This is a genomic window from Bryocella sp. (assembly GCF_058498515.1).
In genome coordinates, this window is record NZ_JBMHYI010000071.1 from 1 (window position 1) to 115,343 (window position 115,343).

The window sequence follows — 115,343 nt, forward strand, 5'->3', positions numbered from 1 at the left end:
TCGCGGATGCCTTTGCATCCGCGACACCGCACTACATCCGCGACACCGTACTAAGGAGAAGAGAAATGCTCTTGAAGTCATTGGCTGCTGCTTCGCTCGCGCTCGCTGGTGCTGCCTGTCCGAACCTGATCGCACAGGGCCCAGCACCCACGCCGCCTATGGGCTGGAACAGCTGGAACCACTTCGCGGGCAAGGTCACTGCGGCGGACGTGCGGTCAGCGGCAGATGCGATGGTCTCGAGTGGCATGCGCGATGCTGGCTATGTCTACGTCAATGTCGACGACACGTGGGAAGGAACGCGCGATGCACAGGGAGTGATTCACTCCAACGATAAGTTTCCGGACATGAAAGCGCTGGGTGATTACATCCACTCCAAGGGGCTGAAGTTCGGGATCTACTCGTCGCCCGGGCCGAAGACCTGCGCGGGATACGAGGCTAGCTATGGTCACGAGGAGCAGGATGCGAAGACCTATGCAAGCTGGGGCGTCGACTATCTGAAGTACGACCTGTGCAGCTTTCACGGCATGATGGCGAAGGCCGATGAGGCCGCGGGCGGAGGCACGGCTGCCGGCAACAAGATGATGATTGCGGCCTACAAGAAGATGGGCGACGCGCTGAAGGCGACCGGGCGGCCTATCGTGTACAGCCTGTGCCAGTATGGCGTCGACGATGTGTGGGCGTGGGGCCCAAGCGTGGGCGCTCAATTGTGGCGCACCACTGATGACATCGATGACAGCTATGGCCGCATGATCACGATCGGCCTGGGGCAGGCGGACCTGAACTCCTACGCGGGGCATGGACATTGGAACGATCCCGACATGCTGGAGGTGGGCAACGGCAAGATGACCACCGACGAGTACAAGACGCACATGAGCCTGTGGGCTCTGCTCGCCGCGCCGTTGCTTGCCGGCAACGACCTCAGCAAGATGAGTGACACCGACAAGTCGATCCTGATGAACCACGAGGTGATTGCGATTGATCAGGACAAACTTGGCGTGCAGGCGAAGCGGGTCTATGCGCACGGCGACTTCAGCGCTTGGGCGAAGCCGCTCTCGGGCGGAAGGGTGGCGGTGGGGTTGGTCAATACTTCGTGGTCCGTGCGCGATCTCAGCGTCACGCTGAAGGAGTTGGGCATCACAGGCAGTGCGAAGGCGCATGATGTGTGGGCCAACAAGGACCTTGGCGCAATGAGCGGAACGTTGAGTGCGAGGATTCCCAAGCACGGCGTGGCGTTGTTTGTGCTGAGCAAATAGATAATGAGTGGTGAAAGGCAATGGCGGCGCGATCAACTTCGCGCCGCCATTGCCTTTTGAGAACCTAGAGTCCCAGTTCCTCCGCGTGAGCCTGCATGGCTGCGAGGCAGTAGCCAATGTGCTCTTCGATGGGCATGCCCAGCAACTCTGCGCCACGGGTGATGTCTTCGCGCTTGACGGCTCGGGCGAAGGCTTTGTCCTTCATCTTCTTCTTCACCCCTGCGACCTCGACGTCGGCGATCTTCTTTGTCGGCTTGACCAGGGCGCAGGCGGTGAGGAATCCGGCGAGTTCGTCGCAGGCGAAGAGGGCGCGGTCGAGGTGCGACTCGGGCAGAACGCCGGAGTAGTCGGCGTGGGCGAGGATGGCGTGCAGCATCTCTTCTGGCCAGCCATGCTCACGCAGATACTTCACTCCCACGAACGGGTGCTCTTCGGGAGTGGGATGGCGGTCGTAGTCGAAGTCGTGCAACAATCCTGTCGCCCGATAGAGCTCTGCCATCGCGCAGGCCTGTTCGGGGATCAGCTCCAGCGCCGCAGCCTGGCGAACGCCGTAGCTTTCCGTGCAGCGCGCCACGGCCAGACCATGCTTGATGAGCGATTCGCTCGCAGTCCATTCGCGCAGCAGCGCTTCGGCCTCAGCCGCCGATACTTGAGTCATCGTCCCCTCCTCGTTTCGACCATCATCTCAGGTCAGAATGACAACGAAGGAGGAATGAGCTTCGGGTTCCGAGCTAGGAGATGCGAGTTTGACCAAGGCCTTCGCGTTAACTCCTTTGGTTCGCCTAAGGCACTTTGTGGACAAAGACGCAAGAATCAGCCTCGCTACTCTTGACTCTCTCGGCACGGGGTGTCAAGGTAAGCACATACCCCACCACCGTTATCGGACGTGGGGGAACGGCGCCTTGCTCTGGCAGCCGTCCGCAACACACAATATGGCAACGAGCATGGTGCCTGTAGGCTCCGCTTCGCCCCTGGCGATGCACGAGCAAGAGGTGACTTCGCCCGAGACCGCCCAGCCGGCCGGTCAGCGTGAGGTTCTACGCTGCGACCACTGCAAGCTGGTCCAGTTCCGTACCTCGGCCTGCATGTGCCGGCGGTGCAAGAAGTCTCTGCTCCCTGAACAACCCAAGGCAGCCGCCGCACTGCAGGTCGTCGCAGAGCCCGAGCCGCATCGTCACCAGGATGCGGGCCCGCATGTGGCCAGCGCTGTCCGCGATCTGCGCAAGGTGCGCAACCTGTCGCAGCGGCAGCTTGCCGGACGCATGAATGTGCCGCGTACCTATATCTCGAAGATCGAAAATGGCAAGGCCATGCCCACGCTGAGCTCGCTGGACCGTCTGGCCCGCGCGCTGCAGGTGGACATCAGCGCCCTGCTGCGCGACACGCCGACCCGTCACCAGGATGAGGCTGCCGTGCTGCTCAGCGATCCGTTCCTGGCCGAGCTCTCGAAGTACTCGTCGAAGCTGAACGCGACACAGAAGTCGATCTTCCTCAACCACGTGCGCGAGCTGGCGCAGAGCCGAAGCCGCAAGATGGCCTAGGCTCAACGTCGCAGCACGAATACGACGACCTCCTTGGCGTCGCTGCCTCCCTTCCCTCGCGGATATTTCCTGCGTGGTGATGGATGCAGCGACGCCTCTCCGTTTTCCGGGATGGCAGGGAGGCGCTCTTCGGCCGCCTCCAAACCTATTCCCTCGCACCTGCCCTCTCCTGTACCCTCAGAGGTAGCGAGCCACCCGTGTCGACCCCGCAACAGCCCCGCGTCTTCGAGCGCTCCAACCGAGTCCACGAGCTCTCGGCCGAGGAGCGTACGGTCTATGACCGGCTCGACCCCTCACGCATTCCGCAGCACGTCGCCATCATCATGGACGGCAATGGCCGCTGGGCGGGCAAGCGGGCGCTGAAGCGCTTCCTTGGGCACCAGCAGGGCGCGGAGAGTGTGCAGTTCGTCGTCGAGACGGCCTCGCGCATCGATCTTCCCTGGCTTACGCTGTACGCCTTCTCGCTGGAAAACAACCTTCGACGGCCCAAGAGCGAAGTCAGCTTCCTGATGAAGCTACTGAAGAGCTACCTCGTCTCGAATGTGAAGCGGATGAACGACAACAATATCCGGATGGCCTACATTGGCCGCACGCATGAGCTTCCTCGCGAGGTGCAGGACACCATGCAGTGGGCGCAGGAAGAGACGGGCCGCAATACCGGCACGACGCTGACGCTGGCGCTCAACTACGGCTCGCGCTCGGAGATTGTGGACTCGGCTCGAACGCTGGTGCACCGCATGCTGTCCGAAGCCCACCAGCGCGGCATCTCCGTGGAGGACATGCTGGCCGCCGAGGGCGTGGACGACGCGATCAAGAATCGAATCGACGAACCGCAGATTAGCTCTGCCCTGTACACGGCGCACATGCCCGACCCGGACCTGGTGGTCCGCACCTCCGGGGAGCAGCGCATCTCGAACTTCCTGCTGTGGCAGATTGCTTACGCGGAGATCTTCGTGACCGATCGGCTGTGGCCGGATTTCCGGGGTTTGCACCTGCTGGAGGCCATCTCCGACTACCAGTGCCGAGAACGAAGGTTCGGCGGCCTGGGCGAATCGACGGATGAAGACCTGAGCGACGTCCTTCCCAGCGAAGCGGAGCTTACGCGCGGTTGAATCGCAGACTCGAAAGCCTGGTCCGGCTTCTCCCCTGGAATGTGCTGACTCCGCAAGAAATTCCTTAGTACCTGTGCATCTTTTTCCCGCGCCCAGCGTTCTATCTTGCAGACCGACAGATAGAAGGCCACACTGTCGGAGCTGGGACCGGACTATGAGCACGCGTCGACGTTCGATGTTCCTCTACATTGCGCTGCTGTGCGCGGCCATCTTCGGCCAGTACACGGCCCACTTCGCGAAGACCGCGAGCCAGCCGTTTCGGCTGACTCCCTGCCGCGTGAAGGTCGCGGCGGCTTCACCGCTACCAGAGTCCACCATCAAGGCGCGCATCCGGCGCGCTGTGCGGCCTCCGCAGGTCCCTCCGGCCTACAGCTCCTCGCAGCATTTCGGACTGACTTCAGCCTCCTTGACCCAGGTTGCTGCATCAGGCTCCCGGGTGAACGAGATGGAACGCAGTGCGGAGTCCGCCGCGCTGCAGTTCCGAGCCTTCTACCTGCGGGTATAGATCGCGTCCTTCTTCCCTCCTGCCCTTCAACGTCCTGCTGTCTCACCACACGCACTCGCTGCGCGGCGGAGCCACGCGCGGACGTTGATTCCCCTGAACGCAGCATAGCGTTTTAGGAGCAGTGATATGAAGCAGTCGACGCAACACCTCCTCGCCACGACGATGGCGACTCTGGCCATATTGTTTTCTATTTGCCCCTCAACCCATGCGCAGGATCCTGCAATGCAGGCAGCACAGCAAGCTTCCGATGCCGCGATGCAGATACAAATCATGCAGCAGAACATGCAGGCCGCACAACAAGCCTCGCAGGCGGCGCAGCAAGCCAACGACGATATGATGCGCGCCTCCCAACAGGCCATGCAGGACAGCATGAACGCCGCGAACTACAACACGCCTCCACCGCGGCGGCAGCCCACCATTCCCGTGACGCCGAAGGGGCCTGTACCGCAGCAGATCGCGGCGGCACACAGGGTCTTTATCAGCAACCTGGGCTCGGCCCCCAACGCGCCGGCGGACATGAACGACGCGTATGAGCAGTTCTCGCAGGACCTCGCGGCATGGGGCCACTACGCCCTCGCGGAGACGCCGGCACAGGCGGACCTCATCTTCGAGCTGCGGGAGATTGCCCCGCTGACCGATGTGAGCGGTTACCGCGGGGACGTTGCCTCGTACTCGACGCCGGCCTTCCGTCTCCACATCCGGGACGCGAAGACCGGCGTGGTGCTGTGGACCGTGATCTCGCCGATCGAAGCCTTCGGCAAGCGGTCGGAGAGGGCGCAGTGGTACGCGATGGCGGTCTCAAACCTGGTGAGCCGGGTGAAGGTGGTCACGGCGACGCCGCTCAGCGCCCAGGAGATCGTGGACCTGTCCGCCATGCCGAAGACCCACTACGGCCGCAATGGGCTCATTGTGGCCGGAGTGATGGTGGGCGTTGGGGTGACGGCGGGCCTCCTCGCCCACCACGCCTTCGAGAACAGCGTCGCGAGCGGGAAGCAGCAGCAGGATAACTTCTGCCTGGCTCACGGAATTCCGTTGAGCGAGTGCGCGGGAGGCTGAGCGGGGCGGCTCGGGGTCAGGCCGGCGCTGCCGCCGGCCTGACGCCCTGCCGAACCGACGTGTATCCTCGACAGGAACCATGAAGCGAGTCCTCACCGCGATTGTTCTCATCGCCTTCGTCCTGTTGCTTATCTTCCTCGACAAGCCATGGACCATCACCCTCTGCGCCGCACTGGTGGCGATGCTGTCCGCGCTGGAGTTCCGCAAGTTCGCAGAGGCTGGCGGCTGCCCGCTTCCGCTGTGGTGGGTGATCTTCGCGATCGCAGCCTTCTTCTTCGCGACCTTCTACCGGCCCAGGGACATGATGGCGATCATCTCCTTCGTGACCCTGGTGCTGTTCTCCGTTTCCGCGCTCACCACCAGGCTGGAACGCGTACTGTGGGAGACTGCTGCTGGCCTGCTGATGCTGGTCTACATCGCGTACCCGCTCACGCTGCTCCCGCAGATCCTGAATGAGGAGAACGGCACGGCCCTGCTGATCTTCCTCTTTCTCTGCGTCTGGTCAGGCGACACGGCGGCGCTCTACGTCGGCAAGCGCTTCGGAAAGCACAAGTTTGCGCCGAGGCTCTCACCGAACAAGACCTGGGAAGGCGCGGCGGCTTCGGTGGTGGGCTCCTGCATCTTCGGCATGGCGCTGGTGCTGGGCGGCGACTGGCTGACCACGACGGGCTCCAGCTTCACGCGCCTGCACACCAGCGAACCCTGGTGGGCTTACCTGCTGCTGGCGGTCGCGCTGAACGCCGCGGCCCAGTTCGGCGACCTGCTGGAATCGGCACTGAAGCGCGGTGCGGGGATCAAGGACTCGGGCACCATCCTGCCCGGCCACGGCGGCATCCTCGACCGCATCGACGCCCTTCTGGTGGCGGCGCCGGTTCTTTGGCTGGTGCTGGTGGTGAAGCAGGCGATCTCGCCCGGCAGCTTCTAGAGCGCCAACTACGGATTCTTCGCGCTTGGGGTCAGCCTCTTCAGCAGGAACTCCTGCGCGAGCGTACTTGCGATGCGGCCGGCGGTCGTGATTGCCGCGGTGGAGAAGACCACACCTGCGCCACGATTGGTCTGCGGGAGGTACAGGTTCGCTAGTGCCGCGCCGCCAAGATCGCCACCGATGCTGGAGTAGTTGAACTCTGTCTTGCCGTTGTCGCCACGACACAGAAACGGCGCCAGCATCGCATGCCGGATACGTGAGCGCGTGGTGCCGGTGCCCTGATAGAAGTAGCGTGGGTCCTGGTGCAGCAACGAAGGAAGTATGGCGCCGCCGATCATTACATCCGAAAAGGCTCCGCCATACTGCGCGCCAAACCGCTGCCCATAGCCCTTGAGACCCTGCTGGTAGGCAGGCGTGTCCGCGGCCTGATCGATTCCGGCGATGAAGGCAGAGCCAGCGATCGTCACTACGTCGGTGGCCGCGCGGAACGCGAGCGAGAACTTCAGCTTGGCCGACAGAGGCTGCGGGTTGGGGTCGTACACGACGAGAAAGTTGGGGATGACTCCCAGCACCCTCTGTTTCTCCTCGGCATGCACTTCCTCGAGCGCAATCTGCTCGGATGTAGCTGCCGACACCGCCGTTACAACGGCCGCCACCTGCAACTGCACGCCCTTGAGATATAGGTATTGGCCGGGCTGGAGTGTCACCGTGGAAGACCAATCAGAGAAGCCGGTCTGACCCACAACGATCTGATAGGGAGTCAGCGGCTTCAGTCCGGCCATCGAGAAGAACCCGCTGGCGTCGCTGGTTGCCGTGATTCGGTCAGCATCCGTGGGGCCGGTCGCAAGAATCTTCGCGCCCGGAATCAACTCCCCGTCTGGATCGGTGACGACGCCGGCGACCGTGCCGGTCTGTGGGGATGGGGCGTCAACTGTCTGGCAGAAGGCTGGCAGTGCCAGCAACACGAAATTTAGGCAAAGGATCCAGAGGCAGAGAGTCAGTTTTGGAGGCTCCGGCGCGCGGGGCGTTTGTGACATGGGGTTCTGACTCGAAATACATCGCTTGGTCACATAAACTTCCGGTTACATCGCTCCTGGGCTCTCGGCGAACCTCGGCCGGCAGGCAGCCGACCGATGCGCCGCATCTGCGAAAATATTCAGTGTGAAGAAGATTGCCCTGCTCGGCTCGACCGGTTCCATCGGTCAAAGCACCCTCAGTCTCTGCGAGTCCCACCCGAAGCTCTTTCATCCTGTGGCGCTGGCTGCGGGTTCCAACCTCGAGGAAGCGCTGAAGCAGTGTGTGCGCTGGCGACCGAAGATCGCCTCCATCGCGACGGAAGAGCTTGCGACGCAGCTGGAGGCCGGACTGAAGGCCGCCGGAGTGACGGGAGTCGAGGTCGTATACGGCACTGCCGGCACCGTGCGCGTCGCCACGCTGCCCGAGGCCGACTTCGTGGTCTCCGCCATCGTCGGCGTTGCCGGCCTGGAGGCTACGTATGCTGCGGTGCTTTCCGGCAAGAGCGTGGGCCTGGCCAACAAGGAATGCCTCGTCGCCGCGGGCGACCTGATCCTGGCCGCCGCGCGCGAGCACAACACCCCGCTGCTTCCCATCGACTCCGAGCACAACGCCATTCACCAGTGCCTGCGTGCCGGTGCGGCCAATGAAGTCAAGCAGATCTGGCTGACGGCCTCGGGCGGGCCTTTCCGGAATACACCTCTCGCCGACTTCGAGCACATCACGCCGGCGCAGGCGCTGAAGCACCCGACCTGGGTGATGGGACGGCGCATCACGGTCGACTCCGCCACCATGCTGAACAAGGGACTGGAGATCATCGAGGCCTGCCGCCTCTTCAACCTTCCGCCGGATCGCGTGAAGGTGACGGTGCATCCCCAGTCCACGATTCATTCCCTCGTCGAGTACATCGACGGTTCCATCCTCGCGCAGATCTCGGTGACCGACATGCGCCTGCCGATTCTCTACGCCCTGGCCTGGCCGGAGCGCGTGGCCAGCGACCTCACCTTCGACATGGCCGCGCTGAAGCAGTTGGACTTCCAGCAGCCGGACTTCGAGCGCTTCCCCTGCCTGCGGCTGGCATATGAAGCCGCAGGAGCCTCCCAGAACCATTGCATCGCGCTGAATGCCGCGGACGAGATCGCGGTGGAGGCCTTCCTCGCTGGCAAACTGCCATTCCTGGGTATTCCCCGTACAATCGAGGCTGTGCTCGCGCTTACCCCGACGGGATCGCCGGCGTCCATTGCGGAGGTGCTCGCGGCCGATGTGCGAGCGCGCCAGCAGGCCGCCGAGACCATCGCCACGGGCGCAGCACGCTGATCGAGCACAGAGCTTTGAATTCCTGAGAGAACGAGCACCCGCGACACCTTCATGGACATTACCCACCTCCCCGCAGTCCTTCTTGAGTTCGTCTTCGTACTCGGCATCATGGTGCTGGTGCACGAGTTCGGCCACTTTGCCGCGGCCAAACTCTGTGGCGTGCGCGTGGAAGTCTTCTCCATCGGCTTCGGCCCGCGCCTCTTCGGCGTGAAGTATGGTGACACCGACTACCGCATCTCCGCGCTGCCGTTGGGCGGCTATGTGAAGATGGCCGGCGAATACGGCGGTTCTGCCGTCGATCCGGCTGCAGACGAGTTCCCTGCGAAACCCCGCTGGCAACGCATGATCATCGGCTTTGCCGGACCGCTGGCGAACTTCATCCTCGCCTTCGTCCTGATGGCTGCGCTCTCGCACTATCATCACGAGGTGGACAAGTACCTGAACGGCGCTGCGGTGGTCGACTACGTTCCGGCCAATACTCCAGCTGCCAGCCTGGGCATGGGCGCAGGCGATACGATCCTGAGCTTCGACAATCGCGCCAACCCCACATGGCAGCAGATCGGCGAGGAGTGCGCATTGCATCTGCATGAGGCGCTCCCGATCATCTTCAGCCATCAGGGCCAGGTGCAGTCGGGCACGCTGGATATTGCCGCGGCGCACATGGACAACCCCAGCGATCCGCTGACGCTGTTCTCGGCTTTGGGCTTCCAGCCGCGCGAGCAGGATGGGCCGATCAAAGTTGTTACCGTGAAAGCCGACACCCCGGCTGCCCGCGCGGGCTTGCAGAATGGCGATGAGCTGATACGAGTCGACTCGTATTCACCGCATTCCGTGCAGGCGATGCAGGCGTATCTCCGCGACCGCGGCGGTGTCCCCGTAACGCTTTTGGTGCGCCACAACGGCCAGCTGCAGACCCTGAATGCGACGCCCGAAAAGCTGGCGGACTGCGGCGGCAAGAACTACTGCTTCGGCTTCACGCCAGCTGCCCCGCCCGCAATCGTGGAACAGCTTCCATGGAGCGCCGCGCTGGCGCAGGCCTACCAGGACAATCTCGATGACTCAACCATGGTAGTGCGCGTGCTCAAGGGCATGTTCACGCGCCAGGTCTCGGCGAAGCAACTGATGGGCCCCGTGGGCATCGCGCAGCAGATCGACATCGCGACGCAGCTGGGACCGTGGACGCTGGTTCGCTTCATGGCGACCATCTCCATCCAGTTGGGCGCATTCAACCTGCTGCCCTTCCCTCCGCTGGACGGCGCAATGATCGTTTTTCTGATGGTCGAGAGCCTTATGCAGCGCGATGTCAACGAGGCGCTGAAGGAGCGCATCTATCAGGTCGCCTTTGTCTGCCTTATCGTCTTCGCATGCTTCGTGTTCTTCAATGACATCACGCGGCTGCGCGGCCACTAGACGCAGTCTGGAACAGACAACAAAGGCCCGCAGAGATCTCTCTGCGGGCCTTTGCTGTTGCTGGAGCTACTCCGCTCCGTGGTGGTACACGTCCCATCCCATGTAGGTCTCGAGCGCATCGGCAACTGCAGGGGCCACATGCCCCTTGGTCATTGCCGCATGGTGCTCAAAGCCATTGCGGCAGATCACTTGCATGAGCTTTTGCAGCCCCGGAACATTCACCACCGCTCGTGTGCCGAAGGTCTCTAGCGGCTGATCAGTGAATTGCCCCTGCCCGACATACGCTCGGATCTTTCCGGCAACATCGTCCGTGCTCACCCGGCCGAACGTCACGGGACCAGCTGGCGTGCGGCCTTCGAGCGCACCTACCGTGTTCTCCTCACCCAGCACCGTGCCGAGGATTGGAGCTGTGCCGATGCGGATATCGGGAAGGAAGTCCTTCGCCCAGTTCCCGCAGTGGAAAAAGACGCAGGTGTCGCGGTCCTTGCCGTAGTTGTTGTTCCAATCGACGAGCGCGCTTGGCGTCTGCGAGGCCAGTTGCAGCGCGTACATCGAGACCACACCGGCCACATCCACCTCGCACGCCGAGGGCAGCATCTGCTCGCTCATCATGCTCATGATGGTGCAGACATTCACGCCGTAGTTCTTCTGCATCGAGCTCCAGCACTGAATTGCCGTCGCGTTGATGCCGAGATCGCGCATCCAGTCGTCGACCACGATGGCGAACTTGGCCATGCGCTTCAGCGACTCATCGGGGGCCTTCGATGAATCCGCGTAGCTCTTGATCTTCTCGATCTGCTGCCTCACCCGCGTATCGCTGTCTCCGATCGCAGTGGCGTTGCCGAAGACCTCCGAGAGGTCGATCGTGTTCACCGTGATGCCCGCTGCCTCCAGCAGCTTCTCCGAGTAACGCGTGGTGTTGAAGGCATTCGGCCGAGCACCCACCGCTCCGAGCCGCACGCGCCGCAGCCCGCGAGCCACCTTGCAGGTGCCCACGAAGCGCTCCAGGTCAGCACGGAACTCTGGCGAGCTGATCGAGCAGGTATGTCCCGTGGTCAGCGAATACTTGATGCCGTACTGGCGAAGATTGTTGCACGCGGAGATCTTGCCGCAGAATGCATCGCGGCGGCGCTCGAGCCCGAAGGCATCGAGATCATCGGGACACGCCTGCACCAGCACCGGCACATTGAGCTCACTGAGGCGCATCGAGTCCGCAACACCCTTCTCGTCGCCGAAGTTCGGCAGGCACACCAGCACGCCTTCGATGCGCCCGCGGTTGCGGCGGAACAGCTCACCGCACTTCATCGCATCGGACCATGTCTCCACCGCACCAAGCTTGGTCTCATCGATGAGCCACACCGGTTCGATGGCGAGCTGCGTGAAGAGTGCGCTCAGCTCACGACGTGCCTCGCCAATGAGCGCGTCGGGAAAGAAGTTGCGGTTGCCAAGAATCACGCCCAGCGTCGTTGCCATGTTGTTCCTCGTCTGTACTGCAATATCGAAGTTGCCTATCGGATCTTTTCGAAGTCGACAAAGTCATCGACGTTCGCGGGTGTCACCAGGTCGCAGGGGATGATCTGCCTCTCTGGCTTGCCGGTGCTTCCCGTCTTCAGGTATTGGTCAAGCTCATCAACGGCCATGCGCGAGATGACGGCAGCGGGCTGCAGCGTCGTGGCCTTGAGTTGCCCCGACTTGATCGCAGCCAGCGCGTCGGGCGAACCATCGAAGCCGGTGATCACCGCGATCGGACGGCCCGAGGACCGCACCGCGGCGACTGCCCCCAAAGCCATCGTGTCGTTGCCGGCGATGATGCCCTTCACCGTCGCATGCGCCTGCAGCATCACCTCGGTCTTGTCGAAGGCCTCCGACTGCGACCAGTTGGCCGACTGCGCAGCCACGCGGTGCAGCTGTTTCTCGCCATCGAGAACAGCATGAAAGCCCTTGGTGCGAACCTGTGCGTTGGTGTCGCTTTCCTTGCCCAGCAGCTCGGCATAGTCACCGCCATCCTTGCCCATGTTGCGCGCGAACTCAGCCGCGACGACTTGTGCGCCTTGATCGTTATCGGCGATGATCTGCGCCTTCGCAGTGCCCTGCGCAGCGATATCGCGATCGATAAGGAAGCATGCGATGCCCGCACGTGTCGCACGCCGCACAGCCGAGATGGAGGCATCGGTGCCGGCGTTGTCCAGCACAATGGCCTTCGCTCCCGACGCGATCGCAGCATCAATCAGGTTGTCCTGCAGATACGCATCGTCACCATGCGCATCTACGCGCACTCGGTAACCCAACTCGCGCGCCCGCGCGGCAGCGGCGTCTGCCTCCGCCTTGAAAAACGGGTTGTCCTGCGATGGCACGATGATGGCGATCAGCGGGCGTCGAACTCCACGGTCGCACCCCTGCAGCAGAGGCAGCGCGAGGGCGACGACAATGAAAGGGAGCAACGCGCGACGCATATCAAGCCTCCGCGTTGGAGCGCAGAAGGTACGGCAGCAGCTTGGCCTGCAAGCGCGATTGCAGCTGGTCGCCCGCAACTGCGAGCACGATGACGACGCCCTTCACTACCATCTGCCAGAACTCGCTGACGCCGAGCATGACCATGCCATCGGCCAGCACGCCGATGACACAAGCGCCGAGCAGCGAGCCGCTGACCGAGCCACGGCCTCCCATCAGCGACGTGCCGCCGAGAACGATCGCTGCGATGGCAGTGAGCTCGAAGCTCTCGCCCGTCGCAGGATGTGCTGACTCGAGCTCGGAAGCGATGAGCAAACCAACGACACCCGCAGCGAGCGCGGAGAGAAGATACGCGATGAACTTAACGCGAGGCACGCGCACGCCGGAGAGCCGCGCCGCGCGCTCGTTGCCACCAACCGCATACACGTGACGCCCGAAGGGAGTCTTTGCTGCGATGGTGGCTGCAAGCGCAAAGAGCACCAGCGCAATCCATACCGGCAGCGGCAGCTTGAGCACAAAGGCCTGGCCAAGCATGGTGAAGAACCGGCTGCCGTGTGGCGAGTCCGCGCCGAGGCCAGGAAAGGTCTTGCCGTTGGAGAACAGCAGCGCTGCACCGCGCGCGATATAGAGCGAGCCCAGCGTCGCGATGAACGGAGCTACCGCGGCGCGGCTCACCAGCCAGCCATTCACTGCTCCGGCAACGAGGCTGACTGCTAGCGCCGCCAGGACGGCGGCGAAGACTCCTGGATAGTGCGCTACGCCTCCCAGGACGACGCCATGCGTGAGCACATAGCCCGCGACGATGCCGCTGAGCCCGGCGACCGATCCGACGGAGAGGTCAATGCCTCCGGTGAGCACCACGAAGGTCATCCCCACTGCGAGGATCGAATACACCGCGATGTGCTTCGAAAGGATGGAGAGGTTGTTGGCCGTGAGGAAGTCCGGCGACAGGATGGTGAAGACCGCGACCAGCACGATCAACACCAGGAGCGCACGCATGCGCAGTGCGATCAGCACCATCCTCGCGGGAGACTGGGCCAGCCTACCTCGTGCCAGCAAGCGATTTCCGGCTGCGCTCATGGTGTAAGCACGCTCCACTCCGTGTCCTTTGCCGCGACGTCATGGCTCGCGGCGCTCATCAACGCTACGTCCGACATCTCGCTTGCCTGCAACGCTGCAGAGATGCGTCCCTCGCGCATCACGAGAGCTCGGTCTGCGAGCTCCTGGGTCTCCTCAATCTCGCTGGAAGTGAAGAGCACGCTCAGTCCCTCATCCGCAAGCTCTCGAAGTACGCGATAGATCTCTGTCTTGGCATTGGCATCCACCCCGCGCGTTGGTTCATCGAGCAGCAGCACCTTTGGTTTGCGTGCGAGGCAGCGCGCCAGCAGTACCTTTTGCTGATTGCCTCCGGAGAGTGCCGTGACCGGAAGCTCGATATCGCGAACCTCGATGCGCAGCTTGCGCACCAGTTCCATCACGCATTCCGTCTCCTTCGCCCGTGAAAGCCAGCGCTCTCCCATCATCGCGAGCACGATATTCTCACGCACGCTGAGCTCTGGCACGAGGCCGTCGCGCTGACGGTCCTCAGGTACAAGCGCGATGCCCGCGTCCATGGCATCGGCGACGGAGCGAAGTCGCACGGAGCGGCCGTCAATGCTGACCTCGCCGGTGAAGCCAGAGCGCGAACCGGCGAGCGTCTCGAGCAGCTCAGTGCGACCCGCGCCGAGCAGGCCGAAGATGCCTACGATCTCTCCACGGCGCATGCTGAAAGTGATGCGATCTAGCGCCGGCTCTCCTGAGCCACCTTCCATGCCGCGACCCACGGTGAGGTCTCGCACTTCGAGCAGAATGGGTGCGTTCTGTGCGCGTGTTCGCACGCTCTTCGCATGAATCGGGCGACCGCTCATTGTGGTCACGATCCACTCGCGCGTCGCCTCGCCGCGCATGGCTTCGCCCACAACCTTGCCCGAGCGCAGCACGGTAAAGGCATCGCCAAGTCGCATGAGTTCGCCGAGCCTGTGTGAGATATAGATGATGGTCAGCCCGGCGGCCAGCAACTCATGGATGGCTTCGAACAGCGTCTCGGCCTCGGTCTGCGATAGCGCAGAGGTAGGCTCATCGAGGATGAGCAGCTTGGAGCGATGCGCGAGAGCACGAGCGATCTCCAGCACCTGACGGCAGCCGAGCGACAGCTCGCCCGCCGGCGTCGACGCCGCGAACGGCTTGCGCAAGCGCGAGAGCGCCGATAGCGAGCGCTCATCTTCAGCGCGGCGATCCACCATCCCCATCGATACCATCTCGCGGCCGGCGAAGATGTTTTCGCTGACATCGAGGTTGGTGAAGACAGAGAGTTCCTGGTGCACGATCGCGATGCCGCGTGCTGCGGCATCACGCGGAGAGTTCAGGGAGATGTTGCGCCCCTCCATCCATATCTCCCCTTGGTCAAGCTGCTCTGCGCCACAGAGGATTCGCATCAAGGTGGACTTACCAGCGCCGTTCTCTCCGATCAGCACGTTCACACGGCCGCGATAGACGCGCATTGTCACATCATCCAGGGCGATCTGGCCGGGGTATCGCTTCGTGATGTGCTTCGCTTCGAGCAGCACATCGCTTTGCAGCATCTCGACCGCGACGGAAGCGCTCATGCGGACCTCGCTGAGAGCGTGCGTCGCACCGCTTCGCGCCAGTGATTGCGGCGGTCCATGCGTTCGGTTGCGCTCATTGTGGCTGCGAAGGTGTCCGGCGTTGCGCTGTTTTCGTACGGCTCCTGCGTGGTGCTCCACCAGCCGAGTGTGATCCCACCGAGCCAGGCCGCGCCAATGGCAGACAGCTCTTCGCGCGAGGAACGCAGCACGGGACGGCCGAGTACATCCGCCTGAAACTGCATCAGCGCAGCATTGCGCGTTGCGCCCCCGTCAGCATTGAGCGTCGCGAGCCTGAGGCCTGTGGCGTCTTCCATCGCCTCAAAGACATCAACCACCTGGTGTGCAATCGCCTCAAGCGCGGCGCGAGCCATGTGCGCCCTCGTGTGCCATGGGCCGAGGTTCAGCAGAGCTCCGCGTGCGCCCGCGTCCCACCACGGTGCGCCGAGACCAGCCATCGCAGGCACGAAGACGACGCCATCGCTATCGGGCACAGTCGCGGCGAGAGCCGCAGCTTCAACGACTGGATCGGAGAGGCCGAGGAATTCGCCGACCCACTTCAAGCCTGCGCCGCTCATCGCGATGTTGCCTTCGAGTGCATACTGGACACCCTTGGCAGTGGAGTAACCCACCGCACGAGCGAGTCCCTTGCTGTCTTCAGGCAAGTTGTCCAAGGCCACCATCAACGAGGAGCCCGTCCCATATGTGGCCTTTACGTTGCCGGGCGCGCCTTGCGCAGCCAAGGCAGCATGCGAGTCTCCGACAGCAGAGACGATGGGAACGCCTCGCAGGACATCGATCGCATTGCAGACGCCGAAGGTGCTTGCAGAAGCCCGCACACTGGGCAGAGCGCTCTCAGGGATGTTGAAGAGGTCAAGCATCTCCGGATCCCACTCCAGCGATTCAAGACCCAGCAGCGCGGTGCGTGAGGCATTGGTATGGTCGGTTGCGTGGGTCGTTCCACCGGTCAGCCACCAGAGAAGCCATGCATCTACATTGCCGAAGCGAAGACGACCGGACGTGGCCAGGTCGCGAGCTTGCGCGGCGTGCTCGCTCTCTGAGAGCAGCCAGGCCCACTTCGATGCGCTCACGAGGGGATCCAGCACAAGGCCTGTGCGCGCGTGGATCTTCTCTGAGTGCGCTGCAAGACTCTGACAGATTCCGGCAGAGCGACGGCACTGCCAGCTGATCGCGTTGCCGATGGGCTCTCCCGTCTCGGCATCCCACGCGAGTGCGGTCTCGCGCTGGTTGGAGATCGCGATGCCGCTTACGTGGAGGCCTCGGTCGTGGCAGGAAGCTGCGGCCTGATCCAGTACGACGCGCGCGCTGGCGATGATCTCTTGCGGCGACTGCTCCAACCACTGGTCGCCCGGGGCGAGCATGCGCAGCGGGGCCGATGCGGAAAAGCGCACCGCACCCTCGCGGTCCACTGCGACACACTTGGTGCTCGTCGTTCCCTGGTCCACCGCCAGAACGACCTCCGCCGCTGCGCTTGAGAGCATCATTACGCCGTTGGCTTGCTCCCCAGTATCTGCAGCGCCGCACCGACGATGCCATGCGCCGTTAGGTCGAAGTGCTCCAGCAGAAACTCCGCAGTCCCCGTGGGCGCGAAGACATCGGGTAACCCCAGGATGCTAAGCGGAGGTGCGCCGCGCATCTTCGTTGCGAGGATCTCCGCGACGATGCCGCCGAGTCCTCCAGCGCGCAAGCCCTCTTCCGCGGTAACGATGCCTCGCGTCTCGCGAGCTGCTGCGAGTACGGCCTCCTCGTCGAAGGGTTTGATGGAACTCATGTTCAGCACGCGCGCCTGGATGCCCCGCTCAGCAAGCGTGGCCGCAGCTTGCAGGGCGCGACTGACGAGAACTCCATTGGCCATGAGCGTGACGTCGCTGCCTTCGCGCAGCACGACAGCTTTGCCAGGCTCAAAGATGTGTCCCCTGGGCAGAATCGAGGGCACAGGAATGCGGCTGATGCGGAGGAAGACCGGTCCATCATAGGCATAGGCGAAACGCATCGCGGCTTCCGTCTCCGCTGCGTCCGCAGGAACGATGACTGTCATGTTGGGGATGACGCGCGTCCACGCGATGTCTTCGATCGAGTGATGCGTTGGCCCAAGCTGGCCATAGGCCATGCCCGACGACATGCCGCACAGCTTGACGTTGGACTTCGAGTAGCCGAGGTCCACCTTCACCTGCTCCATGGCACGCGCTGTGAGGAAGCATGATGCGCCGCACACGAACGGCACCATACCTCCGTTAGCGAGGCCGGTGCCCACGCCCACCATATTCTGCTCGGCGATGCCGACGTTAACAAAACGTTCAGGATACTTGCCGAGAAAACCCTTCAGCTTCGTCGAAGAAACCGAGTCGTTGACCACGGCACATACGCGCTGATCGTTTCCGGCGAGTTCGACCAGGGTCTGCGAGAAGGCATCGCGGCAGTCGGCCTTGGGACCGAGGGTGTAAGCAGCCAGCCCCAGAGAAAGCTCGGCGTTGTCAGCGGTCACGGTGGGATTTACCATACGGGCTCTGCCTCCAGCTCTTCGACTGCCTTGAGCAACTGCTCCTCCGTGGGGACGCCATGATGCCACGCGGGCTGGTTCTCCGCAAAGCTTACGCCCTTACCTTTGATCGTGTTCGCAATCACGCAGCTGGGCTTGCCGGGCTCGAATGGAGCGCGATGAAATGTCTCGAGGAGCTTAGCCGTATCATGACCATCGATCTCTGTCACCGCAAAGCCGAACGCACGCCACTTGTCGCCGAGTGGCTCCATGCGGATGGTATTCTCCGTGAAATCCCCCTGCTGCAAACGATTGCGATCGACGATGACCACAAGGTTGTCGAGGCGATACTGTTGCGCGCTCATCGCGGCCTCCCAGTTGGAGCCCTCCTGCAACTCACCATCCCCCGTGAGCACGAACGTGCGCCAGCTCTCGCCGCGCATCCTTGCGGCCAGCGCGCAGCCCACTCCGATCGGCAACCCGTGACCGAGTGGTCCCGTGTTCGCTTCGACCCCCGGAAGCTTGTTGCGGTCCGGATGCCCGTTGAGCATCGAGAGCGGGTCCATGAAGGTGTGCAGCTTCGCCGGCGCGAAGAATCCTCGCATCGCCAACGCCGTATAGAGCGCCGCGGCGCAGTGGCCCTTGGAGAGAATAAAGCGGTCCCGCTGCGGCCACCGGAGTTGTTGCGGATCGAGCTGCAACACGCCGCCGTAAAGCACCGCGAGAATGTCCGATGCCGAAAGGTCACCCCCCGTATGCCCCAGGTGCGCGTGGTTGGTCATCGACATCGCGGTGATGCGGATACGGTTGGCCAGGTGCTTCAAGGCCGCGGCATCGCTCTCGCGGCCATGAAACAGAGCAGTTTCCATCGTCAACGCGCTGCCCGGACTCTGTTGCTCCGTCACTGCCGGGACCTCACTTTGCATGAATATGCATCCTTGTATTTATTTGAGTCAGCCACCACAATACTCTACATGGTGCAGGCCTAGCCACCCAATCCACAAACGCTTTCCCGCCGCACAATGGAGCATTCCGAAAGATGGACCGCCGCACAATGATCTCGCGCAGCGCCGCCGCCCTGGGGGCCGCGCTTACTGCCTCTCCTGCCGTCTCCGCCGCAGCGCCAGCGTTGCCTCCCTCCACGAGCCCCTCCACAAGCATCGAGCAGTGGGACCGCTACGAGGTCACGCTGCATGGGCCCTCGACCGGAAATCTGTTCACTGACGTCCAGGTCTCCGCGACGTTCACGCTCGGCCATCGCGACGTCGAGGTCACTGGCTTCTACGATGGCGCGGGAGTCTACAAAGTCCGCTACATGCCGGATGCCCCCGGGCGCTGGACATGGCGCTCGAGTTCGTCCATCCCGGAATTGAATGGCCATAGCGGAGCCTTCGAGGTGACGAAGGCTACCGGCAACAATCACGGTCCTGTAACGACCGCGCACCAATACCACTTCCAGCATGCGGACGGCACGCCATACTTCCCCTTCGGCACGACCTGCTACGCGATGGCCTTTATGGGTGAACCGTGGGAGCAGGACACCATCGACACGCTGCGAACCGCGGGCTTCAACAAGGTGCGACTGTGCCTGCTCCCGAAGCCGCTGGGACATGAGCTGTTCGCGCTGCCCTTCGAGAAGCATCCGGATGGATCGAACGATCTCACGCGCCTCAATCCCGCGTACTTCCAGCATTGCGAACGCCGCATCCAGGACTTGAGCGACCTTGGCATCCAGGCCGATGTGATCCTCTTCCATCCCTACGACGCGTGGGGCTACAAGTCGATGCCGGCGGAGGCGAACGACCTCTACCTCAAGTACGCGGTCGCGCGCCTCGCATCCTTCCGCAACGTATGGTGGTCGGTGGCCAATGAGTACGACCTCGTGAAATCGAAGACGATGCCGGAGTGGGACCACTACTTCCACGTGATCCAGCAGTACGATCCCTCGAGCCATCTGCGATCGATCCATCACAGTCGCGTGCAGTATGACAATTCCAAGCCGTGGGTTACGCATGCGAGTCTGCAGGAGTACGACTTCAACAAGGCGCCCGAGTACCGCGCGGCGTGGGGCAAGCCCATCCTGTGGGATGAGATCCAGTACGAGGGCAACTTCTCGCGGCGCTGGGGCAATCTCTCCGCCGAGGAGATGACGCGGCGCTTCTGGCTCGCAGTAATTGCGGGAACCTACGCCACGCACGGCGATACCTTCAACCAGCCCAAGGGCGTGCCCGTATGGAGCGATGGAGGCAAGCTTAGTGGCACGAGCGCTCCCCGCATCAAGTTTCTGCGCGAGGTGGTGGAGAAGATCACCAAGGTCGGCCTCAACGAGTTCGAGGGCGCGTACTATCTCTCCGCGGGCACGCCGAACCAGCTCTACCTCTACTACTTCGACTTCCACCAACCGGCGGAATATGATTTCCCGTTGCCACAGGGAGTTGAGTTTAAGGCGACGTTGATCGATCCCTGGAACATGACGATGACGCCGCTGCCAGGCACGATCAAGGCCGTGGGTAAGCAGAAGGTCACGACCGATGAAGGCGAGGCGTCGACGGCATCGTCCACCCGCGTAGCGCTTCCCGGCAAGCCGTACCAGGCGATCGTCTTCGAGAAGGTGTAGCGTTCGCCGCACGGTTGATGGCTCCATGTAGAAGGGCTCGCATTCTGCGAACCCTTCTACATTTGCTTAAAGACTCACTCACGACGCTACTGCGCGGAGGGAGCATCATGCCGCGCACCAAGCTTCGCGGCTTCTTCCGCCGTCACTCGCAAAAAGCTTCCGTGCTTGGAACCTTGCGGAAAGCCCATCTGGTCGCTGACGCTGTGCCAGTGAATCCAGTCTGTGGTGGCAACACCCTGGAAGTGCGCATTCGGTTGACGATAGTGGTCATAGAACACCACAACCTCATTGCCGATCTTGATTGCAGATGGTCCCTCGGACCATGAGTCGTTGATAGGGCCGCCGAGCGGCGTCCATGGCCCTTCGACAGTAGGCCCCGTGGCGATGCGCTCCTGGTAGCGTAGTGGATCGCGTGTCTGATCCTTGTAGATCAGATACTCCTTCCCCTTGCCGTGATACATCGTCGCGTCGATGACCTCATAGCCTGGATCGAAGAAAATCTTCGGTGTGGAGAACTCGCGGAAGTCCTTGGTCTCTGAGTACCAGATGCGATTGCCCTGCTCCTCGGCTATGGGCGAACTGGACCAGAAGACGACCCATAGCTTCTTCTGCGCATCCCAGTCGGTCTCCGGCGCCCACACGTTGCGGATGCCTGGAGCCGTGGTCATGATGGGGACTTCGTGCTGCTCGCCCCACTGCATCAGGTCGAGCGAGTCCGCCGTGCCAAGGCTATTGCCGCGCCAGCCCCAGGTCCACACCGCGTGGAAGCCTCCATTCGGATCGCGCGTGACGAAAATGTCGCGCATGATTTCGCCCGCTTGCGTGGGCTTGAGCCATGGCTGCCCATCGTTGAGCGGATCGTAGTGGAACCCATCCTTGCTCAGCGCGTAATAGATGCCCTGCGTGCCGGGCTCTTTGAAGTAAACGAAAAGAAACTCGTCCTTCGCTTCCTCTTTTGTTTGCGCATGCGCCTGCGGGATAACACTCGCGCAGGTGAGGATGAGCGCAGCAGCCAGCCAGCGTCGTACTTTCATTCCGCCTCCGGATCAGGCCCGTCAGCCTTCTTGTCCTGCATGATATCGGGCACGGTGGAGTGCTCGAAGAGCTTGCCCTTCCACGTTGAGCTCACCGTCTGCTTGCCATGCTCATCGAAGAGCACCCATGTCCACTCGCCGCCAGGATGGTAGGTCTTCTCCCACGCACGGGTGCCATCCTCGCGCCAGGATGTCTCGATGCCAACCTTCTCACCCGCATGGAAGTTCAGCTTCCACATTGGCTTGCCACTGGCGTAGAAGGCTTCCTCTGGCCCTTCGAGCAGCACACGGCCATCGCTGGCCGTCGCACTTCCCCAACGAATGCGCACCTTGCCGCTGGCGTACTTTTCTTCGTGATGCGTTACAGTGCCCATCGAGAGCGTGGCTTCGGTAGTGAGTCCGGCGTCTCTATCCAACACCCAAGACTCAGTCAGCTCGATCTCATAGTCCGGCTTGTTCTTCGACGTGATGACGTGGATCACGCCATTCGCGCCCTGCGTTGCCGTGGTGTAGCCTACGGTGACGATCTCCTTCGGGAGCGCCTTCATCGTCCACGTCGCGCCATCGTCGTCGCTTAGCGCAACGTACGCGCCGTCCTTGTGGATGTGCTTCTGGTGGGTGGGATTGTAGTCGGCAACAAAGAAGAGCTTGCCATCGTGTAGACGAATGACGCTGGGTCGCTCACCGCTGAGCAGCTCATCAAACGGCGTGGCCCGCTTCTGCCAGGTCTTGCCTCCGTCGTGGCTGATGGCCAGCGGCATCTTGCCGTCGATCTCGGAGTTCTTGCCACCGAAGCCAAGAATCGTCGTGCCATCTTTCGCCATCACGATGGTGGTGTGACGGCCGCCGGTGCGACCGCCGGTGTCGTACCAGGTCGCGCCGTTGTCGTGCGTTCCCCACACGGACGAGATAGAGCCGTTGCCCGTAGCATCGCGGCCGGTCGAGTCGGTCGGCATCAGGATCGTGCCATCGCTGGATCGCACGATACTGTTGATCGGCTGCGGAACGTAGCGCCCGATGGGTGTGGTGAAGTGCGGGAACTGGACGGAGCTCCACGTTGCGCCGTTGTCCTGCGACGTCATGTACGAGAATGGCCATGCACCGATGAGTCGCGGCTGCCCCCAGAAGAACCAGATCTTGCCCTTGTCGTTCCAGATCACGGGCGCGGCATTGGCGGCATCAGCGAAGTAAGGCCAAGGCTCGGGCATGTCCCAGGTCTCCGAGCCCGCACGGCGACGCATGGTGATGATGGTCATGTCGGGGTCGTCTTCCGACTGGGGTGTGTTGTAGTACGCCGCCAGCATGTCCCCGTTTGGTAGCTCCTGGATCGCGGTGTTGTGATACGCGATGCCCAGCCCTCGTTCAAGCCCGACCTTCCATCCCACCTCCGGCATGGAACGGCCGTTGAGGTTGGGGAAGATTTCGTGGAGGTGCATCCATGGCTTTGCGGGATCAGGCCCTGCGTCGATGCCATCGCTCTGCTGCTTCACCGCGGTCTCGAACAAATAGGTGAATGGAGCGGTGGGGTTCGTTGTTGGCATTGAGCCTTCCACGATTCGGAAGCCGATGCGGCCTTCCGGAGCGGCGAAGGCCGGGGCCATGCTGGCGCGATTCGCGGGACGCTCGAAGTAGGGCGAGCTCGCGGGATTCTCTCCCGGCTCCTTCGACTTGCGGAAATCGAGCGCGCCACCGCGCACAACCTTTGCCCATCCACCCGCTGCGCCTGTGGGATCGGTCTGCGTCTGTGGCTGGTACGGCCCGTACCAATCGAGCGTCCACTCCGGACGACCGACACCGAGGTTGGCGAGGCCCCAGGCATTCGACTCGTCGACCTTCAATGGAGCATCACTCGCACCATACAACTTCGTTCCGCCAGCTCGAGCGACGTATTCCCACTCGGCTTCGGTAGGCAAGCGATAGGTCTTGTGCTCCTTCTTCGAGAGCCAGGCGCAGTAGTCCATTGCCTCTTTCCAGCTGATGCCGGCGGCATAGCTGGGCGCCGCAGGGTTCGGCTTATAGCTCGGGTCGAACTGCTGATACTCCGCCGCGGTCACCTCGGTGACGCCGATCCCGAAGCTATGCGTGAGTCTCACTGCATGCGCGGGGACTTCATCGAAGTCACCATGCGCAGGCCGCGTGGACATGACACCGAGGCCCGCACGAACCTTCTCCGGGATCACGGTTGCATCAGCGCCCATGCGGAATTGGCCAGCCGGGATGCGGGCAAGCTTGATACCAACACTGTTCGTCTCGATCTTCTGTGCGCAGGCAGACATCGCCATGGCGCACGCGCCCAACGTCAGCAGGGCGGACCGCATCTCTCGTTGCATCCTCACTCCTTACTTGTTACTGCGGTAGCGTGTACCGCAGTTCGCCAAGGTCTTTCCGCTCCGCGACTTTCTTTCCATCGACCATCAAGATCAGCCCGCGACCATGCCCATACTGCTTGCCGGTTGCATCCCATAGGACCGCCAGTGTGTGGCCGTGGTAGGGCAAGCCATCGAGCGCGAAGTAGCTCCACGAGCGCACCAACGGCTTCAGCACGATCTCATTACCAGCCTCAGGGCGAAGGCCAATGAGACCGGTGATGAGCGGGTCCGCGAAGCCCGAGTGGTTGTAATAATTACCCCGGCCCACCTGCTTATTCTTTGCCAACAGCATGTCCTTCGCGATCCACTCATCGGTATCCGCGTCAAGATCTTCATCGATCCAGGGAATCACCATGCCGTCCTTCAACTTCAGGTGCTGCGATTTCACATATTCGCCGAACAGCTTCATATAGCCCGCGGCGCCTATGTCCGTCTGACCTTGTCCGCCATCGAGCAGGTTCGCCAATGCGGTCAGTGTCTGCGTTGTTGCGAAGGGCCATGAAGGGCCGTTCCATGTGCACTGGTCGCTGGACTCGAAGCGAAAGCGCGGACTGCGGCGCTCGGCTGTCGTTGGACCATACTCTCCCGCGAAACCTTGCGGATCGAAGAGCTGCTTCCACGCGACATCATGACCTGTAGGCGGCTCCTCGAAGAGCCAGGGCGAAAAGCCAATCAGCTCGCGCACACCCGAGATCTGCATCGAAGTTCCGTTGTCCTGGAACTTCTTTTGCTTGCGAATGCCTGAGTCCTGCGAGGGAGACATCACCTCATAAAACTGATCCTTCGAGTTCCACAGGTACTGCTCGATGAGGCTACGCATACGCTCGGCACGGGCTTGATACTCAGTCTGCGTTGCCATGGCGCCGGCTTCGACGGCCGTCGCAGCAATCGCCTCATCGTCGCCGAACATGTAGCTGTTCAGCGTAGGACGATAGCCGTCACCGCTGATGCTCTTCTCCATCGCATCACGCGTATCGATCGACCAGTAGAGGCCATTCGCATCGCGCTGTGCGTCCCATGCGCGTTCGTTCTTCACCATCGCCGGCAACAGCGCTGTCTCAAACTCGCGATCGCCATTTGCGAGGCGCACGGCACGCGCTGCATCCGCCATCGCCGTCGAGTACTTATGCGGATCGGCATCAGGAGAAAGCCAGTAGCGCATGTCGTCCTCAGCGATGCTCTTGTCCTTCAACCAGCGCGCCTCTCGCACATGGAAGGTCGTCGCATCGGGCAATCCGCCGAAGAATCCATCCGTCATCTCCGGCTTCGGCAGCCACTCCGTAATCACCCACCCGGCCTTCGTCTTCACGAGGTGCTTCTGCCACGCGTACCAGCGAAAGTAGTACATCTCCTCGAACTGTTTGTCGGAGGACTCAAACCAGGGGATCTCGGCGAGCATCCAAGGCCAGCTGTCAGCGCCTTCGTGGCCGGTCGCGAGTTGCTCCTGCTGCTCAAACGTCGCGACATAGTGATGGAAACTCTCGGGCTTCAACAACCCAGATGCACTGTTCGACTGCGCTGAAGCAGACGCTCCAACCGAAATGGCCAGTGCCGCCCCGCAGACGAGGGCTGTGTTCCGGCTCGTGCTCATTGCTTCCTTCCGTGCGCCGTGCCGGGCGCGCCAAACTCGCGATCCATGAACTTCAGGTATTGCTCCCAATCGAAGGCAGTAACGTCGTGCTTGCCAGAGCGAATGTGGTACGCCACGTCGTGCATCACGGGTTCATTCACTGCCGGACGCACGGTCACATCAAGCCCCTGTTTGCCGAAGAGCGCATAGACTCGGCCTACATCCCGCGCGGACTCGAACTCGCCTTCAGGATCGGAGTAGAGATCATCCTGCGCGCTGGCGACATAGAGCGGCCGCGGCGCGATCAGCGCAAGCAGGACGTTGCCGTCGACTGGAATCTGCGCATCGCGATCGACCCACTCCGCATATTTCGCTGTGAACCAGTACGGAAACGAGTGTTGGAGATGGGCAATGTTCTCGCCAAAGTTGCGGCGATAGAGCGACTGACCACCCTTGCCACTTTCTGTAGAAAGCACTGCAGCGAAGCGCGGGTCCATTACTGCAGCCCAGTCCGCAGCCTTGCCAAGCCGTGAGTGGCCTGTAACAACGATCTCCTTCGCGTTCACCTCGCCGTTCGTGACGAGGTAATCGACCCCGCGAGACAGCCCCCAGGCCCACGCGCTAAGCGCACCCCACGTGGGCTGACCAGGGGCCGATGGATACGCTGCTCGCACACCATGCGTGCCCTCAAAGGTCTTTGCGTCGGGTTCGATGTCCCCGTAGTAGATCGTCGCGAGGCCATAGCCAGCGCGGAGAATCTTCTCAACCTGCCACTCGCTCGCCTGCGAGCCGCGCTTGGACTCATCGAAGGGCAGCAGCTGTGCGGGCTCGCCGCGCTTCTTGCCGGCAAACCAGACGTCTGTGGCGTGGATGCCGGGGTCACTGGCGATACTCGCGTTGCCCGCAAAGTTGAGACCGAGGATGACAGGCACCTTGCCCTGGTGTTTCGCCGGAAGATAGAGCAACACATGCATCAGCGGCCCATCGCGTCGCGCGGTCAACGGAATTTCTATCTGCGTGCGTAGCGCGAGACCGTCGAGCGCGGGAGCATCCTTCTCGGTCACAACGGGATGAATGCGGAAGGTTCGTGCGCGATCCGGCACTTGCCCGAAAACGTTTTCCTCAAACTGCGCGATCCATCGTCCGCGCGCCTGCCTCCATGCATGCGCGCTTTGGATTTCCGCACCATCGGCGGTCTTCAGAGGGTCGATCAACGTATACGGGGCGACCTTCGCCTCGTCGTAGTTGAAACCAGCGGGCAGGCTCAGGCTCTGCGCGAAAAGCGCCGACATCGCGAGCATCGACACCATGCCCAACATCCCTGAGAGCTTGCCTGCCACCACCACTCCTTCACCAATGCGTGACGCGCCCATACCGTCGCTTCCATCCTGCGGAAAGCGCCCCGCATGCTGGCGGTGCACTTCGTTGCCAACTGTAATCCATTCTGCGTATAAACGGGAACTGTCACTCATGAAACCCGTTCCGGGTAAGGACCGCACTCCCATGGCATCTTCTTTGCGCTCCAACGCTTGCCTTCGTTCGCTGCCGCTCACGGCTTTTCTCGCCACGCTGCTTGTTTCTGCAGGCGCATATGCGCAGATGACAACGCCTGGGCCCGGCCCGCTGGACCCCGTAGCCGATGCCACCGGAACTCCATTGCAGCGCGATCTGCACAAGCCATTGCCCGAGCAATACATCTGGACGGCACCCGACACCGGCGCGGCTTCCACCGATCAGATCAAGTACGTCTTCCCCGGCGTCAATGAAAAGACGGAGCCACACTACTTCCGCACCACGTTCAAGGTCGACGCGATTCCACCGCGCGCCACGCTCTACGTCGCGGGCCCGCGCTCGGCGCAGATTTACCTCAATGGGCGCATGATCGAGCACATAGAGACAGACATCACGCATCCGGTAACGATGCACGTCATCGCCGTACCTGTTGAGGGTGTGCTGAAGCGTGGCAACAATGTGCTGGCGATGAAGGTCATTCGCGGCCGCGGCGTGACCGGTTTCACCAACTCTGCCCTGCTCATTCAGGAGACTTCCGGCCAGGTCGTCGTGTCGAAGATCGTCGCGCGCGAGCCATGGGTGAATGGCCCGACGCTGATGTTGAGCGGCCCGGATTGGCGCTCCTCCACAAGCCCGACGAATGGCTGGGACGCCCCTGGCTTTGACGACTCCAGCTGGAAGCCAGTCCAGGCGCTCGCCGGAATCGAAGACACGCTGGAAGAGTTCCAGTGGAACGCCGACGCCGGCATGTATGACTGGCCGGGCTATGACGGCATCTCGCCGTTTCTCGCGCACCGCCGCGTTCCCATCTCCGCAGTGATGTCTTCGGCGCCGTTCCGCAGCCAGTGGACCGGGCTCGAGCAGCTGACCAGCGCGAAGCCAGGCGAGCGCTTCGCCATCAAGCTCTCGCAGCCTGTGCTTCCGAACTCAGAGGCGCCGACCATCGTGGTCGATTTCGGCCGCGAGATCACTGCACGCGTGCAGTTTGTCTCGACATCGAACTCACTGGCCAAGGTTGCCGTGCAATATGGCGAGAGCTACGACGAGATGATGAAGAACCCATACCTCGGCGTGAACGTGGTGCCGATCGCGGCGCACGGTACGGGCTATGGGCCCAAGTCGAGCTTCCGCTACGCGAAGATCAGCTTCCTCGAAGGTGCTCCAGACCTCTCGTTCAGCTCCATCGCAGCCGACGACATCTTCTATCCCGTGCGGTACAAGGGCTCGTTCGAGAGCTCCGACGAGCTGCTCAACCGCATCTGGGCAGTGGGCGCGTACACCGCACACCTCTGCATGCAGGACGACATCTGGGATTCGCCTAAGCGCGACCGTGGCCGCTGGATGGGCGACACCGACGTGATGGGCCGCACCATCGAGGATGCCTTCGACGACCGCTTCCTGATGCGCGATACGCTCGACCGCCTGCTAGGCCCAGCGCCGGTGCAGCAGCACGTCAACGGCATCCCCGGCTACTCAGCTTTCTGGTTCACGGGCGTCGCGCAGTACATCCGGCAGACCGGCGACGTGGAGTGGCTGCGTGGGACGCATGAACGCATGCTGCAGCTGCTCGCTTATGTGGACAAAGAGTTCGACGAGAACAACGTCTACGCGAACAAGACCAACGTGTGGCTCTACGTCGACTGGTCACCGGAACTGAATGGCGACACACCAGAGTCGCGCCGCGCCTCCACGCTCGAGTTCTATGCCGCCTATCGCGATGCAGCGTTCCTGCTGCGGACACTCGGCGACAACGACAATGCCGCAAAGTATGAGCAGCGTGCAGCGCAGATCAAGGTCGCGGCGCAGCAGCATCTGCTCGATCCGCGCATTGGTAGCTTCGGCACGCGATGGCAGACGAATGCCATGGCCGTGCTCTCCGGTGTCGCCGAACCTTCGCAGTACAACGCGATCTGGCAGAACTCGCTGGACACTGTGGGTCATGTGCGCTTCAATTCGCTAGTGACCACGCCGTACTACGGCTACTACATTCTTGCCGCAATGGCGAAGATGGGACATCGCGAAGATGCCCTGCAATGGATGCGACAGTACTGGGGCGGCATGGCCCGCGAGAACGCGACCAGCTTCTGGGAGGCTTACGATCCCGACTGGTTCAAGGAAGACTTCCACGCCTCACTGCAGGCGGACAATCGCTCCGGCTACTTCGTTTCACTGGCGCATGGATGGTCCACCGGAGCGATGCCGTGGCTCATGGAACAAGTGCTTGGCATCCAGTCGACAGGTGCGGGCTTCACCACGGTCAACATTCGGCCCGACCTCCTCGACCTGAAGTTCGCCCGTGGCTCCGAACCCACGCCGCGGGGTCCACTGAACGTTGACGTCACGGGGGGAACCCTTACCATTGATCTTCCTGCGGGAACGGTTGCCACCATCCTGGTGCCTCTTCCTCGTGAGGGAGCGAAGGTCGCGATGAACGGCAATCCGGTAAGCGGAACTGCGGTGGAGTCGGGAAAGAGGCTTGCGGTCGTGGTTCCATCTGCAGGGCATTACATCTTTACGGCGAACTGAGGCTTTTGCTGCGGCCCGTCCTCGTCGGAACCATTCGTTTAGGTTCTCTGGGAGGCGGATCCGCCTGCATCTCACCGTCCAGCAGAGGCTTCGCGAGGGCGAAATTCCCAGCAGGTAGCAAACGTTTTCTGCATAGTTATGCAGGCGTTCCCGGATTATGTTGACAGGCTAACTTTAACGCTTCTATAAGGGTTTCCGCACCACTTTGCGGAGGCAGCACCCTATGAAGCGACTTTCCCTTGCCGTCGGAGCCCTTGCTCTAGTCGCGGCTCTTTCTCCCGCCGGAGCGCAGGAGACACGCGCTACACTCACCGGCCACATCGCCGACCCCACAGGGGCAACAATTCCGGGCGCCACCATCGTCATCACAGACACGGATACCGGCGTCAAAACGACCGTGACATCCAATAGTGCAGGCAACTATACCGTCCCGTTCCTTCAGCCCGGACCCTACAAGGTCGAGGTTACGGCGAATGGGTTTCGCAGCTACATCCATCCCAACCTCGTGCTGCAGACCGAGCAGACCGTGACGGAGAACATCCAGATGGTCGTCGGTGCTACCTCGGAGATCGTCTCCGTCAGCGCCGAGGCCCCACTAGTCGACACCGCGGACGCGACGACCGGCCAGACGCTGACGGCCGAAGACGTGATGGACCTCCCGAGCAACGGGCGCTCCCCCCTGGGCTTTGCCCGCTTCGAGTTCGGCGTCGTTGCCAAGGGCAAGCACGCGGCTTCGCAAACGACGCCCTTCGGCAACTCAACCGCCGACGACTTTTCGCTAGGCGGTGGCGCTTCCGCCTCCAACGAGTTGCTGTTGAATGGCGTCCCGAACATGCAGGACTCCAGCCGCACGGCAGGGTTCAGCCCAGAGCTTGACTCAGTAGACGCGGTCCGTGTCGATGAGTTTGCCGCCAATGCAGCCATGGGCGACACATCGGGCGGTACCGTGAACATCACCACCAAGGCTGGGACCAACCAGTTCCACGGATCGGCGAACGAATACTACTCCGGTTCCCGCCCGTTCTCAGCCAAGACCTACTTCACCCCCACCGGTACCTCGGCGCCATCCACACACTTCAACCAGTTCGGCGGCTTCATCTCCGGTCCAGTCTGGATTCCGAAGATCTTCAATGGCCGGAACAAGCTGTTCTTCAGCTACGCGTACGAGGGTTATATCGGCAACGCACCGGCGAGTACGACTACCAGCGTCCCCACGCAAGCAGAGCGCAGTGGCGATTTCTCCGCCCTGTTGAGCACTACGTCCGCCGGGCAGCTCTACAACCCATACACCGGCGTGTATGCCAACAACGTTGTGACGCGGCAGCCGATCACCGGCAATGTGCTCGCCAACGCAGGCCTGACCGTAAGCCCGATTGCGAAGGCCTATCTCGCCTACGTCCCGCTGCCCAACACAGCCGGGAAGGCGGATGGCGAAAACAACTACTTCACGAACGATCCCACGACAAATCACTACACCTCTCAGGGAGGCCGGCTCGACTATGACGTCACCCACAGCGACCGGCTCTCCTTTGAGGCGCACGAGAGCAACTATGCCAATGCACAAGGCAACATCTTTCACAACTTCCTGACAGGAACCACGTCGCGCGCAGTCCTGTGGGGTGGATTCGCTGAAGACGTGCACACCTTCAATCCCACCTTGTTGTTGGACGTTCGCCTCGGCCTCTCACGGTCGGAAAACACAAGCGCGCCGAACAGCACCGGGACGCCGGGAACAGCGTTTGGCTATCCTGGATACCTCGGAGCGTACTCCAGTGTCACGGCGGTTCCGTACCTGTCCTTTACAGACGCAGCTGGGGTTCCTAGCCTTAGCGGCCAGCCGGGCAGCCAGGCGTACTTCGATACCATCCAGCTGTTCGCCAGCCTGGATAAGACGATTGGTCACCATAGCATCAAGATTGGGCCTGATCTTCGGTACTACAAGAACTCGTCGTTTTCGGGCAGTGGGTCGAACGGGGCCTTCAGCTTTGCCACCACGAACTCGAGCGGAACGCCTACGGTGGGAACGCCGATCACCGCAACGTCGACAGTGGCAGGACCTGGCTTTGGTGGTTCATTGGCACTGTTCGAACTCGGCCTGCCCACGAGCGGATCGCTGATCATCAATCCCCGGTATCAGTACAACAGCGACTACTTTGCGGGCTTCGCGCAGGACGATTGGAAGGTGGCTTCTAACTTCACGATCAGCGCGGGTGTTCGGTTTGAAGCTGAAACTCCGATTGTCGAGAGCCAGAACCGCGCGGTCGTTGGATTCAATCCCTCTACCATCAATGCGTCTACCGCGCCTGCGGAGCTTGCGTATGCCGCCTCTCCCAGTTCCTACCTTCCGGCATCGAGCTTTTTGCCAACGGGGGCTCTGAGCTATGCGACACCCAATCACCGGAACGCCTACAACACGCCCCCGATCTATATCAGCCCGCGCGTCGGCTTTGCTTGGTCCCCCGCAGCCTCTCATGGAACGCTGGCGATCCGCGGCGGGTTCGGCATCTATGTCAACCCTTTCAACGACTACAGCGCGCCGCAATCCTACGGCTACTCGGCGACGTCCACCTACCTCACGAACTCCACCAACCAGACGAACGCCCAGCCAGTCAGTTCGCTGTCCGATCCGTTCAACAGCAACGTGAACCCGATCCAACTCCCGTATGGATCGGAGCTTGGGGTAAACACCAACCTGGGCAGCGGCGCTATCTACTTCGCCCCGCTTCGCGTTCCGTACACCGAGAAGGCCAGCCTTGACGTGCAGAAGCAATTAGGCAAGAGCTGGCTCGTGGAAGTGAGTGGATTTACTACCCACTCCGTCCACCTGTCCTCGTCGCTTGCGGTGAGCTCCATTCCGCTGCTGCCGCTACTAGCCCATCAGAACGGTCCCAATGCGGCGCTCACCACAGCGTTGAACACGAAGATCACTAACCCATTCAAAGGAAACTTTCCCTCGGCGGTTACGCCCAATGGCATCACTGTCCCTAACGCTTCCTCCTACAACACCGGGCCGACGATCACAGTCGCTCAGCTGCTGCAGTCCAATCCCGAGTACAGCAGCGTGACCGAGCAACTGGTGCCGGATCAGAACGCGAACTTCAATGCGATCATGGGCAAAGTGCAGAAGCGTATGAGCTATGGCCTGCAGTTTGACGTCAACTACGAGTTCTCGCGCCAGCTCGGCGCGCAGAGCACCCTCAACCAGGGTCAGGTACCGCAGTATGGCGAGACATCGTCGGACTTCCCACAGCACCTGACGCTGACGCTCATCTACCAACTGCCCTTCGGCCGCGGCCGGACATTCTTCCACGATGCTCCGCTATGGGCGGATGAAGCGTTCGGCGGTTGGCAGGTAACGTCGATCTATCAAGCGCTTTCAGGCACACCAATCCAGTGGGGCAATGTGAACTACACCGGCACATTCAGTAACTTCAACAATCAGCCTCACCTGGCGAGCTCGACGACGCCGAGCTTCAACATTGCAGGTTTTGACAGAATCTCTGGCGATCAGCCGAACTCCTACAACTACCGGACGTTCCCTCAATACCTGCTGCGCAGCGATGGCAACAACAACTTCGACTTTTCCATCCTGAAGAACTTCACCATCGGTGAGCACGTCGTCGTGCAGCCTCGTGTGGACGCCTTCAACGCGTTGAACCACGTGCAGTTCAACTCGGCAAATGTCAGTCCTACTGCGTCCTCGTTCGGCGAGGTCACCACTCAGCTCAACAGTCCTCGCCAACTCCAGGGCGGTATTCACATCCTCTTCTAACTCCCACCTCGTTCCTCGCGAGCGAGCCCACATGCCCAAGTGGCTGGCGCCAACCAACGCCAGCCACTTTCTTCTGCTGGGGAGGTCCATCGCCCGGCCTTTTCGTCTCTAGCGTTATGCTCGAACCCAGCGTGGCCTCACTCCGAGATAAGGTCGCCTGAGACATGGAACGATACTAAGCATGAAGCTCTGCATTCCTCGCGCCGCTGCCTGCCTCGCCTTTGTCATACTCTCTGTTCCCGCCTTCGCGCGACCGCGGGTTCTCAGCAGTGCGCAAGCTACGCCGCGCGAGCGTTTCGCTGCCGAGCGGCTGCGCGCTGCAGTAGCTGAGCTTCCCGGCTCCGAGCGGATCCTCGTTGCACAGCGCGAGGACGCTCTACTGAAGCCCTACGACAAGGAGCTGAACCAGTTCTGGCCCGATGCTAAAGAGGCCTTCGTGCTGAAGCGCCTGGGCAGCACGGTCGTCGTCACCGGCTATGACTCCTCTGGCACCCTCTACGGCGCACTGGAACTCGCGCAGCGCATCCGCGAGGCGCATGCGCTGCCAACTGCGCTTGACTTCGAAGATCATCCGCAGCTCAAGCTTCGCGCTACCGCTATCGGTATCCAGAAGCCCGAGATCACCTATGAAGGCGCGGAGTATGACTATCCGCTCACGCAGAAGGACTTTGGCTGGTTCTATGACAAGGCCTGGTGGACGAAGTATCTCGACATGCTGGTGAACGAGCGCTACAACGCTCTCTACCTTTGGAACGGCCACCCGTTCACCTCGCTATTGAAGCTGCCCAAGTACCCCGAGGCGCAGGAGCTACCGACAGCGCAGCTGGAACAGAACATTGCGATGTTCCAGTGGGTGACCGCAGAGGCCGACAAGCGCGGTATCTGGGTGCTGCAGGGCTTCTACAACATCCACCTCTCGCATGCTTTCGCGAGGGCGCACAAGCTGCCGTACCATCTCTCCGCGCCATCGCCGCTATCGGCCGAGTACACGCGCTACTGTCTCAGTGAGTTCATTCGCAACTACCCTAACGTCGGGATCTTCATGACGCTGGGCGAGGCCATGGGCCCGCACTATGGGCCCGAGTGGATGACCGAAGCGATCATCCCCGGTGTGAAGGATGGGCTCGCCGAGCTGGCGAAGCAGACGGGGCATGAGGTCACGCCGCCGCCCATCGTCGTGCGCGCTCATGCTACTGACATCGACAAGGTGCTGCAGGTGAGCAACCCTCTTTACCCCAACATCGACACGATGTTTAAGTGGAATGGAGAGTCGCTGACGTGGACCAATGTGCGTGGGCCCGTGAAGGAGCAGTTCGAGCGCCTGGTGGCGAACTCGCGAATCACGGTCGCGAACATCCATCTGCTTAGCAATCTCGAACCCTTCCGCTGGGGGGACCCGGATTACATTCGCCAGACCGTACTCAACTTCGAGCGCATCGGTATCGGTGGCATGCATATCTATCCTTTGCGTTACTGGGACTGGCCGGTGAGCGGCGACAACACCACGCCTCTGCTCGATCAAACCGATCGGGACTGGATCTGGAACGAGGCATGGGCGCGCTATGCGTGGAACCCGCATCTCGATCCGAAGAAGGAGCACGTCTTCTGGACGCAGCAGATCGGCGAGCGCTTCGGCTCAAATGATGCTGGCGAACATCTGCTCAACGCACTTGAGGCTGCTGGCCCCTGTGCTCCCACGCTGCTGCCTCGCATCGGCATCACGGAGGGCAATCGCCAGGTCTTCTCCCTCGGCATGACGATGCCACAGCTCATCGATGCCGCGCGCTTCAGCCCCGCGCAGACGCTGTGGACCGGCGACGCTCCGGATGGCGAGCGGCTCGACGAGTACGTAGCGAATGAGGTCAACCACAGGCCACACCACGGACAGACTCCGCTCGGTATCGCGGACCAGGCCGTCGAGTGGTCCGCGAAGGCGGTGGGCGAGGCTGAAGCCGCTGGCCCCTCTGTCACGAAGGATCGTGCCGAGTACGATCGCATCCTCAACGACCTTCGTTCCATCCATGCGCTGATGCTCTACTACCAGGCGAAGACGAAGGCTGCGGAGCAGGTGATGCTCTTCGGCTATGACCACGATGCCGCGCATCTGAGGACAGCCGAGACGTTTCTCGCGCAGTCTGTCGACCACTTCCGCGAGCTTGTTACGCTGGCCGATCCCGCCTACCGCAGCGTCGCGGGGATGCAAACATCGCAGCGACAGATTCCCGTCCGCGGCGCCGCGAACACCAACCATTTCCGTGATCTTCTTCCTGTCTACGAGAAGGAGCTTGCAACCTTCCGCGAGCGAATGAAGCTGGCGACAGGCGAAGGAGGTGCCAGTGCCGCAACCGCCGCAGAGCGGAACCCAAAGCCGCTCCCGCAAGTCGCCTTCACTCTCGCGCCTGGAATTGGCGAGGGCTTCACGGTCGATAAGGGCGCGGGACTGCTCAGCATGGATGGGGCACCAACCATCGCCGCTCTCGCGCCGGAGCTGAGGGGCCTCAAGGGCATTCGGCTGGATCCGAAGCAGAATGCTCCGCTGCACTTCACGCTCGCAAGGCCGGCGCAAGTACTCGTGGCGCTACTGCCAACGAAGCGCGGCACAGCCAACCTTTCCGCCGCGACAGAGCAATGGAACATCCTGCTGCCCGCAGCGATCGTTCCGAGCGGCACGGGATCGCACGCTTTGCCACTGACGGTGTGGGCCAAGCCGCTCGCGGCGGGAGACAACGACCTCGACCTCGGCCAGGGGGCGTATGTTGTCCTCGGCTTCATCCCTGAAGATGCGCACGTGACGCCACACATGAGCATGAATCTGCAAGGGGCGAATGGACAGCCACCGAACCTCGACTGGCTATTCGAGTAGCTTCCCTGTAGCCGTACGAGAGAGAACACGAAGGCCCGCGAGATTCGCGGGCCTTCGTGTTGCTCCTGGACTCGCCGAGTTCTACGCTACCGGTCGCAATGACGTATCCATGGTGTTGAGGCTCCTCGGAATCAGCGCATGTTCATCCAACGGATAGATCAGGTCTACGTTCCGGGGGGTCACCAGCTGGTGCTTCACGAAGACCGTCTGCGTTTGCGTCTTTTTGCGCAGGATGCCGAGCGCCAGTGGGATGATCTCGCTGCCGTAGCGCTCCGGAAAATACGCCACCGATCCCACAAGCCGCGTCTCCGGCTTGCGCAGTTCATCGCGGACCTCGGGAATGCAGTTCTGGCTAGCGACGGCCATTTTGTCGCTGGCTCCAACTTCCTCATAGGCCCGCAGCGCCGCCAGCGCACACACATCGTTCACGGTGCCGATCAGCGTGCGCTTGGCACGCGTCCGGCGCAGGAACTGGCGCATCGTTTCGAGTACCTGCTCGAAGTCGCCGCGGCCGTTGAGGTGCACAACGGGCACATTGGCGATCTCCGGCAACGTAGAGTGCAGGCCATCGACGAAGCCCGTAATGCGTAGCTCGACCAACGAGCCGGCGATGGGCAGCTCCAGCAGAACAAGCTGGTCGATCTTTCCGCCCCAGTTCTCGCGCGCCCAACGTCCCAGCGCACGGCCCGCAATCAGTCCCGCCTTGTAGTTGTTCGCACCGAAGTACGTTGCGCCGGGATGCGGCACCTCGATCGCGATCACGGGCACATCCGCTTCGAGGAACTTCGAAGCGATGACCGGGGCGACACGTTCGTAGGTCTGGAACTCAAGCACCATGTCCACGCGTTCGCGTATCAGCAGGTCCGCGTTGCGCAGCGCCTCGCGCGCGGAGTAGCGGTTGTCTACCGTGATGAGTTGCACGTTCTCGCGCATCGAGGCGAGCTCGATGGAGTGCTGCACCTCCTGCGCGAACTTCAATCCACCCTGCGAAGCGAAGCCGATGCGATAGGGCTTCGCATGTACCGGCCCGAAGGAGTTGCGATAGAGTCCCGCACTTGCGCGCTCGATCAAGCCGCCATGGATGAGGGTACGCAGCAGGCGAAATGCGGTGGTCTTCGGCAGGCCGGTCCGCTCGGTCACGTCGGCGAGACAGAGTTCCTCTCCGCGGAATCGGAATGTCTTGAGTACATCACAGGCGCGAAGCACAGTCTGCGACTCATTGCGATCGCCCCGACGGCCTCCAGGGGCAGGCTTCGAGAGCGAATCTTCATCGTGAGCGTGGCGCTTTGGGGACGGGGGCATAGTTCGCATCCTGAGAGTTGGGCTTCGCAAGTTCCGCGAAAGAATGAAGGATTGTGTGCAAGACTTTCAACCCCATTCTTGCACCCACCGGCGTAGCATGGCGGGGTGATGCCGCGCCCTTTCGCACCTGTACCGACTTCCGCACACCCGCGCCACGACTGGCTATATCGCAGCTCGCTTCTTGCCACGGGGCTGAGCTTCGCTTTCTCCCTGGCCGCACCCGCGCAAAGTCCGGGAAAGTGGCTGGATCCTTGGCGAAATGCTTCGTTCACCAGTGAAACTCCCGCGAAGCGCCTTCCCGAGGAGTTCGTGTGGACCGCCGGAGACGTCACAGTGAAGCGACCAGACCGCAGCCACTACTCCTGGGCAAAGACCAATCTGCGAGTCGAGCCGCACATCTTTCGTACCCACTTCGAGGTTCAATCCGTTCCGCATTCCGGAACACTCTACATAGCAGGCCCACGATACGCCCGCGCCTATTTGAACGGCAAGCTGCTGGGCAGCGACAGCACCAATCCGGAGGCGCCCATCAACTTCCGAGTCTTCCACTTCGACGCCGGGTCTGCCCTTCGCAAGGGGGACAACGTGCTCGCAATCGAGGTAGTTCGCGGCCGCGGCGTGGTAACCGGCGCAGGCTCCGAGGTCCTCCATCAGTTCGGCTACGGCGAGGTCTTCGCCGCCAAGCTGCTGGCAGGGCGCTTTGGGGACGGCGATGCGCCACCGCTCGTCGTCTCGAATGCAGGCTGGCGTTCTCTTTCAGATCCAAAGACTGACGACTGGCAGAAGCCTGGATTCGACGACAGCGCGTGGGCGCGCGTCGAGTCGCTTGGTTCTATCGACAGCAACATCGAGTTTCGCCAATGGTCCGTCGACGCGGGCATGTACGGCTGGCCGGGCTATACCGGCATGTCGACCTTCCTCCGCGCGATCCGTGTGCCCGCTGAGCATGTCTCCCGCGTATACGAAGGCAACGGGGAGATCGCGAACCTCGATGCCATCACGCAGGAGCATGCAACCGCTCCGTTCACTGTGAAGCTGCTGAACCCCACGCCCACGGATGAGCAGGCGCCCGCGATGCTGATCGACTTCGGCCGCGAGCTTGCGGGCCGCATCGTTGTGGACTCCGGCAGCGATCACGATGCCACGATCTCGATTGCCTATGGCGAAGACGAGCTGGAGGCGATGGCTACTGGCCTCACACCGAGCCAGCGCGGCGGTAATTACCTGGGCACGAACCTCCTCGATGTGCCTGCGAATGGTACGGCACGCGGGCCTAAGTCAGCCTTCCGTTACGTGCGCGTCACCTTCCTCCGCGGTGCGCCCGCTATCGCTCTGCGCAGCATTCATGCGGAGGCCATCACCTACCCGGTGAAGTACGAGGGTAGCTTCGAGTCCTCCGACGCGAAGCTCAACCGCATCTGGGAGACGGCAGCCTACACAGCGCACCTCTGCATGCAGGACGATATCTGGGATGCCCCGAAGCGCGATCGTGGCCGCTGGGCCGGCGACCTCGACGTCGAGGCCGGCACAATCCTCTCGGTCTTCGGCGACACTTTCGCGCTTGAGGAGACGCTGAAGCATCTCGGCGACGATACGGCGACAGGTCAAGCGGTGAACGGCATCGGCGGCTATACGGCGCAGTGGATCACGACGCTATCCAAGGTCTACGACGCCAGCGGCGATGTTGCGTTTGCGCACAAGGAGCATGACACGCTCCGCAAGCTGCTCGCGACGATGGACGGTAGCCTCGATGCGCAGACCGGACTGCTACGCCGCGACGCAAAGGGGTGGGGCTTTGTCGACTGGGCCCCTGGCCTGTACGGCGCGACGGAAGACACCTATCGCGGATCAACGCTGGAGTTCCTGCGAGCCTACCAAGCGGCACCTGTACTGCTCCGGGCGGCCGGTGACGAGGAGGCTGCGAAGCTATATGAGCAGCGGGCGGCGACAATGCGCGAGGCCGCACGCAAGGCCTTCGTCGATCCGGCGACACATACCGTCGGCAGCACCTGGCAACTCAATGCCTTGGCTGTACTCACGAAGCTCGAGCCCGAATCGAACGATGCCATCTGGACCAACGTGCTGGCGCACGTAAAGCAGGACACGCCGCAGGACCAGGTAATCAGCCCGTACTTCAACTCCTATGTGCTCGATGCGATGAGCGACACCGGACATGCGCGCATGTCGCTCGACTGGATCCGCACGTATTGGGGTGGCATGCTGGACGAAGGCGCGACGAGCTTCTGGGAATCGTACGATCTGCGCTGGCCGAAGACCGATGCGCACCTCTCGCTGCTGGCCGACGGCACCAGCGGATACTTCGTCTCCTACGCTCACGGGTGGGCATCCTGGCCCGCGCCATGGCTCGAGCAGAACGTGCTGGGCGTGCGTGCAACGTCGCCTGGCTTCGCTTCGGTCGATGTCCGGCCTGACCTACTGGGTCTCGAGTTTGCCCATGGGTCCATCTCCACTCCGCATGGCGCTATCAAGGTTTCGCTCGATCGCACCAAGCCGTGGACACTCGATCTACCTGCGGGTGTGGAGCGAGCCCGCGTCTTTCTTCCTGGCCGCGCGGAACCCACGTTGCTTACCCACTCCGGACACTATGAGTTTGCGCAGCACTAGCAATCGTGCCAAGCGTCTGAATTCCGGCATCTGGAACCTGCACCGTGATTGGCCACACGAATGCATTTCGCGGCCCGTCCAAACAGGTGATCAATGCTGTTCCGATGCGATACTCTCCGCAGGGCGGAGCTCGCGTGACAGCTCGCAAGGAGTCGCAACGATGGCGCTGACGCGGCGCAACTTCCTCAAGACCTCGGCAGCAATGACGGCCGTCTCCGCGATGCCGGCGCTCGGAGAGACGGCGGCGGTCACTGGCCACGAGCCTCTGCGCGAGCTTGCGTACAGCGACGTGCAACTCACCGGAGGGCCGCTGGCCGCGCACTATGATGCTGTGCATGCGCACTTCCTCTCGCTCTCGAACGATCGCCTGCTGAAGGTTTATCGTCAGCGCGCGGGTCTGACCGCACCGGGCACAGACATGGGCGGATGGTACGACTACGACGGCTTCGTGCCAGGCCATTCCCTGGGACAGTACATCTCAGGCCTGGCCCGCATCAGCGCGAGCACCGGCGATGCAGCGGCACGAGACAAGGCACAGGCGCTGGTCGCGGGCTTCGGCGAGACGCTTGGCCCGAAGAATGAGAGCATCCTGCGGCCGCAGACGAACCTGTGGGTCTGCTACACCCTCGATAAGCACATCTGTGGACTCGTCGATGCAGCTATCCTCACTGGCGACAACTCTGCCCGTGCGCTGCTGACGCGAGTGTTCGATGGAGCGCAATCGCTGCTGCCGGCCAAAGGTCGTGATCGCATCGGCAAGAAGAATCCTCCGTACGATGAGACCTTCATCATGCCGGAGAACCTTTTCGCTGCGGCTCGGCTCACGGGGGATCCTCGTTTCCGCGATTACGCGCAACGCTACCTGCTGGACCGCGAGCTCTTCGACCCGCTGGCGCGCGGCGAAGATCCTTTCCCTGGCCAGCATGCGTATTCGCACGTGATGGCTCTGTCATCCGCAGGTCGAGCCTACGCGGAACTCGGCGACCCGCGCTACCGCGACGCAATGCAGCACGCCTTCACGCTGTTGACGACCACGCAGGCCTTCGCCTCCGGCGGCTACGGGCCGAACGAGACGCTGATCACACCGCATCGTGGCGAGCTCTTCGCCGCGCTCTCCACGACGCAGGACCACTTCGAGACGCCCTGTGGCTCTTATGCCGCGACCAAGCTCAGCCGCTACCTCATGCGCAGCGCGCGGCCAACATCCACCGCACATGCCGACTACCTGGAGCGCGTGCTCTTCAATACCATCCTGGCCTCGCTACCGCCCGATTCCGATGGCGATTACTTCTATTACTCGACCTACTCGCCTGGCGCGGTAAAGGTCTACTACCAGAAGAAGTGGCCATGCTGTTCCGGCACGCTGGTGCAGACCGTTGCGGACTATCCGTTGAACCTGGGCTTCGTTGCCGACGACGGCTACTACGTCACGCTGTATACTCCATCGCGCGCGCGCTTCATTGCGCGCGGGGCGAAGATCCAGCTCGAGCAGAAGACCGAGTTCCCCACGAACGACCACGTCACGATGACACTCACGGCCGATCGTGCTGCGGAGTACACGCTCTATCTGCGGTTGCCCGCATGGCTTTCCCGGCCGGCATCGCTGAAGATCAATGGCCGCAGCACTCCGCTCAATGCATCCACCGGCTCGTTTGCAGGCATCAAGCGCACATGGCGCAGTGGGGATGTGATCGAGCTTGAACTACCACAGGACTTCCGTACTGAAGCCGTCGACGAGCAACACCCCAACACGGTTGCACTCATGCGTGGTCCCGTGCAGTACGTGGCCATCGAAGGAGCAAAGCAGGCTCAACCAGGCCGCCGCGTGCTACCTGCGAATCTGAAGTCCTCCGGCGCCGACACTTTCACCGAGACGGTTGGAGGCATCGGCACGGTGTACGTGCCACTCCATCGCATCGTCAACCAGACCTACACGGCATACTTCACGAAGGCCTGAGCCCCGAACGCACAACAAGAGATGAGCATAGGCAAGACAGATCGCTTCTTCGCACGCTACTTCATCGAGACGGCGTTCCCGCTCGAGCAGGCGGCGGAGACCATGGCTGGCGAGCAGTCCACCGGCACCTTCCTCCGCGTGCCGGGTGAAACCGAAGCGTTGCGCGAACAGTTTGCCGCGCGTGTGGAGAGCATCGTCGAAGGCCCGCATGCCGCCACACCGAGCTTGCCCGGCAGCGGCACGCCGAAGAACTGGGATGGCATCCGCCGGACCGCCGAGGTGACGCTCTCTTGGCCGCTGCACAACATTGGACCCTCGCTGCCGAACCTGCTCGCAACCGTCGCGGGCAATCTCTCGGAGCTGCGCGCCTTCTCTGGGCTCAAGCTCCTCGATCTGACATTGCCACCAGCTTTCCTCTCGCGTTATCAGGGACCGCAGTTCGGTGTAGCGGGTACGCGCAAGGTCACAGGCGTCTACGGCCGTCCGCTCATTGGCACGATCATCAAGCCAAGCGTAGGCATGGGGCCGCAGCAAACCGCAGAGCAGGTGCGGGTCCTAGCCGAGGCTGGCGTCGACTTCATTAAGGACGATGAGCTTCAGTCCGATGGCCCACTTTGTCCCTTCACTGATCGCACCTCGGCTATCCTCGCGGTGCTGCGCGAGATCTTCGATCGAACCGGCCGCAAAGTCATGTATGCCGCCAATCTCACAGGTGAGCTCGATGAAATGCTCGCTCGGCATGATCATCTTCTCCGTGAAGGCGGAAGTTGCGCCATGATCAGCATCCACTCCGTTGGCCTACCTGCGATGACCGCGTTTCGCAAGCACTCGCAGCTCGTCATTCATGGACATCGCAATGGATGGGGCATGATGAGCCGCTCACCTGCGCTGGGTATGAGCTTCGTCGCTGCGCAGAAGCTCTGGAGGCTGGCGGGTGTCGATCACCTTCACGTCAATGGCCTGCAGAACAAGTTCTGCGAGAGCGACGAGTTGGTCATTGCCTCCGCGCGCGAATGCCTCACGCCGATGTTCGACCCACCAAATTCCGGCTGCGAAATCATGCCCGTGTTTTCGTCCGGCCAGTCAGCGCGACAGGCACCAGGCACCTACGCCGCGCTCGGCTCGACGGACCTCATCTTCGCTGCGGGCGGCGGCATTCTTGCCCATCCCATGGGTCCTGCAGCCGGCCTTCGCAGCCTGCAGCAGGCGTGGAAAGCTGCAACCAGCGGCACAGCGCTCGAGGCATACGCTGCGAGCCATCCTGAACTCGCAGAAGCGCTCATCAAGTTCGGGGCTTAGCGATGACCGACGGCTCGCTGCTCTACACCTACTACGGCGACGACTTCACGGGCTCGACGGACGTGCTCGAGCAACTCTCCTTGCACGGCGTTCCAGCAGCGCTATTCCTCGCCCCTCCCACAACCGAGCAGCTCGCACGCTTCCCGGATCTGCGGGCGTTTGGGATCGCTGGCGACGCGCGCTCACAGACGCCAATGTGGATGAGCGAGCATCTGCCGCAGATCTTTGAAGCGTTCCGCGGCTTCAGTGCGCCGGTCAAACACTACAAGGTTTGCTCCACCTTCGACTCGTCGCCGCACATCGGCAACATCGGCCGCGCGATTGAGCTAGGCCTCCGTATCTTCAACACGCGCTTCGTGCCCATCGTGGTCGGCGCGCCGCATCTGCGCCGGTACCTCATGGACGGGAAGCTCTTCGCCGCCGGGCCGGATGGCACGATCCATAGGATCGACCGCCATCCGATGAGCCGTCACCCCGTCACGCCAATGCAAGAGCCCAACCTCATTCAGCATCTCGCACTGCAGACGAGCGAGCGGATCGGTCTCATCCGCCACGAAGATCTCACTTCGCCGGAGCAAGCCAAAGCGGCCTTGCATTCCCTATTGGATCGAGGCCTGCACGTGATTCTCTTCGACACCGTGGATCTAGAGTCCCTCGCTTCGATCGGACAACTGCTGTGGAGCGAAGCGAAACGCGATCCGCTCTTTTCCGCGTCGAGTTCAGGCCTCACTGCCTCGTTACTATGTGCGTGGCGTGCCGAGGGGCTTGCGCCGGAGCCTCCGCTCCGGATAAGCGTTCCATCGACATCGCCACTACTGGTTCTTAGCGGGTCATGCTCGGCGACAACAGCTCGGCAGATCGAGTGGTCGCTAGCGAACGGCTTTCATGGCATCCGCATCGAGCCCACGCAGTGGCTCACTCCCAGCGCGAAGGCCTATCGGCACACTGTCATCTCCGAAGCAATGCGTCAGCTCAGAGCGCAACACGATGTGGTGATCTATACCGCAGCCGGCGACTCGCCGGACCAGGCTGCGGGCGCGGCTCTCGGAGCGGCACTCGGTCAACTCGCGAACGATTTACTGGCTGTCACCGCGGTTCGCCGCATCGTCTTCTGCGGTGGCGATACCAGCTCGCATGCCGTGCAGCAGCTCGGCATCTCCGCACTAACGTGGGTTGCCTCACTCGATCCAGGAGCGCCACTGTGCCGCGCGCACCGCACAACTGCTGAAGCTCGACCGCTTGAGCTCATCCTCAAAGGCGGCCAAGTCGGCGCGTCCGACTTCTTCGCGAAGGCTCGCGGCAACTAACTCTGCTCCGCTTCTGCGCTTATCCCCCGCGAGACATCCACGCACGCAAAAAGCATGGCTGCGAGCATTACAGCAGCCGCAATGCCGCGCAGGGGAAGCTCATAATTCCCTGTCGCCTTCACCACGTAGCCGAAGAGCACAGCGCTGACCCAACCGCCAAGATTTCCCGCGGTGTTCATCAACGCCGTCGCAGTGCCACCATAGTCGCCGCCCAGGCGCATGCACATCGCCCACGCGGAGGGCAGCATTAGATCCATCACGCCAAAGGCCAGCGTAGCCAGCACCACGATGGCCGCATGGCCGCTCGCCCAGCTCATGGCAAGTAGCAGGAAACCACCACAGAGCAGGCACATCGACGTGATCGCGCGATACGTCCTCACAGCTCCCACGCGGAGCACAAAACGCCGACTCATGAAGCCTCCTACGAGGTTCGCGAGCATCGCCACGAAGAACGGCAGCGAAGCCCACACACCCATCTGCGCCGGCGTGAAGTGCGCGCCGCGCACCAGCCAGGTGGCAAACCAGCCGAAGAAGAACCAGCTACCCCAGCCATACCAGAAGTATGCGACGACCAGCAGATTGAGGTTGCGAAGCTGCAGCAGCGTGCGCCAGGGGATGGCGCCGTGTCGCTTGACATGCGCCCCACCGGAACGGATCACCTCAAGCTCATGCTCGGTGATGCCAGGCATCTCGGCAGGATCGGTACGAAACCATAGCCACCACGCCACAGCCCAGGCGAGGCCAAGGATGCCAAGCACCCAAAACACGGCACGCCATCCGAGCACCTCCGCAATCGGCACGAGCACCAGCGGCGCGAGCGCTCCACCAAGGCGACTCGCCGCCCAGACGAATCCCTGCGCACGCGCATGCTCCTGCCGCGGAAACCAGCGGGCGATGACGCCTGCGGCATTCGGATAAGCACCCGCCGCCCCCACGCCGAAGAAAAAACGCGAGCTTACGATCTGCCAGAAGCTCCGACACCAACCAGTCGCAGCCGTAAATACTGACCACCAGCTCACGATGCGCGTGAGTTCTCTACGCTGCCCATGCCTGTCACCGAAGGCACCCGAGGGAATCTCGAACAATGCGTTCGACAACACGTACGCACTCAGGACCCAGCCCCACTGTAAAGGCGAAAGCCCGAGATCCGCACGCACACCGGGCTCTGCCACGGCGATGGCAAGCCGGTCGATGAAGGTGATGACACTCAGCGCACACAGGAACGCGAGCACCTTGTTTCTCTTCGTCAAGCCATGACCTCGGCCGACGTAGCCTGCCGCGCGCGCGCCAGTACACCTCGCGCACGCTTGACCGCCAGCTCCGGCGAGCCCAGCACAGGGACTTTCAATACACCTTCCGGAAGCGCCCTCACGACGCGTGCCATGGAAGCCTGCGCGAGCACGATGAGATCCACATCCTGCAACTCCTGCAGCAGCGTGTTCGACAGGATGCGATCGTGCGTCTCGACGTCTCCAGCGATCACCGCATCGAATGCACCCACCGCCAGGGCCTCCACAATCTCGATCTCTTTGTCGATCTCCGCGGCCTTAGCACGCAGCAACGCAACCGTAGGCGCCATCGTTGTGCTTAGTGTAGCCGCTACGCCAATACGACTGCCCATCCGCACGGCCTCCTCAGCCATTGCGTCATCAATGCGGATCACTGGCGTGTCGAAGAGCTGTTGCGCGATCGCGACACCTGGGCCAATCGACGAGCAGGTGACGAGCACGGCGTCTGCGCCTGTTGCCACAGCGGACTCCACTTGCCACAGCAGCCGGCGCATCGTGCTGCGCTGCAGCCTTCCGGCTCGCACGGTCTCCTTGATCAGGCTCTCGTCGACCATGTGGAAGATCTGCACGTCGGGCATCTCTGCGGCGCAAAGGGCCGCGAACATGGGGGTGAGCGTGGGGCTGGTGTGAATCAGGGCCAGAGTCTGTTTCATCCGGGGTGTATCCTCTCCTCGTCCCGCGAGCCGGACATGCGCATCTGCAACGAGTGCGGTCTCCTGCAACGATCAGGTGTCGTACTTCTATCGCGGCCATGTGGTCGGAGTAAACAACGGATCTGCGCGATCCTGAGGAATTGCTGGCTCGACCCTGCCACGCGCTCGCGCGACACCGCATGGCGGAACGCCGATTCAGTCCGCCACGCCCACTGTGCGTTTACCCTAGACTTGCCGACGACAACACATCGTGGCTCATCCTCTTGCGACGCTCCGCTACCCTCGCCCGATTCCGCACTGCGACACGGCAACTCGCCCTTGCGATGGCCCTGGCTTCCCTCGCGCCGGCAGCGTTCGCACAGCGTGCCGCATACACCACACCGAATGCGCCCTTGCTAGGGGCAGCCTGGTACCCGGAGCAGTGGCCCGAGTCTCGCTGGCAACAGGACGTAACGCTGATGGAACAGGCGCACTTCAGCGTGGTGCGTATCGGGGAGTTCGCCTGGTCCACCATGGAGCCGGCGGAGGGCCGATATGACTTTGCTTGGCTCGATCGCGCGATCGCGTTGGCGGCGCAGCATCACATCCTCGTTGTGCTCGGTACGCCCACCGACGCTCCGCCCGCCTGGCTCACGCAGAAGTACCCCGAGACACTTCGCTTCGACGCGAGCGGAAAGCGGGACGAGCACGGCATGCGGCGGCAGTTCAACTATGCGAGCCCACTCTATCGTCGCTTCTGCGCTCGCATCGTCACGGAGATGGCGCACCGCTACGGCCACAACCCCAACGTCATCGGCTGGCAGATCGGCAACGAATTCACCGATGAGAGTTTCGATCCCGCGACGCGCGCGATGTTCCAACAGTTCCTGCGCGACCGCTACAAGACACTCGACAGACTGAACGAGCGCTGGACGACCGCCTACTGGTCCCAAACCTACAGCGACTGGTCGCAAATCCCACTGGAATCCACGCGCGGCAATCCCGGGCTTCTGCTCGAGCACAAGCACTTCGTCACCGCAACCTGGCGCAGCTTCCAGCGCAATCAGATCGATGCCCTTCGGCCACTCATCGACGCGCGTCAGTTCATCACGACCAACATCGGCGGCCTCGCATGGTCCGACAACTGGGACCATTATGCGATCAACGAAGACCTCGACCTCGCAAGCTGGGACGACTACGTCGGCAGCGGTCATCTCGATGCCACGAAGAACGCTATGCTCGACGACTTCGCCCGCGGCTGGAAGCGCGAGAACTTCTGGATCTTGGAGACGCAGCCCGGCTTCGTGAACTGGTCGCCGCTGAATAACGCCCTCGATCCCGGAGAGACCAGTGCGGTCGCGTGGCAAGGCATCGGCCACGGCGCGGATGCCATCCTCTACTGGCAGTGGGCGCCCGCGCTCAACGGCCAGGAGCAATACCACGGCTCACTCGTTGGGCCGGATGGCGAGCCCCTGCCTCTCTATCCTGAGATCGCACAACTCGGAGCGGACTTCCTGCACGTGCGTGCCGCGCTTGCCGACACGCATCCACAAGCAGAGATCGCCCTGCTACACACATACGACTCGCGCTGGGCTATCGACTTCCAACTACAGTCGCGACTCTACGATCAGGAGAAGGTCCTCACGGAGTTCTACTCTCCACTCGAGCGCTGGGCCTCCGCGCATGGCGAAGCGATCGACATCATCGATCCAACACGCGCACCGCTGGGGCAGTACAAGGTTCTCGTCGCACCGTCGCTCAACGCTATCGATGCCCCGCTTGCGAAGAAGCTTTCCGCATGGGTAAGCGCAGGAGGACATCTCATCCTCGGACCGCGTGCCGGCATGAAGGATGACTTTGACGCGTTGAACCCGCAGGAGCAGCCTGGGCCTCTGCTCGATATGCTGGGTGCGAAGGTCGATCAGTTCTATGCGCTCGATCATGAACTCGGTCTCGCGCGGACGTCGGCGGGCGACGGCATAGGCCATGCCGAGATCTGGGCGGAGGTGCTTCATCCGCTCACTACTGATGCTAAGCCTACGCTGTACTACATTGACCCCGGCGGCCCGCTCGACCACCAGCCCGCGATGCTCGAGCGCAGTGTCGATGGCGGAAGCATCGCCTATCTAGGCACGCTGCCTGATGAGGCTGTGCTGAGCGAGATCCTGCTGCGGCCACTGAATGCCTCCAGCGCCAAGGACCTTGTTGCGGGAGTGTTGCCCTCCAATATGGAGGTCGACACACGAGTCCGTGACGGAGATCCAGCGCACCGCCTCGTCATCGTCATCAATCATTCCGCGAAACCCGGCGAGGTGACACTGCACGGCCACTATCGCGACCTGCTCACGCAGGCCACGCTCAATCCCACGGCGGACGGCAGCACAGCGCTGCATCTTCCCGCGCACGGTGTCGCCGTCCTGGTCTCGGAGGCTCCATGAGGCAACGCACTCGCCGCGCACTGCTGCGCGATGGCCTGATCATCACGGCCTCAGCCGCGATCGGCCGCACCGCCTTGGGTGCGAGCGACCCTTCTGCGCCCTATCGCACACCCTATAAGTACCCTGAGCTTTTGCTGCGTGGCACAGGCCACAAAGGTGACTTCGACGAGATCGCGGTCGATGACCCTATCGTCTTTCGTGCGAATCGAGTCTTCTACATGCTCTACATCGGCTTCGATGGAACCGGCTATCAGACCGGCCTCGCGCGCTCAAAGGATTTGCTGCACTGGGAGCGAATCGCGCTCGTAGGTCCGCGCGATCCAGCATCAAAGTGGACGAAATACAACCTCGCGATCAGCAGCATCCTTCGCGACAAGCGCCTCGACGGAACTGGCGAGGCCATGAAACATAACGGCAAGTATCTCGCCGCATGGAACGCGTATCCCAGTGCGGGCTATGAGTCCGGCGCTGCCGTGATCGGCCTCGCAACATCGACGGATTTGTTGCACTGGGAGCTCCGCGAGCCCATCCTGAAGCCAGAAGACGGCGCGCCCTGGGAGCACGGTGGCCTCTACCGTCCCGACCTGCTGCGCGCGCAGAATGGAACCTTCTTCCTCTACTACAACGCGAAGACGGACACTCTGCCAAAGAGTGAAGGCGGCGGGTGGCACGAACAGACCGGTGTCGCGACCTCGCGCGATCTTGTGCATTGGACGCGCTACGCGAACAATCCCATCCTTCCCAACGGACCACGTAACAGCGATGACGGCAGGTTCGCTTCGAACCCCTACGTCGTTACACGCGACCGCCAATTTGGCATGTACTACTTCGGCTTTGGCTACACCAGGCCGGGGCGAGCGAAGGAGTTGATCGCCATTGGTACCGATCCATACCATTTCACCAAGGTCGCACAGCCGCTCATCGAACCCGGAGCGCCTGGGACCATCGACGAGACCTTCGCGCACAAGCCCTCGGTCATCTTTCACGAGGGTGCACTCTATCACTTCTATTGCGCGGTCTCCGGCAAGTGGCCGAACGAGGTGCGCGGCATCGCGGTAGCTCGCTCGAAGCCGTGGTAAGCGCTCGAAGCCTCAGTTCGTAGGAGCCGTGAAGGTCCATGTGCCTGGCCCGATTATGAACCGCACCTCATCTCCTGCCGCAATCGGGTGGACGCCCGAGCGTTGCGATCGCGCTCCCGCTGGCAGCACGATCGTTGCCGACGTTCCCTTTGGCACCTCGACCCTGTAGGTCATTCGAGCTCCATCACGCTTCCAGTCACTTTGGACATGCCCCAGCGACGTGTCGAATCCGGCCCGCACCCAATCCACCCCCCTGAGCGCAACCGGTCGCACCGTGACGCGCTGCGCAGGATCCGCTCGGGACCGATCGAAATCAATGCCCGCAAGCCGGCGATAGAGCCATTGCTCCGCCCCGCCAAGCATCAAGTGATCCTGGCTGGAGTGCGGGTTCGCGTCCCACGCTTCCGTCAATGCCGTCGCGCCGGCCGCAAGCTGCGATCCATAGCTCGGCGGATCCTTGCGCATCAGCATCGCAAGGATCACATCATCCCGATGCTCCTTCGCAAGCGCGCGCAACAGGTACGGGTAGCCGATTTCGCCGGCATTGGTATGGTCGTCGTGCGCATGGATGTCCGCGATCAAGTGCTCGAGCACTGCCTGATGACGTTCCGCAGGTACGATGCCGAGCGCCAAAGGCATCGCGTTCGCGGTCTGGCCTCCCGTGTCGTACCACTGGTGTGCAGGATCCCAGAAGCGCGCGTTGAATGCAGCCACCGTCCTCGAGGCAAGCTCGGCATAATGCGCGGCATCGCTTGCGTGATCCAGCAGCGCCGCGATACGTTGCATGGTCTGAGCGTCCTGCACCAGCATCAGCGTCGCGGTAACTCCCAGCGTGGTGTGCTGCTCAAGCCCCGGCGGCTTCGGCCCGATGTCGTACCAGTCCCCGAGACCATATTCCACGATGCCATTCTTCGCCTTGCCCGCAAGCGCTGCGATGTACCGCTGCATCATCGGGTAATCCTTCTCGAGCTGCGTTCGATCGCCGTAGAAGGTGTATGTCCACCATGGCTCTAGGATCGCCGCCGATCCCCACTCCGGCGAGTCATCGAAGCTGCCGTAGTTAGAGCCGAACCGCGTGTACTCAGGCGCAATCGTCGGCACGATGCCGTCATCCCACTGCGCGTCGGCCATGTTGCGGTCATTCGCGGCCATCAGTTTCTGCAAATCGTTATTGAACATCATGCCGTCGGCCTGCAGATGCGATTGCTCCAGCCAGCCGAGCTTTTCGCGATGCGGACAGTCGGTCATCAGGCTGACTTCGTTGTTATGCATCGACGCGAGGATGAGGCGATGGATGCGGTTGAGCATCTCGCTCGAGCTCTCGAAGCTCCCTACCTCGCGAGCATCCGTGTGCTCCGCGACGCCTTCGAGCGACACGATCGCAGCGCCCTCTGGAGGCTCCATCGGATCACCGTAAGGCCATGGCGAACTCACCCAGTCGGCCTGCACATAGCGGAAGCCCATGTAGTCGAAGAGCGGCTGCCACTCCTCGTCCGCGCTGCCGCGCAGGGTGTACGCCCACCACATCGGTCCATGGAAGGTTGCCTGGCTCACGGTTCCGTCGGCATTCAGGAGTTCGCCAGGAGTCAACCGCAGAACTGATCCCGCAGGCCCATGTGCGCGGATACGAACAATACCTGCAAAGTTCTGGCCGAGGTCATAGACAACACGGCCCGGTGCCAGCGTCGTTACCTTGAGCGGCTGATAAATCTCATGCACACCGACAGGCGGAGCAATGGCAGGGATCAACTCACCGCCGGGACCCTCCACAACGGCCACACCTTGCCACGCATGATCGTCGAAGCCGGCAAGTTTCCATCTCGGATCGTTGCGTCGCGCATCGAAATCTTCACCGCCATAGGCGGAATCGAACAGCAACGGACCAGGCGCAGATTTCCACTGCGCGTCGCTGTCGATGATTTCAGTGCGGCCACCCGCGTATTTCAGCTCGAGCGATGCAATCAGCTCCGGCGCGCCAAAGCTGCCCGCGAACTTCGTATATCGTGTCCCCTTGCGAGCCCCTATTAGCGTGGTCTTCTGCACGTTGTACATGCCATTGCCCAGCATCACAGAGAGCACGTTGGCTCCGCGATGCACAAGGCGCGTCACGTCCAGCGTGTCGTAGGTGACGGTCTTGCGATAGTCCGTCCACGCTCCATGCAGTCCTGCGGGGGCGACGGGGAGCGCCTCGTGGGCATCGGCAATCCATGCATCCCACTGGCCGAGGCCGACAATGCGTAGCGTGGCCTTCAGCGGCTGCTCACGCAGCGTCAACTCCCGCCGGAAGATCGGCATTGGGCGGCTGCCATCCTGCTCCGCACCATCCCGCTGCGTGGAGAACGGCGCAGCAATCCAGTGAGCATCCCCCAATCCTGCCCTGCGGCTCTTCGCCGGCTGTTGCGCGCCGGCATTCAGCACAGCGAGCATAACGAGAATCGCCGTCGCCGGCCTCGTCAACATCATGAAACCTCCGTATTACTCCAGCTCGCCGCTACTCAAGCTAACAGAGCAGCGATGCCTCTGCTATGGTGACGCCATGAAGCTGGTTGCTCTGCTCTCCTTCAGCGCGCTCTCCATCTGCGCGGCTGCGCAAGATGCGACACCCGCGCGGGATAGCGTGTATCAACGCAACATCGCACGCCAGACCGCACAGGTGCGGGCTGAAACGAATGTTGCCAATCACAACGTGCAGTTTCATGCGTCGTGGAACTCGCTATCCGCGTATCGCACGCCCGAGTGGTTTCGCGACGCGAAGTTTGGCATCTTCCTGCACTGGGGCGTGTATGCCGTTCCGGCATTCGGAAACGAGTGGTACTCGCGCAACATGTATATCGAAAACAATCCCGCGCACGATCACCAGATCAAAACCTATGGCCCGCTGACCAGCTTCGGTTACAAGGACTTTATCCCCCTATTCAAAGCGGAACACTTTGACGCCAAAGAGTGGATCGATCTCTTCGCCCAGGCGGGTGCTCGCTACGTGGTCCCCGTGGCGGAACATTGCGACGGCTTCGCCATGTATGAGTCGCAGATGACGCCGTACAACGTGGCGCAGATGGGGCCGAAGCGCGACACCACCGGCGAGCTTGCAGCAGCTGCCCGGGAGAAGGGCCTGCACTTTGGACTCTCCATGCACACCGCCGAACACTGGTGGTGGTACGGCGTCGGCAATGCGGTGGACTCCGACGTGAAAGCTCGAACATCAACTACGGACCTGCTCTATGGCCCGGCCGCCGCGATGAAGTTCCCCAGCGCGGGCAAGCCCATCGACTGGACGCATGAGCCAAACGCGAGCCATCTCGAGCAGTGGACGCCGCCCGATCAACGCTTCCTCGATCAATGGCTCGCACAGACCACCGAGGTGGTCGACCGTTATCATCCCGAGCTGATGTACTTCGACTGGTGGATCGGCCAACCCGCGTTCAAGCCCGAACTGCAGCAGTTCGCGGCGTACTTCTACAACCGATCGGCCGAGTCCGGCGTGAAGCCCGTGCTGACCTACAAGGAGGAGTCGATGCCTGCGAATATAGCGACGCTCGACATCGAACGCGGCAAGCTCGACACGTTGCGCCTGCTCCCGTGGCAGACGGATACCTCGGTCTCCGTGCACTCCTGGGGCTATGCCGAGAACGATGAATACCGCAGCGCGGCTTCCTTGGTCCAGCAGCTCATCGATACCGTGGCAAAGAATGGCAACCTGCTGCTCAATGTTGGCCCGAAGGCTGATGGCACGATCCCGGAACAGGCGAAGACGGTGCTGCTCGAAATGGGAGGCTGGCTCCACGTAAATGGGGAAGCGATCTACGCGACGCGGCCATTCTCTGTCTTCGGGGAAGGACCAACCACGGCGCCCAAGAATTCCACGGAGAAGAACCACGACATCCAGGCCTATACGCCGGCCGACGTGCGCTACACGCAATCAAAAGATGGAGGTGTGACCTATGCGCTGTTGATGGGCTGGCCGGCGGATGGAGCAACGACGATGCGGGTACTCTTTCGCGGCAATCCTTATCTGGATGCGCCTGTGTGTCGCATCGAGCTGATCGGCAGCCTCTCGCCCGTAGAGTTCCACCAGGATGAGTTCGGCCTGCATGTCACGCTGCCGAAGGGAGCGGACGCAGAACTTCCGCCGATCCCGGCGTACGCTCTACGACTGCGTACCCACTGCTGAGGACGAGCTACTGCCCGCCACCCATCGATCGCATGATGCTGATGCCCGGAGGCCCGAGCAGCACGATGAAGAGACTCGGGAAGATGCAAAGCACGAGCGGGAAGATGATCTTCACAGTCGTCTTTGCTGCCAGTTCTTCAGCACGCTGACGACGCTTCTGGCGAATGCCGTCACCGAACTGCGAGAGCGCTCGCGCGATCGGTGTACCGAAGCGTTCGGTCTGCATCAGCATGTTGACGAAGGCGTCGAGCTCGGGAAGTTGGTTGCGCTTCGCCATCGATGCCCACGCATCGATACGCTGCTTGCCTGCACGCTGCTCGCGATTGATACGCAGGAACTCCTGCTGAATGTCCGGGTGTGACTTGCCGAGCTCATGACCGCAACGGAGCATGGCCTGATCCAGACCAAGCCCCGCATCCACGCAGATGACCAGGAGGTCGACTGCATCGGGAATCGCCAAGCGAATGCGCTCGCGCCTTGCCTTCACCATACGTGTCAGGATGATGTCAGGAGCGAGATAGGCGATCCCCGCTCCGGTCGTCATCAGGAAGATTCTTTTCCAGGGACAGAAGCTCGCAGCGATCAGCGCGATGATCGGCCCGAGCACCCGCGCCGCGACGTAGATATCGACATAGCGCGAAGTGTTCAGGCCCGCGGAGAGGAACCGGTCCAGCAGCTGCTGGTTTTCCTGCATGCCGAGCCGCGAGCGAATCTTGCGGAACTGCTGAAAGAACTTGTCCTGGAGTTCCTTGGACCGCTGCTGCTTCAACGTCGGCGCGGTCACGTCCATGCCTTGCATCACCGCAAGGGCGCGCTCGCTGATCGTGCGCGCAGCGCGTTGCATCATCACCGCGGCGATGATGCCGACGATGCACACCCCGGTGATCGTCATCATGATGTACAGCAATATATCCATAGCGGATTACACCTTGATATCGACGATCTTGGAGATGATGAATGCTCCGAGCAAGATGAAGACGGCACCCGCGCCAAGCAGCATCTGACCCAATGGATCGTGGAAGAGCACGCTGGAGTAACCCGGCGTAATGATGTTCGTGAGACCCAGCATTCCCACCGGGAGCGCGGAAAGAATCCAGCCGGTAAGCCTGCCTTGCGCGGTATAAGTTCGGATCTCGCCCTGGATGCGGCCCCGCTCGCGAATGACATGCGTCGTGCGGTCGAGGATCTCGGTAAGGTCGCCGCCGGTCTCCTTCTGCACCAGCACCGCGGTGATAAGGAAGTGCAGGTCCTGCGATGGAACGCGCTGCCCCATCGCGGTGATCGCGTCACGGAAGGGAATACCAAACTTCTGCTGCTGGAAGCAGAGTGCGAACTCCGCCGAAAGAGGTTGCGGCGTCTGCTCGGAGATGATTTCGATCGACGAGGCGACGGAGTGACCGGCACGTAGCGCGCGCGCCATCAGATCGATGGCATCCGGCAATGCGGCCTCAAACTTCTTCAGGCGGCTTCCTTTCTTGAAGCGAAGGAAGAAGTACGGAAAGCTGGTACCCAGCAGCGAGATGCCCGCGACGAGGAATGCTGGACCATCAAACCAGTTCACGATGAAGCCCGCAACGGCGGCCACGCCAACGCTCATCATGATGATGGAGCCTACTGACTGCTTCGATCCTGAGTACATGATCAGCAGCTCGAGGTTTTCGGCGAAGTGATAACTCTTGAACCGCTCCGTGATGCGGCCGGAGAACTTACGCCGCGGCTCCTTGTCGGCCAGGTGCAGCCGCTCGTTCTCAGGCGCCTCGTAGGTCGTGTTCTGCAACACAACCAGGCGCTCCTGCACAGCGCGCTGCTGGTTCGCAGGCGCGGAGACAAAGAGCACCAGAGCTACGCTGGTGAGAAACGAGATCGCGAAGGCGACAAGGAGAAGAACCATACGCTAGACCTCAACCACCTCGTTCAGCATGCTGAGCGAGAAAGGAATGCCAGCGGCCTTCAGCTTCTCGTCGAAGCTCGGCACCACGCCCGTTGCGACGAAGCGTCCCTTCACGCGGCCATTGGCGTCGAGGCCACGCTTCTCGAAGAGGAACAGGTCCTGCATGCTAACAATCTCACTGGTAGCCCCGGTGATCTCCGAGATGTGCGTGATGCGGCGCGTTCCATCGCTCATGCGCGAGGCTTGCACGATGAGGTGAACGGCCGAGGCGATCTGCGCCTTGATGGCCTTCTCCGGAAGCGCGATGTTGCCCATCATCGTCATGGTCTCCATACGGGAGATCGCGTCGCGCGGTGTGTTCGCGTGGATGGTGGTGATGGAGCCGTCATGACCCGTGTTCATCGCCTGCAGCATGTCCAGGCACTCTTCACCGCGGATTTCGCCGAGGATGATGCGGTCGGGACGCATACGAAGCGCATTGATCACGAGCTCACGCTGGCGAATCGCGCCCTTGCCCTCGAGGTTCGGGGGACGGCATTCGAGCCGGCCCACATGCCTCTGCTTGATCTGCAGTTCGGCCGAGTCCTCGATGGTGACGATGCGTTCATCCGGCGAGATGAAGCCGGAGAGAACATTGAGCAGAGTTGTTTTACCGGCGCCGGTACCACCCGAGACGACGATATTGAGACGGCACTTTACCGCAGCCTTTAGCAACTCCATCATGCCGGGTGTCATGGCCTTCTTCGCAAGAAGGTCTTCGGCAGCGAGCGGCGTTGCACCGAAGCGCCGGATCGACATCAGCGGGCCATCGATGGCCAATGGCGGAATGACGATGTTCACACGCGAGCCGTCGAGCAGGCGGGCATCGACCATCGGTGACGATTCGTCGATGCGGCGTCCGACGGCGGAGACAATCTTGTCGATGATGTGCATCAGATGTGCGTTGTCGCGGAAGCAGATGTTGGTCTCTTCCAGCTGGCCGCGCCGCTCGATGTATACCGTCTTGTACGTGTTGACCAGGATATCGGAGATGGTGTGGTCGTGAAGCAGAGGCTCCAGCGGGCCGAGGCCGAAGACCTCATCCATCACTTCCTTCGAGATGGAGTCGCGGTCGGCTGCGGTGAGCGGAATGTTCTGCTCGGCCACGAGCTGCGAGATCGTTGCCAGCAGCTTCGAGCGGCCGGAAGGATCGTTCTGCAGACCGGCCAGCTCCTCGAGGTCGACACGCTTGATCAGCTCATGGTGTACGTCCGTTTTGAGCTGATAGCGCGCCGAGTCGGCAAGGTGCAGGCTGCTGCGAATCTCCACTACCGCTGCCTGCGCACGCGGTGGCCCAGTCATTACAAGAGTTTGATCGGCCATGAAAGAGTTCCTTTCCGGCTAGAACCCGAACAAGAAGGAACGCTTCTTGAGGGGTTCAGGGGCCTGTATCGACTGGGAGCCGTCGGAGGTCAACCGGTTGGCCCATGTCTGAAACGCACTGCTGAAGGTCCCGCGCTGTGCGGGTACGACCGGTTCGCCGGCATTTATGGCGCGCATCAGCTCGGCATAATTGTTCGGCACCGCCAGATAGATGGGAAAGTGAATCGTCTTCTCGATGTCCTGCTGGCTAACGGCATCATCGGAGGTCGAGCGATTGATGACGACGTTCAGCTTGTCCGTAAAGCCATCGATGAGCGCGTAGTGTTCCACACGCCGGACGAGGTCCCGCAGCGCGGCGACGTCGGGCGTGGCGATGAGCACTACCTGATCGCTCGAACTCATCATCGCGTGCGTAATGCTGGTGTACTGCATCGAGGTATCGATCAGAACGAAGTCATAACGCCGGCGCAGCTCCTCCATGATTCGTGCGATGGAGTCCGCAGGAACATCGCGTGGCGGAGCCACCACATCGGGCGATGGGATGACCTCAAGCCCGCTCGGATGCCGCGTGACGAAGCTCTCGAGGAGATCGGTGTCAAGGCGATCGACATTACGTACCAGCTCATCGAAGTAGTACGCACTCTCTTTGATGCCGAGATGCAGCGCAATATGTCCCAGTTCGTGTTTGTAGTCGATCAGCAGCACCTTCTTCTGGTGCTTCTTCACAAGGTGAATCGCGAGGTGCACCGCCAGCGTCGTGGTGCCGACTCCGCCCTTCACGCCGAAGAACGAGAGCACCCTTCCCTTGCCGGGCAAAACCTGGGACGCTGTCTGTCGAGCGCGCTGGAAGCGGTTGAGCGCGGAGGTAAAGGCGGGCCGGTCGAGCGGTTTGGAGAGGAAGTCATCGCAGCCAGCTCGCATCGCGCGCAGCAGAAAATCCGTCTCGGTCTTCGTAGCGATGGCCACAAGCGAGACTCTCTGCTGGAAGATGCTGCGCAGGCGGTCGATCGTCTCCAACGCGGCTTCGGGGTTGCGATCGCAGTCAATCAGCGCCACAACGCTCTCGGAGTTATTGATCACACCGGGAAACTGCGGACGCTTGTCCCCGGTAATGTACTCCTGAAACTCACCCACAAATTCCGCGCCATTGACGCTCTGCGTCGCCGCTGAGGATGCAGTCGCGACGTCTGGAGTCGCGCAGACGCTGAAGACAGCCTGGGTGGTCTCCGTTTTTTGTGTCTCGGTCGGCATTGTGCTCACTTCTATTGGTTCACACCACTATCAGTTAGTGGTTTGTCGGATACGTCTTCTCGGCATTGTCGACGTTCTTGTCGAACTTCTTCTCATCGAGAGGGGGGACAGGCATCTTCGGTATCGTTGTTTCTGGCGCATCGTGCAGCGGATCGACCACCGAGGCCGTGCACAGGATCACGAGCTCGCTGACGCCTTTCGTCAAGCTCTTGCTCTTGAAGACATGGCCGATGATAGGAACGTCGCCAGCGCCTGGCACTTTGGAAAGAACATCCGTCGTGGTGTGATTCAGCAGCCCCGACAGCATAAAGCTTTGTCCGCTGCGCAGCTCGATCTCCGTTTCGGATCGGCGGGTGGACAGTGCCGGAATGGTAAAGCCGGAGATGCTCACCGCATTCGCATAGTCCAGCGTGCTGACCTCCGGTGTCACCACCAGATGAATCGTTCCATCCTCGTTGACGACAGGCAGGAATTCCACCTTCACGCCATATTGCTTGAACACAACAGACACTGCCGTTGAGTTGCCGGTGCCCCCCTGCACGATAGGGACAGGAAATTCACCACCGGAGAGGAAGCGCGCCGTCTTGCCGCTCAGCGTCGTCAACGTCGGCTCGGCGAGGATTTGAAGCAGATTCGCCGTCTCAAGATCCGCCACGGTAAGGCCAAAGCCGTGCTCGAAATTGTAAAAGAAGAAGTTCAGCGCGTTGCTGGCCGTAGCCGTCGCCGAGGTGCTGGCGCCTGTTCCAGTCGCGGTGATCGACGACGGATATTGACCTGTCGTCACCGAGCCGACATTACTGCCGAAGGCCCGTGAGATGTTGATGCCGAACTGGACAAGCTTGGAGCGGTCGACCTCCGCCACCGTGAGCTTCAGCTGCACCTGCTTGCCGTGCGCCGGCACCACTCTGATCGAGTTCACGACGTCCTTGCCGTACATCCCAGCTAGCTTCACCGCGCCTTCGGCGATCTCCGGCGTTGGAACGGTGCCTGTAAGCGTGACGTGGTCTTCGCTTGCGGTAGAGGTAATGATGTCGTTTGGATACGCGGAGCGCAGAGAGGCACTTAGACCGGAGGTGTCCACATCCGCATGGACGGTATACATCGTCGAGTGGTCCGCCGTGTCCCATACTACGAGGGTACTGACGCCGGCAGCTTTTGCTGTAAGCACCACCTCTTGCGGCCCCGAGGTGTACGTCTGCAGGATGGCCGGATTGCCCACGTAGATGCGACGCAGCGGATTGACGTCATGCAGCATCAGCGACTGGCCCACCAGCACATGCAACGTGTCCGTGCTGGATGCGGCGTGCACCGCCATCGGTAAAGGGACAAGCGCTGTTACCGGCGTAGCCGGTGCGGCAGGCGTCGCAGCCCTGGGCGCCATGGCAAGTAGCACGGGCTTTGCAGGCTGCTGCGCAACAACGGCAACCGACAGGCAGAGCGCCGCTGCGCCGCAGACAAAATGGGAGGTGACAATCTTCATCGCGTCGGTACCTTGAAGGTGTCTGTGGTCGACTTATCGCCACTGACTGTTTCGACACTGATGGACGCGGGAGGATCGACAACACGGACGGGCGTGGGACGAGGACGAGGCCCCGGCGCGGACGAGGCATTCCCGGAGAGGTCCGCCTTCATGCCGCCGACCAGCAGGCCCAGCTGCATCGGGGGCCCGACTTCAGCCTGCACCTTGTCGGTGCCGCTGCGCAGCACAAAATGGATCGGACCCTGCTGACTCGCAAAGACCGCACGCTCAGCATCGTCGGGCTTGAGCAGAAGCGTGACCACGTTGACGGTCGCAGGCTTGCCCTCCGGGTCGGGTTGAATCTGGTGACCCGTGGTGACGACTTCGGCATTCTGCAGAATAGTGACCGTGACAGGGACCGACTCTTCCTTGCTCTTCACCTGCAGCGAGGCGAGCACATCCACATGCGAGCCCGGCATCAGGAAGCCGGCCACGCCGACGATGTCATCCGAACGCAGCGCCACAGCGCGCATGCCATCCGGGATCTTGCCCGCAAGACCAGCGCCTGCGCCAGTCGCGGAGAGAAATCTTTCAGTAATCGGTTGCCCTTTGTCGATGGGATAAAGCAAACCGCGGCCGATGAGTGCATCCGGCTTCGCATACCCATCGGGAATCGGCTGGCTGGCCGGCCAGGTGACCATCTCCAGGCTGTCCGCCTTGATAATCTCGCCCGCGGCCAGGGGCCGTAGCGGAGCGACGTAGCTGAGTTCGGGAGCCTTCGCCGTCGAGCGCGCCCTGAGCGCGCGGCTCAGCAGGTAGGTACAGGTGCCTGAGATGAGCAGGCCAATTAAGAGGGCCGTCGCCATTCGCCGAAAGTTCATTGCAGCACACTCCTCTGGGCAAAGGCATCCGTCGTCAGGCGTCCGCACGACAACCGGCCTCTTCGAACCGGTTCAAGCATCGGGCCGCATTGCGGCCTGGCCTCTGGCGCCTTTGCGATCCTCGCCAGTCTTGCGATCGTGGGGGCCGCGGAGGTCCTGGCACCGATGCCACTGCGTTCAGGCTGTCGTGTGCTACAGGTTTTCCGGTTTGCCTCTCGTGTATTGAGAGACGCGTTGAGGGTTGAACGGCGGGTGGCTTTGGAGCCACCCGCCGCAAGGAGAAGCAACCGAGGGTGACGAACTAGACAGCGCTGGTGAGCTGGCTTCCAACTGTGTTGAATGCGGTGCTGATCTTGGTGGCGAGGGTGGACATGGCGGCGACGGCAGCGAGGCCGATGAGGCCGGCAACCAGAGCGTACTCGATGAGATCCTGACCGGACTCTTCCTGCAGCAGATTCTTGATGAACGACATGTGACTTCTCCTGAAATTTCGAATTGATCGGAGAAGCCTGCGGAGTGAGTGGGGGCACTCGGGTGAACTCTGCAACTCCCTCGATCTGTTGCAACGTTAGCCGCCACAGCAGAGGACCTCAATCACCTGAATGGTCTATCGGGCACCCTGGTAATGGTACGTACCGGGGACAACCCCCTGACCCGTTCGTTGGATATCGGTGTCGACAATTCGCAGAATCAAGCGCTTCCAGCCGGCAGGAACTCGTGGCTCATCAATAGCGGCGCGGCTTTGCACCTCTCTATCGGCGCTGCAGGAGGGGTTGTACAGTCCTTCGATGTAACTTACGTAGTGTCCCTCATTGCACCAAAGGGCCGTTCGAAGGTAGGTAACCTGTACTGCTTTCGTGCGCGGGCGAGGCGCTGCCTCGGCTATTCTTCGGGGGATGGCGACCCAGGATGAACGCAGTGTGAAGGACCGGCTCCTGAGCCTGCCCGTAACGATGGGCTACGCTCTCGCTGCGCTGGTCTTCATCGTCACACCGCGTTCCATGAGCGATCCCGACATCTGGTGGCACCTGCGCAACGCCCAGATCCTGCTCCAGACCCACCGCTTCATCACCCAGGACATCTATTCCTCCACCGCGCTCCATGCCGCGTGGATGAACCATGAGTGGATCGCCGAACTGCCCTTTTACTGGGGCTGGCAGATCGCCGGCGGCAAGGGCGTGTGGTTCGTCAACGCCGTCGCGATCGCACTCGTCACGGTCGGCATCTACGTCGTCAGCTATCGCCGCTCGAAGAGCGCAGTCGGCTCCTTCGTCGTGACGCTTGCGGGCATGCTTCTGTCCAGCGTGTCGTACGGTCCGCGCACACTCCTCTTTGGCTGGATGTGCCTCATCGTGGAGATGTACCTGCTCGAGTGCATCTACGACAAGGAGAAGCCGCGGCCTGCCATGGCGTGGCTGCTACCTCCGCTCTATATCGTCTGGGTCAACACGCATGGCTCGTGGCTGATCGGCATCGCGCTGCTCGGAATCTTCTTCCTTACTGCGGCCTTCCCGTTTCGTTGGGGAGCCATCTCCAGTCGCGGCATGGACTCGAGAACCCGCACCACGATGATCGGCGCAATCCTCACCAGCGTCGCCGCGCTCTTCGTGAACCCGTACGGCTGGAAGCTGGTTGCCTATCCCTTCAACCTCGCCTTCCACCAGAAGCTCAACATCGAGAACGTGGAAGAGTGGAAACCCACCGACGTACACACCGTGCGCGGCGAGATCCTCCTTGTGCTGCTTGCCATCGCTATCATTTGGCAGATCTACAAGCAGCGCGAGTGGGAGCTGCACGACCTCGCCTTCGTCGGCGCCGGCCTCTACTCCGCGCTCAGTCACTCGCGCTTCCTCTACATGTTCGCCATCACTGCGGCGCCCGCGTTTGCCATGCGCTTCCCTCCTGTCAAGCGAGGTGAGAACTATCGCCCCAAGCCGCTGCTGAACTTCGCAGCCATGGCCGTGCTGACCATCATGGCCGTCAAGCAGTCCATGCTCGTCAAGGACGTCGACTCCCAGAAGACAATGCCACTCTTCCCCGTCGATGCCGTCGCCGACCTGCGCGCGATGAACCTGCAGGGTCGTGTCTTCAACGACTTCCTCTGGGGCGGCTACATGATCTGGAACCTGCGTGACATGCCCGACTTCATCGATTCGCGCGTCGATATCTTCGAGTACAACGGAACCTTCAAGGACTACCTCGACATCGTTCGCCTCAAGAACACCGAGAAGCTGCTCGATCAGCAGAAAATCCGCTATGTGCTCTTCGAGCAGGATGCTCCGCTCGTCTATCTCCTCGAACGCACCTCGCACTGGAAGATCGACTACCTCAAGGGCAACGTGGTACTGCTGGAGCGGACGACTCCGCTGCCCAACTGAGCGCGGAGCCGGAGGCCGAGCCTTGCGAGTGATCCTTCCCCTCGGAGCGTTAGCCGCACTCCTGCTCCTTGGAGCGGGGTCGCTGGCTTACGCCGCGCATCGGTTCCGCCTGCCCGAACCCACTGGCTCCTACGCCGTCGGCACTAGGATTCTCTATCTCAGCGAATCAGGCCGCGCCTTGGATGGATCGCCTGATCCTCACTCGACCCGCCCGCTCGTCGTCCAGCTCTGGTACCCGGCAGTACCCTCGAACGCTCCTGTCGCGAACGCTCGTCGCCTGAAGGAGACCACATGGCGGGACGTCTACCAGGCCGCGGTTCCCACCCATTCACGCTGGAACGCCCCCGCCGCCGTAGCCCGCGAGCCTCTTCGCGTGCTGCTCTATAGCCCGAGGTGGCGCGGCGAACGCACCCAGAACACCATCGCCTTCGAGGAGCTCGCCAGCCATGGCTACGTGATCGCCGCGGTCGACCACCCGCTGAACGCCGAGCGGATGGAGCTCGCCGATGGCACGGTGATCTATGGTTCCCAGCAGCTGCAGGGTCCGCACGGCGTCACCGCCACCGCCCAGCAGCAGATGGATTACTGGAATCAGCAACTCGACGTATGGGCCACGGACATGCGTGCTGCGCTAGATCAACTTGATAGGCTCAACAACGATCCCCATGACGCACTGCACCATCGTCTCGATACGCAACACGTCGGAGCCTGGGGACATTCCTTCGGCGGAGCCGCCGCTCTGCGGCTCTGTGGTCTCGATCCGCGCATCGTCGCGGCGGTAAACCTCGACGGCTGGACCTTCGCCGGTCTCGATCAACGCACTGCGGCGCAGCAGGTGATGATCGTCTACGAGGACGTAAGCCGCGAACGCGAGCTCGACCTCCAGACTCTGCCCACACCTGGGGGAGTCGCGAATCCCGAAGACAAGATGGATCGCGAAGACTTCCGGCTCACCCGAGAGAGCCTCCAACGCTTCGGAGGCCTGCGTCTCTTCGTCGCGGGCACCCAACACGCCGACTTCACGGACCAGCCCATCCTCCAGCCGCTCGAAAACGGGAAGAACACCGGCCCGATCGCCCCAGAGCGCAGCCAGCAGGTTCTGCGGGCGATCCTGCTAGCGTTCTTCGACCAAACCCTCCGTAATCGGTCCTCCGCGCTGCTGACGCCCGGCCAGAGCCAGCTTCCGGAAGTCCGCGTCGAGCGCTGGCCGGCGCCTCGCACGCGGTAAAGCCCTCCACCGTCAGCTCCACGAGTCACCGATCGGCCAGTTACCAGAGGGGCAGCGCCCCTCGCCTGCATACCACGAAGTGGCTATCCCTTTCGCCAGGGGAACAGGCGATGCTTGCGAGAACGATCTTCTACTGCGGCCAGACCTTCCGGACGAGCCGCGAAGGCAAGCCCTCCCGTCTCCGAGCCAACGAAGAGGTAGCTAGATCCAAAGGACAACTAGGCAGGCTATGGAAAGCGCGCTGGAAGACGGCACCGTCATTCTCGAAGCACCCTCGGTGATGGAGCCGGAGGTTCTGGTCGAGGGACTGCCCCCTGCGCCCGATCCACCTCCGGGCGAGTCCCAGGCCTCCATCCTCTCGATCCTCGAATCTTCCGCCGTCAAGGCCGCGACCTGGACCGTCATCTCCTACGGCGCGGCGCAGGGCCTGCGCGTGGTCAACAGCCTGGTGCTGGTTCGCCTGCTCGTGCCGGCGGCCTTCGGCGAAATGGCCCTCGTCTCGACCATCATCGTCGGCATCTCGCTCCTCTCCGACCTCGGCCTCGGCCCCAGCATCATCCAGAGCATTCGCGGCGACGACACACGCTTCCTGAACACTGCCTGGACGCTGCAGGCCATTCGCGGTATCGCGCTGTGGTTCATCGCGATGGCCATTGCCGCCCCTGCGGCCCATTGGTACCGCGACCCAAAGCTCACCCGCGTCCTCGCCGTACTCGCGCTCAGCTGCGTCATCGGAGGCTTCAACAGCACGGGTTTTCTCACGCTCTCGCGCCATATGGGTGTCCGCCGGCTCTTCGCCATCGATTTCTCCACCCAGATCCTGGCGCTAATCGTCACCGTCGCCTGGGCCTACCGCTGGCCATCGGTGTGGGCGCTGGTCGCAGGAAACCTCGTCTCCGGCGTCTATCGCCTGGTGCTCAGCCACATCCCGGCCGTCACCCCCGGTCTGCGCAACCGCTGGTCGCTGGACCGTCAAAGCCTGAAGGACATCGTCCACTTCGGAAAGTGGATCGTGCTCGGTACTGCCTTCTACTTCTTCGCCTCGCAGGCCGACCGCCTCTTGCTCGGCCGCATGATCTCGTTGACCACACTGGGCATCTATGGCATCGCCTTCCAGATCTCCGACGTTCCGCGCTCCATCATCAATGCCTTCTCGCAACGAGTCGGTTTCCCTTTCGTCGCCAAGCTTATGCATCTTCCGCAGCAGGACTTCCGCGCGCGCTTCCTGCGCTACCGCGGCTACGCCCTGTGCGGGGGCGCCGTGATGCTCGCTGCAATGATCGTCTGGGGCAACCTGCTGATCCTCAAGTTCTACCCAGCGCGTTACCACGAGGGATCCTGGATGATCCCAGTGCTGGCCGCCGGCCTCTGGCACACGCTGCTCTACACCACCACGCAGCCGGTGCTCTTCTCGCTTGGCAAGTCCACCTATAACGCGGTGGGCAACGCTCTTTACTGTGCGGCGATGCTGATCGGTATTCCGCTTGGTTTCAGATTCTTTGGCCTGCCCGGCGCAGTCGTCGCTGTCGCTGCCGGAGACCTTCCACTCTATGTCGTCACCCAGTTCGGAGCCCAGCGCGAAGGCGTGCGGCCGCTCCGGCAGGACCTTCTGTTGACGCTGCTGTTCCTCGCACTGCTGGCTTTTGGATTCGGCCTGCGGCACTACGCCTGACGCTTTGGAGGGACGCCACGGACCGATGGAAGTATCGCCACCTGCCGCGCCCCTCTCGGAGACTCATGAAAGAACGTTCATGATCGCGACGACCGCCCATCCCGCGACGCCCTCAACGGAGGTGTCCTCCGGCCGCATCACTGCGTCTCCGCTCGGCGGAACGCTGTGGGAGCGCTTCGCCCGTGTCGCGGAGCAGCACGCGGACCGCACCGCCGTGACGCTCGATGGGATGGCCATAAGCTATCGCACGCTCGCCGCACAGGCAGAAGTTGTTGCGTCTGCACTTGCGCTTCATCATGCACAACCCGAGTCCCTCGTCGCCATCCTTACTGAACGCACCCCCACAATGGTCGCCGCCATGCTCGGCGTCATCCGTTCTGGCTCGGCATATCTCCCCATCGATCCCAAGACGCCATCGCTGCGCATCCGCGAGGTGCTGGACGATGCGAAGCCCATCGCGGTCCTCACCGACCGCGCACACCTGGCTGACTTCGCAGGCACACAGACGCCCGTCCTCATCATCGAGGACGTTCTCGCCTGTCTGATGACCGTTTCCGCGCCGCCCTGCGCCGCCACGCTCGACAGCTTCGCCTACGTTATCTACACCTCCGGCTCCACCGGCAAGCCCAAAGGCGTGACGGTGACGCAGCGCAACGTGACCCGCCTCTTCGAAGCGACCGCCCCCTGGTTCCACTTCGACCAGCATGACGTCTGGACCATGTTTCACTCCTTCGCCTTCGACTTCTCCGTCTGGGAGATGTGGGGGCCGCTGCTCACCGGCGGCCGCATGGTCATCGTGCCCTTCGCGACAAGCCGCTCGCCCGAAGAGTTCTACGAGCTCCTCGCCGCCGAGCGCGTCACCGTGCTCAACCAGACACCGACCGCGTTCAATCAGTTCATCCAGGCCGAAGAACGCGCCGCGTCCCTTGGTCGCATGCGCCCGCTCGCGCTGCGCAGCGTCATCTTCGGCGGGGAGGCCCTTAACCTTCGCGCGCTCGCGCCCTGGGTGCGCCGTCACGGCGACGCGCAGCCAGAACTCATCAACATGTACGGCATCACCGAGACCACCGTGCATGTCACCTATCGTCGCGTGCGCGAACATGACGTCGCCAGCGAGACTGAGAGCCTCATCGGCGAGCCCATCCCCGACCTCACCCTGCACCTCCTCAACGAGCAGCTGCAGCCCGTTGCCCACGGCGAAGTCGGCGAGATCTTCGTCGGCGGCGCCGGCGTAGCCCGTGGCTACCTCAATCGCCCCGAGCTTACCGCCGAGCGCTTCGTCGCCAGTCCCTTCGCACACGCCGAGACGCTCTATCGCGCCGGTGATCTCGCTCGCCGCCGTGCCGATGGCGAGCTAGTCTATATGGGCCGCGCCGATCGTCAGGTCAAGATCAACGGCTTCCGCATCGAGCTCGGCGAGATTGACTCCGTGCTCGCCGAGTGCCCGATCGTCGCACAGGCCAGCGCGCTGCCCTTCGAGCACGAAGGCCGCACGCAGCTCGCAGCCTGCATTGTTTCTCGCGAGAGCGACACGGACGAGGCTGGCGTCCGCCACTTCGTCGAGCAGCGCCTGCCTGCACACATGCGCCCTGAGCGCTATGCGTGGCTTCCCGCACTGCCCATGAACGTCAACGGCAAGGTGGATCGCGGTCCGCTCGTCGCCGCACTGAAGGAGCAGAGCCTCTACGTACGGGCCACGCAGTACGCAGGCATCGGCGATGCTCCGAAGAACCAGCTCGAGACCACGCTCGCCGAAACCTGGCGCCGCGTTCTTGGCTTGCAGCAAGTAAGCCTGGACCAGAACTTCTTCGACGCTGGCGCAAGCTCGCTAAAACTCGCCGCGCTGCGCACCGAACTCGAGCGCACGCTCGATCGTAGCGTCCCCATGGCCTGGCTCTTCGAGCACGCCACCATCCGCTCGCTCGCCGCAAGGCTCGAACGCGAGGCCAAGCCCGCGCAGGTCAGCTCCAACAGCGGTCAGCAGGACCGCGCCCGCCTGCAGCGCGAAGCTCTCGCTCGTTTGCGCAACACGCGCGCCTCCACGGAGGTCATTCGATGAGCAACCCGACGAGCTATCGGCTCGATCCGCAGGATGCGGCGAACGCCATCGCCATCATCGGGATGGCTGGCCGCTTCCCTGGCGCTCCCGACCTCGCCAGCTTCTGGCGCGTGCTTGTCGAAGGCCGCGACACCATCTCGCGTTTCCGGCCCGAGGACGCAGCCAACAACGTCCCCGGCAACTCCGACTTCATCGCCGCGCGCGGCATTCTCGAAGATGTCGGCCTCTTCGATGCAGAGTTCTTCAGCGTGCCTCCACGCGAAGCCGAACGCATGGACCCGCAGCATCGCTTACTGCTGGAGTGCTGCTGGAATGCCTTCGAAAATGCCGGCTATGATCCGCACACCTTCGCTGGCGAGATCGGCCTCTTCGCAGGCTGCGCGCTCAACACCTACCTGCTGGCGAACCTCGCGCACGACCGCGCCTTCCTCGAAGAGTTCACCAACGGCTACCAGGTCGGCGACTTCTCCTACCTCACCGGCAACGACAAGGACTTCCTCACCACCCGCATTGCGTACAAGCTCAACCTGCGCGGACCTGTGATGACCGTCCAGGGAGCCTGCGCGACGTCGCTCGTTGCCGTTTGCCAGGCTGCGCAATCGCTGCTCAACTACCAGTGCGACATGGCGCTCGCCGGCGGCGTCTCCATCACCTTCCCGCAGCATCGCGGCCACATCGCGCAGGAAGGCAGTCTGACTTCGCGCGATGGCTTCTGCCGCCCCTTCGATGCGCAGGCCAGCGGCACCCTCTTCGGCCACGGCTCCGGCATCGTGCTGCTCAAGCGCTACGACGATGCCGTGCGCGACCGAGACAACATTGCCGCTGTTATCCGCGGCTACGCCGTCACCAACGATGGCTCGCAGAAGGCCGGCTACATGGCGCCCGGAGTCGATGGCCAGTTGCGCGCGATCACCGCCGCGCAGGCCATGGCCAACGTCAGCCCCGACACCATCACCTACATCGAGGCCCACGGCACCGGCACACCGATGGGCGACCCCATCGAAGTCTCCGCGCTCACGCAAGCCTTCCGCAGAGGCACGGACCGCGAAGGCTTCTGCACCCTCGGCACTGCCAAAGGCAACATCGGCCATCTCGACGCGGCTGCCGGTGTCACGGGCCTCATCAAGACCGTGCTACAGATGCAGCACCGCACACTGCCCGCTCTCGCACACTACACCGCACCAAATCCCGAGCTTCACCTCGCAGGCTCGCCCTTCCGCCTCATCGGGGCACCGGAGCCATGGACCCCTCCGTCCAGCGATCTACCCCTCCGCGCCGGCATCAGCGCCTTCGGCGTCGGCGGAGTCAACGCGCACATCGTCCTTGAAGAAGGGCCAGCCATCGAAACGTTCGCTGCACGCCGCGAGCGTCAAGTGCTCTGCCTCTCCGCGCGCACGCCGGAAGCACTTGCACAAGCAAAGCTCGCACTCGCCGATCATCTCGAGCTTCACCCCGCAACCAACCTCGCCGACGCAGCCTACACCCTCGCTACAGGCCGTCACACCTTCGCCTCGCGTTGGGCCATCGTCGCTGCAACGCCCGAAGACGCAGTCGACGCGCTCCGCTCCAGTCAATCACCCGCACCGCCTGCGCATTCACAACGCAGCATCGTCTTTCAGTTCCCCGGCCAGGGTTCTCAATTCACCGCCATGGGACGGGAGCTTAACGCAAGCGAACCCATCTATCGCGATACGCTCGACCTCTGTCTCTCCATCGCCGAACAAGCCGGAGCCCACGGTCTTCGCCAGCTTATCTTCGGCGATCCCGCCAATGACGAAGCCGAAGTAGAACTCGCTCAGACCCGCTTCGCCCAGCCCACGCTCTTCGCCGTCGAGCTCTCGCTCGCCACTCTCTGGCAGAGCTGGGGCGTGCAAGCTGCAGCGCTCGTCGGCCACAGCGTGGGCGAGTACGTCGCCGCTGTACTGGCGGGCGTTATGTCCACGGAAGATGCCATGCAGCTCGTCTGCCTGCGTGGCAACCTCATGCAGTCGATGCAGACCGGCGCCATGCTCTCTGTCGCGCTCGGCGAAGACCGCATCGATGCCTACGCCAGCGACGCCATCAATGTGGCAGCTTACAACTCGTCACGCACTAGCGTGCTCGCCGGCCCCTTCGAGGCCATCGAAGCAGTTGAGGCTAAGCTCGCGGAAGAGAAGATCGCGTGCAAGCGCTTGAAGGCCTCGCACGCCTTCCACTCGCACATGATGCAGCCCATGCTCCAGACCTTCGAGGCCGCGGTGGCAAAGGTTACACTGCGAGCGCCCGATCGGCCCTACGTCTCTACCGTCACCGGCGATTGGATCACCGCCGAGCAGGCCACCGACCCGCGCTTCTGGGCCGAGCAAGTGCGCCGCCCTGTCCGCTATGCGCAGGCGCTCCGCACCTTGATCGATGCAGGCCACGACACGTTCCTCGAGTGCGGCCCAGGCGAGGCGCTTACCTCGCTCGCGCTGCACCAGCGCGCCAACGCACCCGAGATGCTCGCCATCGCTTCTCTCCCCGGCACAAAGTCCAGCGGTCGCGCGCGAGACACACGTGATGCCGTTGCTGCACTGTGGACCGCAGGAGTCGCCATCGACTGGCCGCGCTATTACGCCAGCGAGCAGCGTCATCGCATCAGCCTTCCCACCTATCCGTTCCAACGCAAGCTGTATTGGGTAGAGCTCCCTGCGACGCACACCGCCGCGTTCTCTGCCCAGGCCACTCTTGAAGGAGCCCCAGCGACCATGACTCCGAACCAGGCAATGCTCTCGACCTCCAATGGGCCTCAGGCTTTACCGCCGCGCCTCGAACGTCTGCAGCAGGAAGCCGCGTCGCTCTTCACCGAGCTCAGCGGCGTCGACATCTCGCCTGCAGAGTACAGCCTCACCTTCCTCGAGCTCGGACTCGATTCCCTCTTTCTCACCCAGGCCACGCTAGCGGTCAGCCGCAAATTCGGCGTGAAGATCACTCTTCGCCAGGTGATGGAGCAGCTCTCGACAATCGCCTCGCTCGCACAGCATCTCGATGCGCACATGCCGCCCGACGCTGTCGCGCCCGCTCCGGTAGCCGCGCCTCCATCAGCCTCCTCGGTCTCCGCACCACAGTTCGCAGCCTCTGGCTCCTCCCCATCGTCCTCATCTATCGATCAGCTCTTCGCCAGTCAGGTTGTCGAACTCTCCGCGATGTTCGCGCAGCAGGTCGCCGCACTGCAGGCAGCGGTTCAGTCCGGAACTTCCGCCGCACTCCCCGCAGCGTCAATCACCGTTCCCGTGCCAGCCGCTCCGATGAAGACCGCAGCTCCCGTCACGCAAGCCGCTGCTGCGCTCGATACGAAGCACGGCTCCTTCCGTCCTCCGCAACGCGCCTCGCAGGAGATCACAGCGCAGCAGCGCAACTACATCGAAGCCCTCATCGCCCGCTACACCGCGAAGACTCCAGGCTCCAAGCAACGCACCGCGGCTGACCGCGCCCGCCTCGCTGATCCTCGCGCCGTTGCCGGCTTCCGGCCACAGTGGAAGGAGATGGTATACCCGCTGGTCACCGACCGCGCTCGCGGCTCACGCCTGTGGGACATTGACGGCAACGAGTACATCGACATCGTCAACGGCTACGGCTGCATTATGTTCGGCCATTCGCCTGGGTTCGTCGTTGAAGCCGCGCACGCGCAGCTGGATCGCGGCGTCGCCATCGGTCCGCAGTCCGCTCTCGCCGGCGAAGTCGCCGAGCTCATCTACGAGCTCACCGGCAACGAACGCGTGACCTTCTGCAACACTGGCAGCGAAGCTGTGATGGCTGCCATTCGCGTCGCGCGCACCGTCACCGGGCGCGACAGCATCGTGTACTTCGCGGGCGACTATCACGGCACATTCGATGAGGTGCTGGTTCGCAAGACCCCGCGCGGCAGCGCTCCCATCGCCCCCGGCATTCCATTCGACAACGTGAAGAATGTCACGGTGCTCGACTACGGCACACCCGAGGCTCTCGACTTCATTCGCAGCAACGCCGATGACATCGCTGCCGTGCTCATCGAGCCCGTGCAGACGCGCCATCCTGAGAACAAGCCCTTCGACTTCATCCGCGAGATTCGCCGCATCACCGAGCAGCACGGCGCCGCGATGATCCTCGATGAGGTCGTCACCGGCTTCCGCGTCGCACCCGGCGGCGTGCAGGAGTACCTCGGCATCCGCGCCGACATGTGCACCTACGGCAAAGTCATCGGCGGCGGCCATCCTATCGGCGTACTCTCCGGCAAGGCGCAGTATCTCGATGCCCTCGACGGCGGCGCTTGGAGCTATGGCGACGACTCCATCCCCGAGGTCGGGGTCACCTTCTTCGCAGGCACCTTCGTTCGTCATCCACTCGCGATGGCTGCAGCCCGCAGCGTTCTGCAGCACCTCAAGCAAAACGGACCTGCACTGCAGCAGACCCTCAACGCGAAGACCAAAGCGATCGCCGAATCGCTCGATGCGTTCCTGCAGGAGCGTGGTGTGCCGGTGCGCATCGATCACTTCTCGTCGTGGTTCTACTTCGCCTTCCCCAACGACACGCCACTCGGCACCCTGTTTTATTACGCAATGCGCGCGCGCGGCATTCATATCCAGGAAGGCTACCCGTGCTTTCTCACCACCGCACATAGCGATGCCGACTTGGCCGCGATCGAGGAGGCCTTCCGCGATACCATCCTCGAGTTACAGCAGCATGGTGTTTTGCCTTGCAGTGCCCCTGCCGCATGTCGCGTACCGGAGCCGACCGAGTCGGAGGCAACCCTCACACCTTCGCGCGTCGCACTCACCGAACCGCAGCGCGAGATCTTCCTCGCTGCCGCGCTCGATCGCGAAGCGAACTGCGCCTTCAATGAATCCGTGCTGGTTCGCCTCATCGGCCCCGTGCGCGAGGCCGATCTTCGCTTTGCCATCGATGTTGTCGTCGCTCGGCATGATGCCCTGCGCAGCGTCGTAAGTGAAGATGGCGAGTCGCTCTGTATCGCGCCCGCGTACGAAGGCCCCGTAGACTGGATTGATCTCACGGCGCTCGCTCCCGAAGCACAGGAAAACGCCCTGCGCTCTCACAGCAGTGAAGATGCCCGCAAGCCCTTCGACCTGCACGCAGGACCCCTGCTTCGCATCGCTGCCTTCCGGCTCAATGAGCAGAGCATAGCGCTGCTGCTCACGGGACATCACATCGTGCTCGATGGCTGGTCCGCGAACCAACTGCTCGAAGAGATTGCCGCGGTATACAGCGGTGGATCGCGTGCGCTGACAGAGCTGTCGCCGCTGATGCCTTTCAGCCGCTACGCTGCAACGCAACGTGAGCGCGAACGGCGAGGCGAGTTTGAAGCGAATGAGCGCTATTGGGTGAACAAGTTCGAAGGCCGCTCGCCCCGCCTCAACCTTCCCACCGACAACACGCGTCCGCCGGTCAAGGCCTATGCCGGCGCAACCTACAGCGGGCACATTGCCATCGACCGTTATGAGCGGCTCAAGAAGTTCAGCGCGCGCAACGGTTGCAGTCTGTACGTCACGCTGCTGGCCGGGTTCGAGCTGTTGTTGCACAGGCTCACCGGTCAGGAGGAGTTGGTTGTCGGCATCTCCACCGCCGCGCAAGCCCTGCTCGAAGGCGAGAGCCTCGTTGGCCACTGCGTCAACTATCTTCCCGTGCTTAGCGAGCTGACGTCCAACGAGACGGCGCTGGCCCACGTGAAAGCCACGCGCACCGCACTCCTCGATGCGCAGGAGCATCAGGAATTCACCTACGGCAGCCTGCTGCGTCACCTCAAGCTGGAGCGCGAACCGGGCCGACTGCCACTGATTGAGGTGCAGTTCAACCTCGAACGTGTCGGCGACAGCGCGCGCTTCGAGGGCCTCACCGCCGAGATCTCCAGCCAGCCCAAGCAATTCGTCAACAGCGATCTCTTCCTCAACGTCATCGAACGTTCCGACGGGCTGCACTTCGCCTGCGATTACAACACCACGCTCTTTCTTGAGTCGACCATCGCCCGCTGGATGAGCCACTGGGAGCAGCTGCTGGATAGCCTGATGCAACAGCCAGAGGCTCCAGCAACCGCGCTGGAACTGCTCACGCCTCAAGAGCAGAAATCGCTGCGTGACACATGGAACGACACCACCGTAGACTTCGGGCCCTTCACCGCGCTTCCTTCCATCGTGGCGCAGCATGCAGCGTCGATGCCGTCCAAGGTCGCACTCGAATGCAACGGTCGCGTCTGGACCTTCGCCGAGTTGGACGAGTATGCCACCCTGCTCGCGCATCGTCTGGTACACGAGGGTCTGCGACCCGGTGAGCTCGTCGGCATCTGCATTGAGCGTTCGCTCGAGATGGCTGGCTCGCTCCTCGCTGTGATGAAGGCTGGCGGAGCGTATGTGCCTCTTGATCAGCGCCATCCGCAGGACCGCCTGCGCGGCATCGTCGAGGATGCAGGTTTGAAGCTGCTGCTCACCGGCCGCGATCCGAGCATTGTCGCCAACACCCGCATGCTCAACATCACGGGACCGCAACCCCGCGTCATGGACCCGCTGCCGACGACGATTGCACCCCACGACGCGGCCTACGTCATCTACACCTCCGGCTCCACGGGCAAACCCAAGGGTGTGGCGATCCCACACAGCGCGCTAATGAACCTGCTGCACTCCATGCAGCACGAACCCGGGCTGGGCAGCGACGATGTCCTCATCGGCGTCACAACGCTCGCCTTCGATATCGCCGCTCTCGAGATGTTCCTGCCCATGCTCAGCGGAGCGAAGCTGGTCATCGCCACGGATGAGCAGGTGAGCAACGGCGATCTGCTGCTCGAGCTCGCAAAGCGCAATCACGCGACGCTGCTCCAGGCGACACCCGGCCTCTGGCGCATCCTCATCGACGCAGGCTGGGACAGCACAACGCCCCTCAAGGTGATGTGCGGCGGCGAAGCTCTCCCGCGAGACCTCGCCAACCAATTGCTTGCGCGCTCCTCCAGCGTATGGAACGTCTATGGCCCGACAGAGACGACGATCTGGTCCTCCGCCACACGCGTCGCAGCCGGAGACGGCCCCTTGCGCCTCGGCATTCCTATCGCCAACACACAATTCCACGTGCTCGATGAGAGGCTGAACCTCTGCCCCATCGGAGTTGCAGGAGAACTCTGCATCGGAGGAGATGGACTCGCACTCGGCTACTGGCATCGCGAGGAACTCACCGCGGAGCGGTTCGTCACCGCGCCGCGGATTGCCACGCGCATCTATCGCACCGGTGATCTCGCTCGCCGCCATGGAGACGGCTCCATCGAGCTGCTCGGCCGCAGCGACTTCCAGGTGAAGATCCGCGGCTATCGCATCGAGCTTGGAGAGATTGAGGCCGTGCTCGCCACAGACCCCGACGTACGAGAGGCCATCGTGCTCGCCCAGAAGGACGCGGGCTCGGATAGTGCACGCCTCGTTGCCTTCCTTGATGCCGGACGGCACAGCAGCGATTCGCAGCTCAGCGAGCGCGTTCGTCGCATCGCCGAACGCGAACTTCCCGCGTACATGGTGCCGCCAACCATGCTCGTGCTATCCGAATTTCCGCGGCTGCCCAACACCAAGGTCAATCGCAAGGCGCTTCTGCAGATGGTGGATGGCTCGCCTTCGCAAGCAGAGAAGCGACAGTTCGTGGCGCCATCGACACCAGAGCAGGTGCAGCTCGCGGGTATATGGGCTGAGGTGTTGAAGCTCGACATGGTCAGCGTCGAACAGAGCATCTTCGAGATGGGAGCTGATTCACTCGCAATCTTCCGCATCGCAGCGCGAGCGCAACGTGAAGGCTTGCCGGTCAAGGCCGCGCAGATCTTTGAACATCGCACGGTAGCTGCGGTCTGTGGCGCACTGCCGAAGACTCCGTCGGAAGCAAAGCCTCGTGGGCCGGCCCGCATCACCGCCGTGCCGCGCGAGAGGTTCAAGGTAACGAGGTAAGGAGACGTGGCACTCGAACTGGACGAATTCGTACGTGAGCCGCAGACTGCGCAGGACGCCGTCTCTGGGGACCTCTACGCCATGCCGGCCACGCGCGGCCAGATGCGCTTCTGGTCGCTCGACCAGCTCAATCCGGGCAATCCCGCTCTGAACATGCCGCTCATGTGGCAGTGCGACGGCGCTCTGGACATCATCGCGCTGGAACGCGCCTTCGCAGTCTGCACCGAACGCCACGAGTCGCTGCGCACAACATTCGCACTGCGCGGCGGCCAGTTGATGCAGCTCATCCACCCACAGATGCATGTGCCCATGCCGCTCGACGATGTGAGCAGCCTGCACGGCGAAGAGCGGCGTCAAACCGCAGATCGCATTACCCGCGATCACGCCGCCTTTCACTTCGACCTTGAGCACGGTCCTCTGCTTGCGCTGCACCTTGTCCGCTTCAGCGAGTCGCACCACCTGTTGCTTGTCACCATGCACCACATCATCTGCGACGGCATCTCCAACGGCATACTGATGCGCGACATGCTGGAGTTCTACGAGGCCGAGGTGCACGGCACGATACCGCAACTTCCTGAGCTGCCCATCCAGTTTGGCGATTACGCCGTGTGGCATGAGGACTGGTGCCACAGCGAAGAACACGAGCGCTCTCTGGACTTCTGGCGCAACACACTGGGCCGCGGCTTCGCGCCCATCGCACTGCCCACGGATCCCGATGCAGCGAGTCTTCTACCCGAGCACAAGAAGCATGCCACGGGGGATATCCAGACACTCCTTCTGCCCTCTGACCTCACGCAGCGGGCGCTCGCTTACTGCGCGAAGGAAGGCGTCACGCTCAACGTGCTGCTCTTTACAGTCTTCGCTGCAATGCTCGCACGCGCCACGGGCCGGCGCGATCTCACCATCGGGTCTCCCTGCGCCAATCGCAGCGAAGAGACGGAAGAACTCATCGGCCTTTTCATGAACATCCAGGTGATGCGAGCGGTTGTCCGCGAGAACATGAGCTTCCGCGAACTACTCGATGCCGTCAACGCATGGACCCTGGCAGCCGTAGAACATCAGGCTCTGCCCTTCGAAGATCTCATCCACGACAGCTATTTCCGTGGCGACAACTCGCTCGAGATCCCGATCTTCTTCCTCTATCAGAGGTCCTTTATGCTCGCGCGCCGCATCGCCAGCGCAGAGGGCAGCATGCATATCGTTCCCCTGCGGTCGGAGAGCCCGGGCGCAGTCTTCGACATGATGTTCGCCGTCGTCGATCGCGAAGAGGAAGGCCCGCGCCTGCAGCTCGAGTTCAACCCGCAGCTGCATCGTCCGGATACCATCCGCGGCTACCTCCGTCTCTTTGTTGAGCTCATGCAAGCCGCCCTAGATGACCCAACGACTGCAGTCGATCACCTCGCTGTCACCAGTGATGAAGCACGCGCGGTCGTCGGCCGTGGCAGTTCGAATCAGGCCCCTGCTGTGCAGCGCATCGCGATGCATCAGCCGACGATCGACGACCAGCCTTATATGGCTCCTCGCGACGTGCTGGAACGGCAGCTCGCTGAGATCTGGCAGACCACTCTGGGCATCGAACGCATCGGTGTCGAGTCCAGCTTCTTCTCGCTGGGCGCCGGCTCACTCGCAGCACTGCGGCTTGTGACGCGCATGAATCGCACCTTCGCGATGGAGATCGGCCTCGCCGGCCTGGTAGGCTCGCCCACCATCGCCGCCATCGCGAACCTGATCCGCCTGCGCGTCTCCGCTCGCAGCGAGTCTTCGCTCGTGGCGTTGAAGCCGGAGGGCTCGCGTGAGCCATTGTTTATTGTTCACGGCGTTGGCGGCAACGTCATCAGCTTCTATGGTCTGGCGCGGCGCATCGGCGCGGATCGCCCGGTGTATGGCATCCAGGCCCAGGCATTGCTTCCAGGCAAGCCGGCGCTGCTGCGAATGAAAGACCTCGCTGCGTTCTACATCGCGGAGATGCGTACCCTGCAGCCGCAAGGCCCCTACTATCTGCTCGGCTACTCTTTCGGTGGAACGCTGGCGCTCGAGATGGCCCAGCAGCTTCGCGCCACGGGACAAGAGATCGCCCTGCTTGGAATGTTAGATTCCCGCACCCGTCGCTTCGATGAAGAACAGCGCAGCAACTTCTCCACGCAAGAGAAAGTGAACCAACGAGTCGGACGTCTTCGCGGGAACACGGAGACGCTCAGCATTGACGCCCGTCGCAACTACATCGCAAGCAAGCTGCACACGCGCGCCATCCGGTACGCTGCTCAGCTGAGCGCGAAGTTCGGTGTCCGGATGCTGCCCTCGTGGTTCAAGGACGCCAACGAGATCAACGTCGTCGCCATCAACGAGTACGAGCCGAAGACTTATGACGGCACCCTGACGCTCTTCCGCGCGCGCGACCAGGACTTCCCCAACGCCGCGATTGAGCTCGGCTGGAAGGAAGTCATCCACGGCAGCATCGCGATCCGCGAGGTCGATGGCAATCACGAGCGGCTCTTCCTCGAACCAGGCATCGACGCCCTCGCGGAATACCTGAACGAGGCCCTGCGATGAGCGACATCGGTACGCCCATCGCACCGCCCCGCCGCATCTTCCTGCTGCTCTCTCCACGCTCGCTTTCCTACGCGAAGAGCGGCATCGCGAGCCTGCTTCGTCACGCGGAAGAGCCACTCGCGCTGCACCTCATCACCGACAGCGAGGACGACAAGCAGCAACTCGCAGACGCGTTGCACGAGCTTCTGCCCCAGGCCGCATCGCACAGCGTCACGGCCGCATCCGACCTCACCGACGCCGAAGCGACCCGCTTCGCGAGCTGGCCTCATCTGCGCGCCTTTCGCTCTGGACACGGCTGCTGGCGTAAGATCACTGATCCCTTGCTGATGAGCGATCCGGGTGAGGAGATCGTCGTGATCGACCCCGACACTTTCTTCCCCAATCGCTTCCGCTTCGAGCCAACGCCCGCGATAGGCCTCCGCCTGATGTGGCAGCAGCCCAACTGCCTTCTGCCGCAGGAGGTCGTACGCCACGCACTCGACAATGACATTCGCCTCGCGCGCCATGTGGACATTGGCGTCGCGCAATGGCGCGCCCCGAATGAAGACACGCTGGAGTGGCTCGACTGGCTCATCGCACGCCTTGGCGGAGCCCAGCTTCCGCGTGTGATGCATGTCGAGGCCATCGTATGGTCTGCGCTTGCCATGAAGCTTGGTGGCTCCTACCTCGACCCGACGCAGTGGGTCTGCTGGCGTCGCACGCAGATCAAGCGAGTCGCGCGCAAGCTCGGCATCCCCGGTGAGACGCTGCTGCGCATCGAGCCCTGGGCCGCAATGAAATGCTTTCACGCGGGTGGCGAAGCCAAATCCTGGGTCGTACCCGCAGAGCAGAGAGGCATCATTCATCAGGACGGTGCGTGCCTGGAGCGTGGCCGCGCACTTCCCTTCGTGGAGCTCTCGCGCAAACGTTACGAGGCCGAGCAGACCGCTAAGCGAATGCTCGCCAGCCTGGGCTACTATCGCCTCTTCCACGCTGGGAGAGCCTGATCGTGACGATGCGTGTACTGCTCGTCGCGGAGAATGCCTCCACGCGATGGGGCGGTGAAGCCATCCTTCCCTATCACTACCTCCGCGTCCTTCTCGAGCGTGGCGTCGACGTGCACCTCATCGTGCACGAGCGCTGCCGCGTGGAGCTTGAAGCGCTCTTTCCTGCGCATCTCCATCGCCTCCACTTCATCCCCGACCGAACACTGCAGCGTCTCTTCCATCGCATCTCTTCGCTCCTGCCGCATCGCATCGCGGAGGCCACGCTCGGACTCGCGAACCAGATGATGACCCAGACCGCGCAGCGGAGCATCATCCGCTCCATGGTCGATGCCAACACCATCGTGCATCAACCCATCCCGGTCGCGCCGCGCTTTCCCTCGATGATCTACAACGTCGGTGCACCGGTCGTCATTGGTCCCATGAACGGCGGCATGGAGTATCCCCAGGCCTTCCTTCGCAGGAGGTCGACGCTGGGCCGTTTGGCAATCGATCTCGGCCGCGCCGTCAGCGACATCGTGCAAGCGCTCATCCCTGGCAAGCGCGAGGCAGCCTTCGTGCTCGTCGCCAATGAGCGCACGCGCCTCGCCCTTGGCGGCGTCCCACATGGCAAGGTGATCACCTTGCCCGAGAATGGCGTCGACCTCGCAAAGTGGTCGAACGTTTCTCCCACCAACTACGGGCCATCGCAGCCTCCGCCACGCTTTGTCTTCATGGGAAGACTTGTCGACTGGAAGGCCCTCGATATCGTGCTCGCTGCATTGACCGAAGTCGAAGGCGTCGAGCTTGACGTCATCGGAGATGGCCCCATGCTCAACTCATGGCGCAATCTCGCGCAGAACCTCGGCTTGGCCTCGCGCGTCTGCTTCCACGGATGGCTCGACCAAAGCGAGTGTGCGGCAAGGCTTCGCCGCTCCCAGGGCCTGCTGCTTCCAAGCCTCTACGAGTGCGGTGGCGCAGTAGTCCTCGAAGCGATGGCCTGCGCTCGACCAGTCATCGCAACCGCGTGGGGAGGGCCCCTCGACTATCTCGATGAAAGCTGCGGCTTCCTCATCGCCCCCACCAGCCGCGATGCCATGGTCGCCGGCTTTCGCGACGCCATGCTTCTCCTGCTCCAGCAGCCACAGCTCGTCGCGACGATGGGTGCTGCAGGCCGCGCCCGTGTGGAACAGCACTTCGATTGGGAGAGCAAGGTCGATGCCATGCTGGCGATCTACGAGTCCGCGCTGGCGTCCAAGGCAACCACGGCAGCCGAAGCCCGCGCCACAGTCATCGTTTGAGAGCGCGCCGCACCCGGCGCCTTTGCAAAGTCCTTCGGGCGCGCACGCCTCAGGAACCAGCGCTCCACCCCATACCAGCTCGCAATGGCAGCCAGCAGCGTCGGAGGCGTCGTCAACGCGAATAGCTTCCACGCCGCAAGCGGATGTCCCACGACACTCATGATGATCTGCGCCACGGGGAAGGCATACAGGTACGTGCCGTAGGAAAAATCCCCGTAGCGCCCGAACCGATGCAGCCGCAGCCGCGGAGCGAAGGCCACATACAGCGCAAGATAAGTACCTGCAAGCGGGAATACCAACGTCCATCCAAAGGGTACGAAGCACGCGGCCGCAAGCAACACCAGCGCAGCGATCGCTCCACGCGCGTGGAGTCGCAGTTCATCGCGGAAGGCATATGCTGCGACGCCCGCGAGATACAACGGCAACATCCTCGCCCACAGCTGTGGAGATCCAAGGATGCGACCCAGCACCTTCCCTCCGAGAACGATTCCCCTCACCTGCCACACCACGCTGATGCCCACCGACACTACGAAGCTCGCCAGCAACAGCCAACGCCGGCGCAGCAGCCCCAGAGCAGCCAGCGCCGCTACTCCCAGATAGCACCAGCATTCATACTGGATCGACCACAGCGAGCCATTGATCGGCCCGGGATAGGGGTTACGCAGGAACGCATGGGCATACTCGAACTCGCGCAGTCGCAGTGTCTCTTGCACAAAGTTCATAAGCGCGGGAGACGCGATCACCGCGTGCGCCAGCGGCACGACCACAAGCACCGAGACAAAAGCATTCACGATAAACGCCGGATAGATCCGCCGCGCGCGCTTCGAGAGATACGATCCCGGAGACGATCGCTCGGCACTCGCCGTGATGAGATAGCCGCTCAGCACAAAGAACAGATCCACCGCGAGCGCACCGAAGCTCATCTGCCCGCGCGTAAGCCGCGATAGCGGCTCGGTCGCCTCCGAACCCACGCCCAGCGCGTAGCTGTGGGAGTAGATCACCAGCACCGCCAGCCCAAGCCGCAGCGCATCGAAGTTGTTCGATTGGATCGGGCGTTCGCTCTGGGCATTCACTTCGTTTGGCAAGGCATCGGTCCCGGCAAGCTGGAGGGCGGCGATTCCACCCTATCGCGCCAAGCGCGACCGCGCACTAGCCCATTCGTGGAACCCCGACGCCCCGAAGTTGAATGGCCTCCCGAACACCCCGCGAAGCAAGCTAAGGATGTGCCTGCACTGGAGAACAAACCAATGCGGCTTGCCACGCCCAGCAAGGTCGCGCCGAGTCGCCGTTCTACGACGGCGATCCGCTACGCCTACCTGCTGAGCCGCTATCCCGCCATCTCCCACACCTTCCTGCTCAAGGAAGTACAGGGCCTCCGCGCGCGCGGCCTGCACATCGAAACCGCCTCTATCAATCCTCCCGACCGGCCCCCCAGCCGCCTCTCGGAAGAGGAATCGCGCGAGGCCCGCGCCACGCGTTATCTCAAGGGTGGCAAGACCCTCAACACGCTGATGCTCCTCCTTCGGATCATCGCCATTCACCCCGCAGCCACGATCCGCGGGCTTCGCGGTGTCCTCTCCATCCGCCGCATGCGTGTGAGCGAACGCGGCTATTGGCTCTTCTACCTTGCCGAAGCCCTGCTGCTTGGCGACTGGATGCGCTCGCGACGCCTGAATCACCTGCACGTCCACTTCGGTGGACCCGTGGCTGGGGTGGGCATGCTCACCTCCATCGCGTGGCGCATCCCCTACTCATTGACCATCCACGGCCCCGAAGAGCTCCTGAACACCGATGCGGAGCACCTGCGCGAGAAGCTCACCCAGGCCTCGCGCATCATTTGCATCAGCGACTTCTGCCGCAGCCAATTGATGCAAATCCTCCCTCCCGGACAGTGGAGCAAGCTGCATGTCGTGCGCCTCGGCGTCGATCCCGCGGCAGTCACTCCCTCGCTCACACCCCCGCCTGCGAAGGCGAAGCGCTCCCTCGAGATCGTTTGCACCGGCCGCCTGGTTCCTGCGAAGGGCCATCGCATTCTCATTGAAGCTTTCGCAGCGCTGCGCGACCGAGGCATCGACTTCACAGCAACACTCATCGGCGATGGTCCCGAGCGCCAGGGACTCATCGACTTCACACGCACGCACGGCCTCGAGGGCCACATCACCTTCACCTCGTCGCTCCCACATGAAGAGACTCTCGCGCGTGTGCGGGATGCCGACATCTTCGTGCTCGCCAGCTTCGCCGAGGGAATCCCCGTCGCGTTGATGGAAGCGATGGCCCTGGGCGTTCCCTGCGTCAGCACCTCCATCGCGGGCATTCCGGAGCTGATTCAGACCGGCCGCGACGGCATCCTCGTCGCGCCCTCAAACGCAGTCGAGCTCGCGGACGCCCTGGCCCTCTTAGCCGGCGATCCCACACTGCGCCAGTTCCTCGCCCGCTCCGCGCGCCGCCGTATCGTGCACGACTACAACCTTCCGCTCAACCAGGAGAAGCTCGCGCAGTGCTTCGCCGCCCAGGAAACTCCGCAGTGAGTACAGCGCTCGCAGCCGAGACCGCCGCGGCGATGACGCCAGGCGCATTTCCCCATGTGACGCTGGGGCTCGACCGCCCCGAGCTCTCCATCATCATCGTCAGCTTCAACACGCGCGATCTCCTGCGCGACTGCCTGACGTCCGCACTGCACATGGCGGCTGCCTTCACAACGGAGATCTTCGTCGTCGATAATGCCTCGCGCGACAACTCCGCCGAGATGGTTGAGCATGAGTTCCCCGCCGTGCGCCTCATACGCACGACCGAGAACGTAGGCTTCGGCCGCGCCAACAACCTCGCCCTGCAGCGGGCGCGCGGACGCTACCTGGTGTTGCTCAACTCCGATGCGTTCCTGCAGGAGAGCGCCCTGGATCGCGCCATAGCCCACATGGATGCGAATCCACGTTGCGCCGCCGGGGGAGCTCGCCTCGTGGGCCGCGATGGGTCGCTACAGCCATCGGCGCGCATGTTCCACACCGTGCTCAACGACGCCCTCGTCCTGAGCGGCCTCGCATACCGCTTCCCGCGCTCACGCTTCTTTGGACGCCTCGACCGCACATGGAGCGACCTCTCCAAACCCGCGAGCGTCGACTGGATTCCCGGCGCCTTCGCCATCCTGCGGCCCGAAGCCCTGCAGAAAGCCGGCTACTTCGACCCCGCCTTCTTCCTCTACTACGAAGAGGTCGATCTCTGCCGCCGCCTCAAGAACGCCGGCTACGAGGTCTGCTACTGGCCGGACATCATCGTTACGCATCTCGGCGGAGAAAGCTCACGCCAGCTCAAGACGCTCGACTTCTCCTCGACCGCAGCACAGGTCGTGCTGTGGCGCATGCGCAGCTCGCTGCTTTACTACCGCAAGCATCATGGCTCACGCGCATGGTTCGCTCGGCGTATGGAGCAACTGCTCTACACCGCGTCTCTCCTGCGCAATCGCTTCAGCCGCAGCGAGGAGAGGCAACGCCGCGCGGCATACTTCCGGACGCTCATCCGCCTGATGGACCAGGCATGGCGCGACACCAACGGCGGACGCATCTCGCCGCCACAGCCATGGTGATGCGATGAGTTCTACGCTGAAGGCACTCCTCATCGGACCACTGCGCGGATTCTTCCACGCAACCTCGCGCCTCCGCATCCTTACTGCGCGACTGGTAGCACACGCGAAGCTTGCAGCAGCGCTACAGCACCACTTACCCACCTCTGTCGTTGTCATGGGAACAGCGCAGGTTCATGGCACAGGCAACATACGCATCGGTGAAGACGTTTTGCTCTACCCCGGTGTCTATCTCGAGACCGAGGGCGGCGGCGAGATCGTGATCGGCAAAGGTGTCGTTCTCTCAACCGGCGTCCACATCGTCGCGCGCTCCCGCGTTGTGATTGGGGATGGCTGCATGGTCGGCGAATACGCCAGCCTGCGCGATGCGAATCACACCCGCGAGCCAAGTGCGACACTGCGCGACTCCCCTCACATGGCGCTTCCCATCACTCTGGGACAACAGGTGTGGATAGGCCGCGGTGTTGCCGTGCTCAGTGGCGTCACAATCGGCGATCACGCCACGGTGGGAGCAAATGCTGTTGTGACGCGCGATGTCGCGGCCGGATCAACGGTAGGCGGTGTGCCCGCGAAGCCGCTGCAAAAGCGACCGCAGGACTGATCCAGCGGCGCTAAGACCGCTTGTACTCCACCAGCTTGAGCTTCTGTCCCTTGCGTCGGCTCGCGCGGTAGCGCCACTGCCCCACTGCGATAGGGATTTGCTGCAGGTGCGAATGCACGCCGTAAAGTAGTAACGTCAGCGCGTCAGCACGCTTCCATCTCGCCTTCCATGCCGAGCGCAGGAACAACATCGCGAGGAGCACGAGCGCAATGAGCAAAGGCCACGTTGACCGCAGCAGCGCGCTGAGGCTGATCACGACCACCGGCAGCGCCAGCAGCACCAGCGCGTGGACGCGATTGCGCCGCGCCTCCACCGACCACAGCGGAAACTTGCTGCCGACGAAGCGAGTAGAGACCTCAGCGTAGGCATGACCTGCACGTTCCGCGCGCTTCCAGTACTGCGCAAAGTGATCGATAGCGAGATCGTGCTGGGTCATGGGCGCGTCGATGTGCAATATGCGCTGCCCCAGCACTTGCAGACGGCGGCATAGCTCCGGTTCCTCACCGGCGATGAGCGTTTCGTCGAAGCCGCGCGTAGTGATGAGCGAACTGCGCCGGAAGATCGCATCGCCACCGCAGAACGGTACGATACCTGGAGCATAGATCCAGTCGAGATCGAGCACCCGCGTATACAACGAGCGCGGCGGCGCAATCTCGCGACGATGCCCCCACACGCATGCGATCCGCGGCGCGCTAAACTCCAGCAAAGCATCCTGCGCGAACTTCGGATCGAGAATCGTATCGCCGTCCAGGAAGAGCACGAACTCGGCTTGCGATTCATGCCAGCCGGCGTTGCGGCCAATCGCGGCTGTCGGCCTCACCGGATGCAACTCCACCACCCGCGCTCCATGTTCACGCGCGATGCGCACACTATCATCCTTCGAGTCCGAGTCGACATAGATCACGTCCACCTGCAGCCCCGTGCGATCCATCCGCGCAATCGACTCGAGACACCACGCCAGCCGCGGGCTCTCGTTGCGGCCGATGACGACAACGCTCAGCGTTGTAAGCTGCGGTAACAAGGGCGCGGCCAAACTCATTGCAGCACCCAATCGTGCTGCGGTGGTTCTGTCGTCACCGCCGCATCACTGTCTTTCCGGGGCAGCACGCGCGCGGGGATTCCGACCGCGATACAGCCATCAGGGACATCGCACAGCACCACGGCATTGGCTCCGATCGCAACATCATTGCCGATGCGAATCGGCCCGAGCAGCTTGGCCCCTGCGCCGATGTCTACGCGATCTCCAAGATGGGGCGAGCCACGCTGGCCGCGATGACGCAAGCCCACCGTGACCCCGTTGCGGATCACGCAATCATCGCCGAAGACCGCATCGCCGCTGATGACAATGCCACCCACATGCTCGATTACGAGACGCTCGCCGATCTTCGTCTCGCACGGTAGCTCGATCCCGCACAAGCTGATGGAGAAGAAGTGCAGCACACGGTAGAGAAACGAGAACGGCATGCGCAGCACTCTTGGGTGGATGCCATATCGCCAGTTGCCGAAGCGATAAACGACGAGTGCCCAGAAGCCGTGCCGCGACCAGTTGCGCTGGTGCGCGTTCCAGTCGCTGCGGATCTGGCGAAACATGCTCATGCTCTAACGCGCGGCGATCTTGCGCATCGGTTCCTCTTTGGAGTCATCGCGAGGACCGTCACGCCGTACCCCCGCGGGCCCCAGCACATCGTCGGCGTTCACCGAATGCGGATCGAAGCGGCTCAGCATCCCCCAGCGGCCCGGCTGCGGCGTCAGGTCTGTCGCCAGGTCCGTCGCAGGTTGCGCAGCGGCGGCCGGTACAGGAGGTTTACGCGTCTTCCAGGGAACCGGAGCTTCGAACTGCGTCTCCGTCGGCGCCGGCTCAAACGGACTCGACTCCGCCCTGCGGTGGTCGCCATTGCCCGCGTGCCCATTGCCCTTCGACACAGCATGGCCGTTGCCATTGAAGCGCAGGGTCTCTGCTGCAACTTCGCGCAGCATCGGCGGCGCAGACTGGGCCTCGCTGAAGTAGAGCGGACCCGAGTCCTCGAACGAACGCAGCGGCGTGTGGGGTAGCGTGCGCGCGAGCACAGCTTCCGCCGAGGCTCGCGAGCCGGCCGCCTGCGCCTGGCTGGAGTAAAGCGCAGAGATCGGGTTCGTCGGCATCACGGCATGGCTCGGCCCGTGGCTGACCGCCTCGATGACCGGCTGAGCAGTGGACTCAGGAACCTGGATCACGATGGGTGCCACCATGGACTCGGTGGCCGCTTCAACGCGTTCGACTGGAACCTCAACCGGTGCGGTGAAAGCCTCTGTACGCGGGGCCGGAGCCTCGACGTAAGCGGCCGGAGCGAACGACTTCGCCGCCACGTAGGCAGTAGCCAGCGGAGCCGGTTCGGCTGCAGAAAGGACCGGCGTCTCGGCATACTCCGAGCGCCGGGCGAAGGCCGCCGCAACATGCTCGGGCTCGATAGCCGGCGTCTTCTCAATCGCCATCGGCTCAAATACGGGGGCAGCTGCGGGCTGCACTTGCGACTGAGAGGAAGCGAGGAAGTGCTCCTCGAAGGTCTCGTACCAGGGCCGCGACGCTGCCTCCTGGTGGTCCGACGGCAGTGGCGTGACATGGCGCGAAAGCGTCGGCCACGAAGGCCACCGCACCTCGTGAACGGCCTCAGCTTCCTCAACAACCTGGGCCTGAGGGGCAAATCCGGGCGTAGCAAACGTCTGCTCCGCGACCGGCGAAGCGATGACCTGGTGCGTCTCGACAGCGGGCGGAACCATCAGTGGAGAGGAAAAACCAAAGTGGATCTCCGAAGCACTGGGCTGCGGCACATTCACAGACGACACCGGTTCCAGTTCTGCCTTCGACTCGGCGGTAGGCTCAGCCTGAGATGTCTGCGGCTGCGCGAACCAGCTCGGAGCCGGCTCTTCTGCCTGTGAGCGCGCGACGCCATCGGAGAAGCGCGCCAGCAGCTGGCGGATCCGGTCGGCCTCCGCGCTGGAGAGCCAGCCCGGAGCCTCCTCGTGAGGCGGGGGCACGGCAGCATCGTTCGCCGGTGAGGCTGGAGCGATGGCAGGACTGGATGCAGGTGCAGACGAGAGGGACGGCAAGGGCTCCGCGGAGGCCGCAACGTACTTCGGCAGCACCGGCTCACGACGCTGGAAAGGCGCGACCTCCGGTGTAGCCGGAAGTTCCGCAGCCATCCTCGCGGCCAGGCGCTGCGCCGCTGCGGCTGCGGCGCTGCGGGCTGAGCTGATGATCATCGGCTCAGCGACACGCGACTCCGGGACGCTGACTGCGGGCATGGACGGCGCTGGAGCCTTCGCAACATCATCACGAAACGCATACAGCGATCCAGCAGGATCGAGCGCGGCCTCGTGCGCCGCCAAAAGCTCGGAACGCAGCGAATCGGGAGTGGCGTCAGTCGGAGCGACGTAACGGAACTCGGCCGGAGCAGGCGGCTCAACCGGAGACGTCTGCAACGTGCGAACGGATGCCGCGCGATGCTGCTCACTAGCGAAGGGCTCGGCCTCACGATAAGGGAAGTACTGCGGGATCGAGGCCGCTTCGACGGGCATCTGGACCAGAGCTGGAGCTGCCTGAACATAGTCGGCATTGGGGATATACGGTACCGGCACATAGTCGGCCGGCGGAACATAGATAGACTGCACCGCCTCGCGCATCGGCCACTCAGGAGCCACCGGCGATACATATGCTCGCGGCGACGCGGAGTTCTGCTGCGCAGACGGGGGCGAATAGGGCCGCCGCTGTTGGCTCCACGGCATCTTGAGCTCATGCGGCTCCGCCTCATACGGCGCGGCCTCGTCGGGAACAGAACTCCAGGAGGGCTGCATCGGTTCCGCTGCAACGAGCTCTTCCATCCGGTCCATGCCGTGAAGGGGCTGCGCCATCGTTGGGTCCGCAGGCTCTGCTGGAATGTAACGCGAGGGAAGCTGCGCCACCGATTCCTGGCCAAACCCCTGGCTGGCACTCGGCTGCCGGACTCCGGGGTCCGGACGCTTCATCACGCGGTCAAAGGCACGCTCGATCTCCGAGCCCGCTACCGCCGGAGATTCTTCCTCCTGCGATCGGCGTTCAAAGAATTTGAAAAAGCTGCGACCCACGGCGTGGCTCCCATCAGGCAGATCATCTGCAAGGTTGTTGTCGTTGAATTCCACCTGCGCCAGGCTTTTGCGCAGAGTCTCCGTCTGGTCCCGCCGATCGTCCCGCATAGGGATCTCCCGAGTGTTGGCCGACGAGACGGTACGAGAGGCAGGACGTTGCGTGACGGTGGAGCGGGCAGCAGTCACGCACTCTATGTAGGGCGTTCCATCCTGCTCTTCGTTCGGGAAGGATGATCGATCTTCGTACGAAACCGGATCGTCGTCGACAGCACGCTTTGGCTCAACGATATCAAGCTTTCCAGCATCCTCCCTGCCTGAAAGCGGAACTTCGTTGCGGGCCCGGCGCTCCATCATGTCGTAAACGCGCTCTTCCAACACCTTAGGCCGCTCAGAGACTCCGGGAGAAATTCGCGATGGACGGCGGCGCTCGGCCTCGGCAATCGACGCGCGCATCTCCGCTCCGGCCACGTTGCGGTGCAGCCCCAGCAGCGCCACGCCCACGCCTTCCGCCTTAACTCGTTGCAGCAGAAAGGCACAATCCCGCAGCTCCTCGTTCGTGGTCAACGCGCTCTCCACCACCAGGATGGTCGCGTCGGCAGTGCGAACCGCGTACTCAGCCTCAGCCGAGTGCATCAGCGGCTGCGCTTCCAGCAGGATGATGTCGAAACTCGCCTTCAGCCGATCCAGGCTGGCAGCGGCATGGCCGTCCTGTTGCCCGGGCTGGACGGCAACCGACTGCCGGCCACCGTCAGCCAGCAGAGCCTCGTCAGCGGACATCGCCTGCGTCTTGAAGCCCAGCCCAATCAGCTTGAGCCGCAACGCATGGACGAACCCGGAGACATCCGTGGCTGCGCTGGCAGCCGTAAAGACGAAGGTGCGCGCGCGACCCACGCGATACGCCCGCTCCAGCGCGGCGGCCATGCGCAGCAGATACTCCTCGGCGGCCACGCTCGAAACCTCTTCGAGAGCTGGCATCGCGACCATCGGAAGGAAGCCGATCTGCTCTTCTACGTCGCCTTCGGTGTAGAGGCGGGGATCGCGCTTCCTTGCGAACACCGCCGCGCCGATGCCGGCCAGCAACGCCAGAGGAAGAGCCGCTGCGAACAGCAGGTTCTGCCGGCTGGGCTCAGGCCTGGACGGAACCGATGCCGCTACCGCGAGGTGCGCCGTGCCCGGTCCGTTCGTGTCCAGCGACAAACTGCGAATCGCCTCATCCACCGCCGTGTAGCGGTTCTCGAGGCGCGTGATATCAGCCGCTAGCTCCGTCGCTCTCTGCAACCTTGGTGCCGCCGTATGAGCGAGAGCCGTCTGCTGAGCGAGCTGCCCATTAAGCCGTGACTCCACATCGCCCGTGCGTTCAAGGTCCAGCCGTAGCTTGTCTTCCAACCGCTGCTCCGCCACATTGCGAAGCTGCGACACGCGCCCATCCAGCTGCTTATCGAGCTGCGCGATCTCCTGCTGATCCTGCTTGTAGACCGGGTTGCTCGGCGTAAGCTGCGCCATCTGGCTGGCGAGCAGCGCGCGCCGCTGTGTGATCGTCTGCTTCAGCGCCGTCACACTGGCATCGCTGGCGATCGAGTCATCCGCGACCGCCTGCGCTCCTTCGGGATTCTTGTTCAGCGCAATGGACGAGAGCTGCGCCGCCGCAATGTCATGCGCCTGCCGCGCGCTCACCAGCTCTGCGCGAATGCTGGCCAGTTGCGAGTCGTACGGGTTGCCGAGCGTTCCCGCAGGATCCGCAACGCCCAGCTGCTGACCAAGCTGCGTCTGCTCGTTCTGGTCCGACGCCAACTGTCCCTGGATGCGTGTCCGCTCCTCTTGCAGGAGCTGCAGCCGTCCACCCTGTCGCACGGTCTCATCATGCCGGCCCTGCTGCAGGAAGGCCGTCGTCGCGGCGTTGACCACATCCGCCGCGTTGCGCGGGTTGCCGTCCATCAGGCTGATGGAAAGCTGATAGCTCTGGCCCACGCGCTGCACCTTCAGCGAGGCCGCCAGGCGCGCCGCGGCCGAGTGAATGTCCTCTCCCGGGTGCTGCCACGTGCCCAGCGGCAGCGTGGCGATCGCCTGTTCAAGGATGTCCGGCCGCGCGGCTGTCTGGATCTGCTGCTGGAGATAGGAATCGTACCGCGAGGGGTCGTACACACCCGGTGTGCCGTCGTCGACGCTGCGCGTCACCAGCGGTTCCACATACGTCAGGCTCTCGGCCTTGTACATGGGCTTGCGTGACAGCGCAAAGAGGACGATGAGCGCAAAGACGACCGTGCCCACCGAGAGCGCGAGCGCACCATGCTGGCGCAGGCTGCGCACCACATCCACGCGGAAGGCCGGCGGGGCCGCGGAGCGTGTCGCCGCTCCTCCCACTGCGGGAAGCTCCAGTCCGTCGATACGTGATGGCTTCATGCTCAGCCGGGAATCCCTCGACCAACTCCGTGCGTTGGCTTTGCTGCTCTAGTGGGTGAATCGAAACTCAATGCGTGAGAAAAGCGCCGGCGGTAAACATCGTCACCAGCGGCGAAAGCTTGTCCAGCGTGTACGCGAAACGGTTGAAGCCGCTCTGCGGGATGTACAGCACATCGCCCGAATGCAGCGTGAGGTCGAGATTATGCGCGGCGAGAACGTCCTTGAACGACACCGTCCGCGTCTTGCCTGTGGTTGTCGAGACGATCTGGATCTGCGGATAGTGACCCGCGTCCGGCGTGAATCCTCCGGCCAGACCAATGAGCTTGGGCAGCGTCGTCGAGTCGTCCAGCTGAATCGCCCCCGGGTGCTGCACGTACCCCAGCACCGAGACGTACCGCTCCGCAGCTGACGGCACATAGACAATGTCGTCGCGCTCCAGGCGGATCGCCGCCAGCGGGCTGCCTGAATCGAGCAGCTGCTTCAGGTCGACCCACACCACCTTGTCAGTGCCGCGGTAGATGGCGACACGTTCCGGCACAGCGGGGCCGCGCGCCGTCAGGTTCGAAGTCATGTTGTAGCTGGCATCGGCGTGTGTCGTGCGCGAACTCTCCAGAGCTCCGCCACGCGCGATCACCTCGAGCAAAGTCGGCGCGCGGTCGAAGGTCACCAGGCCGGGATGTTCCACCGCACCCAGCAGCATCACCTGGTTGGAGGTGTACTTCTCGACCCCGACAGTGACGGTGAGCGAAGGGTAGTAAGCCTCCAGCGCCGAGCCGATGGCCGCCGCCGCTTGCTCGCGGGTCTTGCCCGCGACCTCCACCGAGCCTGCGATGGGAAGAGTAATCTTGCCGTCTGGACCGACCGGCTGCTTGGAGTCCATCTCCGGCCTTCCGCCGAAGCTGATGATGATTGCATCGCCCTTGCCCAGCTGGTACGGAGCGTCTACAGGAGTCTCCAACGCGCGAAGCTGTAAGGATTGGCTGGAAGGAATGTCCGAGGGACCTCCCTGCTGCGCACGCACCACTCTGCCGCCCGAAACGAGCAGGCCGAGCGTGGCGCCGGCGGCAAGTGCAGCGCGAACGCTGACGCGGCCATGTCGCAGGGGAGAGAAGAACATCACAGAGCGGTCTCCAGACCTCCCAGAAAGTGTTGGAGGATCAGTCTCAGGCTCGTCCAACGGGATGGGGTAGGTCTAGTCCCCGGAAGTGTGAGTCCCACGCCTGCAACGAGGCCCGAAGCGGCTAACCCCTTCGTCACCACGCCTGCGTTACGTCCGCACTACGCTCGAGGGGCACGGCGCTGTCGGCGCGGGTCCCGCCGCTCAATTCCTGCGTAGGGAAGTGTGCTGCGACGGCGATCGCCATTGGGCCGTCCCGCCAGCCGCACCGCCTCAGGAATGTTGCGCACGAAGCGCACCATCTCGCTGAGCCCGGCTGACTCCACCAGCCGGCGTACCGGCTCGTTGACGCCCACGGTCCACACCGGAAGCCTCGCCGCAGACATGATGCGGCGTGCCTCCAGCAGGCTGCCAAGGCCATCGGCCTCGATCCTTCCCGTCAGCACCAGGTCGAAGATCAGCATCTGCCCGCGCCGCGCGGCCGAAGACGCCTCGCGCACCACAGCGAAGGAGTCCGAACCCGTCAAAATCTCCGGAATGCGGAGGATGCGCGTCTTCTCGTCGGAGGTGACCTCCATCGGCCATAACTTTGTCTGGTGACGTTGGCGCATGCTCGCGGCAAGCTCCGTGGGCAGATGGCGCATCAGCGCGCCGAAGTCGCGGGCATAGCGCGGCAACAGCCTTCGCGGCTCCTGCGCCAGGCGGAACAGCCACTCCAGCTGCATCGCCTGCACGATCACCGGTGCGCGGCGCAGGCTGCCTGCGATCATATCCAGCGAACCGCCGATGCCGATGGCCACAATGCCATCCAGGCTCTGGCGATTGCGCGCGATCCATAGCTCCTGCTTGGGATTGCCGAACGCCACCAGCAAGATTCGCGGCCGTGCCTCGTGGATGCGCTCCAGGATTGCGGCGTCGTCCATGTCTTCCAGTGCGCAAAGTTCAGGCGAGTAGCGGCCGGAGATGTGCAGGCCGGGAAACCGGCGTTCGAGCACACGCACCGCACGCTCGGCATGTGCCGGCGAAGAGCCCAGCAGGTAGATCCCGTAGCCCTTGTCGGCCGAGAGCTTCGCCAGCCGCGGCACAAGGTCGACTCCCGTCACGCGCTGCTTCAGCGGACGGTTGAACAACCGCGCCGCCCACAACATCGGCGCTCCGTCAGGAAGCACCATCGTGCAATCGCAGATGACGCGATGCAGCGTGGCATCCACGCGGGCGTTGCGGGCAAAGTCCAGGTTGGCGGTTGCGATCTGCTCGAAGCGCCGTGCCTCGATCGCATGCTCAATGTGAGCGACAGCCTCATCCATGCTCACGTTGGCGATGGGAAGACCAAACAGCGCCACGGTGCGCACATCCGCTACAAGGCCGGAACGAGGCGTCGCAATCAAGGTCCGTGTGGAACGAAGCGTGCGCGCATCTGCAGGCACGTCCAAAACGCTCCCAACTTCACGGGGGTAGGACCATGACGCGAGCAGTGACACGATGTCTCCTGACCCGAGGGCGTATCACTCGATGTCTTCGCCAAGGGTAGGAGGGGGTGCCTGCCATCTCAATACAACTTCCGCCCTGCGGGGCCATCACAGAGAAGTAACCTGCGCGCTTCAAAGTAACGTGCGAACAGGGTTACTTGCGCGGCATCTTGTTGAGCACAATCCCGTGGAACACAGGCTCAGGCAACGCGCGTCTGTCGAGCCCCTGCCCCAATGCGCAACACTGCCGCCACGCACTCTTCGTTAAGCAGACAGCGATGCATCGCAATTCCCGGCTTTGCCAGCGCGATCGCGGCAGCAAAGGGTCCATCGACCGCAACGTCGCGCACATGCCACATACCGACTCCGGCCTCCACACTGTCGATCGTCAGCGCAAGTTCTTCCGGCATCGCCGGAGACACATCGAAGCCATCGAGCGGCAGCGTGAGGCCATCGCCGGCAGCCTTCACCACGGCTTCCTTGCGAGTCCAGATGCGAAAGAACCGGTGCGCACGCGCCTCACCGCAAGACATCAACAGCGCCGCGTACTCCGCTGAGGCAAAGTGACTCCCGGCGATCTCCAGGAACTCCACCTCGCGGTCGATGATCTCGAGGTCGACGCCCACCGCGATCCCATGCGTCATTGCCAGCGCAATACGGCCGCCCGCGTGCGAGAGATTGAACTGCAGTGGCGAGCACGCCGCCGACAGCCGCGGCTTGTGCTGCGGCGGAGCATCCAGAGGAACCTCGGCGGCGCTGCATCCCAGGCGCTCACCCAGCAGGGAACGCAACAGCGCGCGTCCCAGCACATACTCCGCGCGGGCCTCGGCCAGCCGCATCCGTTCCGCACGCACAATCTCGCGAGGATTCAGCAACGCCGCAGCCTGCTCAACCAGCGCGGGAGACGACCCAGCGGAGAACGCAGTCATCCACAACACCGCAGTCTCGGGCGTCGGCAGCAGGCTCTCGCTGCGCTGCAGGCTTTCGTCCTTGGGTGCAGAACCATCCATCCTATTGTTTGTGTCACGGGCATCGCTGTCCGGGACATCCCACAAAAGCTCACTGGGACGTAGCGGCGCGGGGCATCGTCATCCTGCCCGGCGCGCCCTAGACTTAAGCTCCTGGGGAGCCTGCGCGTGCGGGCCCTCACTGCTGCCGGCCATGTCGATCGTGATCCTCATCCCGTGCCTGGTCTGCATCGTCGGCCTCTTCCGTTGGTCGCTGACGAAGACGTTTCTCAACGTCTATCTATCGGTTGCGTTGCTGGTCCCGATCTACTTCTACTGGAAGGTCGCAGCACTTCCTCCCATCACCTTCTCGCAGTCCGTGCTCGTGCCGCTGGGCATCGCCATCATCATCAAGGAGCTGCCGCGCTGGCGCTTCTCCTTCATCGATCTGGCCCTGCCGCTCTTCGTCTTCTCCGCCTTCTACGCGGAGGTTCTTCTCGAGGAGCAAACCAAGGCCACCTTCAAAGCCTTCGACGCCATCACGCTCGCCGTGATCCCCTACATGGTCGGCAAGACGCTCATCGAGCGGCATGGCGCGCGTGTCGCCACCGTGAAGCGCTTCGCCTTCCTGCTCTTCCTCAGCTGCATCGTCTCCATCTACGAATACCCCATGGGCCGCAACCCCTTCACCATCCTCTGGGCGCCGCTCTTTCCCGACGAGAGCTTCGCCTGGAAGACCCAGATCCGCTGGGGATTTGGCCGCGTCTCCGGGCCCTTCGGCCAGTCCGAACTCGCCGGCATGATGCTCTTTACCGGGCTCATCTTCGCACTCTGGCTGGCCCAGCGCCACCAGTGGGAGCCGCGCTTCAAAGGCTTCGAGTGGGTTCGCCTCTCCAAGCCCTTCGCCATTGCCGCGATGATCGGCCTCACGTTGCTGCTGACCCAGGCCCGTGGCCCCTGGCTGGGCTGCTTCGCCGCCATCCCCATCTTCCTCGCCGGCCGCGCCAAGAACGTCAAGCGCACCGGCTGGATCGTCTTCGCCGCCGTTGCGCTCTTCACCGTCGTCATGTACTCCGGCTTCAAAAACTATGCCAGCTCCAGTGCTCCTGCCAGCGACGAGCAGCAGACCGCGCAGTATCGCAGCCAGCTCGTGGACAACTACATCCCCATCGCGCGCGCAGGCGGCTGGTGGGGTTGGGGAGACAGCTTCCAGCAGGTCCCAGGGCAAGGCTCCATCGACAACGAGTACCTTCTCCTCGCTCTCACGCAGGGACTCGCCGGGCTTGCAGCCTTCGGCCTGATCGCCGTTGCTACCGTTCTCCGCCTTGGCTACATCGCCCTCAACTCACAGAACCGCGACGACAGCAGCTTCGCCTTCGCCCTGCTCGGCATCGTCCTCGGCATCCTCGGCACCATCACCACCGTCTTCCTCGGCAACCAGACCTTCGAGCTCTTCTTCCTCCTCGCCGGCTGGGCACACGCCCTCCCCTTGCCGGAGCGCGTGCGCGAGAAAGCCTTCCACTTCGAGCAGGTGTACACATGAGGCGCACCGCATGATCATCGCTCTGCATATTGCGCTGACCCTCGTCGGCATCGTGCTGGTGCTCGCCACGCTTCCTCTCGTCGTCGAACTGCTGGTCCTCTCGCTCGCTGCACTCCTGCCGCCACGCCAAGAGGAAGATGCTATCCCGTTGACCCTCCGCCTCGCCGTCATCATCCCCGCGCACAACGAGGAGCAGCTCATCGCCTCCTGCGTGCGCAGCCTCCAGGCCAGCCGTTACTCTCCCTCCGCGATCTACGTGATCGCCCACAACTGCACCGACGCGACCGCCAAAATCACCGAGCAGACCGGAGCCACCGTGCTCAAGCTCGACGAAGACTCGGGTCACGGCAAAGGCGCCGCGCTCGACCACGGCTTCCACCACGCACTGCACGCCGGCGCCGACAGCGTGCTGGTGATCGACGCAGACTCCACCGTCAGTCCCGACACCACCGCCCGCATCGCCGCCATCCTCCAACAGGGCGCCGCCGCGGCACAGTGCCGCTACATCGCCGCCAACACCACGACGCCCCGCACGCGGCTGCAGGGACTCGCGCTGGTCGCAATCAACGTCCTCCGTCCACGCGGACGAGAGCGCCTTGGCCTCTCCTGCGGCATCGTCGGCAACGGCTTCGCGCTCTCTCGTTCCACACTCGAAGCTCTTCCCTACACCGCGCACTCCATCGTCGAGGACCTCGAGTATCACCTTGCGCTGGTGCGCTCCGGCAAGCGCGTCGTCTTCATCGACCAGGCCCACGTTGCCGGCGAGATGCCCGAGGGCTCCTCCGCCGCAGCCTCGCAGCGCGCCCGCTGGGAGGGTGGCCGCAGGCTCCTGCGCCGGAAGCTCACCTTGCCCATGCTCCGGGCTGTCCTCCGTGGCGATCTTCGTCTGCTGGAACCTCTGCTCGAGCTTCTGACCCGGCCCACCGCAAGCGTTGCCCTCTGCCTCGCGCTCGCTCTGGCGATTCCTCTCACCTGGCTTCGGCTCTACGCTATCGTCGGCCTGGGCTCCATGGCCCTCTCGGTCGTCGTCGCCGCAAGCCTCAGCAGTGACGGCCTCGCCAGCCTCGGCGCACTCGCTTATCTCCCAGCCCACATCTTCTTCAAGCTGCGGCAGCGCGCCATCACCAGGCGGGCAGCAGCGAAGAATGCCGCCTGGGTGCGCACACCCCGCAATCCCCGCGCGTCGGCATAGAGCCGCAACGCACACCAACCACCTGCGTAATCACTTTCCAGTTACCGCCGAGTGTGCCCTTAGTCCTTCCTGCTCACCGCAGTACATGGTTACTTCCAGGAACCGAAGTTTGGTGGCGGATCCCCTCTTTCCTGCGTAAGCTCGTCTCCAGCTCTTACATCCCAACTGCGTGATGTGGGGCGCTCGACGATGCATGACATCCCTTCTCTGACTCTCTCGGTGCTCCTCGTTGCCCACGCGGAGCAGCACTCACTGCAACGCTGCGTGCGCTCCATAGCAGAGGAACGGATGAACGCCGTCGAGCTGATCCTCATCGATGACGCGAGTCCACAGCCCATCGTGCTCGACCTCACGAGCATTCGCTGCCCCGTAACGGTATTGCGCAATACGCGCCGTAGAGGACTCGCCGTCGCACGCAACTGCGCCGCCGCGCGGGCTCTTGGCGAGGTGCTGGTCTTCCTCGCCCCCAACGTGACACTCGCTCCCGGCTCTCTTGACGTCGTCGAACGCGCCTTCCTCGCCGACCCTCTACTGGGCGTTGTCGTCGGCGAGACCATGGGCATGGCGGTACGCGGCGGGGCAGCCCCGCTGCAGGCCTTCGAAGCTGGCCTCATCGCCGTGCGCTCCTCGGTCTTTCGCGAGGCAGGCGGCTTTGTGGAGCGGCCTGCTACCTCCGGCGCGCTGGGAACACTGGAGTTCGTGATGCGCCTGGCTCACACTGGCGTGCGGATGGTGCTGCGCCCCAACGCGGCCGTCACCCCGCAGCAGCCGGAGACACTGGCTCACACCGCGGCAATCGCCTATCGGCATGGCCTCGCGTGGATGCGGCTCTCTCCCGAGCGGCGCGGCCTCAGTGGGCTCCTGGCGTGGAGCGGCATTCGCGACGCCGCATGGCGCTTTCCTGCCACAGCTCCGCGGCCACGCTGGCAGAGCTCCATCGAGCAGGGTTTGAGCGCAATCGCCTTCTCCGCAGGAGCAGCCAATGCGTGGTTGCGCGGCCCCCACCGCGAGGACAGCCAGCGATGGTCTCCGATCGTCAAAGCCGCGCCGCACAACACGCGCGAGCTGCGCTACGACGTCTGGCGTCCGGCGCGCACGTTCCCGTCACGAAATTCCTCGAAGTAGGTCACGGAGTGACCCGCATAGCAGCGCTTCCGTTCAGGCTACGGCGACGAGTGTGATCGCGCCCGCCGGATGCTTGGGCTCATGCGCAGCGTAGTAGCGCCGCTTCTCCAGATGCATGCGCCGGTCGGCCACGGCAAGCACGTCCTCCGCGGTGGCTCCATCGGCGGGAAAGCACGCAAAGCCCACGCTGGCAGTCAGCTCAAAGTCCGCGGCCTCAGCCTGCACTGCCCGTCGCACCGCCGTCTCAATGAGCTCGACCAGCGTGTTCTTCCGCTCGCCATCAGTAGTGGGGAAGAGAAAGAGGAACTTGTTCGCCCCTACCCGTGCCACCACGTCATAGGATCGGCACGACTCGCGGAAGGCCCCCGCAAGTCCGCGCAGCAAGCGGTCGCCGGACGGCCGCCCCTGCGCCTCCATCACCTGCTGAAAGTCGTTCAGATCGCAGACCGCAACCGAGAAGGGATCTCCCGAGCGTCGTGAGCGGTTCAGTTCCGCGTCCAGCCCGATACGGAACTGCCGCAACCCAGGAAGCTCGGTCAGCGGATCAACCAGCGCATCCTGCTCCGCCTGCCGGAAACGCAAAGCGTTCTCCAGCGAGAGCGCGAACTTCGACTCGACCGCCAGCAGAATACGAAGATGCTCGCGCGTGAATGCATCGGCCCGCATCGCGTACAGCGTCAGTACGGCGAAGACTTCGCCTGAAGGCGAGCGGAGCGGAATCGATAGCCCGGACCGAAGCTGTAGCGCTCCGCCCACAGGAGCACCCAGCGGAGCCGCATAATTCGGCTCAACTTGCGGGTTACCGTTCACGACAGGTTGGCCGCAGGCCGCAACATACCCCGAAAGTCCCTCGCCCAGCGGGATCACTTTCGCCGACAGGCAAGAGCTCGCCGGCCCATCGACATGTTGCAGCGCCAGACCCTCGCCGCGAACCAGGTACAGCGCAAAGCAGTCGAACGGAACCAGTCGACGCAGCCGCGAGGACATCACCAGGATCGTCTCGCTGGGGCTCAGCGAACTGCCCAGCATCTGCGCAATCTCGAACAGTCCCTGCCCCTCTTTTCCTGCCGCTGCAATCAATCCCAACGCATCCAGTGGAGGCTGAGACGCTTCGCCAGGTTCCTGCGTCTGCCCTGCCTCCAGCACGATGGAGCCATCTTGTTCGAAGCCTGCCCCGGGAGCAGCGCCGCGATCGATCTTGATCTGCGTGTCCAGCGGCCGCAGCCCAATGGCGCCCTCGTGTGCCAGCCGCTCCAGGCGCACGTAGTTTTCCTGCAGCACCTTCACGATGCCCGGATCGAACTGCGTGCCGGCGCGTGCGCTCACGAAAGCCATCGCCTCATCCAGCGGCAGGCCACGACGATACGGACGGTCGCAGGCCAGGGCATCAAAGCAGTCCACGACGGAAAGGATGCGCGCTCCGATGGGGATGTCCTCGCCCGAAAGCCCATCGGGATATCCCGTCCCATCCCATGCTTCATGGTGCGACCGCACGATCGGCACCACCGGATACGGAAAGCGCACGCGCTCCAGAATGTCCGCACCCACCACCGGGTGAATCTTCATCTTCTCGAACTCTTCCGGAGAGAGCCTTCCGGGCTTGTTGAGAATATGCTCCGGCACGGCGAGCTTGCCAATGTCATGCAGGAACGCCGCCGTCTGCAATGCCAGCTGCTGATCTGCATCGAGACCCAGGATCCGTCCCAGCTCCGATGCGTAAACGCGCACGCGCAGCAGGTGCTCGTGCGTATTGTGGTCCTTGGCCTCAATGGCCATGGCCAGGCCTTCGATGGTGCGCAGATGCAGCGCCTCGGTCTGCTCCAGCAACTCCTGGCGGTCTTCCATGAGGCGCTTCTGTGCTCGATATGCCCGGTACACGCTATAGATCGCTGGCAGCAGAAGAAGAGCCGTCAGCCACCCCATGTGCGATCCGACCAGCGCCACCAGGATGGCCAGTGTCCCGCTCACGAAGTAAAACGGGAGATACCAGAGGAACTCGCGCTGCCAGAGTTTCAGCGCTCCCTCGCCCTGCGACCACGCCAGCACCATGGCGATGGTCAACGTGTTGATGAAGAAATAAACCAGCGTCGCGATTGCCAGCGATGGGGCCACATCGAGGCCGTGTCCACGCCCCAGCTCAAAGATCTTGCACGCCGCCGCTGTCGCCGCCATCACATTCGCGACGTTGAAGACAATCTGGTGGAACGTGAAGCGCGCGCGGATCCCGATCAGGCACTCCACCAGCGACGACAGCGCCGCCAGGGCGATCGCCTGCTGCGGCGCCAGCTGCACCACCGCCAGCAGGATGAAGGGAAGATTGAAGGCGAGCTTGCGGTCGCCGCGTGGCATCGAGACCTTCAGCCCGGAGCTGAGCAGCACCGCTACCAGGTATACGCCGAAGCGAGCCCACTCCTGCGGCGGAAGGCGCAAGCTCCACCACAAACCGCCCAGGCCGGCGGCCACAGTCAACAGCACGAGAGTCTTCGCGCGAAGAGGCATCCGTCGGTCTGGCGAGTCGGTCCTTTCAACCGATGGAGCGATTTCCCTGCAGCTGTAGCGCGGTGGCTCGACCTCTATAGGCGTTTCCCCAATGGAAACGCCACCGCACACCACTCTCGGAACCCGGCAACAGGGAAAATGCTCAGATGAGGCCCGGGCGCCGCGCCAATTTCGGTTTCGCTGCTGGGCGGACGTAGCGTCCACAAGCCGCAGGCGCGGTGCGAGTTGACACTGAGCGTAACGGTTTCCCACAGACTGACCCATCGCGCGAAAGTTGTAACGCAACCACGCTGTTGGCGCGTGTTTCTGCTCCACCGGGGCGTGCCGGACTAACTCCGCCGAGCTACTCTCGCCAGCGCCACCGCCGCCTGGCCAAGCGCCAGGCCACCATCGTTCGAGGGCACACGCTGCGGCCAGAAGACGCGGAAACCTTCCTGCTCCAGCGCTTTAGAAACGCGCCCGAGCAGCATCATGTTCTGGAAGCAGCCGCCGCCAAGGCACACACGGTCCAGCCCCGTCCTCGCGCGCAGCCGGATGCAAGCCTCCACGATCACCGCCACCATCGTCGCGTGAAAGCGCGCCGAGATGACCCCGGGAGTAACTCCTTCAGCAACATCGTTGGAGATTACCCGGATCATCGGTCGAAGGTCGATCGGCATCGCCTCGCCATCCGACTCGTCCAGCAGGAAGGGATAAGCGGCATGCTCTCCCGGCGCGCAGATCCCCTCCAGCAGCATCGCAGCCTGCCCCTCGAAGGCCACCGTATCGCGCAAACCCACGAGCGATGCCACCGCGTCGAAGAGTCTCCCGGCCGACGACGTAGGCACGGTGTTGATCCCCCGCCGCAGCATCGTCTCCACCGTCGAGCGAGCAGAGGCGCTCACATTCGGGTGCCACGCAAGACCTTCTGGCAGCTCCCCAAAAGCATCCTGCAGATACGCCAGTGCGATCCGCCACGGCTCCCGCACCGCCGCGTCACCGCCCGCCAGCAACACCGGCCGCAGATGCGCCGCACGCGTGTAGTCGGCCAGGCTGGCAATCAGGAACTCGCCGCCCCAAATGGTCCCGTCCTCGCCGTAGCCTGTGCCATCCCAAGCCACGCCGAGCACCTCGCCCTCCAGGCGATGCTCCGCCATGCACGCTGCGATATGCGCATGGTGGTGCTGCACGCGGACAACGTCCTCGATGCCCTGCGCGCGCGCGCATCGCTGCGCGATCTGCGTGCTCATGTAGCCCGGGTGCAGGTCATGCGCCACGATACGCGGCATCACGTGGAAGAGCCGCTGCATACGCTCCAGCGTCTCCTCGAAGAACTCCATCGTCTCCAGGTTCTCGAGATCGCCCAGATGCTGGCTCATCAGCGCCCAGCCCTTGCGCGCGAGGCAGAACGTGTTCTTCTGCTCCCCGCCGCAGGCCAACACTTCAGCCTCGCCCAGGCCCAGCCATGTCGGTTGCGGAGCATACCCGCGAGCCCGTCGCAGCAACATCGGCTTGCCACGAAACACCCGCGCCACCGAGTCATCGACTCGCGTATGGATGGGCCGATCATGCAGCACGAAGAGGTCCGCAAGCCCCGCCAGCGAACGCAGCGCCTCGTCGTTGTCAATAGCAATCGGCTCCTCGCTGAGGTTGCCGCTGGTCATCACCAGCGGCACGGAGCTGCCATGCTGCAGCGCAAGCTCCGCGAAGAGCAAATCATGCATCGGCGTCGAAGGCAGCATCACCCCGACCACCGGCACACCGAAGCAGACCTCCTCTGCAAGCTGCGCGTCATCGGCCTTGCGCGCCAGCAGCACAATGGGCCGCTGCGGCGAGGCAAGCAGTTCTACCTCAGCCTCGCTGCATTCGCCCAGCGACCGCGCCACCGTAAGGTCCCGCACCATTACTGCAAACGGCTTCTCCAGCCGATGCTTGCGCGCCCGCAACAAGCGCACAGCGTCAGCGTTGCGAGCATCGCAGGCCAGCTGAAACCCACCGAGCCCCTTCCACGCAACGATCCTGCCCTCAAGCAGCGCTCGCGCAGCCTCTGCAAGAATCTCCTGCGAGCTCAACCCCTCACGACGCCGCTGCGTCTCTCCGCCATCCACCAGCTCCAGCCGCGGCCCGCACACCGGACACGCATTCGGCTGCGCATGAAAGCGCCGATCGTGCGGGTCGTCATACTCACGCTGGCAATCCGTACACATCGTGAAGCCACGCATCGTCGTCAGCGCGCGGTCGTACGGAACGTCTTCGATGATGCTGTACCGCGGGCCGCAGTGCGTGCAGTTGGTGAACGCATAGCCATAACGCCGATCCGCCGGATCGTGAATCTCCGCCAGGCACGCGTCACACACGCAGGCATCCGCCGGCACCAGCGCGAACGCATCATCCCCAGCCTCGCTCGCACGGATCTCGAATCCCCTATCGCCCATCGTGGCAAGCACCGTCTGCTCGACCGCATCGATGCGCATCAGTGGAGGTCCATTCTTCGGCAGCGCATCGAGAAAGCCTGCGACGGGCCCCTCAGCTCCCTCCACCTCAATCACCACGCCCACCGCGGTGTTCTGCACAAATCCTGCCAGCGCGAACCTGCCAGCCAGCCGATGCACATACGGCCGGAAGCCCACGCCCTGCACCACGCCGCGCACCAGCAGTCGCCGGCGCGCGATGCCTCCGTCCGAACTCTCAGCCCTCGGTGAATCGCTCTGCATCAGGAGTTCAGCTTACGCGCCGCTGCGCGTCCCGCAGGAGTCGCGGATCACCAGCTCGGTCTTCACGCGCACATCCACCACCGGATGACTCGGCCGTTCGATGCGCTCCAGCATCACCGACATCGCCACCATGCCGATCTCCGCACAGTCCTGGCGCAGCGTGGTCAGCGGCGTCGGAAGATACCGCGCATACCCCACATCGTCGAGCCCGATCATGCGGACATCCTCCGGCACCTTGTATCCCAGCGAGAGCAGCGTGCGCATCAACCGCGCCGCGGTCACGTCGTTGGCACATACAATTCCGTCGGGCTTCTCGCGCTTCATGAACTGCGCGACGAACGACTTGTCCTCGAAGTCGCCTCCCACCACGGTCCCCACCTCTCCTTGGAAGAGCATGAACATGGCCTCGCGATAGCCCGCAGCCCGCGCCTCCACCGTATTCGCCGAACCCGGCCGCATCGCAAAGACGATCCGCTTTGCTCCAGCCTGCGCCAGATGTTGCGTCTGGATGTACCCTGCGCGCCGGTTGTCGATGCCGACAAAGTCGAAGTTCGAGCGATTGGGATACGTCTCGAAATCGCGGTCCAGCAGCACCACCGCCATGTTGGCCTGCTCCAGCATTGCCGCAATGCGGCGGTTATTCTCTTCGCCCGCAAACTCCGTCGGAGCGAAGAACACCCCTGCAACCTTCTGCGCAATGAACTGTCGGCACAACCGTTCCATCGTCGCAGCAGCATCTTCGCGGCTCCCCGCGCTGCCCCACGAAAGCGAATGCGATCCCCCCGCGGGAGACGTCATCAACCCCTGGCAGATCGCTTCGAAGATCTCTGTTGTCCCAAGGTCCGGGATCAGCAACCCGAACTGTCGCGTCGCCGTGCTGGCGTGCGCCTCCACGTACGTCCCGCTTCCCGCCCTGCGGCGCACCAGGCCTTCCTGCTGCAGGCTCTGGAAGGCCTTCGCCACCGTAATCCGTGAGGCATCGAAGCGCTCGCACAAGGCTGCTTCGCTGGGTAGCCGCTCGCCCGGCTTGTACACGCCCGTCTGGATCTCTTCCAGCAGCGTCTCGTAAATCGCTCGATAGCGATGCATCCCCGCTTTGGCAGGCACTGTGGCCCGACCCTTCCGGGGGCTGGGGTGCGGAGTTTTGATCGTGGAGCTCAAACGAGTACCGACCTTGGGAGGAGGAAGAAGTCGATTGGTTCCGGACAACGCTTTCTCGATACGCCGGACCGGTATGCCGGTCTCTGTGGGGGGAGGGTCTGGACGGGATCGAGCGTGAAGCTAATTGTAATCGCATTCCGCAGCCCTCCTTTCGTTGAAACGTGCGACCTCGGATCTGCGCAGAACCGCCTCCACCTTATGGTTGAGGCGGCTCTCCAACGTCACCTGCTACAGTGGTCCGCCATGCCATTGTGGGTACGCCTTGATCGCTCGCAGAGCTCCAGCACCACACGCGCCGTGGCCGCACCCCTTCTGCTCGCCCTGGTGCTGAACCTAGGCGTCGCTGCCCCCGCCTTCGCGCAAGCCGAAGGCGCACAGCAGACCACCCAGGAAGGTGGACAGCCCCCCGCCCACGGAGGCTCCAACACCGCCGGAGTCTTCGCTCCTATCTACGACGCGAAGCACCGCCCTATCACCGCTGGCGGCGCCGTAGCCAAAGGCCCCATCCCCTTCGAGGACATTGCGAAGAAAGCCGGCCTCACCACCTGGCATCACACCATGGGCTCGCCCAATAAGCCCTACATCCTCGATACCATCGGCTCCGGTGTCGCTCTGCTCGACTACGACAACGACGGCTGGCTCGACATCTACCTCGTCAACGGCTCGACCGACGAGGCCGAAGCCGGCAAGGCCGCCGCACCTCACGCCGCTCTGTTCCACAACAACCGCGACGGAACCTTCACGGACGTCACTGCCAAGGCCGGCGTCGCGAACGATCGCTGGGGCTTCGGCGTCGCTGTCGGCGACTTCGACAACGATGGTTGGCCCGACCTCTACGTCTCCAACTTCGGAAAGAATCGCCTCTATCGCAACAACCACGACGGCACCTTCACCGACGTCGCCGACAAAGCCGGTGTTGCGCTTTGCAACTGGTCTACCGGAGCCACCTGGGGGGACTACGACGGCGATGGCCTGCTCGACCTCTTTGTCCCTGGCTACGTGCACTACGACCTCGGCAAGCAAACAGTCGGCGCCGAAGGCATCCCCCTCAGCTTCTGCCAATACCGCGGCGCCAAGGTCCTCTGCGGCCCCCGCGGCCTTCCCGGCGAGTCCGACCACCTCTTCCACAACAACGGCGATGGCACCTTCACCGACGTCAGCGACCACGCCGGCGTCGCCGACAAGAGCGGCTACTTCGGCCTCTCCAGCGTCTTCGTCTCGCTCAGCGGCAACGGCAAAGTCGACCTGCTCGTCGCCAACGACTCCACCCCCAACTATCTCTACCTGAACAAGGGCGACGGCGCCTTCGAAGACGTCAGCTACGCCTCTGGCTATGCGCTCAACAAGGAAGGCCGCGAGACCGCGAGCATGGGCATTGCCCTCGGCGACTACCGCAACAACGGCCAGCTCGACATCTTCAACACCACCTTCTCCGACGACTACAAGCCTCTCTACCGCAACGATGGCGACGCCAACTTCACCGACGTCAGCTACGACACCCACATCGCCGATCTCACCATTCCTTTCCTCGGCTGGGGTACGGCCTTCCTCGACTACGACAACGATGGCTGGAAAGATCTGCTCGAGGTCAACGGCCACGTCTATCGCAATGCCGACATCAACGACTGGGGCACCAGCTGGGCACAGCGCCCACTGCTCTTCCACAACGAGCAAGGCAAAAAGCTCGAGCCCCTACCCGCCGTCGAGAACACCGCACTTGCCAGGCCTCTCACCTCACGCGGCCTCGCCATCGGAGACCTCTTCAACGATGGCCGCATCGCTGCCGTCATCAACAACATGGACGCCACGCCCGCGCTCTTCCGAAACATCGATCCCAACAAAAGCCACTGGGTCGCCTTCAAACTCACCGGCAGCGACAAGCCCGGCCCCGACGGCCGCAAGAGCCCCCACGACGCCATCGGCGCCACCGTTTATCTCACCGCCAACGGCATGCGCCAGCGCGGCGACGTCTTCTCCGGCGGAAGCTATGCTTCCACCTCCGACATGCGGCCCCACTTCGGCCTCGGCCCCAGCGCTCCCACGCTGCCCCTATCGCTCGAGGTCCACTGGCCCTCCGGCCTCGTCGAGACCTTCCTCATCCAAAAGGTTGACGCCATTCTCGATCTCCCGGAGGGCTCGGGAACTCCCCAGCACTCCGTCGCAGAAATCCGCTGACAGCTGTCCGCAAGCGGTACTACCATTCGCCGCATTCGCATTCCGGGAACTCAACGTATGCAGCACAAGGCCAGCGCCCGCATCCTCCTCACAGGTCTCGCCCTTATCGGCGCGATCGCCGCTCCATCTCGCGCCCAGACCGAGGACAAGGCCGCCATCGACGCCCGCGCACAGTACAACGCGAAGCAGTCGGCGATCTACAACTACAAGTTCGGCAACGATCATCCCTACCTGCCTTCGAACGCCACCACCGATACCGGCGCCTTCCTCGATCCCAAGAGCTTCCCCACCGCCCAATATTGCGGCCACTGCCACCAGGAAGCCCACGCCGAGTGGCGTCAGAGCGTGCACTCTAACGCCAACCGCGTGCCCTACTACCTGCGCAACGTGAACCTGCTCGCTGCCGAAAAAGGCATCGCCTACACCCGCCACTGCGAAGGCTGCCACGATCCCATCGCCCTGCTCTCCGGCTCGCTCACCGACAAGGCCCCGCGCACCCGTCCCTACGATCAGGACGGCGTCACCTGCATGGTCTGCCACTCCATCCAGTCGGTGACTACCCGCGGCACCGGCAGCTACGTCATGGGGGTGCCCGCGGTCCTCGTCGATGAAAACGGCAAGGGCATCACCCACGCCGTCACCGATGCCGACATCCTCGCGCACCTCGATCGCCACTCCGCCGCCGTGATGAAGCCGTTCTACAAGACCAGCGAGTTCTGCTCCGCCTGCCACAAGGCCGCGCTGCCGCACATGCTCAACGACTACAAGTGGCTGCGCGCCATCTCGCTCTATGACGAGTGGCAGAACGCCTCCTTCGCCAAAGAGTCGCCGCTGCCCTTCTATCGTAAGGACACCGTCTCCACCTGCCAGACCTGCCACATGAAGCGCGCCGACCTCGGTGTCCTACCTGACTACGGCGCGAAGAACCATCAGCTCGCCGGCCATCGCTGGGCCGCCGCCAACACGCTCATCCCGCAGATCTACAAGTACAGCGAGCAGAACGAAGCCGTCGTGAAGTTCCTCCGCGATCAGGTCATCAACGTCGACATCTTCGCTGTTGAACCCGAAACCCCGCAGGACGGCCAGCCCGCCGTCATCGCGCCCCTCGGCAAGAGCGCCTTCCACCTCATCGCAGGCCAGCGCGTGCTCGTGGACGTCGTCCTGCAGAACAAGGGCGCCGCGCACTCCCTCGTGCCCGAGCAGCGCGATATGTACGAGATGTACGTCGACTTCACCGTGAAGGATGCCGCCGGCAAGGTCCTCTACGAGAACGGCGCGCTCCAGCCTGATAACGAGCTCGACCCCGAAGCTCACAGCTTCACCAACCGCCTCATCAACGCGCAGGGCGGCATCAACGCGCTGCATCAGGTGTGGGACAACCGGGTCGTCGCCTACAACAACACCATCCAGTCCGGCCGCTCGCAGCTGCTCCGCTACGCCTTTACGATGCCCAAGGCTGGCCCCATCACGGTCACTGCGACGGTGCGCTATCGCCGCTTCGATCAGCACTTCGTCAACTTCGGCATGAGCATGGCCATGGGTCAAAACTACCCGCAGCCCGTCATCGACATGGTCGCAACCACCCGCACCTTCAGCTCCGGCCTCAACGCCGCAACCCCTGCGCAGCCCAACGAAAATCCCGAGTGGATGCGTTGGAACAACTACGGCATCGGCCTCCTCGACGCACAGCAATACGCTGCATCTCTCGCCGCCTTCCAGGAGGTTGCGAAACTCCGGCCCGACTACGCCGACGCCTACACCAACCAGGCAATCGTCTGCATCGGCTGGGAGAAGTACGACGACGCCATGCCCTACCTCACCAAGGCCCTCACGCTGCTCAAGGACGACTCGCGAGCGCTTTACTACCTCGCGCTGGTCGAGCGCAATCAGGGCGACCTCGACGACGCCATCAAGCACTTCACGATGGTCGAGGCTAAGTTCCCACGCTCACGCGACGCCCATCGCGAGCTCGGCTTCTCGTACTACCAGATGCATCAGTACGACAAGGCCATGGCGGAGTATCTCCAGGTCCAGTCCATCGACCCCGATGACCTCGCCGCCCACTACAACCTCGCGATCCTATATCGCCGCACTGGTCAGAAAGACAAAGCCGCCATCGAAGCAGCCTACTTCTCCGATCAGAAGGACGACCCGACGGCCAGCACCTTCGCGCTCGAGTATCTCCGCAAGCATCGCGAGATCGCCAACGAGAGTGTCCCCTGGCACGTGCATGACCTCGATCACCACGCGACCGGCGCAGCCCAGCCCGTGGCTCCCGCGGCCCAGGTCGGCGCACTTCCCAGCAGCAGCGCAGCGCGTGGGATGATGCAGTAAGTTGCGCCCTAACTGCGCTTCAGGAAGACTCTGACTGTGGGATCTCGCCGACTCGTTCTCTCCTTCTCTGCAACAGCGGTACTATGCGCCGCCTTGGTTCCTTCACTCACGCATCCGGCCCAGGCCGCCTCAGACGCCCCAGCCGCCAAGCGCGGCGCAGAAATCTTCGCCACGCATGGCTGCATCTTCTGCCATGGCCCACAGCTCGCCGGTACGGAACGCGCGCCAAAGATCGTCGACGTGCGCAAGCGCCTCAAGCCGGACCAGATCGTGCATCAGATCCACGACGGCGGCAAGGGCATGCCTGCCTTCGGTGAGCAACTCAAGCCCGAAGAGATCGACGATCTCGTCGCCTTCCTCCGCAGCAAACACCCTGAGAAGCTGCTGTCTGCGACTCCCACAAAATCGCAATAGCCACGCGCGCATCTCCGCGCGCTACGATGTTGGCATGCCCCGTCATTCCCTGCTGTGCCTCCGCCACGCTTTGGCCGTCGCATCTCTTACGGCTGCGATCGTCCCTTCCGCTCTCCCTGCGCAGAGCGTGGAGACCGCCGACGTGATTCTCCGCGGAGGCACGATCTATGACGGCAGCGAGAGCAGGCCCTTCGTCGGCGACGTCGCCCTCAAAGGCGATCGCATCCTCTACGTCGGCGCGCACGCGACCCAGAGGGCAGCCCGCATCATCGACGCGAAGGGCATGATCGTCGCACCGGGGCTCATCGACGCGCACACCCATCCCGACACCTACATCCGCTCACCCGACGTGACCAAGCGCCTCAACGCTCCATGGCTCGCACAGGGTGTCAGCACCATCGTCATCGGCGTCGACGGCTACGGCACTCCCGACGTGAAGGCCGACATCGACCATCTCGTCGAGCAGAAGATCGGCACCAACGTCGCTCCCTTCGTGGGCTTTGGCGCCATCCGCGGACGCGTCCTCGGTCAGGCCGACCGCGCCCCCAATGCGGCCGAACTCGCGCAGGAGAAAGCTCTCGTCGCCAAGGGCATGTGCGATGGTGCGCTCGGCCTCTCGACGGGTCTCTTCTATGCCCCGCAGAGCTTCGCGAAGACTGACGAAGTGATCGCACTCGCCCGCGAGGCCGCCACGCGAGGCGGCATGTACGACACCCATCAGCGCGACGAATCCGACTACACCATCGGCCTCATGAACTCCATCAAAGAGGTGCTTCAGATCGGCCGCGAAGCGGGCCTTCCCGTGCACTTCGCTCACCTGAAGGCACTCGGCGTCGATCTCCAGGGCCAGGCGCCGGAGGTCGTCAAACTCATCGACGACGCGCGCGCCCACGGCCAGGACGTTACCGCCGACGAGTATCCCTGGCTCGCCTCAGGCTCCGATCTCGAAGCCTCCCTCGTCCCCCGCTGGGCCATCGATGGCGGCTATAGCGCGATGCTCAAGCGCTTCGACGACCCTGCGGCCATGGCGAAGATCCGCGTCGAGATGGTAGAGAACCTCCGCCGTCGCGGCGGCCCCGCCTCCATCCTGCTCACCTCAGCTGGCAAGCCCTGGACCGGCAAGACACTCGAAGCCATGGCGAAAGAGTGGAAGCTCGAGCCTGTCGATACAGCAGTCATCATCATGCGCGGCGGTCCCGACGCATCCCCTGCAGCAAGCGCCTCCGGCAAGGGCGCAGGCATCGCCATCGCGTCGTTCAACATGATCGACAGCGACGTCGAGCTCATCATGAAGCAGCCCTGGGTGGTGACCAGCTCCGACGGCTCCGACGGCCACCCGCGCCAGTATGCGACCTTCACGCAGAAGTACAAGGTCTACGTGCAGGAGAAGCACACCATCACGCTCGAGAACTTCATCCGCCACTCCACCGGCCTCACGGCGGAGATCTACAAGCTCGACCATCGCGGCTATCTGCGTCCCGGCTACTTCGCCGACGTCACGGTGCTCGACCCCGCGAAGTACGCTCCACGCGCGGACTATCTGCATCCACGCGAGCTGAGCGTGGGTGTGAAGGAACTCTTTGTCAACGGCACGCTGGCCGTGGAGGACAGCAACCTGACGGGAGCCGCCGCGGGTCGCGGCTTGCTTCGGCCGACGCCCGCCATCGGCTGCTCTCGATAAGACGCTACATGCTCGCGTGAATGAAGGAGGCGGTGCCAGGTGTGCCGTTGGAGGCATACGTCACGCGCACGTCGTCCCCCTTGCGCGGAGCAAACCTGCGACCATCACCAGCGCCCTGGTCCGAGTCCACAATGAGATGGTCTGACAGCACAAACGTGTGCGCCGTTCCTGCACTGTCCGCAAGCGTGATCTTGTGGTCGCGCCGGTCATAGTCGGTGATCTTGCCCTCTACCTTGGCGTACGGGCCGGCACTGAGCTCCTTGAACGCGACTGCCGTCACATCCGACCCATAGCCGTAGAAGTACACGACGACGAAGGCTCCCACATGATGGAAGTTGCCCGCCGCCACGGAGTCCGAGCGCAGTGCGCTTTCGAATTCCAGCGAGACCTTCGCATTCGGCGTCAGCTTGAAGTGCGTAATCGTCGTCGGATCTGAGGGATCCACCGCGATGTCGATACTCCTCGGCGTAACCGCCTTTACCGTGCCACTCAGGGCGTGGACCGCCATCTGCGCACGCGCACCGGCGGAGATTCCCGCCAACGCCAGAACTGCCAGGGAAAACATGAACTTCCGCTGCATGCTGCACCTCGGACTGGAATAAGTCAGATCCCGCGCCCTATGCCGTCTGGGTGAGGGATCCACCACGCTGACATGAAGCCACGACCGTTCGCGACATCGCTGCACAGAGATCCGAATACATTTGAATCGTTATGCGATACAATACATCGCATAACGAATTTTGTCCAGAGATATCGTCAGATTTATAGAAACGGTTCTTTAGGCGTCAGCGCCGATGGCAAACATCGGGTTCCGTATCGACTCCGTGAGCACCTTAGAATCGACCACATGTTGCGGCAGAAAGAGCGTGAAGGTCGATCCCTTTCCTGGCTCGGAGACCAGGCTGATTTCGCCGCCCATCAGGTGGATGAGTCGCTGTGAGATCGCGAGCCCAAGTCCCGTGCCGTCGTGGCGACGCGTGAAGGTATTGTCCACCTGCGTAAAGGGACGAAACAGCCGCAGCTGATCGGCCGGTGAGATACCGATGCCGGTGTCCTGAACCTCCCAGCACATCCCCGGATGCTCCGGGTCTCCACTGAGGCGTGCCCGCAGCGTCACAGTGCCGTCCTTCGTAAACTTGCACGCGTTGCTCAGCAGGTTCAGAAGACACTGTTTGAACTTCACCGGATCTAATTCCACGGCCGCATCGGGCAGTTCGATCTCGATTTTGAGCTCGTTCCGGTTCTCCGCCGCCAGCGGCTTGATCGTGCCTTCCAGGTCCGCAATGATGGTCGAGATCTCAATCTTCCTCGGAAAGACCTCGATATTGCCTGATTCGATCTTGGCGAGGTCAAGCACATCGTTGATGATGCTGAGCAGATGATGGCCGGCTCGTTGGATGCGCCGCAGATCCTCAACGACATGCTCGCGGCCCTCCTCTGCGGCATCGTCCTCAAGCATCTCGCTGTAACCGAGGATGGCGTTCAGCGGCGTCCTGAGCTCGTGGCTCATGTTGGCCAGGAAGGCGCTCTTGGACTTGTTCGCCTCTTCTGCCAGCAGCTTCGCGTGCACCAGGTCCTGCTGCGCTGCCTCACGCTCAACAATCTCGCGCTGCAGATCGAGCGTCCGGTCCTGCACACGAGCCTCCAGCTCATCCGCAAGCGAGCGGTACATCGCCTCGCTCTTGCGAAGAGCGGCCTGCGCCGCGCGATTCGATGCGACCGCAACCTCGGTGAGATAGAGTGCGACCATTGACACAGCCGTAAAGCCCTGGAAGGCGAACATCCGCGCTCCCAACGAGTGGCCGATCGACGCTCCCAGAGCTCCCCTCCCAATGATCGTCATGTCGCCGCCAATCGCAATGACGATGAGCAGGCCCAGTGCCGAAGCCGTGTAGCCCCCTCGAACGCCCAACAGCATCAGCACCAGCAGGACTATCCACATCGAAGGATAGGTGCTCCAGCCAAAGACCATCAGGCACACCACAACCAGTGCCGTCAGCAACACGGCCAGCTCGCGGCGCGACCGGCCGACAAACAGCCGATTGTGATGGTAGGAGAGATACAGCGGGGTCGTCGTAGCAATGCCCAGGAGGTCAGCGGCGTACCAGAACCTCCAGGACTTGCTGAACGGCACTCCATGGTGGACATACAGATAAATCGAAGCCAGGCCCGACGCGACAGCAGGGGCAATCATCACGCCGTAAATCAGAAAGGCGCGCATCTGCCGCCAGTCCGTCAGGCGCGCGCGCGGATACAGAAAGCGATAGAGCAGCAATCCGCCAATGATGCATTCGATCGAATTGAATACGGCGAAGGTGATCGACGTAGCGAACGAAGCGCCCACAAATTCGTTTACCGCAAAATCGATGGCAAAGCTCACCCCGATCAGCGAAGGCCAGTGACGGCGGCTGGAGCTGACCAGCGCTCCAATCACGATGCCGTTGGGAAGCCACACCAGCGACGCGCCATCGAGTTTGAAGCTCTGGGCATTAATGCGTGTCGAGATGAGCTCGCACACAAGAACGCACAACGCCACCGTCCAGAGACGGGCATCACGATGCGGGCCGGTCGTCTCGGATGTTTCCGGCGGATCGATCTGGGGAAGAAAGCCGAACAAGGGTCCTCCTCTGAAGACCATGATTCCCTATCGGCAGACCGCTCGCATCTCGCGAAAGTGCCTCGCCGCGGGGCAGCCACGCACTCACCGTCAGCCTCGGGGTTGATCAGCGGTCATAGCAGTTCTGCCAAAGCTTAGGCCCAGAGTGGAATGGGAGCCATCACCCGGAAAGTGCAACAGGGCACACCTTCGTGTTGTCATTGTATATTCCCGGAGCATGGCTCAACTCTCGCGGTATGAAGACAATACAGGAGATGACCCGAGCGACGGACCACACGAATCTTATGCCGAATGTATTGCTCGTAGAAGACAACGAACTGAACCGGGATATGCTCTCCCGGCGTCTGACCCGCTATGGCTGGCAGGTCCTGACCGCCGAGAACGGACCGAAGTGTCTGGAACTCGCGGTCTCCCACTCCTTTGATCTCATCATCATGGACATGAGTCTTCCCGGAATGGACGGATGGACCCTCACCAGCCGTCTCAAGGCCGACGACCGCACCGGCAGCATTCCCGTCATCGCGCTCACCGCGCACGTGATGAACGGCGACCGCGAGCGCGCCTTTGCCGCTGGCTGCGATGAGTTCGAATCCAAGCCCGTCAACTTCGCCACGCTCATCGAGAAGATGATCAGGCTCGCCAGTCTTTCCCACGCGATCACCTATCCGCAGCGTGCTTCCACCGTGCTGAAGG

Annotated in this window: 74 protein-coding genes (1 of these 74 running past the window's edge); 38 read left to right on the forward strand and 36 right to left on the reverse strand. The window is 62.8% G+C overall.

The window, feature by feature from the left end; all coding sequences use genetic code 11:
- The first annotated feature begins 65 nt into the window (after positions 1-65).
- A complete protein-coding gene (locus AC5E6W_RS21665; RefSeq protein ID WP_491754504.1) occupies positions 66-1,253 on the forward strand; it encodes a glycoside hydrolase family 27 protein in 1,188 nt (395 codons plus the stop codon).
- 64 nt (positions 1,254-1,317) lie between these two features.
- Here the strand turns inward: AC5E6W_RS21665 and AC5E6W_RS21670 are convergent, their stop codons facing one another.
- Positions 1,318-1,911 (reverse strand): HD domain-containing protein, encoded by a 594-nt coding sequence (locus AC5E6W_RS21670; RefSeq protein ID WP_491754429.1) that lies wholly within the window; start codon positions 1,909-1,911, stop codon positions 1,318-1,320.
- Between the two features lie 274 nt (positions 1,912-2,185).
- On the opposite strand from AC5E6W_RS21670, the gene AC5E6W_RS21675 reads away from it, so the two are divergent.
- The 5 genes from AC5E6W_RS21675 to AC5E6W_RS21695 all read left to right on the forward strand — a co-directional run bounded on the left by AC5E6W_RS21675 (position 2,186) and on the right by AC5E6W_RS21695 (position 6,392).
- Complete coding sequence (locus tag AC5E6W_RS21675) at positions 2,186-2,794, forward strand: helix-turn-helix domain-containing protein (RefSeq protein ID WP_491754430.1); 609 nt, start codon at positions 2,186-2,188, stop codon at positions 2,792-2,794.
- 197 nt (positions 2,795-2,991) lie between these two features.
- Positions 2,992-3,906 carry a polyprenyl diphosphate synthase gene (gene uppS / locus AC5E6W_RS21680; protein ID WP_491754431.1) on the forward strand — a complete coding sequence of 305 codons (915 nt, stop codon included), beginning with the start codon at positions 2,992-2,994 and terminating at the stop codon, positions 3,904-3,906.
- A gap of 154 nt (positions 3,907-4,060) precedes the next feature.
- A complete protein-coding gene (locus AC5E6W_RS21685) occupies positions 4,061-4,411 on the forward strand; it encodes a hypothetical protein (protein ID WP_491754432.1) in 351 nt (116 codons plus the stop codon).
- Positions 4,412-4,537: 126 nt separating this feature from the next.
- Complete coding sequence (locus tag AC5E6W_RS21690) at positions 4,538-5,467, forward strand: hypothetical protein (RefSeq protein WP_491754433.1); 930 nt, start codon at positions 4,538-4,540, stop codon at positions 5,465-5,467.
- 79 nt (positions 5,468-5,546) lie between these two features.
- Positions 5,547-6,392 (forward strand): phosphatidate cytidylyltransferase, encoded by an 846-nt coding sequence (locus AC5E6W_RS21695; protein WP_491754434.1) that lies wholly within the window; start codon positions 5,547-5,549, stop codon positions 6,390-6,392.
- Positions 6,393-6,400: 8 nt separating this feature from the next.
- Here AC5E6W_RS21695 and AC5E6W_RS21700 read toward each other — a convergent pair whose 3' ends face one another.
- On the reverse strand, positions 6,401-7,357 hold the full coding sequence (locus AC5E6W_RS21700) for a carboxypeptidase-like regulatory domain-containing protein (protein ID WP_491754435.1): 957 nt from the start codon (positions 7,355-7,357) through the stop codon (positions 6,401-6,403).
- A gap of 196 nt (positions 7,358-7,553) precedes the next feature.
- Here AC5E6W_RS21700 and dxr point away from each other — a divergent pair, with 196 nt between their 5' ends.
- Positions 7,554-8,723, forward strand: coding sequence for a 1-deoxy-D-xylulose-5-phosphate reductoisomerase (dxr, locus tag AC5E6W_RS21705; RefSeq protein WP_491754436.1), 1,170 nt, complete (start codon positions 7,554-7,556; stop codon positions 8,721-8,723).
- Positions 8,724-8,774: 51 nt separating this feature from the next.
- Positions 8,775-10,133 (forward strand): RIP metalloprotease RseP, encoded by a 1,359-nt coding sequence (gene rseP / locus AC5E6W_RS21710; protein WP_491754437.1) that lies wholly within the window; start codon positions 8,775-8,777, stop codon positions 10,131-10,133.
- 66 nt (positions 10,134-10,199) lie between these two features.
- Here the strand turns inward: rseP and AC5E6W_RS21715 are convergent, their stop codons facing one another.
- From AC5E6W_RS21715 to AC5E6W_RS21745, 7 genes are read right to left on the reverse strand one after another with little or no spacing between them, the layout of a single operon-like run.
- Entirely contained in the window at positions 10,200-11,606 is a 1,407-nt protein-coding gene (locus tag AC5E6W_RS21715) for an L-fucose/L-arabinose isomerase family protein (protein ID WP_491754438.1), read from the reverse strand.
- Positions 11,607-11,641: 35 nt separating this feature from the next.
- Positions 11,642-12,586: a D-ribose ABC transporter substrate-binding protein gene (locus AC5E6W_RS21720; RefSeq protein ID WP_491754439.1), complete on the reverse strand. Its 945-nt coding sequence runs from the start codon at positions 12,584-12,586 to the stop codon at positions 11,642-11,644.
- Between the two features lies 1 nt (position 12,587).
- Entirely contained in the window at positions 12,588-13,664 is a 1,077-nt protein-coding gene (locus tag AC5E6W_RS21725; RefSeq protein ID WP_491754440.1) for an ABC transporter permease, read from the reverse strand.
- A complete protein-coding gene (locus AC5E6W_RS21730) occupies positions 13,661-15,229 on the reverse strand; it encodes a sugar ABC transporter ATP-binding protein (protein WP_491754441.1) in 1,569 nt (522 codons plus the stop codon). Before AC5E6W_RS21730 ends, AC5E6W_RS21725 begins: the two co-directional genes overlap by 4 nt.
- Positions 15,226-16,731, reverse strand: coding sequence for an FGGY-family carbohydrate kinase (locus AC5E6W_RS21735; RefSeq protein ID WP_491754442.1), 1,506 nt, complete (start codon positions 16,729-16,731; stop codon positions 15,226-15,228). The genes AC5E6W_RS21730 and AC5E6W_RS21735 overlap by 4 nt, the downstream gene beginning before the upstream one ends.
- Complete coding sequence (locus AC5E6W_RS21740) at positions 16,731-17,747, reverse strand: transketolase family protein (protein ID WP_491754443.1); 1,017 nt, start codon at positions 17,745-17,747, stop codon at positions 16,731-16,733. The genes AC5E6W_RS21735 and AC5E6W_RS21740 overlap by 1 nt, the downstream gene beginning before the upstream one ends.
- On the reverse strand, positions 17,741-18,652 hold the full coding sequence (locus AC5E6W_RS21745) for a transketolase (RefSeq protein ID WP_491754444.1): 912 nt from the start codon (positions 18,650-18,652) through the stop codon (positions 17,741-17,743). Before AC5E6W_RS21745 ends, AC5E6W_RS21740 begins: the two co-directional genes overlap by 7 nt.
- Before the next feature lie 113 nt (positions 18,653-18,765).
- Between AC5E6W_RS21745 and AC5E6W_RS21750 the strand changes: the two genes are divergently transcribed.
- A complete protein-coding gene (locus AC5E6W_RS21750; RefSeq protein WP_491754445.1) occupies positions 18,766-20,343 on the forward strand; it encodes a DUF5060 domain-containing protein in 1,578 nt (525 codons plus the stop codon).
- 86 nt (positions 20,344-20,429) lie between these two features.
- On the opposite strand, the gene AC5E6W_RS21755 is transcribed toward AC5E6W_RS21750, so the two are convergent.
- From AC5E6W_RS21755 to AC5E6W_RS21770, 4 genes are read right to left on the reverse strand one after another with little or no spacing between them, the layout of a single operon-like run.
- Entirely contained in the window at positions 20,430-21,377 is a 948-nt protein-coding gene (locus AC5E6W_RS21755) for a glycoside hydrolase family 43 protein (protein ID WP_491754446.1), read from the reverse strand.
- Positions 21,374-23,695: an SUMF1/EgtB/PvdO family nonheme iron enzyme gene (locus AC5E6W_RS21760; RefSeq protein WP_491754447.1), complete on the reverse strand. Its 2,322-nt coding sequence runs from the start codon at positions 23,693-23,695 to the stop codon at positions 21,374-21,376. Before AC5E6W_RS21760 ends, AC5E6W_RS21755 begins: the two co-directional genes overlap by 4 nt.
- A 28-nt stretch (positions 23,696-23,723) precedes the next feature.
- Entirely contained in the window at positions 23,724-25,337 is a 1,614-nt protein-coding gene (locus tag AC5E6W_RS21765) for an MGH1-like glycoside hydrolase domain-containing protein (RefSeq protein ID WP_491754448.1), read from the reverse strand.
- A complete protein-coding gene (locus AC5E6W_RS21770) occupies positions 25,334-26,788 on the reverse strand; it encodes a glucuronyl esterase domain-containing protein (protein WP_491754449.1) in 1,455 nt (484 codons plus the stop codon). Before AC5E6W_RS21770 ends, AC5E6W_RS21765 begins: the two co-directional genes overlap by 4 nt.
- 31 nt (positions 26,789-26,819) lie before the next feature.
- Between AC5E6W_RS21770 and AC5E6W_RS21775 the strand changes: the two genes are divergently transcribed.
- From AC5E6W_RS21775 to AC5E6W_RS21785, 3 genes are all read left to right on the forward strand, one after another.
- Positions 26,820-29,354: an alpha-L-rhamnosidase-related protein gene (locus tag AC5E6W_RS21775; RefSeq protein ID WP_491754450.1), complete on the forward strand. Its 2,535-nt coding sequence runs from the start codon at positions 26,820-26,822 to the stop codon at positions 29,352-29,354.
- Positions 29,355-29,577: 223 nt separating this feature from the next.
- Positions 29,578-33,126, forward strand: a complete 3,549-nt coding sequence (locus tag AC5E6W_RS21780; protein WP_491754451.1) for an outer membrane beta-barrel protein — start codon at positions 29,578-29,580, stop codon at positions 33,124-33,126.
- 181 nt (positions 33,127-33,307) lie between these two features.
- Positions 33,308-35,989: a hypothetical protein gene (locus AC5E6W_RS21785; protein WP_491754452.1), complete on the forward strand. Its 2,682-nt coding sequence runs from the start codon at positions 33,308-33,310 to the stop codon at positions 35,987-35,989.
- A gap of 81 nt (positions 35,990-36,070) precedes the next feature.
- Here AC5E6W_RS21785 and AC5E6W_RS21790 read toward each other — a convergent pair whose 3' ends face one another.
- On the reverse strand, positions 36,071-37,291 hold the full coding sequence (locus AC5E6W_RS21790) for a substrate-binding domain-containing protein (RefSeq protein ID WP_491754453.1): 1,221 nt from the start codon (positions 37,289-37,291) through the stop codon (positions 36,071-36,073).
- Between the two features lie 333 nt (positions 37,292-37,624).
- Between AC5E6W_RS21790 and AC5E6W_RS21795 the strand changes: the two genes are divergently transcribed.
- The 4 genes from AC5E6W_RS21795 to AC5E6W_RS21810 all read left to right on the forward strand — a co-directional run bounded on the left by AC5E6W_RS21795 (position 37,625) and on the right by AC5E6W_RS21810 (position 44,479).
- Positions 37,625-39,916 (forward strand): alpha-L-rhamnosidase-related protein, encoded by a 2,292-nt coding sequence (locus AC5E6W_RS21795; RefSeq protein ID WP_491754454.1) that lies wholly within the window; start codon positions 37,625-37,627, stop codon positions 39,914-39,916.
- A 160-nt stretch (positions 39,917-40,076) separates the two neighbouring features.
- Positions 40,077-41,873 (forward strand): beta-L-arabinofuranosidase domain-containing protein, encoded by a 1,797-nt coding sequence (locus AC5E6W_RS21800; RefSeq protein WP_491754455.1) that lies wholly within the window; start codon positions 40,077-40,079, stop codon positions 41,871-41,873.
- 21 nt (positions 41,874-41,894) lie between these two features.
- Complete coding sequence (locus tag AC5E6W_RS21805; protein ID WP_491754456.1) at positions 41,895-43,172, forward strand: ribulose-bisphosphate carboxylase large subunit family protein; 1,278 nt, start codon at positions 41,895-41,897, stop codon at positions 43,170-43,172.
- Positions 43,173-43,174: 2 nt separating this feature from the next.
- Entirely contained in the window at positions 43,175-44,479 is a 1,305-nt protein-coding gene (locus AC5E6W_RS21810; RefSeq protein WP_491754457.1) for a four-carbon acid sugar kinase family protein, read from the forward strand.
- On the opposite strand, the gene AC5E6W_RS21815 is transcribed toward AC5E6W_RS21810, so the two are convergent.
- Entirely contained in the window at positions 44,476-45,729 is a 1,254-nt protein-coding gene (locus AC5E6W_RS21815) for an MFS transporter (RefSeq protein ID WP_491754458.1), read from the reverse strand. The two genes, AC5E6W_RS21810 and AC5E6W_RS21815, sit on opposite strands and share 4 nt — an antisense overlap.
- A complete protein-coding gene (locus AC5E6W_RS21820) occupies positions 45,726-46,421 on the reverse strand; it encodes an aspartate/glutamate racemase family protein (RefSeq protein WP_491754459.1) in 696 nt (231 codons plus the stop codon). The genes AC5E6W_RS21815 and AC5E6W_RS21820 overlap by 4 nt, the downstream gene beginning before the upstream one ends.
- A 323-nt stretch (positions 46,422-46,744) precedes the next feature.
- Here AC5E6W_RS21820 and AC5E6W_RS21825 point away from each other — a divergent pair, with 323 nt between their 5' ends.
- Both AC5E6W_RS21825 and AC5E6W_RS21830 read left to right on the forward strand, forming a co-directional pair.
- The gene (locus AC5E6W_RS21825) at positions 46,745-48,838 is read left to right on the forward strand and encodes a beta-galactosidase (protein ID WP_491754460.1); all 2,094 of its coding nucleotides are present in this window, start codon (positions 46,745-46,747) and stop codon (positions 48,836-48,838) included.
- A complete protein-coding gene (locus tag AC5E6W_RS21830) occupies positions 48,835-49,917 on the forward strand; it encodes a glycoside hydrolase family 130 protein (protein ID WP_491754461.1) in 1,083 nt (360 codons plus the stop codon). Before AC5E6W_RS21825 ends, AC5E6W_RS21830 begins: the two co-directional genes overlap by 4 nt.
- A gap of 12 nt (positions 49,918-49,929) precedes the next feature.
- Here AC5E6W_RS21830 and AC5E6W_RS21835 read toward each other — a convergent pair whose 3' ends face one another.
- The gene (locus AC5E6W_RS21835) at positions 49,930-52,380 is read right to left on the reverse strand and encodes a family 78 glycoside hydrolase catalytic domain (RefSeq protein WP_491754462.1); all 2,451 of its coding nucleotides are present in this window, start codon (positions 52,378-52,380) and stop codon (positions 49,930-49,932) included.
- 73 nt (positions 52,381-52,453) lie between these two features.
- On the opposite strand from AC5E6W_RS21835, the gene AC5E6W_RS21840 reads away from it, so the two are divergent.
- On the forward strand, positions 52,454-54,088 hold the full coding sequence (locus AC5E6W_RS21840; RefSeq protein WP_491754463.1) for an alpha-L-fucosidase: 1,635 nt from the start codon (positions 52,454-52,456) through the stop codon (positions 54,086-54,088).
- A gap of 7 nt (positions 54,089-54,095) precedes the next feature.
- Here AC5E6W_RS21840 and AC5E6W_RS21845 read toward each other — a convergent pair whose 3' ends face one another.
- The 7 genes from AC5E6W_RS21845 to AC5E6W_RS21875 form a co-directional block, all read right to left on the reverse strand.
- The gene (locus AC5E6W_RS21845) at positions 54,096-55,004 is read right to left on the reverse strand and encodes a type II secretion system F family protein (RefSeq protein ID WP_491754464.1); all 909 of its coding nucleotides are present in this window, start codon (positions 55,002-55,004) and stop codon (positions 54,096-54,098) included.
- Positions 55,005-55,010: 6 nt separating this feature from the next.
- Positions 55,011-55,979, reverse strand: coding sequence for a type II secretion system F family protein (locus AC5E6W_RS21850; protein WP_491754465.1), 969 nt, complete (start codon positions 55,977-55,979; stop codon positions 55,011-55,013).
- Positions 55,980-55,982: 3 nt separating this feature from the next.
- Complete coding sequence (locus AC5E6W_RS21855; RefSeq protein ID WP_491754466.1) at positions 55,983-57,341, reverse strand: TadA family conjugal transfer-associated ATPase; 1,359 nt, start codon at positions 57,339-57,341, stop codon at positions 55,983-55,985.
- An 18-nt stretch (positions 57,342-57,359) separates the two neighbouring features.
- The gene (locus AC5E6W_RS21860; RefSeq protein ID WP_491754467.1) at positions 57,360-58,592 is read right to left on the reverse strand and encodes a CpaE/TadZ family protein; all 1,233 of its coding nucleotides are present in this window, start codon (positions 58,590-58,592) and stop codon (positions 57,360-57,362) included.
- Between the two features lie 34 nt (positions 58,593-58,626).
- Positions 58,627-60,072: a type II and III secretion system protein family protein gene (locus AC5E6W_RS21865; RefSeq protein ID WP_491754468.1), complete on the reverse strand. Its 1,446-nt coding sequence runs from the start codon at positions 60,070-60,072 to the stop codon at positions 58,627-58,629.
- Complete coding sequence (gene cpaB, locus AC5E6W_RS21870) at positions 60,069-60,917, reverse strand: Flp pilus assembly protein CpaB (protein WP_491754469.1); 849 nt, start codon at positions 60,915-60,917, stop codon at positions 60,069-60,071. The genes AC5E6W_RS21865 and cpaB overlap by 4 nt, the downstream gene beginning before the upstream one ends.
- A gap of 316 nt (positions 60,918-61,233) precedes the next feature.
- Positions 61,234-61,404, reverse strand: coding sequence for a Flp family type IVb pilin (locus AC5E6W_RS21875; protein WP_491754470.1), 171 nt, complete (start codon positions 61,402-61,404; stop codon positions 61,234-61,236).
- A 448-nt stretch (positions 61,405-61,852) separates the two neighbouring features.
- On the opposite strand from AC5E6W_RS21875, the gene AC5E6W_RS21880 reads away from it, so the two are divergent.
- From AC5E6W_RS21880 to AC5E6W_RS21915, 8 genes are all read left to right on the forward strand, one after another.
- Positions 61,853-63,310 carry a hypothetical protein gene (locus AC5E6W_RS21880; RefSeq protein ID WP_491754471.1) on the forward strand — a complete coding sequence of 486 codons (1,458 nt, stop codon included), beginning with the start codon at positions 61,853-61,855 and terminating at the stop codon, positions 63,308-63,310.
- 28 nt (positions 63,311-63,338) lie between these two features.
- The gene (locus tag AC5E6W_RS21885; RefSeq protein ID WP_491754472.1) at positions 63,339-64,538 is read left to right on the forward strand and encodes an alpha/beta hydrolase family protein; all 1,200 of its coding nucleotides are present in this window, start codon (positions 63,339-63,341) and stop codon (positions 64,536-64,538) included.
- A gap of 229 nt (positions 64,539-64,767) precedes the next feature.
- Positions 64,768-66,210 (forward strand): oligosaccharide flippase family protein, encoded by a 1,443-nt coding sequence (locus AC5E6W_RS21890; RefSeq protein ID WP_491754473.1) that lies wholly within the window; start codon positions 64,768-64,770, stop codon positions 66,208-66,210.
- Positions 66,211-66,289: 79 nt separating this feature from the next.
- Positions 66,290-68,269 (forward strand): amino acid adenylation domain-containing protein, encoded by a 1,980-nt coding sequence (locus AC5E6W_RS21895; RefSeq protein ID WP_491754474.1) that lies wholly within the window; start codon positions 66,290-66,292, stop codon positions 68,267-68,269.
- Positions 68,266-76,191, forward strand: coding sequence for a hybrid non-ribosomal peptide synthetase/type I polyketide synthase (locus tag AC5E6W_RS21900; RefSeq protein ID WP_491754475.1), 7,926 nt, complete (start codon positions 68,266-68,268; stop codon positions 76,189-76,191). Before AC5E6W_RS21895 ends, AC5E6W_RS21900 begins: the two co-directional genes overlap by 4 nt.
- Positions 76,192-76,197: 6 nt before the next feature.
- Positions 76,198-78,741 carry a condensation domain-containing protein gene (locus AC5E6W_RS21905; RefSeq protein ID WP_491754476.1) on the forward strand — a complete coding sequence of 848 codons (2,544 nt, stop codon included), beginning with the start codon at positions 76,198-76,200 and terminating at the stop codon, positions 78,739-78,741.
- Entirely contained in the window at positions 78,738-79,727 is a 990-nt protein-coding gene (locus AC5E6W_RS21910; protein WP_491754477.1) for a hypothetical protein, read from the forward strand. Before AC5E6W_RS21905 ends, AC5E6W_RS21910 begins: the two co-directional genes overlap by 4 nt.
- 8 nt (positions 79,728-79,735) lie before the next feature.
- On the forward strand, positions 79,736-81,004 hold the full coding sequence (locus AC5E6W_RS21915; protein ID WP_491754505.1) for a glycosyltransferase family 4 protein: 1,269 nt from the start codon (positions 79,736-79,738) through the stop codon (positions 81,002-81,004).
- On the opposite strand, the gene AC5E6W_RS21920 is transcribed toward AC5E6W_RS21915, so the two are convergent.
- Positions 80,938-82,089, reverse strand: coding sequence for an acyltransferase family protein (locus tag AC5E6W_RS21920; RefSeq protein ID WP_491754478.1), 1,152 nt, complete (start codon positions 82,087-82,089; stop codon positions 80,938-80,940). The two genes, AC5E6W_RS21915 and AC5E6W_RS21920, sit on opposite strands and share 67 nt — an antisense overlap.
- A gap of 162 nt (positions 82,090-82,251) precedes the next feature.
- Between AC5E6W_RS21920 and AC5E6W_RS21925 the strand changes: the two genes are divergently transcribed.
- From AC5E6W_RS21925 to AC5E6W_RS21935, 3 genes are read left to right on the forward strand one after another with little or no spacing between them, the layout of a single operon-like run.
- Positions 82,252-83,532 (forward strand): glycosyltransferase, encoded by a 1,281-nt coding sequence (locus AC5E6W_RS21925; protein ID WP_491754479.1) that lies wholly within the window; start codon positions 82,252-82,254, stop codon positions 83,530-83,532.
- Positions 83,529-84,584: a glycosyltransferase family 2 protein gene (locus tag AC5E6W_RS21930; protein WP_491754480.1), complete on the forward strand. Its 1,056-nt coding sequence runs from the start codon at positions 83,529-83,531 to the stop codon at positions 84,582-84,584. Before AC5E6W_RS21925 ends, AC5E6W_RS21930 begins: the two co-directional genes overlap by 4 nt.
- Positions 84,585-84,588: 4 nt before the next feature.
- The gene (locus tag AC5E6W_RS21935) at positions 84,589-85,182 is read left to right on the forward strand and encodes an acyltransferase (RefSeq protein WP_491754481.1); all 594 of its coding nucleotides are present in this window, start codon (positions 84,589-84,591) and stop codon (positions 85,180-85,182) included.
- Between the two features lie 10 nt (positions 85,183-85,192).
- On the opposite strand, the gene AC5E6W_RS21940 is transcribed toward AC5E6W_RS21935, so the two are convergent.
- From AC5E6W_RS21940 to AC5E6W_RS21965, 6 genes are all read right to left on the reverse strand, one after another.
- Positions 85,193-86,221, reverse strand: coding sequence for a glycosyltransferase family 2 protein (locus AC5E6W_RS21940; protein ID WP_491754482.1), 1,029 nt, complete (start codon positions 86,219-86,221; stop codon positions 85,193-85,195).
- Positions 86,218-86,772 (reverse strand): serine O-acetyltransferase, encoded by a 555-nt coding sequence (locus AC5E6W_RS21945; RefSeq protein ID WP_491754483.1) that lies wholly within the window; start codon positions 86,770-86,772, stop codon positions 86,218-86,220. The genes AC5E6W_RS21940 and AC5E6W_RS21945 overlap by 4 nt, the downstream gene beginning before the upstream one ends.
- A gap of 9 nt (positions 86,773-86,781) precedes the next feature.
- Positions 86,782-91,683: a GumC family protein gene (locus AC5E6W_RS21950; protein ID WP_491754484.1), complete on the reverse strand. Its 4,902-nt coding sequence runs from the start codon at positions 91,681-91,683 to the stop codon at positions 86,782-86,784.
- Between the two features lie 67 nt (positions 91,684-91,750).
- On the reverse strand, positions 91,751-92,800 hold the full coding sequence (locus AC5E6W_RS21955; RefSeq protein WP_491754485.1) for a polysaccharide biosynthesis/export family protein: 1,050 nt from the start codon (positions 92,798-92,800) through the stop codon (positions 91,751-91,753).
- Positions 92,801-92,961: 161 nt separating this feature from the next.
- A complete protein-coding gene (locus tag AC5E6W_RS21960; RefSeq protein WP_491754486.1) occupies positions 92,962-94,227 on the reverse strand; it encodes a WecB/TagA/CpsF family glycosyltransferase in 1,266 nt (421 codons plus the stop codon).
- A 242-nt stretch (positions 94,228-94,469) separates the two neighbouring features.
- On the reverse strand, positions 94,470-95,279 hold the full coding sequence (locus tag AC5E6W_RS21965; RefSeq protein ID WP_491754487.1) for a 4'-phosphopantetheinyl transferase family protein: 810 nt from the start codon (positions 95,277-95,279) through the stop codon (positions 94,470-94,472).
- 151 nt (positions 95,280-95,430) lie between these two features.
- Here AC5E6W_RS21965 and AC5E6W_RS21970 point away from each other — a divergent pair, with 151 nt between their 5' ends.
- The 3 genes from AC5E6W_RS21970 to AC5E6W_RS21980 all read left to right on the forward strand — a co-directional run bounded on the left by AC5E6W_RS21970 (position 95,431) and on the right by AC5E6W_RS21980 (position 99,076).
- The gene (locus AC5E6W_RS21970) at positions 95,431-96,759 is read left to right on the forward strand and encodes an O-antigen ligase family protein (protein ID WP_491754488.1); all 1,329 of its coding nucleotides are present in this window, start codon (positions 95,431-95,433) and stop codon (positions 96,757-96,759) included.
- A gap of 10 nt (positions 96,760-96,769) precedes the next feature.
- Positions 96,770-97,951: a glycosyltransferase family 2 protein gene (locus AC5E6W_RS21975; protein WP_491754489.1), complete on the forward strand. Its 1,182-nt coding sequence runs from the start codon at positions 96,770-96,772 to the stop codon at positions 97,949-97,951.
- 189 nt (positions 97,952-98,140) lie between these two features.
- On the forward strand, positions 98,141-99,076 hold the full coding sequence (locus tag AC5E6W_RS21980; protein WP_491754490.1) for a glycosyltransferase family 2 protein: 936 nt from the start codon (positions 98,141-98,143) through the stop codon (positions 99,074-99,076).
- Between the two features lie 33 nt (positions 99,077-99,109).
- Here the strand turns inward: AC5E6W_RS21980 and AC5E6W_RS21985 are convergent, their stop codons facing one another.
- From AC5E6W_RS21985 to AC5E6W_RS21995, 3 genes are all read right to left on the reverse strand, one after another.
- A complete protein-coding gene (locus AC5E6W_RS21985; protein WP_491754491.1) occupies positions 99,110-101,551 on the reverse strand; it encodes a sensor domain-containing diguanylate cyclase/phosphohydrolase in 2,442 nt (813 codons plus the stop codon).
- A 353-nt stretch (positions 101,552-101,904) separates the two neighbouring features.
- On the reverse strand, positions 101,905-104,268 hold the full coding sequence (gene hypF, locus AC5E6W_RS21990; protein WP_491754492.1) for a carbamoyltransferase HypF: 2,364 nt from the start codon (positions 104,266-104,268) through the stop codon (positions 101,905-101,907).
- Between the two features lie 12 nt (positions 104,269-104,280).
- Entirely contained in the window at positions 104,281-105,357 is a 1,077-nt protein-coding gene (locus AC5E6W_RS21995; protein ID WP_491754493.1) for a GntR family transcriptional regulator, read from the reverse strand.
- A gap of 315 nt (positions 105,358-105,672) precedes the next feature.
- Here AC5E6W_RS21995 and AC5E6W_RS22000 point away from each other — a divergent pair, with 315 nt between their 5' ends.
- The 4 genes from AC5E6W_RS22000 to AC5E6W_RS22015 all read left to right on the forward strand — a co-directional run bounded on the left by AC5E6W_RS22000 (position 105,673) and on the right by AC5E6W_RS22015 (position 112,033).
- Positions 105,673-107,604 (forward strand): CRTAC1 family protein, encoded by a 1,932-nt coding sequence (locus tag AC5E6W_RS22000; protein ID WP_491754494.1) that lies wholly within the window; start codon positions 105,673-105,675, stop codon positions 107,602-107,604.
- 57 nt (positions 107,605-107,661) lie between these two features.
- The gene (locus tag AC5E6W_RS22005; RefSeq protein WP_491754495.1) at positions 107,662-109,938 is read left to right on the forward strand and encodes a tetratricopeptide repeat protein; all 2,277 of its coding nucleotides are present in this window, start codon (positions 107,662-107,664) and stop codon (positions 109,936-109,938) included.
- 93 nt (positions 109,939-110,031) lie between these two features.
- Positions 110,032-110,352, forward strand: a complete 321-nt coding sequence (locus AC5E6W_RS22010; RefSeq protein ID WP_491754496.1) for a c-type cytochrome — start codon at positions 110,032-110,034, stop codon at positions 110,350-110,352.
- A gap of 34 nt (positions 110,353-110,386) precedes the next feature.
- Positions 110,387-112,033, forward strand: a complete 1,647-nt coding sequence (locus tag AC5E6W_RS22015) for an N-acyl-D-amino-acid deacylase family protein (RefSeq protein WP_491754497.1) — start codon at positions 110,387-110,389, stop codon at positions 112,031-112,033.
- 4 nt (positions 112,034-112,037) lie between these two features.
- On the opposite strand, the gene AC5E6W_RS22020 is transcribed toward AC5E6W_RS22015, so the two are convergent.
- Complete coding sequence (locus AC5E6W_RS22020) at positions 112,038-112,598, reverse strand: hypothetical protein (protein WP_491754498.1); 561 nt, start codon at positions 112,596-112,598, stop codon at positions 112,038-112,040.
- 213 nt (positions 112,599-112,811) lie between these two features.
- Positions 112,812-114,650: an ATP-binding protein gene (locus AC5E6W_RS22025; RefSeq protein WP_491754499.1), complete on the reverse strand. Its 1,839-nt coding sequence runs from the start codon at positions 114,648-114,650 to the stop codon at positions 112,812-112,814.
- Between the two features lie 254 nt (positions 114,651-114,904).
- Here AC5E6W_RS22025 and AC5E6W_RS22030 point away from each other — a divergent pair, with 254 nt between their 5' ends.
- A protein-coding gene (locus tag AC5E6W_RS22030; protein ID WP_491754500.1) for a response regulator crosses the window boundary here: on the forward strand, positions 114,905-115,343 show its 5' portion. It continues 41 nt past the right edge of the window; only the first 439 of its 480 coding nucleotides appear in the window; it begins with the start codon at positions 114,905-114,907; its stop codon lies off the right edge, out of view.

Bases quoted from the DNA above. Each gene is read 5' to 3' on its own strand.
- AC5E6W_RS21775 (WP_491754450.1), top strand. From the start codon at position 26,820: ATGGCATCTTCTTTGCGCTCCAACGCTTGCCTTCGTTCGCTGCCGCTC.
- AC5E6W_RS21910 (WP_491754477.1), top strand. From the start codon at position 78,738: ATGAGCGACATCGGTACGCCCATCGCACCGCCCCGCCGCATCTTCCTG.
- hypF (WP_491754492.1), bottom strand. From the start codon at position 104,268: ATGCAGAGCGATTCACCGAGGGCTGAGAGTTCGGACGGAGGCATCGCG.
- AC5E6W_RS21840 (WP_491754463.1), top strand. From the start codon at position 52,454: ATGAAGCTGGTTGCTCTGCTCTCCTTCAGCGCGCTCTCCATCTGCGCG.
- AC5E6W_RS21900 (WP_491754475.1), top strand. From the start codon at position 68,266: ATGAGCAACCCGACGAGCTATCGGCTCGATCCGCAGGATGCGGCGAAC.
- AC5E6W_RS21675 (WP_491754430.1), top strand. From the start codon at position 2,186: ATGGCAACGAGCATGGTGCCTGTAGGCTCCGCTTCGCCCCTGGCGATG.
- AC5E6W_RS21935 (WP_491754481.1), top strand. From the start codon at position 84,589: ATGAGTTCTACGCTGAAGGCACTCCTCATCGGACCACTGCGCGGATTC.
- AC5E6W_RS21670 (WP_491754429.1), bottom strand. From the start codon at position 1,911: ATGACTCAAGTATCGGCGGCTGAGGCCGAAGCGCTGCTGCGCGAATGG.
- AC5E6W_RS21975 (WP_491754489.1), top strand. From the start codon at position 96,770: ATGATCATCGCTCTGCATATTGCGCTGACCCTCGTCGGCATCGTGCTG.
- AC5E6W_RS21890 (WP_491754473.1), top strand. From the start codon at position 64,768: ATGGAAAGCGCGCTGGAAGACGGCACCGTCATTCTCGAAGCACCCTCG.
- AC5E6W_RS21745 (WP_491754444.1), bottom strand. From the start codon at position 18,652: ATGCAAAGTGAGGTCCCGGCAGTGACGGAGCAACAGAGTCCGGGCAGC.
- AC5E6W_RS21995 (WP_491754493.1), bottom strand. From the start codon at position 105,357: ATGCATCGCTATCGAGCGATTTACGAGACGCTGCTGGAAGAGATCCAG.
- AC5E6W_RS21785 (WP_491754452.1), top strand. From the start codon at position 33,308: ATGAAGCTCTGCATTCCTCGCGCCGCTGCCTGCCTCGCCTTTGTCATA.
- AC5E6W_RS21895 (WP_491754474.1), top strand. From the start codon at position 66,290: ATGATCGCGACGACCGCCCATCCCGCGACGCCCTCAACGGAGGTGTCC.
- AC5E6W_RS21875 (WP_491754470.1), bottom strand. From the start codon at position 61,404: ATGTCGTTCATCAAGAATCTGCTGCAGGAAGAGTCCGGTCAGGATCTC.
- AC5E6W_RS21725 (WP_491754440.1), bottom strand. From the start codon at position 13,664: ATGAGCGCAGCCGGAAATCGCTTGCTGGCACGAGGTAGGCTGGCCCAG.
- AC5E6W_RS21665 (WP_491754504.1), top strand. From the start codon at position 66: ATGCTCTTGAAGTCATTGGCTGCTGCTTCGCTCGCGCTCGCTGGTGCT.
- AC5E6W_RS21945 (WP_491754483.1), bottom strand. From the start codon at position 86,772: ATGTTTCGCCAGATCCGCAGCGACTGGAACGCGCACCAGCGCAACTGG.
- AC5E6W_RS21715 (WP_491754438.1), bottom strand. From the start codon at position 11,606: ATGGCAACGACGCTGGGCGTGATTCTTGGCAACCGCAACTTCTTTCCC.
- AC5E6W_RS21915 (WP_491754505.1), top strand. From the start codon at position 79,736: ATGCGTGTACTGCTCGTCGCGGAGAATGCCTCCACGCGATGGGGCGGT.
- AC5E6W_RS21695 (WP_491754434.1), top strand. From the start codon at position 5,547: ATGAAGCGAGTCCTCACCGCGATTGTTCTCATCGCCTTCGTCCTGTTG.
- AC5E6W_RS21855 (WP_491754466.1), bottom strand. From the start codon at position 57,341: ATGGCCGATCAAACTCTTGTAATGACTGGGCCACCGCGTGCGCAGGCA.
- AC5E6W_RS21750 (WP_491754445.1), top strand. From the start codon at position 18,766: ATGGACCGCCGCACAATGATCTCGCGCAGCGCCGCCGCCCTGGGGGCC.
- AC5E6W_RS21845 (WP_491754464.1), bottom strand. From the start codon at position 55,004: ATGGATATATTGCTGTACATCATGATGACGATCACCGGGGTGTGCATC.
- AC5E6W_RS22000 (WP_491754494.1), top strand. From the start codon at position 105,673: ATGCCATTGTGGGTACGCCTTGATCGCTCGCAGAGCTCCAGCACCACA.
- AC5E6W_RS21950 (WP_491754484.1), bottom strand. From the start codon at position 91,683: ATGAAGCCATCACGTATCGACGGACTGGAGCTTCCCGCAGTGGGAGGA.
- AC5E6W_RS21790 (WP_491754453.1), bottom strand. From the start codon at position 37,291: ATGCCCCCGTCCCCAAAGCGCCACGCTCACGATGAAGATTCGCTCTCG.
- AC5E6W_RS21825 (WP_491754460.1), top strand. From the start codon at position 46,745: ATGGCCCTGGCTTCCCTCGCGCCGGCAGCGTTCGCACAGCGTGCCGCA.
- AC5E6W_RS21780 (WP_491754451.1), top strand. From the start codon at position 29,578: ATGAAGCGACTTTCCCTTGCCGTCGGAGCCCTTGCTCTAGTCGCGGCT.
- AC5E6W_RS21805 (WP_491754456.1), top strand. From the start codon at position 41,895: ATGAGCATAGGCAAGACAGATCGCTTCTTCGCACGCTACTTCATCGAG.
- AC5E6W_RS21735 (WP_491754442.1), bottom strand. From the start codon at position 16,731: ATGATGCTCTCAAGCGCAGCGGCGGAGGTCGTTCTGGCGGTGGACCAG.
- AC5E6W_RS21685 (WP_491754432.1), top strand. From the start codon at position 4,061: ATGAGCACGCGTCGACGTTCGATGTTCCTCTACATTGCGCTGCTGTGC.
- AC5E6W_RS21970 (WP_491754488.1), top strand. From the start codon at position 95,431: ATGTCGATCGTGATCCTCATCCCGTGCCTGGTCTGCATCGTCGGCCTC.
- cpaB (WP_491754469.1), bottom strand. From the start codon at position 60,917: ATGGCGACGGCCCTCTTAATTGGCCTGCTCATCTCAGGCACCTGTACC.
- AC5E6W_RS21850 (WP_491754465.1), bottom strand. From the start codon at position 55,979: ATGGTTCTTCTCCTTGTCGCCTTCGCGATCTCGTTTCTCACCAGCGTA.
- AC5E6W_RS21835 (WP_491754462.1), bottom strand. From the start codon at position 52,380: ATGATGTTGACGAGGCCGGCGACGGCGATTCTCGTTATGCTCGCTGTG.
- AC5E6W_RS21925 (WP_491754479.1), top strand. From the start codon at position 82,252: ATGCGGCTTGCCACGCCCAGCAAGGTCGCGCCGAGTCGCCGTTCTACG.
- AC5E6W_RS21765 (WP_491754448.1), bottom strand. From the start codon at position 25,337: ATGAGCACGAGCCGGAACACAGCCCTCGTCTGCGGGGCGGCACTGGCC.
- AC5E6W_RS21955 (WP_491754485.1), bottom strand. From the start codon at position 92,800: ATGTTCTTCTCTCCCCTGCGACATGGCCGCGTCAGCGTTCGCGCTGCA.
- AC5E6W_RS21800 (WP_491754455.1), top strand. From the start codon at position 40,077: ATGGCGCTGACGCGGCGCAACTTCCTCAAGACCTCGGCAGCAATGACG.
- AC5E6W_RS21965 (WP_491754487.1), bottom strand. From the start codon at position 95,279: ATGGATGGTTCTGCACCCAAGGACGAAAGCCTGCAGCGCAGCGAGAGC.
- AC5E6W_RS21740 (WP_491754443.1), bottom strand. From the start codon at position 17,747: ATGGTAAATCCCACCGTGACCGCTGACAACGCCGAGCTTTCTCTGGGG.
- AC5E6W_RS21940 (WP_491754482.1), bottom strand. From the start codon at position 86,221: ATGAGTTTGGCCGCGCCCTTGTTACCGCAGCTTACAACGCTGAGCGTT.
- AC5E6W_RS21730 (WP_491754441.1), bottom strand. From the start codon at position 15,229: ATGAGCGCTTCCGTCGCGGTCGAGATGCTGCAAAGCGATGTGCTGCTC.
- AC5E6W_RS21820 (WP_491754459.1), bottom strand. From the start codon at position 46,421: ATGAAACAGACTCTGGCCCTGATTCACACCAGCCCCACGCTCACCCCC.
- AC5E6W_RS22020 (WP_491754498.1), bottom strand. From the start codon at position 112,598: ATGTTTTCCCTGGCAGTTCTGGCGTTGGCGGGAATCTCCGCCGGTGCG.
- AC5E6W_RS21720 (WP_491754439.1), bottom strand. From the start codon at position 12,586: ATGCGTCGCGCGTTGCTCCCTTTCATTGTCGTCGCCCTCGCGCTGCCT.
- AC5E6W_RS21690 (WP_491754433.1), top strand. From the start codon at position 4,538: ATGAAGCAGTCGACGCAACACCTCCTCGCCACGACGATGGCGACTCTG.
- AC5E6W_RS21770 (WP_491754449.1), bottom strand. From the start codon at position 26,788: ATGAGTGACAGTTCCCGTTTATACGCAGAATGGATTACAGTTGGCAAC.
- AC5E6W_RS21830 (WP_491754461.1), top strand. From the start codon at position 48,835: ATGAGGCAACGCACTCGCCGCGCACTGCTGCGCGATGGCCTGATCATC.
- AC5E6W_RS21810 (WP_491754457.1), top strand. From the start codon at position 43,175: ATGACCGACGGCTCGCTGCTCTACACCTACTACGGCGACGACTTCACG.
- rseP (WP_491754437.1), top strand. From the start codon at position 8,775: ATGGACATTACCCACCTCCCCGCAGTCCTTCTTGAGTTCGTCTTCGTA.
- AC5E6W_RS21980 (WP_491754490.1), top strand. From the start codon at position 98,141: ATGCATGACATCCCTTCTCTGACTCTCTCGGTGCTCCTCGTTGCCCAC.
- AC5E6W_RS22015 (WP_491754497.1), top strand. From the start codon at position 110,387: ATGCCCCGTCATTCCCTGCTGTGCCTCCGCCACGCTTTGGCCGTCGCA.
- AC5E6W_RS21755 (WP_491754446.1), bottom strand. From the start codon at position 21,377: ATGAAAGTACGACGCTGGCTGGCTGCTGCGCTCATCCTCACCTGCGCG.
- AC5E6W_RS21860 (WP_491754467.1), bottom strand. From the start codon at position 58,592: ATGCCGACCGAGACACAAAAAACGGAGACCACCCAGGCTGTCTTCAGC.
- AC5E6W_RS21760 (WP_491754447.1), bottom strand. From the start codon at position 23,695: ATGCGGTCCGCCCTGCTGACGTTGGGCGCGTGCGCCATGGCGATGTCT.
- AC5E6W_RS21865 (WP_491754468.1), bottom strand. From the start codon at position 60,072: ATGAAGATTGTCACCTCCCATTTTGTCTGCGGCGCAGCGGCGCTCTGC.
- AC5E6W_RS22005 (WP_491754495.1), top strand. From the start codon at position 107,662: ATGCAGCACAAGGCCAGCGCCCGCATCCTCCTCACAGGTCTCGCCCTT.